This is a genomic window from Terriglobales bacterium (assembly GCA_035573675.1).
In the GTDB taxonomy this organism is placed as follows: Bacteria; Acidobacteriota; Terriglobia; order Terriglobales; family Acidobacteriaceae; genus DATMAB01.
Window position 1 is genome coordinate 1 of record DATMAB010000013.1, and the last position, 115343, is coordinate 115343.

Here is a 115343-nt window from a genome sequence, read left to right on the forward strand (position 1 = left end):
ACTTGTTCCCAGCTGGGATGAAAATCACAGCCTACAATCATCATGCGAGGGCTCCTTCCTCCCCAGCAGCCTTGGTCCTTAACCAAAGACTACCGGGTCGAGTCGGAGCCTTCGCTGTTATCCAATCAACGTTCGCGCCCGTCTTTGGCGCGTACGTGGGGAAACGAAGGTTGAACTACGGCGTGGCCGCCAGCACTTTGCTGACGTTCTGCCACAAATCGGCGGCGGCGGCCTCTGCCTGTTTCTCCGCCTCTTTGTTCCACTTTTTCTGCGCCTTCATGTTCTTCTCCACCAGGTCGGTGAAGGCGCGGCGGAATTTCTTTTCGTCCATCTTCTCCTGGCTGGCCCAGATGGACCATTGCATCAGGCTGTCCAGGGTGGTCAGCTTGGGCCGCGCCTGGCCGGTGAGGAACTGGGTGTAGGCGGAACTGATCAGGCGGCGCGAGCGTAGTTCTTCCCCGCTCTCTTTGGGTGAGGCGAACTTGTAGGAGGTGTTCCTGGCCGGCGCCAGCTTCTCCAGCTCCAGGCAGAAGGCACGCAGGTTGAACGTGGCTTCGCCGCTCTCCGGCACGGCAAAGTGCATGGCGCCGGGTGGAGAGACCGAGCGCGCCGCCACCTCCGCTGTGGTTCCTTCCGTCATCATCTTCTGGAAGTCTTTGAGCGCGGGACCGCCACCGCCCAGGATGCCCGCAATCACCCTTCCGATGAACCCTTTGGGCTTCAGCACCGCGCCGTGCGGCACGAAGACCTCCACCGGACACGGCCGCAGGTTGCGCACGCGCACCTGGAACGCTTCGCCGGTCGAGGTGCCCAGGCCGGTGACTTCGTACTTGAGGTCGTCCTTGTCGTCGCCATCCATCTGCGTGAGGTCGACAGCGCCTCCGCAATCGGGTTCGAAGTCGAACGGGCCGGGGCTCAGCGGCAGCGCACCCGGCTGGGCGGGCCGCGGCGGCGTGGGCGGGTGTCCGCGGCGCACGATGGTGAACTCGCCGGCCAGCAGGTACACTACGCCCACTACTTTGGGATCAATGTTGCGCACGCCGGTGATGCGCTCCAGGCCGTAGACGATGGTCTCTTCGACAGCGTGGAAGTCGGCCAGCGTGGGCTGCTGCATATTGGGGCCGGGCAGCGCGCCGGGCGTGAGGTCAGCGAGCGTGTTGATCTGGTTGGCCGCGGCGCTGCTGCGCGTGGCGTCGATGGCGAACTCGGTCCCGATGGCCCCCACCACCGCCGTGGGCGTGCGCACTTCAAACCCGGCCGTGGGCTTGGTCATCTTCACGACGCGCGCACGCATGCGGCCGTAGAGCAGTTCGGCCAGCGACTGTTGCGACTGCGCATCGTGCTTCACCACGCGCAGCTCGGATTCGCTGCCCAGCGTAAGCAGCGAGCCATCCACCAGGCTCAGGCGCATGCGGCCCTGCCGGCTGGTGCGCAGGACGTCGTTCCAGGCTACCGGATCAGGGACCCGGGCCTCTGCCGTCGCCGCGGCCCGGGTGATGAAGCCTTCAGGCAGCACTCGCGCCACCTTGCCCGCATCCTCGGCCAGGAGCGGCGGACGCCAAAGAAAAACCACGAAGGTCGCCAACAGGAGCCGGTGCATGGTTTCAACCTCCCGGGGATTTTATGCCGGGTGTGACCACTCGGAACCGAGAAATCGGCGCGTACGATGTTGCTCTCTGCCTACACTTCGTCACTCCAATGTCGGATCAAAGGTGCGGGAGGTTACTTACAATAAACCATACGTTCATCCCAAAAACCGCATTCTGAGCCGCGGTTCAGGCATATAATTTGCTAAGGGCCAGCGGCGAAAGGAGTTAGCTACAGCCGCTCCTACAGCCTGTGGAACGTAACTTGCATCTTAACACCGAGCCCCCGAATCCAAGGGGTAACGGCCGCGCCGCGCGCGCGACGAAGGGTTCGTTGAAGCGAGAGCTGCAAGTCCGCCTGACTGCCGCCGTGCTCGGGCTGTTCACGGTGGCCGCGATCATCTTCGCGTGGACCAACTGGCAGCAGGAGCAGCGCTACCCCGTCCCCGACGACGGCGTCTGGTGGGTGGAAAGTGATGCCGGGTTGCGCGCCGAACGGGTCCTGCCGGGCGGACCTGGCGAAAAGGCCGGCATTCGAGTCGGCGACCGGCTGGCCGCTGTCAATCAGCAGCCGGTAAGCAAAGTGGGCGCGCTGAACCGCGCCATGTACCGCGCCGGCATCTGGACCAAGGCTACCTACAGCCTGGTGCGCCAGCAGGTCCCGCTCGATGTGCCCGTCATCCTCGCACCTGCCGACAAGAGCCTGAACGCCGGCCTGCGCCTGATCGCGCTGGTGTATCTCGGCATCGGCATGTACATCCTGTTGCGCCGCTGGACCGCGCCCAAGTCCACGCACTTTTACGTCTTCTGCCTGGTCTCGTTCATCTTCTATTCCTTCAAGTACACGGGAAAGCTCTCGCCCGTGGACCAGTCGTGGAGCGACTTTGATCAGATCGTTTACTGGTCGAACGTCGTCGCCGGACTGCTGCAGCCGGCGCTCTTCCTGCACTTCGCCCTGACCTTCCCGGAGAACAAGGAATTCGTGCGCCGCCACCGCTGGCTTCCGGCGGCCGTGTACGCTCCGGGCGCCGGGCTGCTGCTGATCCAGGTCTTTGCTGTCACGCAGCTCGCAGGCAACGAGCTGCTGCGCTGGAACCTGGACCGCCTTCAGTTGGTCTATTTGGTGGTCTGCTTCGCCATCGCAGCCGGGATCCTGTGGCACACCTACCGCCACGCCGATACGCCCATCCTCCGCCAGCAGATGAAGTGGGTGACGCGCGGCACCGTGCTGGCCATCACGCCCTTCACCCTTCTCTACGTGCTGCCCTATCTGGCGGGCGCGCTGCCCACGGGGTGGATGAAGATCTCGGCCTTCTCCCTGGTCTTCCTGCCGCTGACCTTCGGCTACGCCATCGTGCGCTATCGGCTGATGGACGTGGACCTGATCTTCAAGCGCGGCATGGCCTACACGCTGGCTACCGCAGCCATCGTGGGCGTGTTTTTCGGGATGGTCGGGCTGGTGGCCGAGCTCGTGCACACGCAACTGCCCGGCACCGGCACCTACGGCCTGATCGCCGCCATCATCGTGACCGCGCTGCTGTTCGAACCCTTCAAGAAGTGGATCCAGGAGCGGTTGGACCGCGTTTTCTACCGCCGCCGCTACGACTATCGCCAGACGCTCATCGAGTTCGGCCGCGAGCTGAACTCCGAGACCAACCTCGACCGCATGCTGGCCTCCGTCGTGGACCGCCTGGCGCGCACCCTGCTGGTGGACCGCGTCGCCGTCTTCCTGGCCGATGACGCCGGCCGCCTGGCGCTGGCCCGCTCGCACGGCATCTCCTACGCCGGCGAGCTCGACCTCAGCTTCCTCGCGGCCTCGCGTCCGGAGTGGCAGGAAGGCCACCTCTTCTTCGAGCACACCGGGCACGCCTGGCGGGAAGCGCCCGGCGCGCAGCACACCATCGCCCAGCTTGACCTGAACTACTTCATCCCCGCCCTGGTGCAGAACCGCATGGTGGCGGTAATCGGACTGGGCAAAACCGTGGAAGGCGACTTCCTCGACTCCGAGGACGTCGAGCTGCTGGAGACGCTGGCCGGTTACGTCGGCATCGCGGTGCAGAACGCGCGCCTGGTGGCGTCGCTCGAGCAGAAGGCCGCGCAGTACGAGCGCCTCAAGGAATTCAGCGAGAACATCGTCGAGAGCATCAGCGTGGGCGTGATGGCGGTGGACCTCGAGGACCGCATCGAGAGCTGGAACTCGCAGATGGAAGTGATGTTCGCCACGCCGCGCGCGCAGGCGCTCAACCGCCCGCTGGCCGAAGTCATGCCGGCCGAGTTCGCCGAAGAGTTCTACCGCGGCCGCCAGACCCCCGGCATCCGCAACCTGTACAAGTTCCGGCTGACGTCGCCCGCGGGCGAGACGCGCATCGCCAATATCGCCATCGCGCCCCTGGTGACGCGCAGCTTCGAGCTCATCGGCCGGCTGATCATCCTGGATGACATCACCGAACGCGTGGAACTGGAAGCCCAGCTCTCCCAGGCTGACAAGATGTCGTCCATCGGCCTGCTGGCGGCGGGGGTGGCCCACGAGGTCAATACGCCCCTGGCCGTCATCTCCTCCTATGCGCAGATGCTGGCCAAGCAGATGCCGCGCGATCCCCGGCAGCAGGAATTGCTGGAGAAGATCACGCGCCAGACCTTCCGCGCCTCGGAGATTGTCAACAGCCTGCTGAACTTCTCGCGCACCAGCGCTACCGAGTTCACCGACGTCGACCTGAACAAGGTCATCCGCGACACACTCACGCTGCTGGAGCACCAGCTCAGGCAGTCGCGCGTGCAGGTGGAGACGCAGCTCAGCGACGCCCCGGTTCCCGTCTACGGCAACTTCGGCAAACTGCAGCAGGTGTTCCTGAACCTGTTTCTGAACGCGCGTGACGCCATGCCCGAAGGCGGCACGCTCAGAGTCGCCACCTCGAACGGCGACGCCGCCCGCGTCAGCGTGAGCGATACCGGCGTGGGCATCGCCCAGGAGCACCTGAGCCGCATCTACGATCCGTTCTTCACCACCAAGAACGGCGCCGGCGGCGGCCAGCCCCGCGGCACCGGCCTGGGCTTGTCGGTCACCTACGGAATCATTTCTGAACACGCGGGCAAGATTCGCGTGGAAAGTCGTCCCGGCGAGGGCACCACGTTCCATCTGGAGTTCCCGCGGGTAAGGAAGGCGGTGCGTGTTTGAGGCGACTTGCAGGCGTGAGCGAGGCGAGCGGCGCGAGCCGAGGCGGGAGCCCGCAGCCGAAATCCCGGGCGCAGCGAGGGACCTCTGATGTCTGAAAGCGCTGTCATCACGCGCCCGCCGTTCAACCGCGAAGAGACTGCGCCCGCGGCCATCCTCATCATTGACGATGAGGCGGCCATCCGGGAGTCGCTCGAGACGCTGCTCGACCTGGAACACTACGAGGTGCGCGTCGCGGCCAACGCGGAGGCGGGCCTGGCGGCGCTGGGCGAGCGTCCCTTCGAGCTCGTCCTGCTCGACCTGGCGCTGCCCGACCGCAACGGCCTCGACGTGCTGCGCGAGATCCGCGAGCGCGACCCCATCGTGCCCGTCATCATGATCACCGCTTACGGCACGGTGGAAAATGCCGTCGCCGCCATGCAGGGCGGCGCTTCCAACTTCGTGCAGAAGCCCTGGGACAACGAGAAGCTGCTGGCCGACATTCGCACCGCCATCGCCCGCCGCCGCGCCGAAGAAGAAGTCGTCCAGCTCAAGCGCGCCCTCAAGCAGCGCTACAACTTCGAGAACATCGTGGGCAAGAGCGACGCCATGCTCAAAATCTTCGACCTGGTGGCGCAGGTCGCGCCCAGCCGCTCGACCGTGCTCCTGCAGGGCGAAAGCGGCACCGGAAAGGAGCTGATCGCCAAGGCCATTCACGCCAACTCGCCGCGCCGCGACCGTCCGTTCGTGCCCGTGAACACCGGCTCCATGCCGCCGGACCTTTTGGAGTCCACGCTCTTCGGGCACGTCAAGGGCGCCTTCACCAGCGCTATCGCGTCGAAAAAGGGCCTGTTCGAAGTGGCCGACCGCGGCACCATCTTCCTCGACGAGATCGGCACCATGAGCCTGGAGACGCAGTCCAAGATCCTGCGCGTGCTCCAGGACCGCAAGTTCATGCACCTGGGCGGCGTGCAGGAGATCCAGGTGGACGTGCGCGTCATCGCGGCCACCAACGTCGACCTCAAGCAGATGGTGGCCGAAGGCCGGTTCCGCGAAGACCTCTACTACCGGCTGAACGTCATCACCATCGACCTGCCGCCGCTGCGCGCCCGCCGCGAGGACATCCCGCTGCTGGTCGAGCACTTCCTCAAGAAGTACGCCGCGGAGAACGACAAGCCGGTGCGCCAGGTCTCGGCCGAAGCCCTGCGCCCGCTGATGGACTACCAGTGGCCGGGCAACGTGCGCGAGCTGGAAAACGTCATCGAGCGCGCCGTGGTGCTCTCTACCGGCCCGGTGATCGGCATCGACCTCTTGCCCGACCTCATCGTCGGCCGGGGCACGCCGGTGAGCCTGCTGGCCTCGAACCCCGACGCCTCGCTGTTCGACATCATCGAGGACTGCGAGCGTCGCATCATCACCGACATGCTCGAAAAAACCTCCTGGAACCAGACCGAGGCCGCGGAACGCTTCCGCATCCCGCTCTCGACACTGAATCAGAAGATCAAGCGGCTGAATATCGAGATACGGAAAAGACGGGGCGGGGCAGAGTAAACTGGCGTCTCTTACCCCGCCGCCACCTTCTGCCCCAAGAACACCAGCGGCCTTATTGCTGCAATCACGCCGCAGTCCACGGCGTGGCGGTAGAACAGCTCCAGGCCCTCGCGGTGCTCGGCGTCGAAGGCGTAGTCGATGTTCTCCGTCAGGTAGCTGGCCACTTCCCTCTCGCTGATGCCGACGCGCGGCGCCCACTCGCGGGCGAGGACCTGGACGTTCTCCGGCTCCAGGCCGTGGTCGCGTGACTGCTGGAAGACGCGCGCTAGCTCCGGCTGGGCTGCTTCCGCGCGCACCGCCCAGAAGGCGAACACGGCAGGCTTGCCGGTGAACCGGTTCCATTCTTCGGCCAGGTCGTAGGTGAGGTGGCGGGAGCGATCCACGGTGAGTGCCGGATCGCCGATGAGCAGAGCCGCGTCGCAGGCCGCCAGCATGGCGTCAAGATCCGGCTGCATGGCGTGGAAATGCCGCTGCCCGCCCCACCACTTGGCGAACAACACCCGAGCCAGCGCTACCGAAGTCCGCGAGGAAGTATCCGCCGCGACGGTTTCCACTTCTTCAATCGGTTTCTTCGCCACCAGCAGAATGGAACGCACCGAGCGTCGCGCGGAGATCGACACGCCGGGAATGATGGCCAGGTCCGGGATGGTCTCGTAGGCAATGACCGGGATGATGCCCACGTCGGCCGCGCCGGTGCGCAACTGCTCGGCGCACTGCGCGGGCACGGTATAGCGCACCTCGAATCCGGCACGCGGCGGGCCGTGCTCGAAGTCCCACATCAAGGGCGCAGTGTTCAGGAAGGAGATGGCCGAGATGCGCACATACCCCATGACGGCGGAATTCTACAGCTACTAGCTACTAGCTGCTAGCTGCTAGCAAACAGCTCTTGGCCACAGATCCACACGGAATGGACACGGATAACCCATTGCAGGCCGTCATCCTGAGCGACGGAGGGCTCCCGCGCGAACGTACCAGCGCGGGATACCGGAGCGAAGGATCTTGGGGCAGAGTGCCTTCCACTTCAGGGAAACAGTTGACAGCGATTTTCCGCTGCGTGTACAGTCCCGCGCGGGCCCCTCCGTTTTTCGCCGCGGATCAACGCGGATACACACAGATACCCAGAAGCAATGTCCCGGTAGCTCGGCCACGCATTTCACTGGGTACCAAAGGTGGTCTCAAGAATGTTTTTTCGGGGTCGGAGGGCTGCCCTCAAGGGCTAAAGCCCGCAGCTTATAGGACCCGGAACGGCACGGCTGAAGCCGTGCCCCTCCGAAAACTGATTTTTGAAACGGTTCCAGGTACTGGGTTCCATGTTTTCGCTAGAAGCCAGGAGCTAGCCGCTAGTAGCTTGTCAGACTCACCATCCAATCCACCCTCGGCCACGAGCGACCGCCGCCTCCAATGGCTGGCAATCGCGCTCACGCCGCAGCTCGGGCCGACGCGGGCGCGCAAGCTGGTGGAACACTTTGGCGGCGTCGAGCAGGTGTTTCGCGCTTCGCTGACCGAGCTGGAAGCCGTCGGTCTGCAGGCGGTCTCGGCGCAGGCGCTGGCGACGGGACGTTCGCTCGAACTGGCGCGCGAAGAGATGCTGCGGGCGACGGCGGCCGGAGCCGAGCTGCTGACGCTCGAAGACGCCGCCTATCCTCCGCTGTTGCGCCAGATCTATGACCCGCCGGTCGTGCTTTACGTGCGCGGCGACGTTAGTGCGCTCTCGCGGCCGGCCATTGCAGTGGTGGGCACGCGGCATCCTTCGCCCTACGGCATGGGGATGGCGGAACGCCTCGCGGCCGATCTCGCCGCCCGCGGCCTGGTGATCACCAGCGGCCTGGCGCGCGGCGTCGACGCGGCCGCTCACCGCGGCGCCATCACGGCCCGCGGGCGCACCGTGGCCGTCTTCGGCACCGGCGTGGACGTGGTCTATCCGCGCGAGAACCGCAAGCTGGCGGACAGCCTGCTCGCTCTGGGCGGCGCTGTCCTCTCCGAATTCCCTGCCGGAACGTTCGCGGCCCCGCAGAACTTCCCCATCCGCAACCGCATCATCAGCGGGCTGGCGCTGGGCGTGCTGGTGGTGGAAGCCGGCGAGTACAGCGGCACCCGCATCACGGCGCGTTGCGCGCTGGAGCAGAACCGCGAAGTCTTTGCCGTGCCCGGCAACGTGACCAACAGGAACTCCTGGGGACCGCACACGCTGATCAAGCAGGGAGCAAAGCTCGTGGCCACCTGGGAAGACGTATGGGACGAGCTGCCCGCCGAAGTCCGCGGCGAACTCGCCCCGCAGCTCCTCTCTGAATCCGCAGGCCCCTCCACTGCATCTCTATTCGGCGAGGACTCGCTCGCTCCTCACGAGAGGAAAGTCCTCTCCCTGCTGAAGCCGGACGAATCCACCCACATCGACGACCTGGTGGTGAAGCTGGAACCGGAGGTCTCGGCTTCGGAGATCTTCGCCGCCCTGTTCGAGCTGGAACTGGCGGGCAAAGTGCGGCAGTTGCCGGGGAAGAATTTTGTGAGGAGCTTTTAATGCGCTCTCCGCTCTCCGCTATCCGCTTTCCGTTGTCTCACGGGTTTGGCGAAAGAAGGACTGCGGACCGCGGAAAGCGAGTCTTGAATGCGCGCTCTTCGCTATCCGCTCTCCGCTTTCCGTTGTCTCACGGGTTTTGGCGGAAGAAGGACTGCGGACCGCGGAAAGCGAGTCTTGAATGAGAAACTTCCGTGACTTGCGCGCCTGGCAGCAGGCGCACCGTCTTACGCTCAGGTTGTATCGTGAAACGAAATCGCTTCCGAAGGATGAACTGTTCGGCTTGACCAGCCAAATGCGTCGTGCCTGCCTGTCCATTGAAGCCAACTTGGCGGAAGGATGCGGGCGGCAAACGGATGGCGAGTTGGCGAGGTTTGGCCAGATTGCGCTCGGCTCCGCGAGCGAATTGGAATGCCACTTGCTCGTGGCCAAGGACCTCGAGTATTTGACCTCCAGCGCATACCGGACGCTCCAGGAAGAACTTGAGGACGTGCGCCGGATGCTGACGGGTCTAAGGCGGTCCCTGAACAGGTCCAGTGATGTGCCTGAGGGAACGTTGACAGGAAGTCGGAAAGCGGAGAGCGGACAGCGGAAAGCGCCTTCCAGCTAGCGAGGCACGCGCGTTCCATGCTAGCTTCCTTCGAGAGGAAACGAATTGCCCAAGAACCTCGTCATCGTCGAATCGCCCGCCAAGGCCAAGACGATCGAAAAGTATCTCGGCAGGGAGTACGGAGTCGAAGCGTCCTTCGGCCACGTCAAAGACCTGCCCAAGACCACGCTGGGCGTGGACGTCTCCAACGGGTTCGAGACCGACTACGTCGTCATTCCCGGGAAGGAAAAAGTGGTGGCCAAGCTGAAGAAGCTGGCGCAGTCGGCGGCGGCCATCTACCTGGCGCCCGACCCGGACCGCGAAGGCGAAGCCATCGCCGCCCATCTGGCGGAAGAGCTCACGCCCAACGGCGGGCGCAGGAAGAAAGCCAAGAAAGCCGCCGGCGTCCCGGTGCATCGCGTCACGTTCAACGAGATCACGGCCAAGGCGGTGCGCGAGGCGTTCGCGCATCCGCGCGGGATCGACCAGCATCTGGTGGACGCGCAACTGGCGCGCCGTGTGCTCGACCGCCTGGTGGGCTATCAGGTCTCGCCGCTGCTGTGGGACAAGGTTCGCCGCGGGCTTTCCGCCGGGCGCGTGCAGACGGTGGCGCTGCGGCTCATCGTGGAGCGCGAGCGCGAGATCAAAGCCTTCGAGAAGAAGGAGTACTGGACGCTGGACGCGCACCTGGCTGCACAGAAGCCTCCCGCGTTCGACGCGCGTTTTGTCGGCCGCGGCGAAGAAAAGATCGAGATCCCCAACGGCGAGGAAGCCACACGCCTGCGCGAGCTGCTGCAGGGGGCGGCGTGGACGGTGGCATCAGTCGAGACCAAGGAGCGCCGGCGCAGCGCGCCTCCGCCCTTCACTACCAGCAAGCTGCAGCAGGATGCGGCGCGCAAGCTGCGCTTCAGCGTGAAGCGCACCATGATGCTGGCGCAGCATCTCTACGAGGGCGTCGAACTTGGCGAAGAGGGCCTGGTCGGCCTGATCACCTATATGCGCACGGATTCCACCCGCGTCGCGGACGATGCGCTGGGCGAAGTGCGACAGGTGATCGGCTCGGAGTTCGGGACTTCCTACCTGCCGGAGAAGCCGAACTTCTTCCGATCGAAAAAGGGCGCGCAGGATGCGCACGAGGCTATCCGGCCGACTTCGGCGGCGCGCCACCCGGACGCCATCCGCCGGTATCTGAAGGAAGATGAATACAAGGTGTACAAGCTCATCTGGCAGCGCTTCGTGGCTTCACAGATGAATGCGGCGCTGTTCGACCAGACCAGCGTGGATATCCACGCCGCTGCCGACGGTGGACCGTACCTGTTCCGCGTCACCGGGTCGGTGCTGAAGTTCGACGGCTTCCTGAAAGTCTACGAGGAATCGAAGGAAGGAAAGGACGAGGAAGACGAGGCGCTGAAGCACAAGCTGCCGGCGCTGACCGCCGGGCAGAAGCTCACGCTGCGCGAGCTGAAGGCCGAACAGCACTTCACCGAGCCGCCGCCCCGCTACAACGAGGCGTCGCTGGTGAAGGAGCTGGAAGAACAAGGCATCGGGCGGCCTTCCACCTACGCCACCATCCTTTCCACCATCCAGGAGCGGCAGTACGTCACCAAGACGGGAGGAAAGTTCATCCCCACGGAGATCGGGATGGTGGTGACGGAATTGCTGGTGAAGAACTTCCCCGACATCTTCGACGTGAAGTACACGGCGCGCCTGGAAGAGGAGCTGGACGACATCGAGGAAGGCCGCGAGAAGTGGACCGACGCGCTGGAGGAGTTCTATGCCAAGTTCTCCAAGGACCTGGACTACGCCCGCGAGCACATGGAAAACGTCAAGCGGATGGAGAAACCCACCGAGGAGAAGTGCGAGCGCTGCGGCTCGCCGCTGGTCATCAAGTGGGGACGGCACGGGTCGTTCTTCGCCTGCAGCGCCTATCGCAAGGACGACCCCAACAGTTGCACGTTCACCAAGGAAAATCCCATCGCCCTGCCCGACCTGGATTCCGCCGACGACATGCAGGAAACCTCGCACGAGGAGTACTGCGAGAACTGCGGGCGGGTGATGGTGCTCAAGCGTGGGCGCTTCGGTCAGTTCCTGGCCTGCACCGGATACCCCGAGTGCAAGACCACGCGGCGGCTCGACCAGGGCAAGCGGGTCCCCGATATCCTGACCGACGAGATCTGTCCCAAGTGCGGCCGCCACCTGGTGATCCGCCACGGCCGCTACGGCGAATTCACCTCCTGCTCGGGCTACCCCGACTGCAAGTTCATCAAACAGAACTTTATCGGGGTGAAGTGTCCGAAGTGCGGCGAAGGCGAGATCGTGGAGAAGAAGGCGCGGAGGCGGGGCAACGTGTTCTACGGCTGCTCGAACTACCCGGACTGCGACTTCACCTCCAACTGGAAGCCGCTGGCAGAGAAATGCCCGCAATGCGGCAGCCCCTACCTGGTGGAGAAGAACCTGAAGTCGGGCCCGGTGATCGCCTGCCCCAACAGCCGGCGCAGCAGCGAGGAAGAACCGGCGCGAAGGCGGCGGGGCAAGGCTGCCCCTGAGGAGACTACCCCGACCTGCACGTATTCCCGTCCGGCAACCGCCGTCACCGTAGCGGATTGAATAATCGAACCGTCAGTTTGTGAAGGCCGGTCGAGTCTCCCACGTCTGCGCCCAACACCGGGGCGCAGACATGGGGCACCGTCAGCCGCGCAGACAGCCGCGACGTGTCGTGCAACCGCCGTCACGGTCGCGGACTGAATGGTCGAACCGTCAGTCTGTGAAGGCCGGCCGAGTCTCCCCACGTCTGCGCCCAACACCGGGGCGCAGACATGGGCACCGTCCGCGGAGGAGACGGCCGCAACGAGGTCCAGACCTGCTACACTTTGTAGCTCTCACTTACCCCCAGGAGGATACCTATGGCCAAGAAGCCGACCGCAGCCGACGCCCAGCTGGGGCTGAAGCTCTATGACCTGCGCCGCGAGACGGAGATGCGCAAGGCGCGCAACTTCATCAACTTCGACTTCAACCCCACGACCGCCGACGAGTTCCTGAAAGTGGTCACCGCGATGGGCACGCCGGAGAACGCGTACCTGCGGCAGGTGTTCTCCTACTGGCAGATCGCGGCTTCGCTGGTGCTGCGGGGGACGCTGCATCCCGCCACGTTCGTCGACACCTGCGGCGAAGGGCTGTTCGTCTACGCCAAGTTCAAGCCGCTGCTGAAAGAGATCCGGGCCAAGTTCGATCCGGAGTTCCTGAGCAAGGTCGAACAGGTCGTGCAACAGAACAAGGAATGCCGCGAGCGCGTGGCCCACATCGAGAAGCGGATCGCGGCCTGGAAGGAAGCGCAGCAGAAAGCGTCGCGGGAAGCGGCTGCGGATTAGGATTCTTCGCTCGTATCAACGTCGAAGTGCAGGGCTCAAGCCCCGTGTGGCATCTCGCGCAACGCGGGGCTAAAGCCCGCTTTCCCACCGCTAGGGGAACTGCCAGAGCCGGTTCCAGCGAAACTCCCGAAACAGGTCTCAGGCGAGGTATTCGCGGATGTACTCGTCGCGCGAGGCGGCGAGCTCGCGGGCGGTGCCGTCGAAAATCTTCTTGCTGTCGCGCAGGATGAGAAACGTGGTACGGGTTTCGCGGCGGCCGGTGCCGGCGACCGGCTTCATCTGGTTGGTTTCCGGGTCGAAGTAATGCGAGGCCATGGTGAAACCGTCCTGCAGGCGGTGGCTCACCATGAGGGCGCTGCTTTCGTAAACGTCGCGCTGCTTCACGATGAGCTCGATGATGGTGGTGGAAGTGATGGGATCAAGCCCGGCGGTGGGCGAGTCGTAGAGCAGGATCTCCGGGCGGTGCACGATGGCGCGGGCGATGGCCACGCGCCGCCGCATGCCGCCGGAGAGTTCCGACGGATACATGGTCAGCGTGTGTCCCAGCTCGACGAAGCGCAGCGCCTCTTCCACCCGCCGATGGATCTCCTCAGGCGGCAAGTCGGCTTCTTCCTGCAACCGGTAGGCCACGTTTTCCTCGACGGTGAGCGAGTCGAAGAGCGCGCTTTCCTGGAAGACCATGCCGATCTTGCGGCGCAGCTCGAACAGGTCGTCCTCGGCGAGGGCGGTAACCTCGTGCCCCAGCACCCAGATGCGTCCGCGGTCGGGCCGCACCAGCCCCAGCACCAGCTTGAGGATGGTGGTCTTGCCGGAGCCGGCCACGCCGAACAGCACTTTGGTCTCGCCGCGCGCCACTTCGAAGGAAACGCCGTCGAGCACCAGGTTGTCCTCGAAGGCGAGCCCAACGTCCTCGAAGACAATGGCCTTGTGGACGGTCTCCCCCGCAGGCGGGAGCGGCGTTTCGCGGGCCAGGGTGGAGGGCATGGGCCTACATCTCCAGCCAGGTGATGAGAAAGCGGGTGACGAAAAAATTGACCGTAAGGATGAGCACCGAAGCCGCCACCACGGCTTGCGTGGTGGCACGGCCCACACCCTGAGTGCCGCCGCGCGCCGTCAGCCCGTAGTAGCAGCCCACGGTGGCGATGATGAACCCGAAGAACACCGGTTTCACCAGGCCCATAATCAGGTCCTCGGGCTCCAGCGTCTGGTAGGCGTTGGTCCAGTACTGCTGCGGATCGAGCCGCAGGACGAGCGACGACACCATGAAGCCGCCGCCCAGGCCCACCAGGTCAGAAATGATGGTGAGGAAGAAGAGCATGATGACGCTGGCGACCACGCGGGGGGTGACCAGCTTCTTGGTGGGATCGGTGCCCAGGGCGCGCATGGCGTCAATCTGCTCGGTAACCACCATGGAGCCCAGCTCGCTGGCCATGCCGCTTGCGTTGCGCCCGGCCACCATCAACCCGGTGAGCACCGGGCCCAGTTCGCGGACCATGGAAAGCGAAACCACCTGCCCGGTGAGCGAGAGCGAGCCGAACTGCTGCAGCGTTTTCGAGGTCTGCAACGCCAGCACCGCGCCGGTGAAGAAGCCCGTCAACACCACGATGGAAAGCGAGCCCACGCCGATCAAGTCGGCCTGCATGAGCATGTCCGCCACGTAGCGCGGGTGGCGGAACAGGTTGGTCAGCGAGCGCCCCGCCAGCAGCGAATACTCCTGCACGGCCAGGACTTTCTCCTTGGCGATATCGAAGGGAGTGGCGAGCAGTTCCATGGCGAACCGGGAAATATAGCAAATCTCCCACCCCGTCGCTCCAACATCGGGAGCGACACGGGTGAAGCACCCGGCAAGTTTGGGCAATTGCGAACTACGAATTGTGACCCATGGACAGAGAGCTGGAGAGGGCGATCCAACCAGCTTACCGGCGCACGGAAGGGCCGCAGAATCCCTAAGGCCGTGGGGCCGTCGCAGAAGCCGGGGCCGGAGAGGCGACGACCGGCTCTGCGGAGACGCTGATCTGCTGCTCGACATGGATGCGAAGCGTGTCTGGCGGCAGTGCGCTGTCGGTCGCTGGTTCGTCGGCGATGGAAAGCGGCAAGCGCCGGCGCAGAGCTGCGATTCGCCGGGCGGTGAGCGCAGGATCGACGCCGGCAGGCGCGACCCACCGCGACGTGAGATCGTCGCGCTCCCGCAGCGGCTCCAGCCAGCGGCGAGCGCGCGCTACGGATGCGGCCTCGGGCACAACCGAGCTTGCGGCAAAGGAAATCAGGTCCGCGGGTTCGTCCTCCGCCGGCGTGAGGTGGACGCGCGCGCGCAAGCGGACGCGCGAGCCGAGGTCGTGGGCCAGGGAGGCCGCGGCCACCGCCCAGGCCTGCGGGTCGCCGGGCTGCGGCGCCGAGGCCGCGACCTCGATGACGATGGAATCATCGGCCTGCCGGCCCACCATCTGCACTTTGCCGGCAGCCAGGCCCATGGGCGGCAGCAGGGGCTGCAGCGCCGCCTCCACCTTGCCCTGCACATCGGAAAGCAGCGTGCCCGCGGTGCGGGCCAGCTCCGGCGTGGTCGAGGGGCGGATCATGGCGGAAGCCAGGAAGTCGCGCAGCCTCCGCGACTCTCCCGCCGGGTCCTCCTCGACACGAATCTGCTCCAGCCGAAGCCGGACGCGGCGTCCGAGCCTGTCGCCCAGGGCAGTTTCCACCTGGCGCACCTGAGGAAGTTCAACGTACTCGGTGGTGTGGAGGATGGCGCTGACGGTGACGGCGTCGTCACTTACGCGGAAGTCCACGCCGCTCAACCGCGACTTGCCGGGCTGCTCCAGAGCCCGCAGCGTGGAGGAAATGGCCTGGCGCATGCGCGCCTGCGTAGCCGCCTGATAGAGCGTACGCACCAGCGGGATGGAGATGAGCGCCAGAATCACCGTCGCCGCGATGATTCGATAGCGAACCAGCAGCTTGTGCTCGTGCTTGAGCATCGTGTGCGCCGGCCGGAAGCCGACCCAGAGGAAGATGAGGTCCGCGCTGATGACGATGGCCGTGAGGTTGGTGAAGAAGAGAAGGAAAGCGCCACCGGCGATGCCCCACTGCGCAGTCGCCAGGCCGTAGCCGACGGTGGCCAGCGGCGGCATGACTGCCGTGGCGATGGCCACTCCCGGGATGATGGTCATCCCCATCTTGCGCGAGGTGAGCGCCAGCACACCGGCCACGCCGGAGAAGAAGGCGATGAGCAAGTCCATCAGGTTGGGATTACTGCGGGCGAGGATCTCCGGGGTGGCCTCCTTGAGCGGTGACAGCAGTGTGGCCACGGCAGCGATGGTTACTGCCTCGAGAACCGAGAAACCGACGTTGCGAACCGCCTTGCGCCCCAGATTCCACTCGGCCAGAGTGAGCGCCAGACCGCAGGAAAGAATGGGGCCCATCAGCGGCGAAATGAGCATAGCGCCGATGATGACTGCCGGGCTGTTCACCAGCAGGCCCAGCAGGGCGATCAGGCACGACAGCACCAGCATGCCGGCATATACGGCGTCGAACTGGCGGCCCTCATAGATGTCGCGGTAAATCTCCTCGAGGTCGCGGAACTCGGGACGGAGGCGCTGCAGCCAGGCGCGGAACATGCGAACCGGAGCTTACGCGGGGGACGAGGGAAAAGTCCATCGAGGGATTTGTGATCTGCGAACTGTGAACGGCGAACTAAGAGCGGGGGCAGCGTAGTGTGACGGATGAAACGGATGAAGAGTTCAAACGGATGGCGTGGTCTTGGAGGCCGCTCGGCGCAGCGGCTAGAATAGCCCTCAAACCATGTCTCTTACGAAGGAGCAAGCCCTCGACCTGTTCCGTTCCGATGACCTGATCGGCATCGGCATGGAGGCCGACGCGGTGCGGCGCAAGCTGCATCCGGAGGGCGTGGTCACCTACGTCATCGACCGCAACATCAACTACACCAATCTCTGCACCGAGTACTGCACCTTCTGCGCCTTCTACCGGCCGGTGAAAGGTCCGAAATCGAAGGAAGGCTACACGCTCGAATACGAGACCATCTACGAGAAGATCCGCGAGACGGTGGAGCTGGGCGGCACGGGCGTGCTGATGCAGGGCGGCCTGAACCCGGCGCTGCCGCTGGAGTGGTATGAGAAGCTGCTGCGCGGCATCAAACAGCGCTTCCCGCGCGTGCACCTGCACTGTTTTTCGGCTTCCGAAATCATTTTTCTGGCGGAATTGAGCGGGCTTTCCATTCGCGACACCATCCTGCGGCTGCGCGATGCCGGCCTGGATTCCATCCCCGGCGGCGGGGCCGAAATCCTGGACGACGAAGTGCGCTACAAAATCGCGCGCCTGAAATGCCTGACTGAAGACTGGCTCAACGTGCACCGCACCGCCCACAAGCTGGGCATGCGTACCACCGCCACCATGATGTTCGGCTGCGGTGAGGCCTTCGAGCATCGCGTGAACCATTTCCAGCGCCTCTACGACCTGCAGGAAGAAACGGGCGGATTCACCGCGTTCATTCCGTGGTCGTTCCAGCCGCAGAATACCGCGCTGGGCGGGCGGCACTGGGACGAGGCCACCGCCGTCGAGTACTTGAAAGTCCTGGCCATCTCGCGCCTGTTCCTCACGAACTTCTTGAACGTGCAGGCGAGCTGGGTGACACAGGGACTGAAGGTCTGCCAGCTTGGGCTGCGCTTCGGCGGCAATGACGTCGGCTCGGTGATGCTGGAAGAGAACGTGGTGGCCGCGGCGGGAGTGCGTAACCGGACCAGCGAAGAAGAACTGCGCCGGATCATCCGCGACGCCGGCTTCCGCCCGGCGCAGCGGGACACGCTGTACCGGCAGTATTTCCTGAATTAGCCGTTCGGTGGGCTGCCTTGGCCGCCGCAGTGCTTGGTTGAGACACCGCTGGCACGCTGTGACATGTAGCGCCAAATGCTATAGTCGAGAACAGACCAGTCGACGCCGAGGAGTGTGGCAGCGTCACAGATGAGTTTGTGCGCCTCGTCGTAGCTATTCGTGGGAGTACCTGCCTCCTCAAGGAATCGGAACAGGTGACGGTCTATCGCGACGCCTTGTGCGCCCACGAGAATCTGGAGATAGTGCGCGGTCTTGTCTTTTATCCCCTTTATCTGTCGTATCCGTTCGAGGTTTGCAGGCTTTTCTAGCCAGATTCGCAGTTGATCCTCAGTTTCGACACCGTTCTGCAGGAGGACGCTTATGAGTTCTTGAAGCGTCCTGAGCTTCCGATTACCTTGCCAGCTTAGGACTTGATCTGCGCCAAGTTGTCTGATGAGACGGGCAAACGAGCTCGTCGTTGTCGCGTCCGGGTACGTTCCCAGTACACGTTCAACGCGCGGTCGAACAACGGTCTCGTAATTAACACCAGCCTGCAGGACGGCGTCCGTTAGGGTGGCACCCATGTGCCCATAGCTGCCTTCCATTGACGCCACGAGTACAAACTCCGTGTGCAACCGGATGTACGCTGCCAATGCCTCCGCGTGGTTCATCGAGCAACGCCTCTATGCGAACCTGGCTAATGTCCAGAGCGGAGAACACCGTACAACACCCCGCTTCAGAAGAACAACCGTCCAAAGCGGAAGAACACTTTCTTTTCTCCCTGTTCACCCACGCTGCCCCCAACGTAGAAGACGCCCAATCGGGTGACGCCCATCACGCCCAGGGCGACGTCGTGGAAGGTGTTGGCGGCGTCCACATCGTCAAAGGCATCGCCCATTTCATAGCCGACCACGAAGTAGGTGCGGGTGGCGAGGCTCGTTGGATCGCGACTCAGCGTGCGCAGCAGGGCCAGGCTCCCGTTATAAAAGCTCCCACCGCGGAGCTGATCGCGGCCCAGCGCGCTCAGGCGCAAGGGACCGCCGAGCGTGAAGGCGTCCACCGGAGAGCCACGGCCAAAGTTGGAGCCACCGGCAGCCGTGCCGATGAGCAGATACTTGGGCGCGAGCTGCCGGGCCACGAGCCAGCGCGACTCGAAGGTGGGAAACTCTCGAACCTCTCCCGGCGATTCGAACACCCAGCCCACGCTCATTTCCCCGCGGGCGCCTGAGGTGGGAATGGCAGGGCTGTCGGTTCCGTCGTATCGCCAGAGCGCGCGCAGGGCACTATGCGTGCCAGTCAGCTTGGGCAAGGTCGAGGCGCCGATGGTGGAGAAGGCGTCGACGTGCGCGATCTCATACCCGAAGCGGAATTCGCTGGTGCGCCCGAGCAGAAAGCCGAAGTCCATTCCGCCGCCCATGCGATCCAGGTTGTATTCCGCGATGCGGTCGCTGCCGTCGTAGACATCCTGCTTCTCGCGGCCGACAAAGGCCCGTGGCGCCAGGAACCAACGGCCGCCGCGGATGCGCCGGTAGTACTCGCTGGAGAAAAAGCTGGTCCTGCCGAGATTGAAATCGTTGCGCCACTCATCGGAAGGCACGGCCAGGCGCAGGAAGGTAACCCGCGCGCCGAAGCCGAAGCGCGGATCATCGGCCTGGCTGCCATCGATGGTGAGTCCCCAGTTGATGAAGGGAGGCCCGTAACGCTTCTCACTCAGGTTGACTTCGAGGACGTTCACCTTTTCGCGTTGCAACTGCTGGTAGGTGGCGGTGGAAAAACGCCCCCCGGCAATCTCGTCCAGCCGGCGCTCGACTCGACGAACATCGAATGGCTGGCCCGCGAGCGACCGCAAATCGGCTGTGACCGCGCGAGACTCTTCGCCCGCGCCGTGCACTTCGATGCGCTGCGGCGTTTCCATGTTGCGCCGCCGGGCGCGGCGCGCTTCCAGATAGCTCTCCCACTCCGCGTCACTGACGGCCAGGGTCTTGAGGAAACGCGCCTTGGCTTCCGCGGCGGCGTAGCCACGTTCTTCCAGGTCCTGCCACTTCTCGAAATCGGTGGACGAAAGACCCTTCAAGTCCGGGGAGAGCACCAGATCGGCCTGGGCCAGGCTGCGGCGCTCGTTCGCGGCAATCATCGTGGTGAGGGATTCACGACTCACTTTCAGCAGCGACTCCAGCGACTCCGGCGTTGGCGGCGGCGTATCCAGTTCCACGGCGATGACCACGTCACTGCCCATCTTGCGCGCGACGTCGACCGGCAGATTGTTCAGCAGGCCTCCGTCGACGAGGATCTGACCATCCTTGCGCACCGGCGCGAAAATGGCGGGCAGCGACATGGTGGCCCGCAGCGCCTCCAGCAGCGAGCCCTGGTGAAAGACCACCTGCTCGCGGCTCACCAAATCGGTGGCGACGCAACGGAAGGGCGTGGGCAGTTCGTCGAAGCTGCCCGTTTCCGCGTAGGGCGCCGCGAATCGGCTCAGCACCAGGCTCACTCCCTGGCCGCTGTTGAAACCCGGAGGGAAACTCACGCCGTCGTGCCATCCGAGCTCGAGCTCATTGGCAAACACGCGCTGGTCTTCTTTGCGACGGAAGGTGAGATGGCGATAGGTCGTGGGCGGGCCGAAGACCCGGCCCCAGTCGGTGTCCCGCACCAAGGCACGCATCTCCTCCGGGGAGTAGCCGCTGGCGAACATGCCGCCCACCAGTCCTCCCATGCTGGTTCCCGCCACGTAATCGACCGGGATGTGGTGCTCGTCGAACCAGCGAAGGACGCCAAGGTGCGCCAGCCCCAATGCACTGCCTCCCGCCAGTGCCACGCCAATGCGCGGCCGCGGCGCCGGAGGCGGATCGGTGGTTTGTGTCTGCTGAGCCAGAAGCGTACGGCTGGCAGGGAACAAGAGAACAAATAACAGAGCTATACCGCGAATCTGACGCATCGCTTCCTCCCCTGGAGCGACCAGAATCTCTTTATCTCGATTCTGATGCCCCAGCGACGCAGACCGGAGAGCATCCGCGAGGGGAATCGTACTCCCAATGCAGTCGCGGTACAGGCAACCCGGACCAAATCATGTATAATCAAAAGCTTGTGGCGGACTGGGCCGCCGCATCTGTAATTTTCATCCGACGGGAGCCCTCCCCTGTTCAGTTTTGCACTCATCTGGATGGCGGCATTCGCCCGCCAGCGCGGGCTGGAAGAGTACATCCGCCGCCACTTCTTCGACACGACCTTCAAAGGGCTGTACCATCTCAACGCGTTTGACCTGGCGCTGCTGGTGCCGTATTTCATCGTGCTCATCCTCCTGGCCAGCTATGGGATGCATCGTTACGCGCTGGTCTACGCTTATTACCGGAACCGCAAGAACCGCGTGACCGAACCCGCGGCGCGCTTTGTCGAACTGCCGCGTGTGACGGTGCAGTTGCCGATCTTCAACGAACGCTTCGTGGTCGAGCGGCTGGTGGAAGCGGTGTGCCGGCTGGAGTATCCGCGGGAGAAGCTGGATATCCAGGTGCTCGACGACTCGACCGACGACACGCGCCAGGTGGCTAGCGGCGTGGTGGAGCGCTACGTGGCCCTGGGTTACCCCATCAGCTATCATCATCGCGCGAACCGCGAGGGCTTCAAGGCAGGCGCGCTGCACGAGGGACTGAAGACGGCGCAGGGCGAGTTCATCGCCATCTTCGACGCCGATTTCGTGCCGCCGGAGGACTTTCTACTGCGGCTCATCCACCACTTCACCGACCCGCAAGTGGGCATGGTGCAGGGGCGCTGGACGCACATCAACCGCAACTACTCGTTCCTCACCGAGGTGGAGGCCATCCTGCTCGACGGCCACTTCGTGCTGGAGCATGGCGGACGCTCGCGCTCGGGCCTGTTCTTCAACTTCAACGGCACGGCAGGGATGTGGCGACGCAAGGCGATCGAGGAAGCCGGCGGCTGGCAGCACGATACGCTCACCGAGGACACCGATCTTTCCTATCGCGCGCAGCTCAAGGGCTGGCGCTTCCGCTATCTGCAGGACGTCGAGTGTCCGGCGGAGCTGCCGATCGAGATGACGGCGTTCAAGACGCAGCAGGCGCGCTGGGCCAAGGGACTGATTCAGACGGCGAAGAAGATCCTGCCGCAGGTGATGAAGTCGGATGCGCCCTTCAAGGTGAAGGTGGAGGCGTGGTTCCATCTGACCGCGAACCTCAGCTATCCGTTGATGATCGTGCTCTCCACGCTGCTGTTGCCGGCGATGATCATCCGCTTCTACCAGGGCTGGTTCCAGATGCTGTACATCGACCTGCCGCTGTTTTTGGCGTCGACCTTCTCCATCTCCAGCTTCTACCTGGTGTCGCAGAAGGAACTTTACCCGCGGAGCTGGCTGCGCACGTTCCTCTACCTGCCGTTCCTCATGGCTCTGGGCATCGGGCTGACGGTGACCAATGCGAAAGCGGTGCTCGAAGCGCTGCTGGGCATCCAGTCGTCGTTCAAGCGGACGCCGAAGTACAAGGTCGAGACGCGGCAGGACAAGGTGACGACCTCGCGGTATCGCCGGCGGCTGGGCTGGGTACCGTGGGTCGAGCTGGCCATCGGCGGCTACTTCTTCGCGACCGTGTACTACGCCATGGCCAACGAGAACTTCATCACCGTGCCCTTCCTCATCCTGTTCGTAATCGGCTACTGGTACACGGGAGTGATGTCGCTGCTGCAGGGAATGTTTACCGGCTGGACGTTGCCCATGCCGGCGCGTGCCAAGCCCTACGCCGTGGGGGTGTAGGGCGCCGGCGTCTTTGGCCGGCTATCGCGCGCGGGCATCATGGAGCGCGCGCGGCGGCATGCTAGAATCCCCCTTCTTCTGAATCCCAATGGCGAGGCTTTCCGTGCGCAGGTTCCTGATCGCTCTGCTGTTTCTCTCTACGACGCTGGCCGGGGCCATGGAGCGGCAGCCCAACGCCGACTATCGCGCGCGGCGGCAGGCGCTGGCCGCCAAGACCAACGGCGGCGTGGTGGTGCTCTTCGCCCCCATGGAAAACGAAGGGCCGAACGCGCTCTACGGCTTCCGTCAGGAGGACAACTTCTATTACCTGACGGGGTTGTCGGCGCCGGATGCTGCGCTGGTGATTTCGCCGGCGGTCGAGGCCAAGGGCGAAGAGCCGGCGCGCCCGTATGTCGAGATCCTTTTTTTGGCCGCGCGCAACACGACGCAGGAGCGCTGGACTGGACCGAAGCTCGGCCCGGAGAATCCCAGAGCCCGCGAAATCACCGGCTTCGATCGCGTGGAGCCACTGGACAGGATGCGCGAGGAGCTGGCCCGCATCCTGCCATCGCCGCGGGTCACCATCTACACCGATATCCGCGAGGGCGGCGAACGCTCGCCTTCCACCAGCGGCATCGAGTTCCTGTGGCGCTCCAACGCTTTCCCCAATTACGTCGGATTCAGGGACGTCCGGCCGCTGGTGCATGCCCTGCGGCTGGTGAAAGACGCAGGCGAAGTCGGGCTGATCCGCAAGGCGACCGACGCCAGCATGGCCGCGCACCGCGCCGTGCTCCACAACATGAAACCGGGGATGACCGAGCAGCAGATCTCGGCCTTGATGCAGTATGAGTTCCTCAAGCGCGGCTGCGAGCGCCCGGCCTATGCGCCCATTGTGGGGTCGGGCTTCAACGGCACTGTGCTGCACTACTCGGAGAACTCGGCCACCCTGGCCGACGGCGACCTGGTGGTGATGGACGTGGGCGGCGAGTACTCCATGTACGCCACCGACATCACCCGCACCCTGCCGACGAACGGCAAGTTCACCGCCCGTCAGCGCGAGATCTATGAGATCGTGCTGGGCGCGCAGCAAGCGGCAGAGAAGGCCTTCGAGCTCGGCAAGACCACCCTGGCGCGCAGCGGCGAAAACTCGCTGCAGAAGGTCGCCTACGACTACATCAACTCCCACGGCAAGGACAAGCACGGCAAGCCGCTGGGGCAGTACTTCATTCACGGATTGGGGCATTCGGTAGGGCTGAACGTGCACGATCCCGGCTACGACGGAAAACCCATTCCGAAGGGCATGGTGTTCACCATCGAGCCCGGTATCTATATCCCGGAGGAGAACCTGGGCGTGCGCATCGAGGACATGTATTACGTCGATAACGATGGCAAGCTGGTGCGCCTGTCTGCCGGCCTGCCGCGGACCGTGGAAGAGATTGAGGCGGAGATGGCCAAGCGGGATTAGGGAATCTGGTCATGTTGTCATCTCGTCATCTGGCCATCTGCGCGGCAGGGTTTCAAATGACCAGATGACTACTTGGCCAGATGACCACGTGGCTACCTGACCCGATGGTTCGATACCCAATCACCCGATATCCGACTCCTCTGGTATCCTAGAAGTCTGTGTTGATGAGCTTCCTGTACGCTGTGTTGGTACTCTCGGTCGTGGCCCTGCTGGGGTCGGCGGTGATGGCCTGGGTACGCGTGCACCGGGAGCTGAAAGCCTCCGATGAGGCCCTGCGCCGCGCCCTGGCCGAGATCCAGGCTGAGCAGGAAGCGACGCGAACCTAAATTGTGGTCAACCTGAGGCTCCGACCGAGGATGCGCGACCGAAAACGCGGCCACGTTGCGGTTTTCCCTGCTTTCCCTGCGAGCCGCAGGACCGAGTTACTGTACCAGGGGCTCACCGTTGTGGGAGCTTCTCTCTTCGTCGCTCTTTGCGCTCGCGTCACGCTGCCGCTTCCCTTCACACCGGTGCCGTTGACGCTGCAGAACTTCGGCGTGCTGGCGGTCGGGATGATCCTGGGCAGCCGGCGCGGCGCGGCGGCGTTGGCTCTCTACCTCGCACAGGGCGCCATGGGACTGCCGGTGTTCAATCCGACTGGACCGGGCGGCCTGGCCCAGATTCTGGGTCCGACCGGCGGCTATCTCCTGGCCTATCCCGCGGTAGCCTACATCGCCGGGATGGCGCGGGAGCGCGGAGGTTTCTTCCGCTTTCTGGCTGCGGGCATCGCGGCGGAGATGGTCCTGTTCGCCGGCGGTGTGGCGTGGCTGTTCCTGCTCACGGGTTCCCTCGAGCGCGCGGCGCAATTCGGCGCACTGCCTTTCGTGTTCGCAGAGGTCATCAAGATCATGCTGGCGGCGGGCGCGGCCGACCGCTGGCAGCGCTTCCGCCGTGGCGGCAAGTCCTAGTCCCGCGGCCGCATGACCCCGCATTCCTCCAGGTCCAGCCGTACGAAAGCCGCCGCTGTGCGTGAGATCACCGTAGCCCACAGCCCGGACTCCGACGACGCCTTCATGTTCTACGCCCTGGCCACCAGCAAACTGGAAACGCCCGGGCTGCGCTTCCGGCACGCGCTCTGCGACATCGAGACGCTGAACCGCAAGGCGCTGGAGGGCTTCTACGACGTTACCGCGATCTCTTTTCACGCCTATCCCTACGTGCAGGAGAAGTACGCGCTGTTGCCCACCGGCGGCAGCGTCGGCGACGGCTACGGTCCCATGGTAGTCGCCTCACGTCCCTTCACGAACACGGAGCTGTCGCGGCAGATCATCGCTGTCCCGGGCACGCTGACTACGGCCTACCTCGCGCTGAAGCTGTTCCTGCCGGACGCACAGACCGCCGTGGTTCCGTTCGACCAGATCATCCCGCAGGTGATGGAAGGACGCTACCAGGCGGGACTCATCATCCACGAGGGCCAGCTCACCTATGCCAAGGCCGGACTGCATCGCGTGGTGGATCTGGGCAGGTGGTGGCGCGACTCCACCGGCCTTCCGCTGCCGCTGGGCGGAAACGCCGTGCGGCGCTCGCTGGGCAGCGAGACCATCCGCAAAGTCTCCGCGGCCATCAAGGGCAGCATCCAGTATGCGCTGAATCATCGCGAGCTGGCGCTGGAATATGCCATGCAGTTCGCCCGCGAGCTCGACCCGGATTCGGCCAACAAGTTCGTCGGCATGTACGTGAACGAGCGCACGCTCGACTACGGCGAAGACGGCCGCGAGGCCGTGCGCCGCCTGCTGGAGATGGGCCATCGGGCGGGCATCATTCCGCATCCCGCCAAAGTGGAGTTTCTGGGCTAGGTAATTCGCCTGGCCTGGCTCCGTTCGGCTTCCCTCGGTAGAGACGCAGCTTGCTGCGTCCCAGAGACGTTGCAAGCACCTCTCTACGTCAGGCGCCGTCGGCGCCCCAGCGTTTCTGGGATTTCTCTGCGATCTCCGCGGACTCTGCGTTGAAAAAAAGCGTCAGCTGCCCGGCTGGTTGTAGCGGCCGATGATGACCCCGATCTCGACCGCCGCCTCCGGAGTGAGCTTCTCAAACTCCAGCCCCACGCCCGCGCCGCCGGCATAGCGCACGACCGTATGCACTTTGCGGCGGATGCCTTCGCGCTCGTCGGTGATGGTGAGGATGCGCTTGGCGCCAACCGGCCAGCGCCGCGTGGTATCCAGGTGCATGCCGCCGCGGCCCAGCATGCGCACCAGCCCGGCGCGTTTGCCGCGCGCATCTGCGGCGTACACCTCCGCCGACTCCGGAATGGCCACGCGCTCGAACTTCCGTCGTTCCGGGGGCTCGGCCATGCGCGCGATTGTAACAAAGAACGCTCACCGGCTTCTGCTTGCCGCCCGACGGTCCGCGTTTTCGGCTTTCCGGCTTCCGCTCTCCGCTTTCCGCACTTGGCTGTTGGCTTTTGGGGCTCGGCCTTGCATTTTGCCTTTTGCATTTTCAATTTTGCATTTCACTTCGGCTCGGCGGTATAAGGAGATTGCCTATGAGCGCCGAGTTTTCCATCACGTCTCCGCAGAACCTGCTCATCGACGCCGACGACACGCTGTGGGAGAACAACAAGTATTTCGAACGGGCCATCGCCAACTTCATCAGCTTTCTCAATCACCACGAGTACACCGCAGAGCAGGTGCGCGAAGTGCTCAATGATGTGGAGCGCGAGTGCATTCTGAAACACGGCTACGGCTTGCACAGCTTTGCCCACGCGCTGGTGGATACCTTCGAGCGCCTGTCGCTGGAGCCGCTGACGCCCGGCCTGCATGAAACCATCCGCGGCTTTGCGCACACCATCGCCGAGCATCCGGTCGAGATCATCGCCGGCGTACCGGAAACGCTCGAGTACCTGGCCGCCCGCCATCACCTGATCCTGATGACCAAGGGCGACCTGACCGAGCAGTCGGGCAAGATCGAGCGCTCCGGGCTGAAGCCCTTCTTCGCCGCGGTCGAGATCGTGCTGGAGAAAGACCCGGCCACGTACCGCAGCACCACCGAAAAATACGGCCTGGAACCCGAGATCACCTGGATGGTGGGCAACAGCCCGCGGTCCGACATCAATCCCTCGCTTTCGGCGGGGCTCAACGCCGTTTTCGTGCCCCACGACAACACCTGGATTCTGGAGCACGAGGAAGTGAACCAGCCCGCGAACGGCAACTGCCTGCTGGTGGTGGAACGCTTCGCCGACCTCTGCCGCCACTTCTAGCGCCTTCTGGACACCTTGGCGCCTCTCGCATATGCTGGCCGCTTCGCACGATGTCCGACGACCGGGATATCTTGTACGCGGCCATCGGCGCCGGCTTCGGCGCCTGGTCGTTCTTCAAAGGCTTCCGGATCCTTCGCAATAAACGCCTGGTCGAGAACACGCCGACGTCGAAGTGCCGCTCGGTGGCGCTCGGCCTGGCCGAGGTGCAGGGCAAGGCCACGGGCGACACCTGGTTCATCAGCCCGCTGGCCGAGGTGCGCTGCTACTGCTCGCAACTCAAGATCGAGCGCTACGAGAAGCGCGGCAAAAGCTCGCGCTGGGTCACCGTGCACGAGCGCCAGAACATGGTGCCCTTTTTCGTGGAAGACGAGACCGGCCGCGTGCGCGTGAACCCGGCGGGCGCTGAACTGGACCTTTCTCCCGACCTGGAGTACGAAAACGAGAGCGGCCTTGTGAACTGGCTGAAGCAGGCCTTCAGTGGCGATCCCGCCGACGGCCTGGCGGGCCGCTCCATCGAGGAACGCTTCCGCAGTTACTGCGCGCGGCAGGGAGTCTCCTACTCGGGGCCCATGCGCTTCACGGAGCGCAACCTGTGCCCCGGAGGCCCGGTCTACGTGTTCGGCATGGCCAACGAGGTCCGCGGGGAAGCCGACGAGAACCTGCGCGTGGTCATCGAGAAAGGGAAACATCACCCCTGGTTCTTCATCGCGGAGTCAAGTCAAAAAGAAGTCTTGCAGAAACTGGCCCGCAACGTATGGTTGTACGTGTTCGGGGGCGGGGCGTTGTTCCTGGCCTGCCTGGGATGGCTGCTGGTCCGCCTGAATTTGTGGTAAACGATATCGAGGAGGTTGCCCATGATCGCGCTGGGATTCCTGGTGGTCCTGCTGGTGGCGGCGGTGGTCCTTGTGATGTGGGCTATCGGCATCTACAACGGCCTCATCGCCATGCGTAATACCGTGGACAAGGAATGGTCGGACATCGACATCCTGCTCAAGCAGCGCTATGACGAATTGCCCAAGCTGGTGGACACCTGCAAAGGCTACATGGCGCATGAGCGGGGCACATTCGAGGCCATCACCAAGGCGCGCGCGGCGGTGGCCCAGGCCGGTACCCCGGCTCAGCGCATGGAGGCGGAGAACCAGATCACCGGGGCGCTCCGGACTCTGTTCGCGGTGGCCGAGAACTATCCCGAGCTGAAGGCCAACCAGAACTTCCTGCAGTTGCAGGGACGGGTGACAGGACTGGAGAGCGACATCGCGCGCCGCCGCGACGAATTCAACGAGGCCGCCAACGTCTACAACATCCGCATCGCGCAGGTGCCGGACATGATCGTGGCCCGCTTCCTGGGCTTCATGCGGCGCGACCTGTTCCAGGCCGCCGCCGCCGAGCGCGCGGACGTGAAGATCAGCTTCTGAACGGGGAACCAGGCTATGGGCTTCATGATTGCAGCCTTCTTCTTCCTCGTGGTGGCGGGCCTGGTGCTCTACTTCATCACCGTCTACAACAGCCTGGTTTCGATCCGCAATGAGTGCGACCGCGCCTGGTCCAACATCGACGTGCTGCTGAAGCAGCGGCACGACGAGCTGCCCAAGCTGGTGGAAACCTGCAAGGGCTACATGCAATACGAGCGGCAGACGCTGGAAAACGTGGTGCAGGCGCGCACCGCCTGGCTCAACGCCACCACCGTAGACCAAAAACTGCAGGCGAACCAGCAAACCGCCGGAGCGCTGAAGACGCTGTTCGCAGTGGCGGAGAAGTATCCTGACCTCAAAGCCAACCAGAACTTTTTGCAGTTGCAGGCGCGCATCAGCCAGCTCGAATCGCACATCGCCGACCGGCGCGAGTTGTACAACGACGCCGTCAACACCTTCAACATCCGCATCGCGCAGTTGCCGGACGTATTCATCGCCCGCATGCTGGCCTATGTTCCTAGGCCTCTGTTCGCCGCCACTGGCGCCGAGCGCGCGGACGTGAGCGTGGCCATGTAGGGTGTTCCCCCACGTCTGCGCCGAAAGGCGTGGCGCAGATCATGGGGCTTCATCATCCGCGCTGCCACGCCGGACGCCTGCCGGGCCATCCTTTCCCTTCCACTCAGTCTCGGCTGCCTCAGTGTTCATTTGTAGCGAACCGTAGAGTTCCATCGGCATGGTAACCGCCCCCGGAGTTACCCCACCGCACCAAGTTAACCAATAGCCCGAAGGTGGCGGGCGGAGCCGGGTGTGGTTGGCGGCGTGGTAATCTCAATCTGCTCTGCGGTTTTCGCTGCCACCTTCGCGTGACAGTGAAAAAGAACAATTTCCGGCGGCTGCTCGGAACCTTCGAGACCCTCGCCGACCTCGGTCCGGAACTGACCGCGGAACGGGACTTCCCCGAGACCGCGCGCGTCATGCTCAACCTGCTGCTGGAGGCCCTAGGGGCGCGCGAAGGAGCGCTGTTCACCTACAGCGACAAGCCTGCCTTGCTGGCTTCGGTGGCGGCGCAAGGTTTTGCCCTCTTCCCCGATGCGGCAGTGATCCCTCTGTTGCCGCGACACGTCCATGCGCTGCAGACCACGCGTACCCCGCAGGCGCTGACCCCGAAGAGCTGCGACAATTTTCTGAGCTCGAACGGCAACGTGGCGCCGGAGCTGTTCAAGTGCATCGCACCGCTGCGCGTGGGCTCGAAGCTGGTGGGCATGCTGGCGCTGGGCCGGCGCGAGGGCGACGCCGTCTACGAGGGCGACGAATTCGACGCCCTGGGCCTGATGGCCAACTACATCGCGCTGGCCGTGCACAATCACAATCTGAGCCAGTCGCTGCAGCATCGCATCGCGGAGAACCTGCGCCTGCTAGCCTCGCTGCACAGCTTTTATGACCAGACTCTGGAAGCGTTTGCCAGCGCCATCGACGTGAAGGACGTACACACGCACGGGCACTCCCTGCGCGTGGGCCGCTATGCAGCGGGCATCGCCACCAGCCTGGGCATGGACGAGACCGAGGTCAGCGGGCTGCGCGCCGCCGGCTACCTGCACGATATCGGCAAGGTCACGGTGGACAAGTACATCTTCGCCAAGCCCACGGCGCTGGGCCCGGAAGAGTTCCGGGAGATGGCCGACCACACCGTCATCGGGCACAAGATCGTAAGCGGCGTGGAGTTCCCCTGGCCCAGGATCGCGGACGTGGTGCGCTGGCACCACGAGCGCTCCGACGGCTCCGGCTACCCCGACCGGTTGCGCAACGACGACGTGGTCGTGCCGGTGCGCGTCACCGCGGTGGCCGATACCTTCGACGCCATGACCAGCCCGCGGCCCTACCGCCAGCCGCTCTCGGTGGGCGAAGCCCTCAGCGAGATCGTGCGCCTGACGCCACAGAAGTTCGATCCCAACATCGTGCAGGGCCTGCTGGTGCAGGTGCGCCGCGACGCCACCGGCCGCAACCGTCCCACCTTCCTCGATGAGCGCCTGGAATGCAACATCGCTCCCACCGACGTGGACCAGGTCGCCGCCTCCCTCAACTACCGCATCAATAAAGGCCGGGTGTACTCGGCGTAACCCATTTGGTAATTGGCCGGAACGACGGCGCTCAGGAGTACATCTCCGGATACAACCGCCGGGCGCAGTCAGGACAGATGCCGTGGCTGAACTCGGCCTCGGAGCGGGCGCGGATATAGGTCTCCATGGGGTTCCAATTTCCCTGCTCGTCGCGGATCTTCTTGCAGGAAGCGCAGACCGGCAGCAGTCCGCGCAGCGTCTTGACCTCAGCCAGCATGGCTTCGAGTTCCGCGGTGCGCTCGCGGACCTTGTTTTCCAGGTCGGCGGCCAGGGCTTGCAGTTCCTGGTTCAGCCGATTGCGCTCCGCCAGGGTCTGCTCGAGCTCCTGGTGAGATCGGAGCAGGCTCACGGCCAGGCCGGAGAACTCGCCGGAGAGCTGCGCCACCTCCGCGGGGATCCCGGGAGCCGCCTCAAGCGGAGCCGGACCGTCCCGCGTGGTGAGATGCAGGCCGCGCACGTGGTCGACCAGATGGTCGAGCGGGCGCAGCACACGGGCCGCAGCCACGCGTGCGAACACGATGGAGAAGGCGATGCCCGCCAGCGCCAGCAGCAGCGTGGCCAGGTGGTAGCGTTCGGCTTCGGACACTGCGTGCTCGTGGGCGTAGAGGCGCCAGTGCAACACGCTGAGTCCGAGCACGGGAACCGTGGTGGTAAGCACCAGCACGTGAAGAAGGTAGAAGCGCAGGGAGCGCGGCTCCCCCGCGGCAAGACCACCCGGGATCCAGCCGCGCATCACCGCAGCACCGACCACCAGCTCCGCCAGCAGGACGTTCAGCAGGCCGTTGAGCGGCGTCTTGGCGAGGATGAACCACACGCCGGGCGTTGCCTCGCGCAAGGCAACGACGTGCGTCAGGTAGAGCAGCGGAACGCCGGCGACCGCCCAGTAGAGCAGGTCGGCCGCCAGTGGCATCCAGCGGCGGCGCACCAGCAAGCCGACCGCGGCTGCTTCCAGCACGACGGCCGCAATGGCATACGGATGGCCCAACAGCGTCAGCGTGCGGCCGGCAGCCAGCGCCGCCGCCAGCGCTCCCCAATACGGACCGCAGAGCAGGGCCACAGCCAGCGGCAAGACGCCGCCGAACATCAAGGGGACGTCGGCAAACAGCGGTACGCTCCAGGAGTTCAGCAGGAAGCCCAGTGCCCCGGCCGCAAGGCTGAGAATGACGGCCCTTCGTCGCTCGTCCGACATGCTGGAGCACCGCCGCGCCGCTGGCTTCGGGAACCGCGCGGATTATATGCCGGGCCCAGCCGGATTCGAAAGCGGCGCCGGACGTCAGCCGCGCAGGACCTTCTCAATCTGCCGCGTGTGATTGATGTCGTGCCCGGCGAACATGGTGGCGATGCGAGCCACGGTCTCCCTGCCGCGTTCGGAGTGGATGCCGTACATGCGCCACTGCCGGGGCTGGAGCGAGCGCAGCAGCGCCAGGTTGCTGCGGCGCAGGGTGGAGAACATTTCCAGCGACTGTTTCGGATCTTGCCGGGCGTACTTGCCGACCTTGGCCCATTTGTCCTGGTCGAAGGCCTGGATGGCGGTGCCGTTGGCGCTCAGGATCATACGCAGGCGATAGCCGGCCACCATCTCGGACTCGGCCAGATGCGCCAGGACCTCCGCCACGGACCACCTGCCCGGGGCGGGGCGTCGCGCCAGTTGCGCACGGCTGCGCCCGCGGATCAGGCGCGCCAGACGGCGGGGCGTCGCCTGCTGTACTGCGAGCGGGTCGTGCCCTTCCACATACCCGAGGATGCGCCGCACGTACTGCTTCACCGTTTCTGCCATCAGTCTGCCTACCTTCCCTTGCGTGCTTCGGTCACCGCTTCGCGCGCCTCGGTCTTGAAGACCGCGCCCAGCACTTCCATCTCCATCGTCCCTTCCTTGGTGCTGGCAGAGGACTCCAGGCGCGGCGTGTCCTCGCCGGTGGGGAACAGACGATAGTCCACCTGGGCCTCGTACTTGCCGGTGCCCAGGCCCGTGGCGCGGCCGAGGAATCCTCCCACCTTGCCGGCCGCTTTCATACGCGTGAGGTCAGTATAGAGGACGAAGTCGCAATCCTTGCTGCGGGCCTCCATCTGGATGTCGTCCGGCTTGGTCGCATCGAGCGGCACGGCATCGGCGTCGTAGTCGCGAATCTCGTTCATCAGCAGCTCCCGTGCCTGCTGCAGGTTGGCGGAACTCTTGGCCTTGTTTTCGATGCGCACCACGCCGATGCGCAGCTTTCCGGAACTCTTGCCGGCCGTGGACTGCGAAGCGCCGGCCGCAGCCACCGCTGCCGCCATATCTTCTTCGCTCACGTCGCCCTTCGTGGCCTGGGCCATCATCGCGCCCATGTCGGGTGCGCACATCAGTTGCTGGAAGCTCGTGACTTCCCGGTAGCCGGCGGGAAGGTCGAACAGCGCCGGCTCAAGCGTGGAGCGCGAGAGCTCCAGGGTCTCCGTCGTGGTGGTAAAGGTCTGGCCGCCGGCGGTCATGGTGCGGGTTTCTTTCAGCGGGTATCCCAACTGCCCGGCGCCGGAACGGCGGAAGCGGATTTTGTCCTGGCATTCCGGCTTCTGCGGGGCGGCGGTACGGGCCGACGCCCGCTGCGCCGCCGTCTGGCAACTCAGGCCGTAGGAGACGTTGGCGTACCAGCCGTCGGTCTCCATGCTGAATTTCTCTTTCAGGCAGGCGTCCGGCGAGGGCTCGGCGCGCATCGAGCTCTTGATGTGCCGGGCGCTGAAGCCGAACATCTGCTGGCGCTCGCCGGTATCGGTGACGGTATTGACGTAGGTAACGATGCCACCACGCGACGCGGGCTCGGTCTTTGCGCCCTTCTTTGCAGCCGGCTTGGCTGCAGGCGGAGCAGGTTCGGCAGCGGCTTCTTCCACCGCCTCATCTTCTTCCGTGAAGGGCGTCACCAGGTAGACCTTGCAGGCGTTGTTGATCTGGATTTGGCGCTTCTGATCGCACTGCAGCACTGTCGTCACCGACATGCCGGGGCCGTAGCTTTGCTCGCTGCGCTGCCGCGGTCCCTTGATGTAGACCGTGCTTTCGCTGGTATGGCCGGCCATGGTGTTGCGTGTCTTCACCTTGATATCGGCCAGCGCGGCCGGCAACAGTACGGCCACAAGGGCGATGAACACTGCCCCATAGAGCTTCTTCATGATCTATCTCCCTCGTCGTGCTGAGACTCTAACGGCGGAGGTTGGAGGGCGCTATCCGATTCTTGCCTCCAGTTCACCTTCCCGGCCGCGGTCGCTCTCCAGAACGAGGAAGACAGTCTGCCACAACGGGCCGCAGTTTGGCAGTGCGCAGTGCTAGGGGCCGCTAGGAGCGGGAAAGCGATGGTGAATGGCGCCCACAAAGACGCGGTCGGCGCGATGTGAAACGCGGCGGAGGATCTACACCTGAACCAGCACGTCGTCACCCTCGATCTTCAGCGGATAGACGGTAACCTTGGCGGCGGGATTGTGCGTGGCTTCGCCGGTCTTGGGGTCGTACATCCAGCCGTGCCACGGGCACACGATCTTGCCTTCAACGATGATGCCCTGCCCCAGCGGGCCGCCGCGGTGCAGGCAGACGTTGTCCAGCGCGGTCAGATTGCCCTCGACGTTGGCTATGCAGATGGTGCGTTCACCGCAGGGGAATTCTCGCGCCTCGTCGCGACCGGGCAGGTCGCCTTTGCTGCCGATCTTCACGAACTCAGCCATGAAGGAGTTCCTCCGAGAACTGAGAACCGGAAACTGAGAACTATTTCGGCTGCAGGGTCTGCGCGATCATCACCTGCCGCTTGAAATCTTCCACCATGCTCTCATCCAGGCGGACTTCGGTGGGACGCTTGGCCAGGGTCATCTGGTCGATCTTGTCCTGCAGCTTGAGCAGGGCGTAAAACAGGTTCTCCGGACGCGGCGGGCAGCCGATCACATACACGTCGGTGGGCACAATGCGGTCCACGCCTTGCAGCACCGCATAGGTGTTGAACGGCCCGCCCACCGACGAACAGGCGCCCATGGAGATGCACCACTTGGGATCGGGCATCTGCGCCCAGATGCGCTGGATCACCGGCGCCATCTTCAGGGTCACCGTGCCGGCCACGATCATCAGGTCGCTCTGCCGCGGGCTGGGCCGGAAGACCTCGCTGCCGAACCGCGCGATGTCGAAGCGCGCCGTCGAGGAGGCAATCATCTCGATGGCGCAGCACGCCAGGCCGAACGTCATCGGCCAGAGCGCCGACTTGCGCGCCCAGTTGAACACGTAGTCCACCGTGGTGATGAGGAAGTTCTTCTCGAACTTGTTCTGCAGCCAGGCCATAGCGCCTCTAGAAAAGCAGTCTATGGACGGCCCGGAGGGGTGTCAACCTGGTGCCCTTGCTCTTGTTGCGCGGCTTTGGTAGAAGATTGCGTTTCGCTCTGACTTCCCGGAGTCCCTGCATGGACCTGACCCGACGCCGATTCCTAGAACTTACGGGCAGCGCCGCGGCCGCAGCCCTCGCCCATGAACTCTTCGGCCTGCCGGAGCTGAACGCGCAGAACACCGGCGCGGGCAAGCCTTCGGAGGCGCTTTCGGCGCTGGCCGAGGTTGCGCTGGCTCGGGCCAAGAAGCTGGGCGCCACCTACGCCGATATCCGCATCAACCGCTATCGCGACCAGGTGGTGGCATTGCGTTCCACGCCCGACCTCGCCACCGGCAAGTTGAACCACGTGCCGGCGGTGCGCGACACCGGTTCGTTCGGCTTCGGCGTGCGGGTGATTGCCAACGGCACCTGGGGCTTCGCGGCCAGCCGCATCGTCACCAAAGACGAGATCGCACGCGTGGCCGCCGAGGCGGTGGCCGTCGCCAAAGCCAACTCGGCGCTGCAAAAGCAGCCGGTGCGCCTGTCTCCGGTGAAGGCCTACGTGGACAAATACACCACGCCGCACCAGCGTAATCCGTTCGACGTGCCTATCGCCGAGAAGCTGGCGCTGCTGGAGAGGGCGAACGCCGAGGTCAAGGCGGTTCCCAAGGTGTTCAGTGCCAACTCGACGCTGGTCGCGCACAGCGAGGACAAGTTTTTCGCTTCCTCGGAAGGCTCGCGCATCCAGCAGTACATCCTGCAATGCTACGGGCAGGTGACGGCCGCGGCGCGCGACCTGGAAAGGCGCGTCTCACGCCAGCGCAATTATTCTCCGTCGCCCTACACGGCGGGCTGGGAAGCCATCGAAGAGCACGACCTGCCCGGCAACGGCCGCCGCATTGGCGAGGAAGTGGTGGAGCATCTGTCGGCGCCGCCGGTCACGCCCGGCAGGAAAGATCTGGTCCTGATGCCCAACCACCTGGCGCTGACCATCCACGAATCCATCGGGCACTCGACCGAACTCGACCGCGCGCTCGGCTACGAGGCCAACCTCGCCGGCACCAGCTTCCTGACGCCCGACAAAATGGGCAAGTTCCGCATCGGCAGCGAAATCATGAACATCCAGGGCGACCGCACGCTCCCCCGCGGCATGTCCACCGTGGGCTACGACGACGACGGCGTGAAGGCCACCGAGTTCGACATCGTCAAGAACGGCGTATTCCAGCACTTCCAGACCATCCGCGACCAGGCGCACCTGGTGGGCGAGAAGGAATCGCGGGGTTGCTGCTACGCCGATTCGTTCGACAGCATTCCCTTCCAGCGCATTCCCAATGTGTGGCTGAAGGCCGGAACCAAGCCCATGACGCTCGACGACCTGATCGCGGCCGTGGACGACGGCATCCTCATCGACGGCCGCGGCTCCTGGTCCATCGACCAGCAGCGCTACAACTTTCAGTTCGGCGGCGACGCCTTCTGGGAGATCAAGGGCGGCAAGAAGGGCAACATGATTTCGCGCGTAGCCTACCAGTCGCGCTCCACGGATTTCTGGTCGTCATTCGAAGCCACCGCCGACCAGCGCTTCTGGCAGAACCACGGTCTTACCAGCGACGGCAAGGGCCAGCCCACGCAGATCAACGCCATGAGCCACGGATCGTCGCCGTCTCTGTTCCGCCGGATCAACGTGCTGCTTACGGACTGAGGATAAGGGAAAGAACATGCTGAGCCGCGATGACGCCAGGAAGCTGATCGACCAGGTCCTCTCCTACTCCAAGGCCGATGACTGCCAGGTGACCATCGGCGAGCGCGACCTTGCGCAGACGCGTTTCGCCGTGAACAGCATCACCACCAGCGGGCGCTCCGATGGCGTTGCCATCTACATCTGGTCCACCAAGGACCGGCGGACCGGCCAGGTCGCGACTAATGAGACCTCGGAAGACGCGCTGCGCAAAGCCGTGGCGCGGTCAGAGGAACTGGCCGGTTTCGCGCCGCCCGATCCGGAATACGTCGAGCCGCTCAGCCCGCAGAAGTACCCGGAGATTCCCTCGTACGATGCGGCCACCGCCGCAGCGGCGCAGAAGGAGATCCTGAGTGCAGTGAAGACAGCCGTCGAGGCCTCGCAGGCCAAGGGCGTGGTCTCCTCCGGGTACTACGAGCGCACGGCTTCGGCCCTCGCCCTGGGCAACAAACGCGGCAATTTCGCCTATGCGACGCGCACGCGCGCGGAGTACTCGCTGACCTCACGGACGCCGGACGGCACCGGCTCGGGCTGGGCCTCAGCCGAAGGACATCGCATGGGCGACGTCGACGGCGCCCGCATCGCCGGCATCGCCATCGACAAAGCGGTGCTCTCCCGGAAGCCTCGGCCGCTGGAACCCGGCAAGTACACCGTCGTCCTTGAGTCGGCAGCCGTTTCGGATCTGCTCGCGTACATGTTTGGCCTCGGCGGCGTGTTCGACGCCCGTGCCGCCGAAGAAGGACGCTCGCTGTTCACCCGGCGCGGCGGCGGTACCCGGCTGGGCGAGAAGATGTTCTCCGAGAAGATCACCGTGCGCTCCGATCCCTTCGACTCGCGCAATCCCGGCCGTCCCTGGGTAGGCAACGTAGAGGTCGAGATCGGCGGCGTAGGGCAGATCTTCTTCGGGGGAGCAGGCGTCGCGGGCCCCAGCTATCTGCCCACAGAAAAGATCGACTGGATCGAAAAGGGCGTGGTGAAGAACCTGGTCTACACCCGCTACTGGGCGGAGAAGAAAGGCGTCAATCCGACGCCGCTGCCGGCGGCCAACCTGGTGATGGAAGGCGAAGACCACTCCGTCGAAGACCTGGTGCGTTCGACCGAGCGCGGCCTGCTGGTGACGCACTTCTGGTACATCCGCTACGTCAATCTGCAGACCGTGCAGGTCACCGGGCTGACCCGCGACGGCCTGTTTTGGATCGAGAACGGCAAGATCACGCACCCGGTCATGAACTTCCGCTTCAACGAAAGCCCCGCCAACGTGCTGGCCAACGTCGAAATGCTGGGCCGCCCCGAGCTTTCCGACAACCGCATCGTGCCCGCCATGAAGGTGCGGGATTTCACCTTCTCGAGCGTCTCAGACGCGGTGTAACACTCAGCACTCAGCCGAACCCAAGGTGTGGCTGAATGCTGACTGCTGATTGCTGACTGCTTCAGTAGATCTGATAGGCCGGCGCCGGGTTCCGCACGTTCGGCTTCTGCGCCACCAAGAGCAGCGCTCCGATGCGCTTGAAGTCGCGCAATTCCTCGGCGTTCTTGAACCACTTGCCCGTGTACTCGTCGGGTGTGGGCGTGTCGTCGGGGATACGCAACGCGCGCACTTCTTCGAAGGCGTTCCTCCGCAACAGCTCGACATACTCCGCTTCCGAGCGCGCGTGCACCGGGACCTTCAGCTCCTCCACCCAGCGCAGCGTGTAGGGATTGTCCCTGTACAGGTTGATCAGGATGTAGAGCCGCCCGCGCGGCGCCATTACCCGGAACAGTTCCGCCAGGGCTCGCTCCTGATCCGGGTAGTAATAGAACGACTCGACCGAAAGCACCTTGTCGAAGTAGTTTTCCTCCCAGGGGATCTGCTCCGCTGAGCCCCACACGTACATGATGTTCTCGAACTCGCGCGAGGCCGCGCGCGCGCGGCGAACCATCTCGTCGGAGATATCGAGACCCACCACCTGGCCGTGGCCCTGCGGACCGTCTCCCACCAGGCGCGCCAGGATGCGCGTGGCCCAGCCCACGCCGCATCCCAGGTCGAGCACGCGCTCGCCCGGACGCAGGTCCATCAGCCGCAACGTCTTCTCGGTTATATCGAGATGGTGCTTCTCCATCTCCTCGCCGCGGCCCTCTTCGGCCCAGCGGTTGAATTCCTGTTGCAGGATCTCGTCGGGTGACATCATGGCGGCTCAGTGGGCCTCAGGCTGATGGATTATCGCTTCTCGTTTACCGCTTATTGCTGACTTCTATGCTACATTTGCCCGTCGCATGGCTCCAGTCGCCGAACCTCAACCCCAGCCCTCCGAGCCCCTTTACTGTCCACAATGCAGCCGCGAAGTCACCGACCCGCTCACCTGCGGCGATTGCTCGGCGGTCATCTGCCGGCAGTGTGGCACTCCGCTCGAGCAAGCCGACGAACTGGGAATTGGGTGACCTGAGTCCATCATGTCTACTTCTTCCGCCTCCAAGGCCGTCCCCGCGCCGCACACGCATGTCCGCGCTTCCCGGGGTTTGCTGCAGGTTCTGGGCGTAGGCTTCGGACTGGCGGTCATCATCGGCAACACTATCGGCGCGGGCATCCTGCGTACGCCGGGCGAGGTGGCGGCGCAACTGCCGAACGTGTGGATCTTCCTCGCCGTGTGGGTGGCCGGAGGCCTGTACGCGCTGCTGGGCGCGTTCTCCATCTCCGAACTCAGCGCCATGACGCCGCGCTCGGGCGGCTATTACGTTTTCACCCGCAGGGCGCTGGGTGAGTTTCCCGGCTTCGCCGTCGGCTGGACGGACTGGCTGGCCCAATGCGGCACTACCGCCGCCGTATCTATCGTCATCGGCGAGTATGCCGACGTGCTTCTGCGCCGCCACGCGCCCACGCACCCTCAACTGTTCGGCCGCGAGATTCCCATCGCCATCACGGTCACCATCGGCATGGCGTTGCTGCAGTGGCGCGGCATCCGCTGGGGCAGTCTCATCCAGAACATCACCAGCGCGGCCAAGGCCCTGGGATTCGTGGCCCTGGTGGCCGCCATCTTCGCGCTCGCGCCCCGCACGCCGGAAGTCGCGCCCACGCCGCTGCCCGCTGGCCTGCCCCTGCTGGTGGCGCTGGTACTGGCGGCGCAAGCCGTCATCTACACCTATGACGGCTGGTATGGCGCCATCTATTTCGGCGAAGAGCTGCGCGATCCCGGCCGCGACGCTCCGCGCTCCACCATATGGGGCGTGGTCTCGCTGACGGCCATCTATGTCCTGGTCAACGCCGCGCTGGTGTACACGCTACCGATCGGCGCCATCGCCAAAGACAAGCTGGCGCTGGGTACGGCGGCCGCCACCATCTTCGGCGACTGGACCATCACCGTCATCAGCCTGCTGATGATCGTCTCCATGCTCAGCGGCATCAACGCCTACCATCTGATGGCCAGCCGCATCACCTTCGCCATGAGCCGCGACGGCTTGCTGCCGCCCGTGGTGGCCCGCGTGAACCCCGGCGGCACGCCGACCACCGCGCTGCTGCTGAGCACCGTGGGCAGCGTCGGACTCACCCTGCTGCCTCTGCTGCGGGTGGGCGAGAAGCGTCCCTTCGAGGACGTGCTCGCGGTCACTACCTTCTTCTTCGTGACTGACTATTTCCTCGCCTACCTGGCCGTCTTCCTGCTCCGTCGTCGCGAGCCGGCTGCGCCGCGTCCCTACCGCGCCTGGGGGTACCCGTGGACCACGGCGCTGGCGCTCCTGGGCTCGCTCGCTTTCCTCGCCGGAGCCTTGGCGGGCGACACCCGCAACAGCCTGTATGCCCTCGCCGTACTGGCCGGCTGTTACCCCGTTTTTCTTGTTCAGCGGTTCGTCAGAGTACGGCGCTAGCTCGTGGTCCCGAGCGACGCGAGGGACCCCTCTGCCCGGCTATGCCATTGGGGTGAACGTACGCTCAGAATGAGGACGGGAGGCCGAGCACTCCCAGGGATTCCTCACTGCGCTCGGTGACAACTCGAAAAATTACTTCGCCCTCGACCCTTCGGCCGGGCCGAAGAACACCAGCAGCACTAGGTCTTCGGTGATGTCATGGAAGCGATGGTCGGCGTTAGCGCCCACGAAGATCACCGATCCCGGCCCGACGTCCAGGTGCCGGGCGGTACCGTCGCCGTCGGAGAAGAACTTCGCGCGCCCGCTTACCACGTAATAGATCTCGTCTTCGGTGTGTGGCTTTTGCTTGTCCTCGGCGCCCGCCGGCAGTTCGTAGAGGCCTGCGCTCAGCCCGGCCGTGCGCAGGAATTCGCGGTACGCATGGCCCGCTTTGGCCCGCGCCTCCCTCAGTTCCATCGTATGAAACACCAGCATCTTCCTCTCCCGCACAGCGAGTGTTTCACGTAGCACGAACGCGATGCAAGAACCCTGCGGCCCCTCTTTCTCGAACCCGCAAGATAGGTTATCCTTCCTGCGCTTTTGGGGCCCCTGCAATGCTGGACTGGCTGAAGAGAATGTTCCGCGTTCCACAGCCGTCCGGCCCGCCGGTAAGCTTGCGGAAGTTCTCGCTGACCGATCGCCTGGTGTCCACCGACGGCGTCACCCTTGAACCAGACTCCTGGAGAATCGAGGCCACCGGCGAGCGCACCTTTCTGCTGTTTCAGGTGCCGCAGCCCGGCGTGGACCAGTGCATGCTCACCTACCGTGTGCAGATGAAGACCTCGGCCGTCCGCGGCGGCGTCTATCTGGAAATGTGGTGCGTGTTCGGCGGCAACGAGTATTTTTCCAAAGGCCTCCATTCCAAAGCCAGGGGCACCACCGACTGGGCGCCCTATCAGACGCCCTTCTACCTCAAGGCGGGCCAGTTCCCCGACCTGATCAAGCTCAACCTCACTTTCGAGGGCCCGGGCACCGTGTGGCTGAAGGATGTCGAACTGCTGAAAACGCCGCTGGCGTAGGGCTTGTTGTTTGGAATGAATTTTCGGAGGGGCACAGCTTCAGCCGTGCCGTTCGAGACTGATTGATTCAAATTGGCGCCCGACTGGCGGTGCCTGCACTGAGCGAAGTCGAAGGGAGCCAGCGCAGACGAGCGAGGGGGCAATAGGAGGGCCCCAAGCCCGAAAGCCGCACTACTTTTCCGCGCCGGCATCCATGCGGTAATCTGAATCGCCTCATTCCGGCAGACAGCAACATGGAACGTCCTCTCGAACAAGTCCTCGCCGATTACGACGACAAGGCCACGCTCGCCCAGGCCTGGACCATCCCCGCCTCCTGGTACACGGATGCGCGCCTCGCGGAGCTCGAGCGCCGCAGGGTTTTCGGCCGCACCTGGCAGATGGTGGGCCGCGCCGAACAGGTGGCCGAGCCGGGACAATACGTCACCGCCGAGGTCGCCGGTGAGCCGGTCGTCGTCGTGCGCGGCGAGGACCGTGTGCTGCGCGCCTTCTACAACGTGTGCCGGCACCACGCCGCCGCGGTGATGACCGAGCCGGCAGGCACGTGCTCCCTCATGCGCTGCCCGTACCATTCCTGGACCTACGGTCTGGACGGCTCGCTCAAAGGCACGCCGGATTTCGCCGGCGTCGCCGATTTTGACCGCGCCGCCAATGGCCTGCTGCCCGTTCGCGTCGAAACCTGGGAACAGTTCGTCTTCGTCAACCTCGACCTGCAGGCTCCCAACTTTGCCGATCACCTCGGCGGCATGGCGGCGCGCATCGCCCCGCTCAACCTGGGTTCGCTGCACTTCGTCGAACGTCGCGTCTTCCCGTTGCAATGCAACTGGAAAGTCTTCGTGGATAACTACCTCGACGGCGGCTACCACGTCCCGTATTTGCACAAGGGGCTGAGCAGCGTGCTCGACTACGCCGGCTACACCATCGAGTGCGAGGACCGCTACTGCCTGCAGTCCTCGCCGGTGAAAGCGGAGGGCGGCGAAGCGGCCACCGCCGCTGTCCGCAAAGGAGAGGCCCTTTACTTCTGGCTCTACCCCAACCTCATGCTGAACTGGTACGAGGGCTATCTCGACACCAACCTCGTTCTGCCGTCGGGCATCGACCGCTGCCAGGTAATCTTCGACTTCTACTTTGCCGATGTCAGCGAGAAAGCGGCCGAGCACAACCGCAAAAGTATCGAGGTCAGCCAGCGCGTACAGGACGAGGACCACGCTATCTGCGAATCCGTGCAGCGCGGGCTGAATTCACGCGCCTACCGCGCCGGCCGCCTCTCCGTCCGCCGCGAAGCCGGCGAGCACCTGTTCCACCGCTTGCTGGCGAAAGACCTCAAGAGTGGCTTGGAACGCGAGAGAGCGGCGGCAGACTAGGCGGCTGGTGGAAGCCGTCATCCTGAGCGATGGAGGCTCCCGCGCGTATTCACCAGCGCGGGAAACCTGAGCGAAGGACCTCGGTGTTGCGTTCCGACTCGCCTCTCTAGTCGAACACCACCGTCTTGTTCGCATACAGCAGGATCCTGCTTTCGATGTGCCACCGCACCGCGCGTGACAGCACAACCTTCTCCAGGTCCCTGCCCTTCTGCATCAGGTCTTCGAGCGTGTCGCGATGCGAGACCCGCACCACGTCCTGCTCGATGATGGGTCCTTCGTCCAGCGCTTCGGTCACATAGTGGCTGGTTGCTCCGATCAGCTTCACGCCGCGCTGGTACGCCTGGTGGTACGGCCTCGCACCCACGAACGCCGGCAGGAACGAATGGTGGATGTTGATGATGCGTTGCGGATAGCGGTCGGTGAAGTTTTTCGAGAGAACTTGCATGTAACGGGCGAGCACCACGAGATCGACGCCCTGCTTCTCGATGAGCTCTACCTGCTGCCGTTCTGCTTCCGCCTTATTCTCTTTCGTGACAGCGACCTCGTGATATGGGATGCGATAGAACTCTGCCCAGCGCCGGTTGTCGGGGTGATTGCTGACGATGCAGGGAATGTCGCAGGCCAGTTCGCCCGCCTGGTGCCGGTAGAGCAGATCGACCAGGCAATGATCATAGCGTGAAACGAAGATGGCCACCCGCGGCCGGTGGCTGGAAAGGGCCAGCCTCCACTGCATCTTGAACCGCCCGGCCAGCGGTGCGAAGTGGCGCTCAAAGTCCCCCGGCGCGATGGCGAAGCCCGCCAGGTCCCACTCCACACGCATCAGGAACAAATCGAGTTCCGGGTCCTGGTGCTGATCCGAGTGCAGGATGTTGCCGTTGTTGCGGAAGATGAAGTCCGCAATCGCCGCCGAGAGCCCTTTGCGGTCCGGACAACTGACCAGCAGGATGGCGGTGTTCTTCATGGGCGAAGGATGCCTTGACCACTAAGCCATGGAGACACAGAGAAAGACCGGATGGACTGCGAAGTCCGAGGCACGAACAACCCTCGAACGCGTGAGTCTGCTCTTGATTTGCGGTTTTTCTCCGTGTCTCCGTGTCTCTGTGGTGAAATCTACTGTCTCAGGTCTTTCAATATCTCTCTCGCCGCATTCGCGCCCGATCCGCCCGTGAGTCCCGTCCCGGGGTGCGTCCCCGAACCGCACAGGTACAGCCCGCGGATGGGTGTGCGGTAGCGCGCCCAGCCCAGCAGCGGCCGCATGGTGAAGATCTGGTCCAGCGCCAGGTCGCCGTGGAAGATGTGCCCGCCGGTCAGGCCGTACGCCTGCTCCAGGTCGAGCGGCGTGATCACTTCTCCGCCCACCACCAGCGACGCCAAGCCGGGAGCGTAGCGCTCCAGCGTTTCCAGCACCACGCGGCCCAGCTCCTCGCGTCGGTTGTTCCAGTCTCCGTTCTTGAGTTTGTAAGGAGCAAACTGCATGGTCACGCTCATCACGTGCTTGCCCGCCGGCGCGAGCGAAGGATCGGAAAGCGAGGGAATCATCACGTCCAGGTACGGCTCTGGCGAGAAGTCGCCGTACTTCGAGGCGTCGAACGCGCGCTCCAGGTAGTCGATCTCCGGACCGATGTGGATTCTTCCCGCCAGCATGTTGTCGCTGCCGTCGCCCAAATCCTGCAGCGCGGTGAACTTCGGTAGGCCGCCCAGCGCCAGATTCACTTTCGCCGTGACACCGGGCGCGCGGTAACTCTCCATGCGCAGGATGAAGGTGGGCGTAAGGTGTACCGGGTCGATCAGTTGCAGGAACGTGCGCCGCGGGTCGGCGCTGGAAACCACCTTTTGCGCGACAATCTCTTCCCCGTTGGCCAGCACGACGCCCGTGGCCAAGCCGTCCTTCACCAGGATCCGGGCGACTTCGGCGCCGGTGCGGATCTGCGCGCCCGCCTGCTGTGCCGCGGCAGCCATGGCCTCGGTGAGCGCGCCCATGCCGCCGCTGGCAAAGCACGCCGGACCCGCCGGATGCGGGTCGCACGCTGCGCGCAGCAGCAGCAGCGCCCCCGAGCCCGCCGACCATGGCCCGGCAAAGCTGCCAAAAATGCCGCGCGCCGCGATCGAGGCGCGCAGCAGCTCGGTCTCGAAGAACTCGGCCACCAGGTCGGCCGCCGCCATCGGCATCCAGCGCAGCAGCCGGTACAGGTCTTTGTCACCCAGCTTCCGCAGGTCGCGACCCGTGCGCAGCAGGCCCCACAGCTCGCCGGTCGTGGGATTCTCGATCTCGGGCGGCGTCGTGGCCAGCAGCTTGCCCAGGAAACCGCCCAGCCGCTCCAGGGCTTGGCAGAATTTCGGATAGGCCGCTGCATCCTTGGTCGAGAGCGCGGCGATCTGCCGCACCGTGCGCGCCGTGTCTTCATAGAGCACGAGCGCCCGGCCGTCTGGCGCAGGTGCGAACAGCCGCGGATCGGGATGGACCATCCTCAAACCGTGGCGCTCGAGCTGCATGTCGCGCACCACGTCGGCACGAAGCGGGCCTGCGGCGTGCGCCAGCGTCGAGCAGCGGAATCCGGGATGGAACTCTTCCGTGACTGCGGCGCCGCCCACCGCGGCGCGCCGCTCCAGCACCAGCGGCTTGCGTCCCGCGCGCGCCAGGTAAAAAGCGGTGACCAGGGCGTTGTGCCCGCCGCCCACGATCACGATGTCGCGCACGTTGGCGATGGCCTGCCTACCTGCCTTTCCCGTCTTTCAGGATTTCCAGCGCCGCCAGCCTGCCCGGCGCGCCCATGATGCCGCCCCCGGGATGGGTCGCCGAGCCGCACATGTACAGGTTTTGAATGGGCGTGCGGTACTGCGCCCAGCCCGGCACCGGACGCAGGAAGAAAAGCTGCTCCAGCGACAACTCGCCCTGGAAGATGTTGCCCTCCGAAAGTCCCCACTCCCGCTCCAGGTCGAGCGGCGTCACCACCTGCCGGTGCAGGATGATGTTCCGCAGGTTGGGCGCGTGCTCGGCGATGGTTTCTACTACCGTGTCCCCGAAGGCTTCCCGCTCCTTGTCCCAGTCGCCGTTCAGTTTGTAGGGCGCGTACTGCACGAAGCAGGACATCACGTGCTTGCCCGGCGGCGCGACGGATGGATCGGTCAGGCTGGGAATCACGATGTCGATGTACGGGCGCCGCGAGTAGCGGCCGTACTTGGCGTCGTCGTAGGCGCGCTCCATGTAGTCGACGCTGGGGGAGATGGAGATCGCACCGCGCAGGTGCAGCCCCGCGCCGGGCAGGCAGGTGAAGTTCGGCAGCCCGTCCAGCGCCATGTTCACCTTGCCTGACGACCCGCGGAACTTGTAGCGGTTCACTTCTTCCAGAAAGTCATCGGGCAGGTGGCCGCGCTCGATCATCTTCACGAACGTCAGCCGCGGATCGACGCTCGAGGAGACCACGTCGGCGTGGAACTCGTCGCCGTTCTCCAGCACCACGCCTGTTGCCTTCCCTTCCCGCACCAGGATGCGAGCAATGGGCGACTCGGTCCGTATCTCCGCCCCCGCCTCGCGCGCCGCCGCAGCGATGGAATTGGAGATGGCGCCGGTGCCGCCGCGCGCGAATCCCCAGGAGCGGAACGCGCCGTCGATCTCTCCCATGTAGTGGTGCAGCAGCACGTACGCCGTCCCCGGCGAGCGCACGCCCAGGAACGTCCCGATGATGCCCGAGGCCGACATGGTCGCCTTCAACACGTCGGTCTCGAACCACTGGTCCAGGAAGTCCACGGCGCTCATGGTCATCAGGCGCACGTGCAGGTACTTCTCCTCCTCCGGAAGCGCCTTGAAGCGCTTGCCCAGGAACAGCAGCTTGCTCAGCTCCTTCCACGCCAGCTTCGTAGGATCGGGCGGCGTCATTGCCAGGATGGGCTTCACGAACCGGCAAAGCTGCACCATCGCCTTGCCGAACTCTTCGTACGCCTCCGCATCCAGCCGCGAATGGCGCGCGATCTCGCGTCGGGTTTTGGCGTGGTCGTTCACTCGCCACAGGTAATCGCCGCTGGGCATGGGCGTGAACGTGCCGTCGAGCGGCAGGATTTCCAGCCCGTGGCGCGGCAAGTCGAGGTCGCGGATGATCTCCGGCCGCAGCAGCGACACTACGTACGAGCACACCGAGAACTTGAAGCCGGGGAAGACTTCTTCCGTGCAGGCCGCCCCGCCCAGCACGTGGCGCCTCTCCAGCAGCAGGACTTTCTTGCCCGCCTTGGCCAGATAAGCGGCGTTGACCAGGCCATTGTGGCCTCCGCCGATGACGATGACGTCGTATTTCTGGGCCATAGAGTGTGCGACCGCACGCCCTGCGGGGCCCGCGCCCCGGAAGGAAGCAGACATTCTAAAGGCGCTGTCCGGAGTTTGTCTCGCTTGCGGGAATCGATCACCGCCGCAGGCCCGCATCACCCACCGGATGGGGCTCCTGGATGCGGATGACGCCGCCCGCACCGGGCCTTTATAATCCGCCTTCGGCTTGCAGCCGGAGAATCGCCGTGCCCATCGGAACCGCCTTCCACGAACGCACCTTCGCGCTCTGTGAGAGCTTGAACTACCGCGAGTGGTCCGGCTATTACACGGTCAGCGCCTACGAGACCCATCACGAGCACGAGTACAACGCCATCCGCAACTCGGTGGCGCTCATCGATGTCTCTCCGCTCTTCAAGTATCTGGTCACCGGCCGCGACGCCACGCGCCTGGTGAACCGCATCATTGCCCGCGACATTCACAAGGTCGCCGTCGGTCAGGTGATCTACTGCTGCTGGTGCGATGAGCAGGGCAAGGTGATCGACGACGGCACCATCACCCGCCTCGAATCCAACGCCTACCGCTGGACCGCCGCCGACCCCAGCCTGCGCTGGTTCCGCCAGAACGCGCTGGGCATGCAGGTGGAGGTTACGGAGATCTCCGAGCAGGTCGCAGCGCTCGCGCTGCAGGGTCCCGCCTCCGGGCTCCTGCTCAAGAAGATCACCGAAGCGGACATCGAGAACCTCAAGTACTTCCGCATGACGCGCGGCACGATCGCCGGCGTTCCCGTGGACATCTCGCGTACCGGCTATACCGGCGACCTCGGCTACGAGATCTGGATCCCCTGGGAGCGCGCGCTGATGGTCTGGGACGCCATTACCGATGCGGGCCGTGAATTCGACCTCCATCCCGCCGGCATGCTTGCGCTTGACATCGCCCGCATCGAGGCCGGCCTGCTCCTGATCGAAGTGGACTACATCAGCAGCCGCCGCGCCATGATTGAAGCCCAAAAGTTCTCGCCCTATGAGATCGGCCTGGGCAAGATGGTGCATCTCGACAAGCAGGACCCGTTCATCGGACAGCAGGCGCTGATCGAAGAGCATAAACGCGGTCCGGCGCGCCAGCTCGTCGGCCTGGAGATCCACTGGCCCGAGGTCGAAGAGCTCTACGAATCCGTGGGCCTGGCGCCGCAGGCGCCCGCGCAGGCCTCGCGCGTGCATGTCCCGGTCTACGATCGCGGCAAGCAGGTCGGCAAAGCGACCTCCACCACCTGGTCGCCGACGCTCAAGAAGATGATCGCGCTGGCCAGCATCGCCACGCCGCACGCCGCCGCCGGCACCGTGCTCGAACTCGAACTCACCGTGGAGGCCGTGCGCTACACCGTGGGCGCGACCGTGGTGCCGCTTCCCTTCTTCAACCCCAGGCGCAAGACGGCCACGCCGCTCTCCAAGGTCGACCCCTTCGCCGAGTAGCTGCGGCCATGCTTTCCCAGCGCCTCGCTTCGCTCCAGCCCGTGGGCATCTTCGTGATGCGCGTCGCGCTGGGCGGCATCGTCCTTGCGTACACCGTCAAGCGCCTCTCCGGCGGCATGGCGGCGTTCACCTCGGTCGTGACTTCTCTTGGATTGCCGCGCTGGCTCGCGCCCGCAGCTTCCTGGATAGAACTCCTCGCCGCCGCCATGCTCATCATCGGACTGCAGACCCGCCTGGCCGCGGCCGTCATTTTCCTGTTCATGGCCATCGGCGTCCGCATCCACTTGGGTGAGAGCCTGAGCAGCTATGACGCGTACCTTTCACACGCCGTGATGGCGCTGGCCTTGGTCTTCTTCGGCGCGGGTCCCTGGTCCATCGACAACAAGTCGCGCCCTGCCAGCGGCCGCCGGCGCTGATCTTCACTTCTTCCGGTATTTCCTGAGCACGCACAAGGCGAGCCAGGTAGCGGTCACGCTGATCACCACATTTCGCACCACGTGCTGCCACGTGATGCCAAAGATGAGCTCGCCTTCTTCGGAGCCGAACACGGCATCACCCGCCTGGCTAGAAGCGCGCCAGCTCTTCCATGGCACGGTACAGGTCGTCGGCCTGCGGCAGGATTTCGTCCTCGAGCAGCGGCTGATAAGCGACGAAGGTATCCATGGCGGCCACGCGCTTCACCGGCGCGTCCAGTTCCTCGAACAACTCATCGGCGATGCGCGCCACGATCTCCGCTCCGTAGCCCCAGCTCAGCATGTCCTCGTGCGCGACGATCACGCGGTTGGTCTTGCGCACCGACGCCACGATCGCTTCCCAGTCATACGGGTTCAGCGTCCGCAGGTCGAGGATCTCGACGCTCAGCCCCAGCTCGCGCTCGATGCGCTGCGCCGCCTGCAGCGCGCGCGGCACCACCGCGCCGTAGGTGATCACGGTGAGGTCCGAGCCTTCTTTCCACACGCGCGCCTTGCCGAACGGAATCATGTGCTCCGGTCCCGGATAGGGTGCGCGCCCGAAGGGCTCGCGGTACAACCGTTTATGTTCCAGGAACAGGACAGGATCATCGCAGCGGATGGCGGTGCGCAGCAGGCCGTTCGCGTCCAGCGCATTTGAGGGAAACGCTACGCGCATTCCGGGCGTGTGTGTGAAGATGCTCTCTCCGCACTGCGAGTGGTAGATGGCGCCGCCGGTCAGGTAGCCGCCGATGGCCACGCGCACCACCGCGGGAGAGGAGAAAGCGCCGTTCGAGCGCCAGCGCATCAGCGGCAGCTCGTTGCGCAGTTGCATCATCGCCGGCCAGATGTAATCGAAGAACTGGATCTCCACGACAGGCTTCAGCCCGCGCGTCGCCATGCCCACGGCGCGGCCCACGATGTTGGCCTCGGCCAGCGGCGAGTTGAACGCGCGCTCGCTGCCGAACTCCGTCTGCAGTCCGGCGGTCAGCTTGAAGACGCCGCCCTTGCCCTTGATGAGCTTCTTCCTCAGGTACTCTTCGCGGCTGCAGTCGGCCACGTCCTCGCCAAAGACCACCACGCGCGGATCACGCCGCATCTCGTCCTTCAGGCAGGCGTTGATGAGATCGGCCATGGTCTTTTCCGCGCCCGTGGCCGGCTGCGGCTTGTCGGCGGCCGTGCCGGAATACGTCGCCTGCCAGTCGAGCGTGGCGCTGTCGCCGCCTGCCACCGGCGGACTGTCGAACGCAGCCGACGTCGGATCGAGGTCGGGCGAATAGACGAAGCGCGTGATGGAGTCGGTCGACGGCAGCGCCGCGGCCAGCGCCCGGTCTGTGGCCTCCTGCACTTCCCCGTCCACTTCTTTTTCCAGCTTGTTGATGCCCTTTTCGTCCAGGATGTTCTCGCGGATCAAAAACATCTGCATGCGCGTGATGGGATCGCGCTGCGCTTCCTTTTGCCGCTCGAATTCCGGCCGGTAGAGCCGCTCGTCGTCAGAGAGCGAATGCGAGTACGGGCGGATGACGTGCGCATGCACGAACGCCGGGCCGTTCCCGGCACGGCAATATTCCACGGCCTTCGTGAGTGCGGCATAGCTGGCCACGGGATCGGTGCCGTCGACTTCCGCGAAGTGAAAGTTGGGAAAGCCGCAGACCAGTTTCGAGATGCTGCCGCCCGCCGTCCCCACTTCCACCGGCACCGAGATGGCGTACTCGTTGTCCTCGATCAGGAACAGTACCGGCAGCTTGAGGTTGGCGGCGGAGTTCATCGCCTCCCAGAACTCGCCTTCGCTGGTGGTGCCGTCGCCCGCCGAAACATACACGACCTCGTCGCCCTGGAAAGAGACGTCCTTGAATTGGCGATAGTCGCCTTCGACCTTCTGCGCCGCTTCCGGATGCCGCGCGAAGTAGCGGCCCGCTTCGGCGCAGCCCACGGCCTGCAGGAATTGCGTGCCTGTGGGCGACGACTGGCTCACGATATTCAGGTTCTTGTGGCCCCAGTGCGCGGGCATCTGGCGGCCGCCGGAGTTGGGATCGTCGGCCGCGCCTACCGCTTCCAGCAACTGCTCGTAGGGCGTCATGCCCAGCGCCAGGCACAGCGCACGGTCGCGATAGTAGGGATAGAACCAGTCGTAGGCCGGCTTCAGCGCCATGCCCGCCGCCACCAGCACGGCCTCGTGCCCTGCGCCCGAGATCTGGAAGTAAATCTTCTGCTGGCGCTTCAACAGGATCTCGCGGTCATCCAGCCGTCTTGACAGGAACATCAGCCGGTACATCTCGATGAGCTGTTTGCGCGTCAGTCCCTGCCAGGTCTTCTCCGCCTTGCCCTTGTCGGCGCGAGGCGCATCGGCCACGGCCGCCCTCGACGACGCTCTCGCTTCCGCCTTGCTTGCCATGTTCACCTCGGAGCGGATGTGCTCCCAGCCAGCCCTATTCTAGAACGGGAGGTGCTATCGGGACCCGCTTTCCGACTTGGTCTTTCCGGCCTTCCGCGTAACCTGCGTCCTGCCTCCTGCACTCTGCATCCTGCCGCTTGCTCTGGCCGCAGGCGGCAAGCGGCCGGCTGCCCGCCTTCCTTTCCGAAGATATACTGAGAGCGTGAAGATTCTCCGCCCTATTCCGGCGCACGACCTGGAGCTGCTGATCTTCGACCTCGACGGCACGCTGGTGGATTCGCGCCTCGATCTGGCCAATTCCGTCAACGCCATGCTGCGACACTACGGCAAGCCGGAGCTGCCCTGCGACGTCATCGCAAGCTACATCGGCGACGGCGCGCCCATGCTAGTGCGCCGCGCCCTCGGGGACCCCGATGAAGAGGGCTTCGTCACCGAGGCTTTGAACTTCTTCCTGGCGCACTATCGCGAGCACAAGCTGGATAACACCTACGTTTACGCCGGGGTTGCGGAAGCGCTCCGGAGGCTGCGCGCACACGGCAACGGCGCCGGCGGCCGCTTTCGCATGGCCGTGCTCAGCAACAAGCCGGAGCGGCCTTCGCAGCAGATCCTCGAGGCTCTCGGCCTTGCTGACTTCTTCTTCCGCGTGTACGGCGGCAATAGCTTCCATACCAAGAAGCCTGACCCGCTGGGCGTCCGGACGCTGCTCGAAGAAAGCGGCGCGCGCCCCGAAGAGGCCGTCATCATCGGCGACAGCGACATCGACGTCATCACCGGCCGCAACGCCGGCATCTGGACCGTGGGCGTCACCTACGGCTTCGTGCCCCATTCCCTCGAGGCCGCCACTCCCGACGTGCTGGTGGACTCGCCGGTGGAATGGGCCGAGCTGTTTCAACTCACCACTGAGTCACAGAGGCACAGAGGATGAGCAGTTTCCTGCTGAACTTATCTCGGTGCCTCCGTGTCTCTGTGGTGAGGTCTTTCTTTGAGCAGCTTGGGGCGGGACAGGCGTGAATAACACCTTCGGGCTCACACGCGCTGAGCTGCGCACCTTCCGCTCCTTCAAGACGCCCGCCGGCGTGCAGCGCTTCCTCGATTCCCTTCCCTATCACCTGGCCATGACCTGCTGGTCGCCGCGGCGCGTGCTCCGTGAGCGCACCGTGCATTGCCTGGAAGGCGCCATCTTCGCAGCCGCCGCGTTGCGCGTGCTGGGCTTCCCGCCGCTGCTCGTGGATCTTGAAGCCGAGCAGGATACCGACCACGTGCTGGCCGTTTTCCAGGTCCGCGGGCACTGGGGCGCAGTGGCCGCATCGAACTTCGCCTCCTGCCGCTACCGCGAGCCCGTGTACCGCACGCTGCGCGAGCTGGCCATGAGCTACTTCAATTCCTATTTCAACCTCCGCCGCGAACGCACCCTGCGCAACTTCTCACGCCCGGTCAACCTCAAGCGCTTCGACCACCTGAACTGGATGACCTCGGAGAAGGACGTCTGGTTCATCCCCAACTACCTCTGCGACATCTCCCACACGCCTCTGCTCAAACCGTGGATGAAGAAGCGCCTGACGCGCCTCGACGAGCGCAGCTACAAGGCCGACCTGGTGGGACACCGCTGGAAATAATCCCGCCGCGGATTCACTCGGATAGTGGCGGATTGGGGAGATCTGACCAAGTAGTAGATTGTCAGCGGGTCATGTTGTCATCTTCCTCGTGGAAAGTGGACTTGGCGATCTGCAGGGACCAGAGCAGCAGGGACGCAGTGCGCGGGTCGAGGGACTGCTCCGTCAGGGCGCGGGCGACCTGCATGGCGGCGCAGGCCACGGCCTCGTCGTCGCGGAGGGCGGGCAGGAGGCCGTTTTGCTGCGGATATCGGGCCCGAAGGTGGGCGAAACAGAGCCTTTTCCCCTTGATGGCGGGCGAGCCGCAACGGCGGCCATCGACCAGGAAGTGGTTGCAGCGCAGCGCCTTACGGGCCAGTTCAAGTTTGGCCAGAGGGTCGTTCATGGATGCCCCCTTCCCCCTACCCAACTAATGGAATCAACGAGTTAGGGTGGCAAAGTCCCGGATGATCCCCGGAAACAAAGGAGTTAGAGGTAAGTTCCCCGCAAATAAGTAGTTATATTCTCATAGTCAATACTTCACAAAGCATATGACAATTAGATGCAGATGTCAAGGGGAAAGTTGCGGGAGACGGACAAGGATCTCTTAGCGCCGAGAGAGCGGAGGACCGCAAGAACGCAGTATTCCCACGGCCGAAAGCCGTGGGCGACGATGCGGCCCCTTTCAGGCGCTGGGATAGGGGCTAAGGGCGGGCGCCCGCGCGACAACCGGCGAGAACGGCGGCGCTACTTGAGATGACAAGGTTCACCGATGACCACATGACCAGATTCCTCCGTGCCTCTGTGGTGAATCTATAATCAAGTGTTCCGATGGACTTCCATCTCCACTCCGACTACCAGCCGCGCGGCGACCAGGCTTCGGCCATCGATGCCCTGGTGCGGGGGGTGCTCGCCGCCGAAAAGCACCAGGTCCTGCTGGGCGTGACCGGCTCGGGCAAGACCTACACCATGGCCAAGGTGGTGGAGCGCATCAACCGGCCCACACTCGTCCTGGCCCACAACAAGACGCTGGCCGCGCAGCTCTACCACGAGTTCAAGGGATTCTTCCCGCAGAACGCGGTGGAATACTTCGTGAGTTACTACGATTATTACCAACCCGAAGCGTACATTCCCGCCGCCGATGTCTACATCGAGAAGGAAGCCACCATCAATGACGAGCTGGACAAGCTGCGGCTTTCAGCGACGCGGTCGTTGTTCGAGCGCCGCGACTGCCTGATCGTGGCCTCGGTGAGCTGCATCTACGGGCTGGGCTCGCCTGAGGCCTATTACGGCATGCTGCTCTTCCTGGAAAAAGGCCAGAAGGTCAAGCGCGAAGATATCCTCCGCAAACTGGTGGAGATCCTCTACGAGCGCAATGACACCGACTTTCGCCGCGGGACGTTCCGGGTGCGCGGCGACGTGATTGAGATCTTCCCCACCTATGACGACATGGCCTACCGCATCGAGCTGTGGGGCGACCAGGTGGAGCAGCTTTCGCAGATCGATCCGCTGTTCGGCACGGTGAAGCAGCGCTACGTGCGCCTGCCCATCTATCCCAAGACGCACTACGTCATGTCCGAGGAGACGCGCGACGCGGCCGTGGTCTCCATCAAGGAAGAGCTGGCCTGGTGGGAGAAAGAGCTGGAAAAGCAGGGCCGCACGGTCGAGGCGCAGCGCGTCCACCAGCGCACCATGTTCGACCTGGAGATGATCAAGAGCGTGGGCTACTGCCACGGCATCGAGAATTATTCGCGGCACTTCTCCGGGCGCCTGCCGGGCGAGGCGCCGCCCACGCTGCTCGACTACGTGCCGCGCGACTACCTGCTGTTCGTGGACGAATCGCACCAGACCATCCCCCAACTCCACGGCATGTACCACGGCGACCGCTCCCGCAAGCAGACGCTGGTGGAGTACGGCTTCCGCCTGCCTTCGGCGCTGGACAACCGCCCGCTGACTTTCGAAGAATTCGAACACCGCGTGAACCAGTGCATCTACGTTTCGGCCACGCCCGGCCCTTACGAACTGACCAAATCCGCCGGCGTCGTGGTAGAGCAGATCATCCGGCCGACGGGCCTGGTCGATCCCGAAGTCGAAGTGCGTCCGGTCAAGGGACAGATCGACGACCTGCTGGCCGAGATCCGGGAGCGGGCCGCGCGCAAAGAGCGCGTGCTGGTGACCACGCTCACCAAGCGCATGGCCGAGGACCTGGCCGAGTACTACGGCGAGGTGGGCGTGAAGTGCCGCTACATGCACTCGGAGATCGAGACGCTCGAGCGGGTGAAGATCCTGCGCGACCTGCGCAAGGGCGAGTTCGACGTGCTCATCGGCATCAACCTGCTGCGCGAGGGTCTGGACCTGCCGGAAGTCTCACTGGTGGCCATCCTCGACGCCGACAAGGAGGGCTTTCTGCGCTCGGCCGGGTCGCTCATCCAGACCATCGGGCGCTGCGCGCGCAACCTGAACGCGCGCGCCATCCTCTACGCCGACGTGATGACCGACTCCATGCGCCGCGCGATTGACGAAACCGACCGCCGCCGCGCCATCCAGCACGCCTACAACGAAGCCAACGGCATTACGCCGGAGTCCATCGTGCGGCCGGTGGAGATGTCGCTGGCCTCCATCGTCGAAGCCGACTACGCCGATTTCACCGCTTCGGCGCTGGAAGAGATGCCCGACTTCAAGAACCAGGACGAGCTGGACGCCTACATCGCGCGCCTGGAGACCGAGATGCGCGAAGCCGCCAAAAAGTTCGAGTTCGAGAAGGCGGCCAAGCTCAGGGATACGATTCGGGATTTGAGGACGAAGGAGTTCTTGTTTACGTAGGGGTCTGTCTTGTCATTCCGAGCGCAGCGAGGAATCCCTATGTGCGCGAAAGAGTACCGGGTGTAAACCGAGACGGAATATCAGGCAATAGGGATTCCTCGCCCGCCGAGGCGGGCTCGGAATGACAAAGGAGAACAAGCGATAACCAGAAAAGATCAAGCGGTGCGGCTTCTTGCTCTCCCGTTATTGCTAACTGGGAATAGCGGTCCCTCGCTGCGCTCGGGACTAAAGAAAAGCCAAGAGCTGGAAAACCAAGGGCGCCCTGCTCTCTCTACAGGGCGCCCTCTTTATTGCGTCGCTCCTCCCCTAAAGGTGCGGCGCAAAACCTGGGCCGGGGCTAAACCCCGACAATCTTGTCGTTGCCTTTCGACACGGTTGCAAGTCGTGCCCTGCTGCTCTCCCCCTATTCCGTGGACAGGGTAGGGATCCCTCGCTACGCTCGGGATTACAAAGCGAGATCTATTCCCCTCCCTGCAACGTCTTGAAGTGCGCTTCCAGGGCGCGGGAGTACTCGCGCTCGGCTTCCAATTCAGCTTGCAACTTTCGGACCAAACCTTCGAGGCGCAGAATCTCCATGCGCAACCTAGCGACGTCGCCCGAAGCCGGCGCCGCAGCCGCCGCCCGCGGCGTAGCGGGCTGGGCCATAGGCGCGGTTGCGCGCGGCGCAGGCGCGGCTGGAGCATATGACAGCTGCGCCGTCGCGGCTGGCGAAGCCGCGCTTCTTGCCGAGGCCGGCTGCTTCCCGTTGCCGCCATTGGTTCCGTTGCCGGGCTGCCCGGAGAAGATGCTGCTCAGCGCGGCGTTGGCGGCCACGGCCGAAACCGGCTGGGGCGCGGGCGCCGCCGGATGCAGCAGATGCTTCACGCGCGTGATCAGATCCTGCGGCTGGAACGGTTTGCGAATCAGTTCATCCGCCTTCACGGCAAACGCTTTTTCCGCCACTGCTTTGTTAACAACCCCGCTCATCAAGATCACGGGAGTTTTGCTCAGGGCGGGGTGATTCCGGATGTGCTCGCACACTTCGTAGCCGTCCTTGTCGGGCATGATGACATCGGAGATGACGACATCGGGATGCGTCTGCTCGATCTGGGCGAAGGCGCTGGCCGCGTCGTGGCAGGCGATGACCTGGATGTTCTCGCGGCGGAAAGCGACCTTGATGACCTCGCGCATGGTGGCGCTGTCATCAATGAAAAGGACGGTGGGCGTCTCCGCGGCGACGGATTCGCGCGGCGGAGTTCCCTGCATCCCGGCAAAGGTGGAAGCGAAGTCGCTCATTGGGCGCCTCCTGTGGCGGCGCCCTGCTGGTCTTCATCGACCTCGCGCAGGGCGTCGAGCATGAGCTCGGTAGCCGACTTGAGCACGGTGCGAGTGCCGGCCGTGGCTCCCGGAACGAACTTGTAGACGCCATCGGCGCCGCCGTTGCAGTTCTTGACGATGAAGACGACGGCGTCGTCGCCGACCATCTCGCCGACCTCGGCATGGCTGATCTCGCCGCCATCGATGAAGAGCACACCATCGGTGGAACCGGCGTTGATGTGCAGGGCGCCGGTCTGACGCGAGTGCATGAGCATCTGCACCACGCCCGGAAGGTCGAGATGCTGCAGGTTGCCGCTGAGCGCGGTCTCGGTCTGCTCCAGCATCTGCGTCGGCTGGAAACCCTCGTGATGGCTGCGCAGGAAGGCGCGGACGTGGCTGGCGATGGTCTCCGGGCCCAGGCGGCGATCGACGTAGTCGTCGCACCCGGCGCGGAAAGCTTCCATCAGGGCCTGGTCGCCGCCGTCGCCCATGGCGATGATGGGAATGTTGGCCGTCTTCGCGTCGCCATTGAGGATGCGCGGAATCTCGTACGCGCCCAGCTCGCGCAGATTGGTGGCGCAGAGGATGGCCGTGGGCGGATTCCACTCCAGCATGGTCAGCGCGTACGCGGACTGGGTGCTGTGCACCACCTCCAGGCCCTCGTGCTTGAGAGCGTCCGAGAGGCGGCGCGCGAAGAACACGTTGCTGTCAATGAGCAGCACGCGGGGGGCGGTGTCGATGGCCGGGGTACTCATCGCGATTCCTCCGTGGCGGCCAGCGCCTCCAGGTCGAGGACCTCCACCAGCTCTTCCTTCAACGGCAGCAAAGCGGTGACGTAGCTGGGAAGGCGGCCGGCGGGCGGGATCATGGCAAGACTGGCGAGTTCGCACTCGCCGGAGACCGGGATGGCGGCGCTTTCGCTCGCGCCTTCGATCCAGCGGTTGGCGATCAGGTAGAAGCGGCGCGGCACGGCGGTTGGCGCCAGCACCTGAGCAATGTCGAACACCGGCAGGATGCGGCCGCGGCGCACCAGCACGCCGGCCAGCAGCGGCGTGGTATGCGGAAACTCCTGCAGTCGATCGGGACGCGCCAGTTCGCTCACCGTCTCCGCGGGCAGCGCGAAGCGCTTTTTCCCCAGCGGGAACAGGACGTATGACTTGTGCTCGGCCGGCCTCATGCGGATGCCATCTCCCATTCGAGCGCGGAACCCAGCACCATCTGCTCCGCCTTGGTGAGGAAGGATTCCGGATTCACCACTGGAACCACCTGCTCGGCGATCAGGGCCAGGCCGCGGTACCAGCGACGCTCGTCACCGCGGAAGGCGCGCGGCAGGGCGCGCACGGAAACGATTTCGGTCATGCGATCCACGCCGGCGACCAGCAGGGCCACGGGCATGTCGCGCAGCAGAAGGACGCGGTTGGGCGCCGCCTCGCCCGCACGGAAGTGGCGGGCCACATCCACCACGTACAGAGTGCGCGAGCCGCGCTCCAGCGTGTAACGGACCTTCGCCAGGTGGCCCTGGCCCGCAGGCAGTTCCAGCGGGCACAGGCCCTGGGTGGAGCGAATCTCATCCACGGCCTGGGCCGCGATGGCAAAGGTGGCCGGGCCGACCGCGAACAGGATGACGGGTTCGCTGCGGCGCGAGCGCGAGCGACGCGTTTCCTTGTGCGCAATCCTCACAGCGCACCCACCTTCTGCGCGCCGAAGACGTAGAGCAGGCGTTTTTCGATGGCGGCGTAGATGTCGTCGAGCGGGGCCACCTGGTCCACGGCGCCGGTCTTGATGGCCTCGGCCGGCATGCCGAAGATGACGGAACTGGCCTCGTCCTGGGCGATGACGTGTCCGCCGGCCTGCTTGACGGCCAGGATGCCGCGCGAGCCGTCATTGCCCATGCCCGTCATCACCACACCCACGGTCAAGGGACCGGCGTGGGCGGCGGCGGTTTCCAGGGTGACGTCAGCGCACGGGCGGTAGCCGGAGATGCGCGGGCCATCGTCGAGCTGGATGCGGCCGGTGGCGGAAATCCGCATGTGATGCGTGCCGGGACAGATGTAAATGGTGCCAGGCTTGACGATCTCGCCCGGCTCGGCTTCCTTGACGCGGATGGCGCAGGTTTCGGCGAGCTGCTGGCTGAACTGCGCCGTGAAGTTGCCGGGCATGTGCTGGGCCACCAGCACCGCGCCGGGGAAATCCTTGGGGAACGCCGGGAAAAGCTTCATGAGCGTGGCGGGACCGCCGGTCGAGCAGGCGACGACCACGAGCGGAAAACGGCCGTTCGCGGCCGAGGCGGCGCTGGCGAAGCGTCCGGTCGAAACCGGAGGCTTGGGAGCGGGTTCGGTGCGGGGCGCAGAGGTGGCGATCTCCTGTCCCAGACGCGAGCGGGTGGCGGTGCGCACCACGCGCACCTTGGCGGCCAGGCGCAGCTTGCGGCACAGCTCTTCGCGGACCACGGTCATATCGAGATCGACGCCGCCGGAAGGCTTGGCGACGAAATCGATGGCGCCCAGCTCCAGCGCCTTGAGCGTGGGCTCGGCGCCTTCGCGCGACTCCGAACTGACGATGACAATGGGCCGCGGATTGGAGCCCATGATGAGCTCGGTGGCCTGCAAGCCATCCATGTGCGGCATGTTGATGTCCATGGTGATGACGTCGGGCTTGAGCGACTCGGCCTGGGAGACGGCGTCACGTCCGTCGCGGGCCTCGCCCACTACCATCAACTGCGGGTCGGCGTTGATCAGGCTGGTCAGAACCTTGCGCATGAAGGCCGAATCATCGACGACCAGCACCCGGATTTTGCCCAGTCCCTGCATGACTACGACAGAACCTCCACGGCGGGGGAGGCGGACTTCTGCCCGGGCCCGATGAGGCGCCCGACCTCCGCCAGGAGCACATCCTCCTGCACCGGCTTGGTGAGGAAGGCGACGGCCCCTTCCTTGAGGGCGCGGTCGCGATGCTTGGCGCCCGCGCGGGAAGTGACCACCATCACGGGCAGGGCGGCGGTGGCGGCATCCTGGCGCAGGTGCGCCATGAGTTCGTATCCATTCGTGCGAGGCATCTCGAGATCGGTCACGACCAGGTCGCAGCGTGACTGGGTGACGATCTCGAGAGCCTCCAGTCCATCCGACGCGAGCCGCACGCGGTAGCCGGCTTTTTCCAGCATCCGGCCCACGAACTTGCGCACGCTGATGGAATCGTCGGCGAGCACCACCACCTTGTCCTGGGGAACGGCGTCCACGACGGCGGCGGGCAGGGTGCCGGCGGCCACGGCCGCCGCGCCCGGCGCGAACACGCGGGCTACCGTGGCGGCGGCCATCAGCGGCCGGCGCTCGATGCCTTCGCCCGCCACCAGACGGTTCACGTCGATGAGCAGGATCAGGCTGCCGTCGGGCGCGATGGTGGCTCCGGGGAACAGCTTGGCGTTTCGCAGGTACTCGCCCAAACTTTTGATAACAATCTCGTCCTTGCGCAGGACTTCCTCGACCACGATGCCCACCTGGCGGCCGCCGACGTTCACGATGACCATGCGGTACCAGCCGTTGACCGGCTCGACGGGCTCCAGGCCCAGTTGCTGGTCGAGGCGGACGATCTCCGTGACCACGTCGCGCACGCGGGTGAGCAGCTTCCCTCCCACTTCCTCGATGTCGGATTGATTCAGGCGGCGGATCTCTTCCACGAACGCCAGCGGCAAGGCGAAGCTGTGCGCGCCGCAGCGCACGAACAGCGCCTGGGAGATGATGAGCGTGAGCGGTACCTTCAGGGTGAAGCGGGTGCCACGGCCCAACTGGGTGTCGATCTCGACTTCGCCGTTGAGCGCCGCCAGGTTAGCGCGCACCACGTCCAGGCCGACGCCGCGTCCGGCAAGTTCGGTCTTGCGCGGCGCGGTGGAGAAACCGGGGTGGAACAGGAACTCCAGCAGGTCGTGCTCCGCCATGGAAGCCGCATCCTCGGGCGTGACCAGGCTGGCTTCGACGGCGGTGTTGCGGACTTTTTCGTAATCGATGCCACGGCCGTCGTCCTCGACCTCGATGTAGACGTGGTTCCCGCGATGGTAGGCGCGCACCGCGACCGTGCCGGCGTCGGGCTTGCCCGCCAGATAGCGGTCTTCCGAGCGCTCCAGGCCGTGGGCCACCGCGTTGCGCACCAGGTGGATGAGCGGATCGGAGATCTGCTGGATGATGTTGTTGTCGAGTTCGGTTTCCGCGCCCGCCAGCTGCAGGTCCACCTGCTTGCCGGCGGCCTTGGCGGCGTCGCGCACCGTGCGCGAAATGCGCGTGTAGAGGTTGCCGATGGGCACCATGCGCGCCTGGGTGATCTCGTCCTGCAGGCGGTGGGCCAGCTTGCTGAACTCGTCGATGTCGGTATCCACGCGGCGCACGAAGCCGTCGAGCTGCGTGAGCACCTCGGTGATATCGGCCGAAATCTCGGTCAGCGAGCGGGAAAGGATGTTGAAGTCGTCGTAGCGGTCCATCTCCAGCTCGGTGAATTCGGCGGGACCGTCATCGAGCGCGTGGGAATAGCCGGAAAGAGCGGCGCGATAGAGCTGGGGGTTGAAGGGCGCAGGACTGGAGCCGGGCAGCCGGCTGAACTCGTGCTTTTCCGTGAACTCGGATACCTTCTCCGACATGCGGGCCTTGGAAAAGTTCAGGACGTCGGCCAAACGCTCCAGTTCGGCGACGCGGCCCATCATGCGGGTGCGGTTAATCACCAGCTCGCCGACCGCGTTCATCATGCGGTCCAGGCGTTCCAGCGCAATGCGCACCGACCGGGACTGTGGCATGGCCGCCAGTTCCTTCTTGCCCGCCAGAACAGGCTCGGCTTCCGCTTCTGCCGGAGGGACTTCGACGACAGACTCCGCAGGCAGCGACTCAATGGCCGTAACCGGCGGCGCGCTTCCCTGTTCGACTACGTCTTCCTCGGCGCCGGAACCGCTTTCCAACGGGAAGGCCGGGGCGGAGTCGTCCTGCTCGGGAGCCAGCCGGGCGATGCGCGCGAGCAAGGACTTCACCGCCGGCTGCAGCGTGGCTTCGTCCGGCCACTGGCGATAGAGGAATTTCTTGAGGGTATCCACCGCCTCCAGGCAGATATCGACGATCTCGGCGCTGGGGCCGAGTTCGCCGTCGCGCAGGCGTCCTACCAGATCTTCGGCGCGATGCGCCACACGGGCGATGCGGTGCAGGCCAACCTGTGCCGCCGAACCTTTCACCGTGTGGATCGCGCGGAACAGCCGGTGGATGTCTTCCGCGTTGGGATTCGCTTCCAGGGCGAGCAGGCACTCAGTCACCACCTGCAGGTGCTCTTCCGCCTCCGGAACGAAGAATTCGAGGATCTCGTCGGGCACCTCGCCATCCGGAGGCAAATCCTCGAAGCCGGCGACGGCGGCCGGCGTACCGGACTCTTGCGCAGCAGGCGCCGGCTCGCCGGCTTCGCTCGCAACCGGTTCCGACCACGATTCAGCGGCGTTCGCCTGGAAGGCGAAAGGAAACTTCTGCTTGAAGGCGGCGATCTCTTCTTCCGCCTCGACGGCGTCGTTGCTGATGAAGAGCAGGTCCGACTCCAGGACGGAGACGGCTTCGGAGATGAACTCCACCAGCGGAGCGGCGGCCTCCGGCGTGACGGAGGCGTTCATGGCGTACTGGAAAATGTGGGCCAGCTTGCCTGCAACTTCCGAGAAGTGCGGGTAGCCGTACATGGCGGAAGCGCCGGCCAAGGTGTGGGCCGCGGCATGGAGGCGCTCCATGTCGCTGGCCGACGGGTACGGGTCCTGCAGGATGCCGGAGTACTCGCGCAGGAACTGCAGGTGCTCGGAGGCTTCGGTGAGGAAGACCTCGACGAATTCCTGGTTGGGGCTCATGCCCTGCCCTCCGTGGTCGCGGCGGAGCGCGCGGGCTCGACAGGCTTGCGGTAGATGCGGCAGTCGCGGTGGACGATGGTCTCCAGCTTCACCGTAGCGCGGGAGATGAACTCAGCGTGGCCCAGGAAGAGGTAGCCGCCGGGCTCGAGCGAATCGTGGAAGCGATGGATGAGCTCGGCGCGGCGCGCTTCGGAAAAATAGATCAGAACGTTCATGCAGAAGATGCAGTCGAAGCGCCCCATATAGACGGGCTGCGCCAGGTTCAAGGGCGCGAAGCTGATCATGCTGCGCAGGCGCGGCTTCACCCGGAACTGCTCGCCCACCCGGGTGAAATAGTTCTCGCGGCGGCCCAGGTCCACGTTGGCCAGGCTGCGAGCGCCGTAGACGCCGCGCTCGGCGAACTCCAGCGCGCGTTTACTGATATCCGTGGCCAGCAGTTTGATGTCCCACGCCTCCGCGAAGGGCAGCGTCTCGGCCAGGGTGAGGGCGATGGAGTAGGGCTCTTCGCCGGAAGCGCATCCCGCGCTCCAGATGCGAAGGGTGCGCGGGTTGTGCCAGAACTTGCGGTTGCGGATCTCCGGAAGCACGCGCGTGTGCAGCGCTTCGTAGACCGCGGGATAGCGGAAGAACGTCGTCTCCTGCGTGAGCAGGCCTTCGAGGAAGGCGTCGTATTCGACGTTGGAGGAGCGCAGCAGGCGCACCAGCTCCGCGGTTCCGCCGAGCTGCTTGCGCTCGATGTGCTCGCGCACGCGGGTGGAGAAGAAGCGCTCGCGGGAATCGTCGAAGAGGATTCCCGAGCGCGCCTCGATGAGGGCGCGGATTTCCGCCATTTCATGCCCGGTGAGCGCTGCGTTCATCACCTTGCTTCCTCAGGGACCGAAGCGGCCCCGCTGGTTGTCGGTTACCGGCGCGCGACCGCCATTTCCGCGCGCGCATTGCCGTTGCCGTGTCCGTTCCCGTTGGCGGGAGGGAGCGCCGGAGCGGAGGTGCTGATGCGGAACTGGGAAAGCGCCTCGTTCAACTGCTCGGAGAGCTTCACCATCTGCTCGACGGTGGAGGCCGTCTGGCGCGCGCCCTGCGCAGTCTGCCGGGTGATGCTGGAGATGATCTGCATGGCGTTGGCCACGCCTTCCGTGCCCCGCACCTGCTGCTTGGAGGCCAGCGAGATCTCCTGCACCAGCTCCGCCGACTGGCGCACCACGCTGGAGATGGCTTCCAGCGCCTTGCCGGCCTGATCGGCCAGGCGGGCGCCGACTTCCACTTCCTTGGTGCCTTCCTCCATCACCACCACGGCTTCGTTGGTCTCCGCCTGGATGGCCTTGATGAGAGCGGCAATGTCTTTAGTGGCGGCGCGGGAGTGCTCGGCCAGCTTGCGCACTTCGTCGGCGACCACGGCAAAGCCGCGCCCGGCCTCACCGGCGCGCGCCGCTTCGATGGCGGCGTTCAGCGCCAGCAGGTTGGTCTGCTCGGTAATGTCGTTGATGACGTTGATGATCTCGCTGATCTCCAGCGAGCGGTCGCCCAGCGACTTGATCTTCTTCGCCGTGGCCTGCACGGAAGCGCGGATGCGCTGCATGCCTTCCAGCGTGTCGCGCACTGAGCGGTTGCCCTGCTCGGCGGCGTCGAGCGCGCGGCGCGCCGCTTCGGCGCTGGCTTCGGCGTTGTTCGACACCTGCTTCATGGAGACGGTCAGCTCTTCGACGGCCGAGGAGGTGTTGGTGATCTCCTGGTCCTGCTGCGTGGCGCCGGAGGCCATTTCCTCCGAGGCCACCAGGATCTGGTTGGCGCTGGCGGAAACGTCGATGGCGGCCTTGCGCACGCGCTCGAGCACGCGGGCGAAGTTATCGAGCATGAAGTTCACCGAATCCACCACGTTGCCGAGAGCGTCGTTGGTCACCTTGCCGCGCAGGGTGAGGTCGCCGCGCGAGATCTGGCTGGTGATGGTGAGGAACTCGGTCACGCTGCGCTGCAGGTTTTCCTGCGCTTCCTGGTTCTGGGAAGCGCGGGCCACCTTGTCGGCCACGCGCTGCACGTTCATGGCGATGTAGCCGAAGTCGTCGTCGCTTTCCAGCGCGATGCGAGTGCGGTAGTCGCCGGAGGCCAGACGCTCGGAGAACTCCGAGAGCGTCTGCACCGGCGTCCCGATCTTGGCGGAGAGCGCTACCCACAGACCGATGCTCGCGGCGACGGCGATGGCGAACGCGGCCAGCAACTGGAACCCGGCCGTGGACTCCATGCGGGTGAAATCCGCGATGGAAAGTCCGGCGGACTTCGAGCCGGCGCCGAACGCGAACAGCAGCACCGCGAACAGCGCGGCCAGATTCAGCGCGACCACGAGGGCCAGCGTCGAACTCAAGCGACCTTTCATAGCAGCCTCCGAAACAGCGAACTCTGTCAGATCACCGGCACAGGAAAGGCCGCCACCAGGCGGCGCAGGTCCAGGGCCAGGGCCAAACGATCCTCATGCCGCAGCATGCCGCAGCAGTGCGGCACCTCACGCGGCGCTTCCTTCACCAGCAGCGGATCGGTGGTGGTGAAGGTGCCGATGACTTCGTCGGCGGCAATGCCCAGGCGCAGGTCTTCGCGCTCCGCGTCGCCCGGCTGGGCCGCCACCACCACGTGCCGCGGCGGCAGATCCGCGCGCCGCCCTTCGGTGAAGGCAATGTCGATCACCGGTACGATGGCGCCGCGCAGATTGAAAATCCCCATCAGGAACGGCGGAGCCAGCGGCATGCGCGTCACCGGGCCCCACTCGACGACTTCCTCCACGTCCAGCACGGAAAGGCAGAAGCGCTCGCGCCCGGCGCGGAACACGCAGTACTGGCGCTCCGGCAGCCGCTCTTCCGGCGGCGCGGCCTCGGCGCTTTCCGCTTCCGGCGCCAGCGGTTCGAGCTGTGTCTCTTCCGGCATGTTCGTCAAACGAATCTCTCCACGGTCTTCAGCAGCTCTTCGCGGCTGAAGGGCTTGCCGATGAATGCATCGGCACCCTGCTGCTCCGCCCAGAAACGATCGCTGGGCGTGTTCTTCGAGGTGACCATCACCACCGGGATGCGCGCGTACTCCGCGTGGTTCTTCAGTTCCCGGCAAACCTGGAAGCCGTTGCGATGGGGCATCACGACGTCCAGAAGGATCAGCACCGGGCGCTCGACCTCGATCATCTGCTCGACGCGGCCAGGCTCATGCACAGCCACCGGCCAGTAGCCGGCATCCTTCAGGACGGCCTGGATCAGCCGGGCTTCCGCCTGCGAGTCGTCCACAATCAGAATCTTTCTCACGGCCACACTTCTCTCGGGGGGTTCCCGGGAAGGAAGGAAGCAATCGCAACGCCAAGGCGGGAGGCGAGGGAGGGCGGCAGCGGGGAATTCCTCTAAGACTCACTACCACAGTGAGTTAGGGGGAGGCCAATCGCCCGTCTCACTGTACTGAGACGAGCGAGGAGGTGCGGAATCTGGTCTCAGGCTGAGACTTTTTCTCAGCGAACTTCAGTTCCGTCTCCAGCGAGGTGAAGCGCTGCATGATCTCGTGCAGCCGCACCGCCATGGAATGGATGGTTTCGAGTTGGTCGCGTTCGTGACCGGACAGCGTGCCGGGCTCCAGCAGCATCAGTTCGGCGTGGCCCAGAATGGAGGTTAGGGCGTTGTTCAGGCCGTGGCGCATCTCCAGCATGTAGCGGCCGAGCATGGCGTTACGTTTGGCGGCGGCGGCTTCCTGCTCGGCTTCGCGGGCGCGGGAATCGGCATCCACGCGGCGCAGGATCTCACCGCCGAGTTGGACGACGAAATCGGCCCAGCCGTCGTAGGCGCTGACGATGTGCAGGCGGCTGTGGCTGGAGCGCAGAGCGGCGGCGCGTGAACCGTCCGCAGCCACGTAGATGGTGGGGATGGGAGAAGAGTCCAGCATCCCGAGCATCACGCTGGCGCGATTGCCGCGGACCTGGCCCAGGATGCCGAGGGCATAGTCGCCGGCGTGCTTCTCGCACCAGGAATCGCTGCTCATCAGGGTGAAGGCGGGCACGTTGCGCTCCACCTGCCAGCGGCCCATGATGGTGTGCGCGAATTCCACGTCGTCGGAGATGATCAGGACGCTCGAGTGGCTCACTGCGCACCTCCGCCGGAAGCCAGCCGGGTGGCTTCTTCAATCAGCACTTGCAGGCGCTTGGCGGTGGCGGCGAGGTTCACGGCGGCGTCGACGTTCTTGGCCTGCCTGGCTTTTTCAGTCCAGTCGGCCAGGCTGGCGGCTTCGGCCTGCGCCGCCGTGAGGCGGCCATTCAGGTAAAGCGGCCGGCCGGTGCGCTTGGCGCGATCCATGGCCTCGAACAGCCAGGAACGCGCGGCCACGGCGCGCTGCAACGCGTCCGAGATCTCGTCGCCACCCTGGACGAAGCTGGCCACTTCCCAGGTGGAAAGCAGGACCTTCGAGCCGTTCAGCACGATTGTGGTGGCTGCGGAAGCACGCCGAGGCGACGCCAGGAGTTGCTCCGCGATGGCTTCGACACAAGCTTCCACGTCGGCGGGACCTGTGGGTTCCTCCACTTCGAGCACGGCGAGGGAGGGCTGAATCGGCTTCGGCGCATCGGCGGCGGCCTCGACAGTCTGCGGCTGTGCTGCCGTCGGCTCTTCGGCTTTGGCTGCTTCGGTCTTGGCCTCTGCCAGTTCGAGCACTTCAGCTTCGGGCTCGCAGGCCACAGGCTCGGCCGGGGCCGCCGGCTGAAGCGCCTTTTCCAGGCATTCCCGGATGGCCGTCAACTGCTCAAAGGGACGACCGGCCGCGTAGGAAGCCTGAAAGGGCTTCTTCCACTCCTGCGCCAGGCGGCGAAGATCAGCCAGAGACTGGGTGGCGGCCAGGCCGCAGACGGTGCAGTCCACACTCTCCACGCCGCGGGCCGCGAGGGCATCGGCGGCGATGCGGATGGCGTGCAACTCGGCCTGCATCAAGCGGAAGAAGGCGCCGCGCATCAGGTAGTTGAAGCGGGTGAAGGCCACGAGGGTCAAAGGCTCGTAGTAGGCTTCGCCGAGGTCGGATTTCCAGCGGCGGCCTTCGTCGAGCACGCCGGCGGCGAAGAGTTCACCGAGTCCGCCGCACTGGCGCATGCGCACAAGAAGTCCATCGAGGACGGGAGAGCATTCGCTGGGCTCGGCCGGAACTTCGCCCAAGACCGGAGCGAGCACGGCGCGCACTTCGTCTTCGGTGACGTCGCGGTCGTGGAACTCGGAGGGTGCGGTGTGCACGAAGTACTGCACCAGCAGGAAGTCGAGCTTGTCGCGGTCGGCATCCGATCTCGTTTGTTTGTTGAGGTGGCGAAGGATGAGCGCGCGCAGGCTTTCTTCGGTAGCCAGCGGCGAGGTCTGCAGGAACTGGCGCAACTGGTAAACCTTCACGCGCTCGTCCATGTCGTCGAGCCAGCGGAGGGCGTCGCTCATGATCCTGGGGCTGACGCGCTCCGGCGCCGACTCCATCTCGGGCAGCGGCGCCAGGCCCAGCTCGAAGTAGCGGGTGAGCGCGGCGTAAATCGGATAGATGCTGCGCGCTTCACGCCACTGGGCGGCGGTCACGGCGAAAGATGTGGCAGCGGCGGTCATTTCTTGATGATCCAAGTGGGCAGAGGTCGGGCGAAGCGGGCGGCCACCGCGCGCTTGCCGTTGTGATACTGCACCGCCACTACCGCGGCGTCGATGGCAAGCGAGCGGTCGGAGTTCTCCAGGCGCACCAGGTCGCCGAATTCCAGCGGCAGGGCGGAGGCGAACAGGGCCTCGCGCGGAGTGCCGAACTCAATGAGGGTCTGCTCGTGGATGGTCTCGCCCGCGGGCGTGTAGCCGGTGACCTCGACCGGCAGGTGGACGCCGACGGCCTCGGGAAAGTAGCGGGCCAACTTGGCGACAAAGGGCTCGGGGGCAGACACAGCTTTGGCTTGGTTGGACACGTGTTTCCTCACGCCTCGCGCGGCTTGAGCTGCGTGGCCGAGCCAGACAGAGACCCGGCCTGCCCGCGGTCAAGTTCCGTGATTAGTGCCTTCTTCACCCGTCCCGGCCGGACAAGGGCGCGAGACCGCTGCGATGGCGTGAAGATTCGCACTGGGGCTAAGAGCAACGGTGCGGCCAAACGACCTCCGCAGGAGCTTGTGGCCGCAACTTATTGATTTCGAAGGAAGTGGAGACGTGGAGGTAAGGGAGCGTGGGTGGACGACCCGTCTCAGGTTGAAACGAATCTCAGGAGTAACCATTATGAACAGCGGTCTTTCTCGAAACCTAATCTCAGGCAGTCTTCATTGAGTCGAACGCAAGGTCACGATTGTGGTTACCGCAGGGTGGGCGTCCCGTCCGAGGTTCGTTCATATCTCTTGTCGGCTGCCTTCGCAATGAAGAACGTTGCCAGCCCAGCGACAGCGGCGATTGCGAGGCTCTCCTTGGGATGGTTATTTAGCATTACGCCCATCAGCCCGCGCAGCGCCATGAAGCCCATGGCAGCGCCGATCATGAGGAGCTTTCTGCGCGCGAAGAGAATGCAGAGCAGTGTGACGGTCGTTGAGACAAGGCCTGCCTTGAGGTGCTGGTCAGTTGGCGGCCCGTTCCAAAGGTAGGCAATGGTGAGCATGGAGGAGAAGGTGCAGACTACGCCTAAGTAGACATCCAAGCGCTCCAGGGAACGGCTGTAGGTTGACGCCCGGTTCGGACGCTGGTCGTCGCCTTCCAAAGATCACCTCGAAGATTCGGGCCTCTGACCGACCACCACTATTCTCCCGCCGCCCCTTCCGGCATGCGGATGTTGTAGCGCTTGAGTTTGCGGTAGAGCGTGGCGCGGCTGATGCCGAGCATCTTGCCGGCCAGTGCCTTGTCGCCGCCCACCTGCTCGAAGACGCGCTGAATGGTCGCGCGCTCCAGGTCTTCCAGGTCGGTGGAGTGGCTTTCTGTGGGCACGGCACCGTTCGAGGCGCCGTTCGAGGGGCGCAGGGCGGGCGGCAGGTCGCCGACGTCGATGACCTGCTGGTCGCCCAGGGCGACGGCGCGCTCGATACAGTTTTCCAGTTCGCGCACGTTGCCCGGCCATTCGTAACGCAGCAGGGCCTGCATGGCGGCGTCGGTGACGGGGATCTGCTGGTTGGGCGCATAGCGCTCCAGGAACCACTGCACCAGCATGGGGATATCGGATTTGCGCTCGCGCAGCGCGGGCACGTGCAGGGTGACCACGTTCAGGCGGAAATAAAGGTCCTTGCGGAAGGTGCCGGCGCGGTAGGCGGCCTCCAGGTCGCGGTTGGTGGCGGCGATGACGCGCACGTCCACCTTGACGCGCTGGTTGCTGCCCACCGGACGCACTTCTTTTTCCTGTAACACGCGCAGCAGCTTGGCCTGCATCTCGAGCGGCAACTCTCCGATCTCGTCCAGGAAGATGGTGCCGCCGTTGGCCGACTGGAACAGACCTTCTTTAGACTTCATGGCACCGGTGAAAGCGCCTTTCTCGTAGCCGAAAAGTTCGCTCTCGATGAGGGTGGGAACCAGGGAGCCGCAATCCACGGCAACGAAGGCGCGCTTGGCGAGCGAGCCGCGGAAGTGGATGGCGCGGGCCACCAGCTCCTTGCCGGTGCCGCTTTCACCGGAGATGAGCACCGGCGTGCGGGTCTCTTTGAGGCGCGAGACCATCCGCAGCACGTCCTGGATTTTTCCGGAGCGGCCAACAATGCCGTACAACTCGGCGTCGGCCGAGACGCGCTCGGAGAGGAACTGGTTGTCGGCCACCAGGCGGACTTTTTCCGCCATGCGCTGCAGGAACAGCTTGAGTTCCTCGACGTTGAAGGGCTTGGTGATGTAGTCGTAGGCGCCCAGCTTCATGGCCTGCACGGCGCTCTCGATGGAGCCGTAGCCGGTCATGATGGCGATCTCGGTGGCCGGCCATCCCGACTTGGCGCGTTGCAGGAAGTCGAGGCCGGACATCCTGGGCATGCGCAGGTCGCAGAGAATAATATCGGCGGGGTTGGACTCGAGTTGAGCGAGCCCCGCTTCCCCAGTCTCCGCCTCGTGACATTCGAAGCCGACGGACGCGCCAATGGTCATGCACAGGCGGCGGATGCTGGCCTCGTCATCCACCACCAGGAACTGGATGGGGAAATCTTCACTCATCGAACCTGGCTCACCGGACCTCGCTCATCAGGCCTTACCGAACACCTTCTGGACCGTTTCCAGAAGCTGGTGGACGCGAAAGGGCTTCTCCACGCAGGGAGCGCCGGTGCGCTCCAGCATGCTGGCAGTCTCTTCGCTGACGACGTCGCCGGTAATGAAAATGATGCGTGCGGCCAGGTCGGGGCGGTTGGCGGCGATCCAGGCGTGGACGTCGGCGCCAGAGACGCCCCCCGGCATCCGAATGTCGGTAATGATACCCCGGTAGACGCCGCCGGCCAGCATGCGCAGGCCGTCCACACCGGAGCTGGCTGGAACCACGCGATAGCCGTTGCGCTCGAGCGTAGTACGGATGAGCATCATGACCGAAGGCTCATCTTCGATGACCAGCACGGGTTCCTGGGGCACCGGCGGCGCGCTCATGCTTCACTCCTCAGGGCGGCGGCCGCGGCTTCCGGGCTGCCGACGACCGGCAGCCGGATCTTGAACCACGCGCCGGGCTGGGTAGTGTTGTTGGCGCAAGTGATGTCCCCGCCGTGCTCGCGCACGATGCCGTAGCAGATGCTTAGGCCGAGGCCTGTACCCTTCCCGACCTCTTTTGTGGTGAAGAAAGGATCGAAGATGCGCTCAGGGTAAGCGATGCCGCTGCCGTTGTCGCGGAAGGTGATTTCCACGAAGCCGTTCACGCAGCCGGTCTCGATCTCGATGTGGCCGCGGCGGCCGGTTTCACGCACGGCGTCGTAGGCGTTGTTGAGTATGTTAAGGAACACCTGCTGGAGCTGGTGGGAATCGCCCACGATGTCGGGGAGGTTCTCCTCGATGTGCTCCACGACATCCACGCCGTGGCTGGAGAAGTCGTAGGAGCGGAGCTGCAGGGTGCGCCGCAGGATGGTGTTCACCTGCATGGGCTTGCGCTGCGGCGGCATCTGGCGGGCGAAGCTCAGCAGGTTCTGCACGATGACCTTGGTGCGCTGCGCCTCCTGGATGATGAGCCGCAGGTCGCCGCGCGCGGAGTCGGGAACATCGGGCTGGTCGGCCAGCAGTTCCGCGAAGCCGAGGATGGCGGTGAGCGGGTTGTTCACCTCGTGGGCCACGCCGCTGACCAACTGGCCGACGGCCGCCATCTTCTCGGTATGGCGGAGCTTGGCCTGCAGCATGGCGGCGTCGGTGACGTCGGTCATGACGGCCACGATGCTGGTGGGGTTGCCCTGGTCGTCGCGCATGGGGCTGAGGTTAACGGAGAACTGGGCGGCGCCGCCGTCGCCGCGCAGGAAGGGCAGCTCGAGATTATCCACCTGCTGGCCGTTAAGCGTGGCGGCGAAGGCCTCCGCCAGGCGGGCGCGCCGCGGCGGGGCGACGAACTCCTCCAGGCGGTGGCCGAGCAGGTCGTTTTCCTTGTAGGCGCCGGCCTCGAAGCAGCGGCGGTTGGCGTAGCTGATGAGCCCGGCGGTATCCACCACCATGATCATGCTCTGGGTGTTGTTGAGGATCTTACGGTTGAAGTCGCGCTCGCGCTGCAGTTGCGACTGGAAGGTCTTGAGCTCGGTGATGTCGAGGATGACGCCGCGGTACTGCACCACGCGGCCCTGCGGATCGCGCACCGCGATGGCGTTCTGCAGGGTGTGGATGAGCGAGCCGTCCTTGCGGCGCAGCGTCTCCTCGAAGTTGCGCAGCACGCCGGCGCGATCGATGGCTTCGCTGAAGCGCTGGCGCTGGCCGGAGGAGGTGTAGAGCTGCGTGGGGATATCGACCTGCAACAGCTCCTCGCGGCTGGCGTAGCCCAGCATGCGGACCAGGGCGTCGTTGACTTCGATGAAGCGGCCCTCGGGCGTGGAGAAGAACAGGCCTTCCTGGATGTTATCGAACAGCTCGCGGTAGCGACGCTCGGCCTCGCGGCGGTCGCTGATGTCCTTGAGGATGTGGATGGTCTGCAGCGCCTCTTCATGCTCCCCGTGCAGGCGCGAGGTGGAAATCAGGTAGGTCCGCTCCAGCGCGGGATGGATGTATTCATCGCCGGCCTCGGCGCTGGAGCGGCAGAAGGGACAGGGGTGGCCGGAACCGGTCTCGGACGTGATGGAAACCAGGGCGCGCATGGTGACGCCGATGAGTTCCGCCGGGTGCACGCCGATGAAGTCCGCCAGGGTGCGATTCACGCGCAGGATGCGGTTGTTCTCGTCATGCACGACGATGAAGTCGGTGATGGCGTCGAAGATCTCCGTCCACTGCTTGCTGGAGTTCTCCATGCGGGAGAACATGAGCGCATTCTCCACCGCGACGGCGGCGTGGCCGGCCAGCGCTTCGAGCAGCGAGCGATCGGGAGCAGAAAGCGGGCGGCCGCGCTCGGCGAGGCACAGCATGCCGAGCAACTCGCCTTTCGGCCCCGCCAGGCGCGCAACGGCCAGGTCGGTCCAGCCCAGCGAGGATGCGACCGCGGGCGTAAGCAGCTCGGAAGCCGCGCCGGAAACCACCGCCTGCGGTCGCGCGGCGGCAAGGTCCGTGAGCACGGTGCCCAGACGCCGCAGCAGCGCGCGGTCATGCGTGGCCGCAGGATCGTTCAGGAAAGAGACCTCGAGGGCCTTGCCTTGGGCGAGCGCCATGGCGGCGGTGCGCGCACCCAGCATCTCGGCTGAGCGCACGGTGAAACTGCGGATGAAATCAGGCAGGCGGAACGAGGAGTTCAGCTCACGGGCCAGACCCATCAGGCTCTCGGCGCGCTGCCGGTGCTGCTCGGAAAGGCGGAGGTTGGCGGCCGAGTCCAGCGCCATGGCGAGCTGGGCGGCCAGCGCCGAGGCGCGGCGGACGTCTTCCTGCGTGATGATGCCGCCGCTGGTGCGGTCGAGCAGGGCGAACAGGCCGTGAACCTCGCCGTCGTTCCCGGGCAGCGGAACAAGCAGATATTGCCGCGCGGAGAACGCTGGCGAAGCGGTGAGCCCGGTCTCGGGTCCCTGGCTGGCGTCGTCACACCAGAAAGGCTCGCGGGTGGCGAAGACGCGTTGCGCCAGCCGGGGCCGCAGCTCGACGTGAACCTCGCGGCCCTGGCCTTCATCGGCCAGCCAGCGCACGTGGCAGGCTTCTCCCTCGCGAACGGCAACGAAGGCGCGGGCGAAGCCGAGAAAATCGGCGGCCCGAACCAGGAATCCGGGCAGATTGCGCTGGATGCCGCCAGCCGCGCCGAGGTCGGCAGCCATCTCCACCAGTTGACGAAGTTCGCCGGACTGCGCGCTCACGGTGGCGCTCAACTCTGCGTTCGACAGCGCCAGCGAGGAAGTGTTGGCCAGCGCGCTGATGAGCGCCTTCTGCGCGGCATCGAAGGTCTGCCGTGGACGCGAGACCACCAGCAGGGCGCCGGAACTGCGCGGAGTGCGCAGGGGCACCGCCACCGCCTGTCCCGAAGGCAGCAGTTCTTCCAGGCCGTTGCTGGAGGAGAGGGAGCCCGTCACCAGCTCGCCGCTCTCGCCGGCGCGCGAGACCAGGTCCTGCGCCGCGCTCCAGTCGTGCTGCTGGAACGCAGCGGTGATGGCTTGGGCAAGCTGGGGACTTTCAGCAGCGGAGGCCAGCGGGCGGAGGCTGTCGCCGTCACGCAGCAGCAGGACGGCAAATCGGCCACGACTCAGATCGACGACTGCCCCAGCCAGGGCGCGCAGAGAGACGGAGATATCTACGCGGGAGTTAAGAATGCGGGCACACTCGGCCAGGACCCGGGCACGGCGAAGTTCGGCGTCATCCGCCACAGCCGGCAGCCTGCCCTCCTCTTCCAAGCCAGCCGCAGCGGTACCCAGGGTCTTGCGGGGATTGCCCATAAGGTCAAGCGGATCAACGCCAAAGCCACGGTAATCCGCTATCTCAATTTGAGTCAAGCAAAGAAACCGAGGGGTGCCGATACAGCAACATTGGGCAAAGACGGCGATGGGCAATTTCGTCTCAGGCTGAGATGGCAGGGGGCGGCCGGAGCCATGAATGAGACGCGAGAGGCGACCGACAGTGCTGCTCAATCGGCCGTGCAGGACGCCGATAAGTGACTGGCGAGTCAGGATGTTATGGGCAATCGGCTGTCGCTTGTCAACAACCGTCCAACACTGGCACCGCCCGTGCATACCTGGGTTCGGCATTCACTTTTTTCAGGAGGAGTCCCTCGTGTCCATGAACATTCTCAAGCGCGCTGCCGCGGTCGCCCTGATGGCTGTAGCTGGAATTTCCACGCTGGCCGCCGAGCCGAACACCGAAAGCACTCGCAAGGTCAAGACGCGCGTGCAGCCGACCTACCCTGCCATGGCCCGGAAGATGAATGTCGCCGGCTCGGTAAAAGTCGAGGTGGTGGTGGCGCCCAGCGGTGAGATCAAATCCACGAAAGTGATCGGCGGCCATCCGCTGCTGGTCAACGCGGCGGTCGACGCCCTGAAACAGTGGAAGTACGAACCGGCGGGAGAAGAGACCACCAGCATCGTCGAGTTCCGCTTCAATCCCGCAAACCAGTAGGACGAGCCCTCACGGAGGCGCAGTCATGAGTATCGGCAGAAAGATTTACCTGGGCTTCGGGGCGGTCCTCGGGATCGTCGTGTTGCTTCTGGTGGTGAACATCGCGGCGGTGCAGTGGGAACACTCGGCCCGGCGCACGGCGGCCCGGGCGGTCGAGACCATGCGGCTGGCGGAGAGCATCCAGTTCCAGATGATGCAAAACCGCCTCTACCTGGCCAACTATCTGCAGAGCGGCGACACGCGCGAGGCCGACTCCGTGCAGAGCGGATATGCGCGGCTGACCGACCTGCTGAAGCAAGCCGAGGAGAAATCCAACTCCGACCAGCAGCGCTCCGCCTTTACGCGATTCCGCGACGCGGAGCGCGAATGGCTGGCGAACTTCGCCACTCCCCTGATTGAAAAGCGCAAGGAAGTGGATGCCGGCAACATGACCGTGGCCGACCTGCAGGTCTTCTACCTGCAACTGGATCCTGGGGAGTGGCTGCGCAAGTCCACCGAACCGCTGGCGGAAGCCGGGCAGGCGGCGCACAAGGCGCTGGAGGAATCGGACAAATCGAGCCGCACGGCGGCCACGTTCACCACAGTCGCCACTACAGTAGGCACGATGCTGGCGATGCTCTGCGGGCTGTGGATCGCCTACGTGACCACGCGCTCCATCGTGCAGCCGCTGGGACAGTTGATCGCGGCGGCGCGCCAGATCGGCAACTCCGGCGACCTCGACCACAAAGTGGAGATCGAGCGTTCGGATGAGATCGGCGAACTGGCCCAGACCTTCAACAGCATGGTCGAGTACCTGCGCGAGATGGCGCAGCACTCGGAAAGCATCGCAGGCGGCGACCTGACGGTGGAGATCGAGCCACGCTCGCCCAAAGACACCCTGGCCCATGCCTTCCGTTCCATGATCGAGGGCCTGCGCTCGCTGGCGCGCGACGTGCGCGACAGCGCCTCACAGGTCTCCAGCGGCGCCATGCAGGTGGCGCAAGCCTCGGAAGAATCCGCCAAAGTGAGCGTGCAGGCGTCATCCGCCATCGATGAAGTCTCCAGCACGATGCACGAGATGAGCATCAACGTGCAGAACATGGTGAAGAACACGCAGATGCAGGCTTCGAGCGTGAGCGAGACCTCGGCATCCATCGACCAGATGGTGGCCTCCATCCAGCGCGTGGCGGACACCGCCCGCGTGCTGCTGGACATCTCCCAGCGCTCGCGCGAGGAAGTGCAGAACGGCATCGCCACCATGGACAAAGCCACCGAGGGGCTGACCCGCATCAACGGCTCCATCCATGCCTCGGCGGAGATCATCGGCGTGCTCGGCAACCGGGCCGACGACATCGGCAAGATCATCGAAGTCATCGACGACCTAGCCGAGCAGACCAACCTGCTGGCGCTGAACGCCGCCATCGAAGCGGCGCGCGCCGGTGAGCACGGGCTGGGCTTCGCCGTAGTCGCCGATGAAGTCCGCAAGCTGGCGGAAAAATCGGCGCAATCCACCAAGGAGATCAGCGAGCTCATCCAGAGCATCCAGAAGGAAGCCCGCAAGGCGGTGGAGAACATGGAAAAGTCCACCGTCATCGTGAACGACGGGCTGACGCTGGGCGGCGACCTGAACCAGGCGCTGAAGCGCATCTCCAGCGTGGTCACCGAGGTCTACAAGTTCGCGCAGGAGATCGGCGCAGCCACCAACGAGCAGTCGCACGGCTCGTCGCAGATCGCCAAAGCCACCACGCGCCTGAACGAGATCACGCACGAGATCAATTCTTCGGTGGAGGAACAGGCCTCGGGCGCGCGCGGCGTGATGAAAGCCATGGAAAAGATGCGCGAGCTGGTGGGTCAGTCCACCTCCGGTTCCACGGAACTGGCGGCCTCGGCCGAGCAGATGTCGCGCATGTCGCGCGCGCTGCTGGAGGTGATGGACCGCTTCTCGATCGACGCGCACCAGACCGGCAACGGCAACGGGCATGGTCCCAACGGCAACGGGCGGAAGAGCATGGCGCGCAAACCGAAGGGGGAGTACCAGCCGGCGGAGGCGTCGCGCTACGCCGCGGCGTCGCGCTCCTAGGCGAAGGGAAAAGTCATGGCCAGGGAGATGCACATCGTCGGATTCCGGGTCGGGCGTGAGCTGTTCGGCGTGCCCATCCACCTGGTGCACGAGATCGTGCGCGTGCCCGAGATCACCTCGGTGCCCGATGCTCCCAGTTGCGTCGAGGGCGTGATCAACCTGCGCGGACGCATCGTTCCGGTGCTGGATCTGCGGAAACGCTTTGGCGAGCGCGAGGTCCGCCCCCACAAGAAGAACCGCATCCTGGTGGCGGAACTGGACGGCCGCATGGTCGGGCTGGTGGTCGATGCCGCGAGCGAAGTCCTGAAGCTTCCCGAAACGGAGATCGAGCCGGCACCCGGTGTGTTCCAAGAAGGCGAGCGCAGCTACGTCACCGGAGTGGGCAAGCTCGATGGTCGGCTGGTGATCCTGGTGGACCTGGCGCGAGTGCTGGAACGCGGTGAACTGCGGCAACTGGCGGAGGCCGCCGAAGCGGCCACTGTCCCCGCTGGAGCCCGCTGAAGGCGGAAAGCGGCGAACAACAAGATCGGTATCAGCGAGACCCTATGGCAACGTCGACTCTTGCAGTCCAGCTCACCGAAGCCGAACTGAAACTGCTGCAGACCCTCATCTACCAGGAATGCGGCATGTACTTCGATGAGCGGCGCGTGCATTTCCTCCAGGACCGCCTGCAGCGCCGGCTGAAAGCCACCCAGCTCGACACCTTCTATCACTACTACCGGCTGCTCACCAGCCGCGAGGGCAAAAACGAACTGGGCGCGCTGCTGGAAAACCTGACCGTCAACGAGACCAGCTTTTTCCGCAACAAGCCCCAGCTCGATCTCTTCCACAAGACCATCCTGGAAGAGATGCTGAACCGCAAGCAGGAACGGCGCGATTTCACGTTGCGCATCTGGAGCGCAGGCTGCTCCACCGGCCAGGAGCCCTACACGCTGGCCATCCTGGTGGCCGACGCGCTGGCCTACTACTACCTGCGCAATCCCCTGCCCTTCGAGATGCCGACGCCCAAGCCGCTGATCCCGCCGCCGTGGAAGGTGGAGATCCTGGCCTCGGACATCAGCTACAGCGTGCTGCGCGCCGGGCAGGAAGGCATCTACCCCGAGCACCAGATGGATGCCGTGGACTACTCCTACCGGCTTCGCTACTTCGACAAGGTGGGCGACCGTTACGCGGTGAAGAAGGCCGTGAAGGACCTGGTCCACTTCGACTTCCACAACCTGAAAACCGAGTTTCTGCCGCAGCGCAACGACTTCATCTTCTGCCGCAACGTGATGATCTACTTCGACGAAGCCGAGCAGAAGCGCCTGATCGACAAGTTCTACCGCTGCCTGAACCCGTACGGCTACCTGTTTGTGGGACACGCCGAGAGCCTGTTTGGCCTGACCGACAAGTTCCGCATGATCCACCAGAACAACGGCACCTGCTACCAGCGCATCGAGGTGAACGCGTGAAGCTGTTCGACGAAGAACGCGCCGGCGAACTCCGCGAACTCTTCTTCGAGAGCGCTCTCGAACTGCTGCAGGTGCTCAACGAGCAGGGTCTCGAGCTGGAGAAGAATCCGGGCGACGCCGAAACCGTGCGCGCGGTGCGCCGCACCGTGCACACGCTCAAGGGCGACTCCGCCGCCTGCGGCTACCGCGAGCTGAGCGAGCTGGCCCACGAACTGGAAGACGCTCTTACGCCGGAAATGGCAGCGCGCGCCGGGCGCGCCCTGGCGGAAGTGGTGCTGGGCGCCGCCGACGTCTTCGAGGCCATGCTGCGTGCCTTCCGCAGCGGCCAGCCCGTGCCCTCCGGCGAGCCGGTGCGCGTCGCCGTGCGCGCGCTCATCGAAGGCAAGCCGGAGCCCTCCCCCAAGGCATCTTCCGCTCCCAGCTTTTCCTGGTCGGAGTACGAACTGGTGGTGATAGCGGACGCAGCCCGTCAAGGCGCCGTGGTTCACAACGTGCTGGTGACTCTAGACCCACAATGCGCCATGCGCGGCGCGGCGGTACAACTGGTCCGCAACGTGCTGGACGAACTGGGCACGGTGCTGGCCATGCGGCCGGAAGAGGTGGCTCCGGAAACGCAGGTCGCAGCGGTCGAGGCCGCGCTGGCGTCGGAGCGCTCCCCGGAAACCATTGCGCAGAAGTGCCGCATCCCGGCCGTGGTGGCCGGTGTGCGCATTGAGCGCTGGACCCCGGCGGCCGAGACGGAACAAGTCGAAGCTGACTTCCCTGCCGCCGGCACGGCAGCCAGCCAGGCCACAGCCGCCACCGCGCCCGCAGAGAAACCCGGGGCGCCCCGCACTACTCTCGCCGAGAACGTGCTGCGCGTGGACGCCGAGCGCATCGACCAGGTGCTGAACCTGGTGGGCGAACTGATCATCGGCAAGTCCATGCTGCACCAAGTGGTGCTCGACTTCGAGCGCCGCTTCCCCAAGGACCCGCTGCGCGCCCGCCTAGCGGACACGCTGGCCTTTCAGGCCCGGGTGCTGAACGACCTGCAGAAGGGCGTCATGAAAGTGCGCATGGTGCCGGCCGAGCAGCTCTTCCGCCGCTTCCCGCGCATCGTGCGCGACGTGGCCCACACGCAAGGCAAACAGGTCACAACCGTCCTCTCCGGGCAGGACACCGAACTCGACAAGAGCATCCTCGATACGCTGGCCGAGCCGCTCACGCACCTGGTACGCAACGCGGTGGACCACGGCATCGGAACGCCGGAGGATCGAGCCGCCGCAGGCAAGCCCCGCGAGGGCACGGTGCGGCTTGACGCCTATCACCAGGGCAACCAGGTGGTCATCGAAGTAGCCGATGACGGCCGCGGCATCGACCGCAACAAGGTGATGGCCAAGGCCATCGAGCGCGGCTTAATCAGCGCCGAGGACGCCGCCCGCTTGAGCGATTCCGAGGCCCTGGCGCTGATCTTCCATCCCGGATTGAGCACGGCCGAGCAGGTGACGGCGATTTCCGGACGCGGCGTGGGCATGGACGTAGTGAAGACCGTCGTGGACGGAATGAAGGGCACCATCAGCATCGAGAGCGAGCCCGGCCGCGGAACACGTTTCTTCCTGCGCGTGCCGCTGACGCTGGCCATCATCAAGGCGCTGCTGTTCCGCGTGGAAGAGCGCATGTACGCCGTGCCCTTGGCCTCGGTGGTAGAGATCGCACGCGCCCCGCAGTCAGAGATCCGGCGCGTGGGCGAACACGAAGTCATCCGCCTGCGCAATGAAGTGCTGACCGTGGTGCGGCTCGACCGCCTGGCCGGACGTCCGGCCGGCATAGCGCCCAAGGTATTCGTCATCGTGGTGGCGCTGGGCGAACGCAAGTTCGGACTCATCGTGGATCGGCTGGTCGGCGAAGAAGAACTGGTCATCAAGGCGCTCGAAGACCGGCTGGTCTCGACCGAATTCGTGAGCGGAGCTTCCATCCTGGGCGACGGTACCGTAGTGCTGATCCTGAATCTGGCTGTAGTGGTGGAGCGGCTGAGCTGCGCCGTCGAGGAGGAGGTGCCGGCATGAGCGATCCAGTTCGCGTGCTGGTGGTGGACGACTCCGCCCTGATGCGCAAGCTCATCCCTCAGATCCTGGAGCGCGACTCTTCGCTCCAGGTCGTAGGTACGGCCATGGACGGCGCCTTCGGGCTCAAGAAAATCGAGGAACTGCAGCCGCACGTGGTCACGCTCGACCTGGAGATGCCGCGCATGGATGGCATTGAGACGCTGCGTGAAGTCACTCGGCGCTGCCGGGTGCCGGTGATCGTGGTGAGCGCGCACACAACCCAGGGGGCTTCCGCGACCTTCAAGGCGCTGGCCATGGGCGCGTTCGACTTCGTGGCCAAGCCGCGCGACGCCGCCCAGGCCCGCATGGATCAGATCGCCGCCGAACTGATCGGCAAGATCAAGGTGGCGGCGCAGAACGGCGTGCCGCAACGCCCTCCGCAGATGCCGATGGAAACCCGCCGGGTGAACAAACCGGCGGTTCGCTTCCGGCGGCGGCCGACGCGCGTGGTCGCGATCGGAATCTCGACCGGCGGGCCCAATGCGCTGCAATACATGCTTTCGCAGCTCCCCGGCGACTTCCCCGGCAGCATCGTGGTAGTCCAGCACATGCCCGAGGGCTTCACGGAGATGTTCGCGCGGCGGCTGGACGAGTGCTGCGCCATCGACGTGAAGGAGGCCCAGTCCGGCGATCTGCTGCTGGCGGGAAGGGCGCTCATCTGTCCGGGCAACCGCCACATCCGCGTCCGTCAGATGCCGCTTGGAGACCTGGTGGTGCTCTCGGACGAGGACAAGGTAAACGGCCACCGCCCGTCGGTCGATGTGCTGTTCCGTTCCGCGGCGCAACAGTTCGGCGACCGGGCTGTGGCGGTGATCATGACCGGCATGGGTGAGGACGGCGCCGAGGCCATGGGCCAGGTACGCGCGCTGGGCGGCGTCACCGTCGCGCAGAGCGAAGAGTCGTGCGTGGTGTACGGCATGCCGCGCGCCGCCATCGAACGCGGCCACGTGCAGCGCGTCGTCCCGCTGGACGCCTTGGCCAACACACTTCAGGCGATGTGCGCCGCCGAGCGCGCCCACGCCGGCAAGGTTTTGCTCGGAACTCACTGAGAGGTGCTTTATGGAACACTTCGCGGCTCTACTGCGCAGCAGTGACAGGCAGCCGGTCCGCTACCTGATCGTGGACGACTCGGTCTTCGCGCGCCGCAACCTGGCGCGCCTGGTGGAGTCCTTCGGGGGCACCGTGGTGGGCGAGGCCGGCGATGGTTGCACAGCCATCACCGAGTACGAGCGCACCCGGCCCGACATCGTGCTCATGGATATCACCATGCCGCAGATGGAAGGCATCGAGGCCTCCGAGCGCATCGTGCGCCAGTTTCCGGACGCGCGCATCGTCATGGTCTCCTCCGTCGGCTATCAGGAGAACATCGTGGCCGCCCTGCAGAAGGGCGCCCGCCATTTCGTCCAGAAGCCGGTGAAGGCCGAGGTGCTCTACGACGTGGTCCGCTACGTGATGGGCGAGGAAGGCGTCACCACCCAAATTACCACCGCGGAGGTGCAGGGATGAGGATGGAGCTGATCCAGCCGTTCATCAATGCCGCCGACGCCGTGCTGGCCGAGACCCTGCAGTGCACTACGCAAATCGGCGGGGTCAGCATGGAGGAGGCGGCCTACCGGCGCCGCGGTGTCGCCGCCGTGGTCAACATCCAGGGTGACATCGAAGGCCGCATCATCCTCGACCTCGACCCGCAGACGGCCACCAACGTGGCCACCAAGCTCCTGGGCGAACCGGTGGGTTCGGACGCCATGGTCCAGGAAACCGTGTTCGAGCTGGCCAACCAGATCATCGGGAACGCGGTGACCATGCTCAACGACGGGGGTTTCCGCTTCAAGATCCACCCGCCGGAGCCACCGGCCGACCAGGGTCCCCGCAGCAGCGAGGACACCGAAGCCCTGGTCATGTGCTTCGACACGCCCAGCGGCAGCATGTTCATGAACATCGCCATGCGCTACAACCGTCGCCGCAAGAGCGAGCGGGAAGCCGTGGTGGTGGGATAGCCGAAGCGACGGTTGCGCGGCGTGCCGGCCGCGCAACGACTTTCGCAGCCATGCGGACGATCGGACGGGCGGGAGCGTGCTCCCGCCCGCTCTTGTTTATCGGCGAACCGCGAAAGGAATGACCCCTACGGCGTAGTGAGCACGAAGACCGGTGTTTGCCGCGGGCAGGTCACGCTGCTCGTATCGGTGCAGAGCGGATCGACCTTGGGCGCCATAAACGTCTGCACCACCGTGTCGTTCGAGGTCTGGATGTCGCTGATGGTCTGCGAGCCCTGGTTGGCCACGAACACCTTGGTGCTGTCGGAAGCGGCGTCGAGCGAAACGGGCCGGGTCCCCACGGCTACTGTGCGGGCCACAGTGTTGCTGCTGGCGTTGATCACCGTAACGTTGTTGCTGTCGCGGTTGGCCACGTAAACCCGCGTGCCGTCGGGCAGCGGCGCGATGGAAACCGGAGCCAGTCCTGTGGCCGCGCCAGCAGGCAGGTTCGTGTCCAGGGGCACTACGGTTACGGTCAAAAAATTCGGAGAAGCCGCGTCGGCATTGATGATGCTCACGCTGTTGCTCCCGGTGTTGGCCACATAGACGCGGAGCAGACGCGGATCAAAGCGCAGGAAACTGGGCGTGGCGCCCACCGGGATGGTGGCCGCGACCGTGTCCGTCGACGTCAGGATGACGCTCACCGTCTGGTCGGCCTGGTTCAGAACGTAGAGCCGGGCGCCATCGGAACTCATGGCCCCTGCGATCGGCGCATTCCCGACCGTGATCGTGCCCAGGATGGAGTTGTCGACATTGGCGATCACGGTGACGGTGCCGTTGGCGTTGACGGAGTACAGCTTGGCGCCGTTCGGCGTTCCCGCCAGGGCTACGGGCGTGCTCCCCGCCGGCAGGGCGATCTCGGCCACCAGAACGTCGGTGGTGACGTCGATCACCCCGACGCGGTCGGTGCCGGACTCCGCCACGTACATGCGGTTGTTCACGTTGCTGTGGGCGTACACCGGAGCCGAACCCGGCGGCAAACTGAGGGTCCGTACCGTGGCGCCGGCGAGGAACGTCAGATAGGTGCTGACGCTGTCGCTGTCTCGGTTGACCACGTAGGCGCGTGCGCCGCTGGGCGGAAGCAACGCGGCATGTACCGGGCCGGTACCTACGTCCCGCTGGGCGCTGGCGGTGTCACCCGCGGCGTTGTAGTGGCTCACGCTGCCCACGGCCGCGCCGTTCTGGTTGACCACCAGGGCCAAGCGAGTTGCGGAAGGGTCACCCCCCGGCTGCGGAATGGGCGTGGCGATGGGGCGGAAGGTCTCTCCGCATCCGGTCACCAGCAGGATAAGAAGGACTGTGGCCGCCTGGCCAGCCCCGCGATATGAGTTCATCCAGACTCCCGCTGCCGGTCGTAGCGAAAACTGACTGTCATCACGATGCAAACGCGTTATTGTAATGGCTCCGTCAGTATTCAGTCCAACACGCCGCTGCCATGCAAAGCCTTTCCGCTCCTGGTCGCATCGGGTCCACGGTCCGCGTGGCGTGGCCGCTGGCTGCGCTCACTGTGCTGCTGATGGCGGCTGCCGTCCGGTTAATCCTGCTGGCCGACCGCGAACCCGGCTTGGCGCAGCGCTTGTTCGTGGCTTTGACGCTCACCGCGGCGCTGGCGTTGGCCGCTCGGTGGTTGCGCGCAGTGACCAATGGCGGAGCGCTGGCCGGCTCGGCCGCCGCTCTGCTGCTGTTTGTGGGCGGCGGATGGGCGCTCTTCGCCGGTCTGGTCGCGCTGTTCGTCCTCACCGCTCTGGGGACTCGCATGGGCCGCGCGCGCAAGGAGCAACTGGGAACCGCAGAAAGCCGTGCCGGCCGGTCGGCTGCGCAGATTCTGGCGAACACCGGAGCGGCCGGCCTGCTGGCAGCGTTTTCGCCGGGTAGCGAGAACCCGGTGCCCCTGATGGCGGCTGCAACGGCTGCGCTGGCGGAAGCCGCGGCGGACACGGTCTCCAGCGAATACGGGCAGGCCGCCCCTCGCCCCACCTTTCTTGTCACCACCGGTGAGCCGGTTCCGCCCGGCACCGACGGTGGCGTCAGCTTGGCCGGCACTGTCGCTGGAATGCTGGCCGCCGCCCTGGTGGTGGCCACCTGCGTGGTGGCCGGCGCGGTACCCATGACCTTTGCCGTCCCCCTGGCGCTCGCGGGCAGCGTCGGCATGCTGGTGGACAGCACCCTGGGCGCGATATGGGAGCGTCGCGGCCGGCTTTCCAATGACACTGTGAATCTGTTCGGCACACTCAGCGCTGCCCTTCTGGCGTGGCTCTGGCTCCGCTGACTTGGCGGGCGAAACGGATTCATGTAAGGTTTCCGGCTGCTTCCAGTTGATCTCATGCGACGCGCTCGCTGCCTGTGGCTGCTGATCTTCGCTGTCTCCTGCGTGGCGGCGCAGGACTATGACGTGCTCATCCGTAACGGCCGGGTGGTGGACGGCTCCGGCAACCCCTGGGTGGATGCGGATGTAGGCATCATCGGCGACCGCATCGCGTTCGTGGGGCACGCCGCCGACAGCGTGACCGCACGGCAGACGATTGACGCCAGGGGGAAAGTCGTCGCGCCCGGCTTTATCGACATGCTGGGGCAGAGCGAGTACTCGCTTCTGATCGACCGGCAGGCCGTCAGCAAGCTGACCCAGGGGATCACGACTGAGATCACCGGAGAAGGCAATTCCGTGGCGCCGGTGAATGCTACATCGCTGGCGGAACTCCAGGACTTCCTGCGCACCTACGGAATCGCCGTGGACTGGCAGTCGCTCGATGAATACTTCCGGCGGCTCGAGCAGCAGGGCATGGCCATCAACCTGGGTACGTTCGTGGGCGCGGCCCAGGTTCGCCAGATGGTGCTGGGGAACGAGGACCGCGCGCCTACGGCCGGTGAGCTTGCCCGCATGCAGACTCTGGTGGAAGACGCCATGTACGACGGCGCAATGGGTCTTTCCACCTCCCTCATCTATCCGCCCGGCTCGTTCGCCACGACGGACGAGCTGTTAACGCTGGCGCGGATGGCCGCACGCCACGGCGGCATTTATGCCTCGCACATCCGCGATGAAGGGGCGCACATCCAGCCGGCACTGGAAGAAGCGTTCCGTATTGGAAGAGAGGCCGGCCTGCCGGTCGAGATTTGGCATCTGAAGGTCGCCGGCCGTCCCAACTGGGGAAAGATGGGCGAGGTCATCGCCGCCATCGAGCGGGCGCGAGCCGCGGGGCTCGACGTCACTGCCGACCTGTATCCGTATGTGGCTTCGGCCACCACCCTTTCGGCCATCGTTCCTCCGAAGTACCAGGAGGGAGGCACGGAAGCCTACCTCGCGCGGCTTCGCGACCCGGCCCAGCGCGCTGCCATCCGCCGCGACTTGGAAACCGGCCTCCCAGGCTTCGAGAACATGTGGCAAGGCCTCACAGGACCGGAGGGCATCCTGGTCGTCTCCGTCCTCTCGCCGGAACTAAAGAGGTACGAAGGCCGCAACCTGGCCGAGATCGCGGCCGAGCAGAAGAAAGATCCGCTGGATGCGGCGCTCGATCTGATCATTGCGGACCACAACAACGTCGGCGCGGTGTACTTCGAGATGAACGAAGAGGACGTGCTTTTGGCGCTGCGGCAGCCCTGGGTCGCCGTGGATACGGACGCCGGGGCCACCAATCCGCAGGGACCGCTGGGCGCGACCAAGACCCACCCGCGCGCCTACGGATCTTTCACCCGCATCCTGGGCAAGTACGTGCGGGAGGAGAAGCTGTTGCGCCTGGAGGCCGCCATCCGCAAGTTCACGTCCCTGCCCGCACAGCGCATGAAGCTCGCGGACCGCGGCCTGCTGCGTCCCGGGTATTTCGCCGATATCACCATCTTCGACCCGGCAACCGTCCGCGACCTGGCCACGTTCGCGGATCCGCACCAGCCGTCAGCGGGCATCGAGTATGTATTCGTCAACGGCGTTCTCGCGTTGGAGCACGGCAAGGTCACCGGCCGGATGGGCGGGCGCCCGCTGCGTGGCCCCGGCTGGCTGGCGCGTGATTACTCGCCCGACGGTCTCCCGCCCCGCGGCCAACTGCAAGGCGTAGTCACCGACGAGGAAGGCTGGCCTCTGCCGCGCACCAGCGTCACACTATTCGACGCTGCCGGGAAGGCGCTGGGCAACTTCACCACGCGCAAGGACGGGCGCTACCAGATTCCGCACCAGACCGAGTGCCGCGCCTGCCGCCTGCGGGCCGAGCGCGCCGGTTTCGCTACCGCCGAAGCAAAGGTAGACTACAACGGCGCCAATTCCCTGTGGTTCAGCTTCGCCCTGCACCGTCTGGAGCCGCCTGCTGAAACCGGGCCCTGAGCGGCGAACCTTTCGCCTTCCGGGAGGCATCTGATGGTCAAGTCAACCATGAACCTGCGCACTTTCCTGATCGCCGGCGCCCTCGCCGTGACCCTGTTTCTGTTCGCCCAGCGCAAGGCCGAGATTCCCGCTGCGCCCGGCTTCAGCGCCGTCATCGACCTGACCCAGCCGTTGAGTGAAAAGTTTCCCAACTGGGAAGGCACGGAAAAATCGCCGTTCGAGGCGCGACCCCTCGGCCGGATGGAGAGAGACGGATACTTCACCCGCACCATTTCGCTTCCCGAACACTTCGCCACTCATGTGGATGCCCCCGCCCACTTCGCCGCCGGACGCTGGACCGTGGATCAGATTCCGCCGGAGCGCCTCGTTGCACCGTTGGTGCTGCTGGATGTGCGTCATCACGTGCGCGGCAACGCCGACTACCAGATCACCATCGAGGACGTGGCCCACTGGGAGCAGGCCAACGGGCAGATCCCGGCTGGAGCAATCGTTGTGGCCTACACCGCCTGGGCCGCGCGCGCGGCCTCCATGAAGGACTATCGCAACCCCGATGCCGCCGGCGTCATGCACTTCCCCGGCTTCCTGCCGGAGACAGCGCGCTTTCTGGTGGAGTCACGCAACGTCGTCGCGCTGGGCATCGACACCATGAGCGTGGATTACGGCGCGTCCACGAATTGGCCGGTGCACAAATACACTGCGGCCCGCAGCGTCTACCACATCGAGAACCTGGGCGACCTCAGCCGCGTTCCGGAGGTCGGCGCTCTCATCGTGGTCGCGCCCGCCAAGCTGGCCGGCGGCTCAGGCGGTCCCGCCCGAGTGCTGGCACTTGTAAAGTAATGGACTTGGTGATTGTTTCGATTTTCAATCACCAAGTCGCCAATTCGCCGAATCGCCAGATCACATAGCTGACCACCTCTCGCAGGACCAGTCTGCTTCTCTCCCAGCCTGACGCTCCTTGCGGCCGTGGCGAGCCATGCACTTCCAGGCCTTTGCTTTCCAGCATGCGCCGGATGCGGAACATGTGGTAGTCATCGCTGACCGTCACACAACTGTGCAAGCCGTTGGCGCGCATGATTACGGCCACGCGCCGGGCCGCTTCTTCCGTGTCGCTGCTCTGCGTCTCGGCGATGATGGAGGGCTCCGGAACGCCGCGGGCCACCAGGTAATCACGTCCCACGCTGCCTTCATTGAACGTCGGGTCGCCGCCGGCGCCGCCGGTGGTGATGACGAAGGGCGCCAGGCCGCGCTGGAACAGATCGTAGGCATGGTCGAGCCGCGCCCGGTACACGGGGGAGGGTCGCCCGCTGTACTGTGCCGCGCCAAAGACCACAATGGCGTCCGCAGGTTGCGCGTCATCCACGGTGGACTCTCGCAAGATGTGCCTGTAAAGCACTGCGCCATAGACGACCGCCGCGAGGGGGAAGAAAAACAGCAGCCGGCGCGGCCAGCGGCGCGGCCATCGACCGGCGTTCATGCCTGCTCGAGGAACGCCGCGATCTCCTTGGCGGGAATGGCTCCCTCGCGCAGCAGCCGCCAGCCGCCGCTTTCGTCCGACAGGTCCACGATGGTGGAGGCGACACTGCGGGTCGAAGGCCCTCCGTCCACGATGGTGGGCAGGCGATTTCCCAGCTGTTCGCGCACGCCTTCCGCCGTCGTGCACTCGGGAGCGCCGCTCAGGTTGGCCGAGGTCGCGGTGATGGGCACGCCGGCGGCGCGGATGACGGCCACTGGCACGGTCGCCGCCGGCACCCGCAGGGCCACGTTGCCGCTGTTGGCCGTCACCTTGAGCGGCAGCCGCGAGGCCGCTTTCACGATGATGGTGAGCGGACCCGGCCAGAACTTCGCCGCCAGCTCGAAGAACTGCGCGGGCAGCGGGCGCGCCAGCTCGATCGCCTGGTCTTCCGACTCGATGAGCAGCGAGAGCGGTTTGTGCCGCGATCGTCCCTTGATGTCGTAAATATGCTCGACGGCGCGCAGGTTGAAGGGATCGGCGGCCAGCCCGTAAAACGTGTCGGTGGGCATGCCGATCACTTCTCCGCGGCGGATCTGTTCGGCGACGTAGCCCACCAGCGAGGGCTCCGGCTTCTCGCAGTTGATGCGGATGACTTCGGCGGGCAAAGCGCGTCCTTCCCTGAGGACGGGGCGAAACTAACACATCCCCCGGCGGCCCGCAAGAAAACCTCCACGCAGCCGCCGTAACTTACAGTTTGCGGCTTTCGCCCACCGGCTTGCAAGCGCTGGGCGGTTGACACCGCCGGCTCGCTGGGGTGCCTCAACCTCGGCTCCGACCCAAGGCAGTATGATGGCAGTCGTGCCCAACGGCGTTCAGGAACGCATGGGGCGCGTGGCCGGACGGCACAGCGCCCTGCTCAAGGAGTTGCGGCGGGCCTTTGCCCGTTCCGAGCGCACGCGCCAAGGCTGCCTGGCCATCGAGAGCGTGCGCCTCGTGGAAGAGGCCATTCGCAGTGGATTGCGTTTTCGCGCCGTGTTCTTCGCCGAGTCTGCAGAACCCACGGCCAGGCGCCTCTTGCCCCAGCTCGGCAGCCATGTGGAGACTCTGCTCGTGCCGGACCGCTTGTTCGCGGACGTCGTAGCTACGGAGTCGCCGCAGGGCGTGGCCGCACTCGTCCATCTCAAGGACTTCCACCTCGACGACGCATTGCGCGCATCCCAGCCGCTCGTTCTCCTGGCGGCCGGCATACAAGACCCGGGCAATCTGGGAACCATGATGCGCTCCGCCGAAGCCTTCGGCGCTACCGGCGTGCTGCTGGGCGAGAAGACCGTTAGTCCGTTCAACGCCAAGGTGGTGCGTGCCGCTTCGGGCTCGCTGTTCCGGCTTCCGGTCATCCCGGTCGCCCTGGCGGAAGCGATAGGCACGCTTCGCGGCCGCAGCCTGCGCGTGCTCGCAGCCTCCTCCCACAAAGGCACGCGGCTCGACCAGGCCAGGCTCGATGGCCCTCTGGCCCTGGTGGTCGGCAACGAAGCCACGGGCGTTCCGCGAGACGTCCTGAAGCTGGCCGACGAACTGGTGATGATTCCGCACACGCCCCGCGTGGAGTCCCTCAACGCCGCCGTCGCCGCGTCCATCGTGCTGTACGAGGCCGCAAGGCTAAGGCGAGGCAGCGATGCTGGCCACCGAGGGGTACAGTGATTTGGTGATTTGGTGATTTGGTGATTTGGTGATTTGGTCCTTGATGATTCTGGCCTTTCCAATTCGACGATTTCAAGTCACCAAATTACCGGATTACCCAATTACCAAATTCCTCCGTGTCTCTGTGCCTCAGTGGTGAGAAATGAGCCTGTTCCAGCCCATCCCGTCGAGTGAGCCGCTTCCGGGCCGCCCCCTCGCCGACCGCATGCGTCCGCAGTCGCTCGAGGAGTTCGTCGGGCAGGAGCACATTCTCGCTCCGGGCAAGCCGCTGCGCGCGCAGATGGAGCGCGACGACATCCGCTCCGTCCTCTTCTGGGGGCCTCCGGGCTCGGGCAAAACCACGCTGGCGAAGATCATCGCCCGCCTCACCCGCTCGGAGTTCGTCGAGTTCTCGGCGGTCCTGGCGGGCATTGCCGAGATCAAGCGTGTCATGGCGGAAGCCGAAAAGGCGCGGCAATACGGCACTCGCACCATCGTCTTCATCGACGAGATCCACCGCTTCAACAAGGCCCAGCAGGACGCCTTCCTGCCTTACGTCGAGCGCGGCACCATCACGCTCATCGGCGCCACCACCGAGAATCCCTCGTTCGAGATCATCTCGGCGCTGCTCTCCCGCTGTCGCGTGTACACGCTGAACCAGCTTACCGAAGAGCAGATCGTGCGGCTGCTCCGCCGTGCGCTGGCCGACCGTCAGCGCGGCCTGGGCGACCTGAACCTCAAAGTCTCGGACGAGGTCCTGGCGCGCATCGCGGCCTACTCCAGCGGCGACGCCCGTTCCGCCTACAACGTGCTGGAGGTCGCCGCAGCCACCGCGCGCGCAGGTGTTGCGCCCGCTGCTCCGGCTGAAATCACCACGGAAATCGTGCAGGACGCGCTGCAGAAGCGCGTGCTGCTCTATGACAAGCAGGGCGAGGAGCACTACAACCTGATCTCCGCGCTGCATAAATCGGTGCGCAACAGCGATCCCGACGCCGCGCTCTACTGGCTGGCGCGCATGCTCGAGGCCGGCGAAGATCCCCTCTACATCGCCCGGCGCGTAGTGCGCATGGCGGTGGAGGATATCGGCATGGCCGACCCGCAGGCGCTCGGCGTCACCATGGCGGCGCGCGACGCTGTGGACTTCATCGGCATGCCGGAGGGCAATCTGGCCCTGGCCGAAGCGGTGGTGTACCTGGCCCTCGCGCCCAAGTCCAACGCTCTGTACACCGCCTACGGCGCCGTGCTGCAGGACGTGGAGCAGACCGCCGCCGCACCCGTCCCGCTGCATCTGCGCAACGCTCCCACCGGCCTGATGAAAGCGCTCGGCTACGGCAAGGGATACCAGTACGCCCACGACGTCGAGGGCAAGATCGCCGACATGGAGTGCCTGCCGGAGAGCCTGCGCGGCCGCACCTACTACCGACCGACAGGCGAAGGCCTCGAAGCCGAACTGCGGAAGAAGATCGAGGAAATCCGGAAGCGCCGATCCCGCGACAACCACGAACGCTAAACGGGAGAACGCTCAGGCGAAGCGCGCCCGATGTTCCTTCAGGATGCAGCGGTCCATCACTACGAAGATGCCGGCCTTGCGCGCCTTGGCTGCCGCTTCCTCGTGAATCACACCTTCCTGCATCCAGATGGCGGGCACCTTGAGTTCGATGGCGAGGTCCACGACCTCGGGCACGAACTGCGGACGGCGGAAGATGTCCACGATGTCGATCTTCTCCGGCACATCGCGCAGCGACGGCCAGGCCTTCTCCCCCAGCGCACCGCGGATATTGGGATTCACCGGGATGATGCGGTAGCCGGCGGTTTGCAGGTATGCGGCCACGCCGTAGCTGGGGCGCAGCGGGCTCGAACTCAGGCCCACGACCGCGATGTTCTGCGCGCGCTGCAGCAGGTCGTGAATCTCGTCCTGGACCTTGGCCTCGGGCAACGGTTCCTCGCCGAACCGAAGGCGACATTGTACGGGAAGCGAGCCTCGCCTTCCCAGTCCGGCCCGTCGTATAGTGAACACAACATGCGGCGCTGGAAGCGAGCGGCGACCTGGGCGGCTCTGGCTTGCGCAGCGGGAGCGCTTTTCTCGGGATGCTTCGTGCGCTCGCTGCATCCGTTTCTGGCCATCGGCGACGCCGTGTTCGAGCCCGCGCTGGTCGGAACCTGGGAGTCGCAGGACCAGAACGGCAAGGGCAAGGCTTCGCTCACCTTCACGCGTGCCGGCGAAACCGGCTATGAGCTGGAGTACCGTGACCCGGAGATCGCGCGCGTCGCCCGCTACAAGGTGAATCTCGGCCTCATCGGCAACCAGCGCTACTTCGACATCACGCCGGTCCCCGAGAAGGACCTCGACGACCACTACATCGCGGGCCACAGCCTCTGGCGGGTCACGCTGCAAGGCGGCACGCTGACTCTAGAGCAATTGGATTACGACTGGCTCAAGGTGCTGCTCACCAAACAACGAACGGCGTTGGATCACGAAGTCGTGGAGGGCGACATCGTGCTCACCGCTTCGACCGAGGAGCTGCAGCGCTTCGTGCTCCGCTACGCCGGCGACCCCAAGGCGTATTCGAACAAGTCCGCCTGGAAGAAGAAATAACCCTATTCGGATTTCTTGCCGCCCGGCGGCGCGCTCTTCATCTTGAACTGCTTCAGCGCCAGCTTGCGCAGCGTCTCGGGGACGTTCTTGTTGCCGGAGAGGCTTTTGAGGTCGGCCAGATTCAGGTGGTTCATCAGGTTGAGAGAGAGGTCCAGCGGGCAGCGCGGATTGTTGACCAGATTCTTGATGACCACCGAACTCTTCATGAACTTGCGGTTGCGCGCGATGTCGCGCAGCACGCTCTCCTGCACGTTCTTCATGGCGGCGAAGGTTTCGACCTCGGCGTCGGAGAGCTTGGGCGACTGCAGCACGGCGCTGGAGACGACTTTGGAACCGTCGCGGATGAGGATGAAGCGCTCGTCCTTGTTGCCCTTCATGGCCAGTTGCACGCGCTGGCCCACGGTGAGGCGGGAGATTTTTTGCAGCGTGGAGATGCGCTCCCGCTGCTCGCCCTCGGGCTTCGCCGCCTGAGCCGTCGCGGCCGTGGCGGCCGCCGCAACGGGTGCTTCGTCTTCGTCGGCCTCGGCGCCGCCCACCAGCTCGAAGGGCTTGCCTTCCTCGGCAGCAATCTCGGCGGCGTGCTCGACCTCGTACTCCGTTTTCGCCGTGTCGGCTTCGGCATTGCCCAGATCCGCAGCCAGCTCGGCGGCGGTTTCTCCCAGTGCTGCCAGCGCCTGCTTGATCTTTTCCATTTCCTCCGGCTTGACCGCAGGATTGGAAGCCAGAGCGTGGAGCACATCCACCGACTTGCGGGCGCGCTCGCTGGCCAGCAGCATCTCAACCGCCTCGCGCGAGGGCGTCGCGGCCAGCTCCACCACGCGCGATTCGCGCAGCGCGGGGTTCTCGATGAGCGCCGGCAAGAGACGGGGCCGCCGGTTCTGCGGCGCGATGAAGTACTCCAGCACCTGCCAGGGTGTGGCCGGATCGCTGACTGCCTCCAAGCAGCACTTTTCGTCCCAGCCCGCGAGCGTCATTCGTGCCTGCTCGCCGAAGATGGCGTGCGCAGAGAGGTAGACGAGGATCTCGATCATCTCCCCCGGAGGAACTGTGAGCGCGCCCTTGGCGGCGGTGCGCATCACGGCCGCCGGCACCGCCGACTCGCGGATGAGATCGATCATGCGCGCCATGGCGAAAACGGGTCGGGCACAAGGTACCACAGCTTTCTGGCGAGCCGAGTAGTAACTCCGAAGTCAGCCCGGAATGCCTACCCCCACCCCCTCTCGTCGCTAATGGAATCATAGAGTTACGGGGCGAGATCCCGCCCGGTCCCGGCATCTAAAGGAGTTAGAGGTAAAGTCCCGTGGTGAAAGGACTTAGCCGACAAGCTCTAGCTTCGTCCAGGATTTCAGCCTGCGGACCTGGCTCCACTCACACCCGCAAACACGTCGATTTTTCAAAGAACCCAGGGGCGATTCCGAGGAGAACCCGGGATGTTGTCCCATCGGCACTTAGCCGAATGAGAATCTAACCTGGGCTATCTTAGCAACTCTGCAGTGCCGTTGTCAAGGGGAAAAAGCGAACAAGGAGCGAAGGCGGCTCTTGTTCCGGTTTCGGAACGGGATTGAACTTTTCGCTTGACTCCGCCTGATGTGTGGTAAGAAGGCGTCTTTGCAGGAATTTATGACAGCAGTCCAACGCAAGAGGAGGCGCTGAGACATGAATCGTGCGCTGGCAGGAATCTTGGCGGGGATGGCACTGTCCATAGCGGGAGCAGTGCCGTTGGAAGCTGCGAGACCACCTTTTCGGCAGTGTTCTCCGTCGGGTTACAACTGCACTCTTCTCATTACGTTGGACAAGCAGGGAAAGCTGACCGTCGACGGAGACCCCAACCTACCCTACTAACCCTGTACCCGCCTAATCCGGTTACGATGACTCTGAATCTGGCGCCAACCAACGGAACTGGATCGGCTGTATTCACCTCCACGAACTCGTCAACAACAACAATCACGCAATCGGGACCGGTATCGGTGAGGGGAGTAGACGCGAGCAGCGTGAAGAGGAACCTTGAATTGAGCGCTTCCGTGGGCGGAAGCATCAAAGGCAGAGCAACTTTCACCGTCATCGACACAAACATAAGCGGACGCGACACGGTGTGGTGGTTCAACGGAGCGACTCCAGCCGGCTACGACACAGCGGTAACCCTTACGTCTTCTCCGGGCAGTACCATCAGTTGGAGCATCGTATCGGGTTCCGACAAGGTGAGTCTTTCAGGCAACGGGAACCAAGCAGCGATTAGGAGCACCAGCAGTCATTTCAGCGGTGCGCCCGGAGATATCTCGATCAAGGTCACCGTTGACGGCATCGTGTCCAATCCGTTCGCCATGACGGCGAGAGTACCTTGGAAACTGCAATCGCTGGGTGAACCCGAGACGACGTGCTTCTTCTCTCCAACCAATTACATCTCTGTCGCGAGGTATGAGCTGCGTGACAATTTGAATTCTGTAATGTCGACCGACGCCGAATGGAATGAAGTCCTGGGGACCCCTGCGTCAGAAAACGGAAGCAACTGGGGGAGTTTTGGTGGGCCTAATCCCATGGGCGCTGCAACGAACCCTCTCGAAGACATGATAGGGGCACCCGATCCAAGCGTGAATCCGACCATGAACCCATTGCCTACGTGTGATGGCCAGAATACTGGTACAACTCGCTATATGGCAGTTCCGCAAACGATTCGTGTTGGCACCAATACTGGGGGAGGCGGTGTCCAGGTGCAACAAGACACGCTCGGCTACTACATCGACCACGGACAGCATGATGGCGTGCAGGTTCCACCGCCGCCGCAGTAAAGAAATTGGGGGAGCTCATGACTCGTATCAGTGTAGTCGCAGCATTTATTCTGGGTGTTGCAGCGACTGTGCCGCTGTTCGGGGTGGGGCGTCCGCATCTGAACCTTTCTGACCTGGTTGGCGACGCCGACGTCATTGTCATTGCGGATGTTTCCCCATCTACGCCACTAAAGACGCCTGCGCTGGTGAGGAGCGGGACGGACATCTTTGCGGGACACGAGTATGCATCGGAACTGCGAGTAAGGAGCGTGATTAAAGGTCGTTGTCCAGACCGCCTCACGGTCAAATATGCGCTGCCAGAGTCGTTCATGGGATACCGGCCGTTGCAGTCGGGCCTCAAGATGGTGTTCCTGCGGCTGGGCGGCAATGGGTACGAAATCGTGAATCAGTACTATCCTGACCTGCCCGCAAGCGACGAAGCTGTCTCCGTAACAGATCCACTGAGCGACGACCAACTGGTTGAAGTTGTGCTCCGCCAGTTCGCGAATGTGATCGCGTCGAGTACTGCATCCGAATCGGACAAGATTTGGGTCCTGATGTATGACTATGCTATCCCAGCGTCAGAGCTTTTCAAAGAGGCGCTGAAGAAAGGCGTCGCGAATGCGGCAACACAGCGGATGCGAGAGAAGCTTCAGGCGGAATTGCTGATTCGCGGGGACTTGAGTGAGCTGTCAAGTGTTGTTCAGCTTCTCCTGCGCAACAATGCCTCGCCTCACACGACGTCGCGCCTGCAGTATGCGATCAGTACATTGAAAGATCGGCGAGCTGTGCCGTCATTGATACCTCTCTTGTCATCAAGTGACCGCCAAACGAGGGCTGCCGCATCTGAGGCACTTTGGCACATTGCTGATCCCAACACCGCGGAGATCTTGCTGAAAGCCTTGGAAGACCCTTACCACGAGGTGCGCTATTGCGCCGTCCGGGCTCTTGCAGATATTACCGGTGAGAGAGAATGGGGGCCGAGCATTCCTGAGTTTAAGGAGAACGAAGATCGATACCTGCATCACTGGAAACAATGGGCCCGAAGCTACCGGGCTAGATAGCCGATCGGTCGAGGCCTGCCCGCTCCTCGACGTTCCTAGCTGCTGCTTCCTTACTGCTAGTGGGGTGTTAGCGATGCACCCAATGATCGGGTATCGGCCGCTGGAGGGCTGTATGCGCTCGTTGAAGATGCTGGTCACCATCGCATCTTTCATGGCAGCGACTGCTGTCGTTCACGCCACACCCGTACCGCCGTTGAATCTGGCCGAGCTGTGCGAGCGTTCGGACCTGATTGTGGTTGGCCGAATCGAGGTCGTACAGCAACTGGGCGAATCGCAGATGGAAGTGCGCGGCTCCTATGTGCAGGTCACTCGGATGCAAGCAGAGATGATGGTGGACTACGTACTCAAGGGGCAGATGAATCCCGGGAGAGTCTCATTCCAGTTCGTGTTGCCACAGCCTGAGTCGTTGGGCTATCGAGGAGTGCCGTCCTCCTATCGGATTGTTTTCCTGAGATCGACAGGCGCCGATTGGCAGGTGGCGGACCCGTTCTATCCGTCGTTTCCCGCAACGCCGCACGCCGCAACCAAGGACGCGGGCGTCTTCGCCAATGTCGTAGGCGAATTGGCCGCGGCTTTGGGAGCCGTCGATGCGTCCAAGGACGACCAAGTTACTCTCATCTGGGTCCTGGGCACGGTTCAGACCCCCGCTGCGACACGGGCATTGCGTGCCGCATCGAGGAGCACGAATCAGACAGTTCGAATTCAGTCGATCGCCACCTTGCTGGAGCAAAATGAGACGAGCATGATGCCTGTTGCGGTAGAACTGCTATCCAAGTCGAGGGATATTCCCGGATACCTTGTCCAGAATGTCGCTTCTGGTATTGCTCGAGGGGTGCGGGAGCCGAGTGCGATCCCATACCTTGCGAAGCTTCTCCGAAATGCCGATGTCAGGGTACGGCGCAGCGCAGCCACCGCACTCCGACAAGTAGGTACCGATGCGGCCGCGCGGGAACTTGGCTTGGCATTACAGGACTCCGATTTTGAGGTCCGTTACAACGCGGTGATTGGGATTGCCGACATTACAGGACAAACCCAATGGCGACCGTTACTGGAGGAGTTTCGGGACCGCGAAGATGAGTATTTGAGTCATTGGAAGTGACCTGACCCCTGTTTCTGGTCCAGTCATAATGACACTTTCTCCGCGTTTTGTTCGCCCCGCAGCGTAGCGGGGATGGGGGTGTGGGGCAAGGGGCCGGCGTTTGAGGTCCCTTGCCCCACTCCATCCGCGTAGAAGCTCTTGGTTTCGGCTGCGAACTCCTCCGGGGTTCGGTAGCCGAGCGCCGAGTGTGGCCGCTCGCGGTTGTAGTGCCGCCGCCACTGTTCGATGGTGTGCCGGGCGTCGCTGAGCGAGAGGAACCAGCTCTCGTTCAGGCACTCGTCGCGGAACTTACCGTTGAAGCTCTCGATGTAGCCGTTCTCGATCGGTTTCCCCGGCGCGATGAAGTGCTGCTCGACGCCCTGGGCGAAGCACCACTGGTCCAGCGCGCGCCCGGTGAACTCGGGGCCGTTGTCGGTGCGGATCTGCCGCGGCTTCCCGCGCTCGGCCGCGAGCTGCTCCAGCACCTCGACCACGCGCACGCCCGGCAACGACGTATCGACCTCGATGGCCAGGCACTCCCGCGTGTAGTCGTCCACCACGTTCAGTGTGCGCAGCACCCGGCCGCTGGCCAGGGTGTCGCGCATGAAGTCCATCGACCACACCTGGTTCGGCCCCGTGGGCGCCGGCAGGGGCGCACGCCGTGCTCCCGCGCAGCGCTTGCGCCGCCGCTTCCGCACCTGCAACCCTTCCAGCCGGTACAGCCGCTCCACGCGTTTGTGGTTCACTCGCCACCCCTCGCGTTGGGTCAGCCGCTCGTCAGGCGGCGGTAGCCCCACCGCCGGTAGCGATGCGCCAACTCGCGCAGCCGCTGCCGTAGCTGCTCGTCCTCCTCCGCCGCGCGCCGCTGCCGGTAGCGGCAGGTCGAACGATGACTCGCCATCAGCCCGCAGGCGCGTCGCTGGCTCACCGCTACCGCGGCGCACGTCAGCGCCACTGCCTGCCGCCGCATCTGCGGGCTCACCACTTTTTTGCCAGCACCGCCTGCAGCGCCTGCTTGTCCAGCGTCAGATCTGCCACCAGGTGCTTCAGCCGCCGGTTCTCTTCCTCCAAGGCCCGCAGCCGCCGCGCCTCGCTCACTTCCATCCCGCCGTACTTCGCCTTCCAGCGGTAGTAGCTCTCCTTGCTCACCCCGTGCTTGCGGCACAGCTCGCCCACGTTGCCGCCTGCCTCCCCTTCCCGCAGGATCGCGATGATCTGCTCTTCCGTGAACCGGCTCTTGCGCATACACTTCTCCTCTCTCGATTGAAAGGAAAACGTGTCATTCTACGTGGACCAGTTTTCGGGGGTCAGGTCAGAAGGCGTGGGCAAGGGCGAACCTGCATTGACGTAAAACCGTGGAGATACTTAAGAAGGCCTCGGGGGAACAGGGACTTGGGTTGAGGCGGCCCTTGGAGCCCGTAGGTGGGTTGGCCCTCGTGATCACAGTGACGCTCCCGTTGTTCGCCGTCGGGCGTCCGCACATAAGCTTCTCTGAACTCATCGGTGAGGCGGACGTCATCGTCATTGCCGATGTTTCCCCATCTACACCGCTAGGAACGGCTGCGCTTGTGAGGCGCGGAACAGATGTCTTTCCAGGGCACGAGTATGCAGCGGAACTGCGGGTAAGAAGGGTGATTAAGGGCAGTTGCTCAGATCAACTGACGGTGAAGTATGGCTTACCTGACTCTTTCATGGGCTACCGGCCGTTGCAGGCGGGGCTCAAAATGGTGTTCCTGCGGGCAGGCGGCCATGGATACGAGATCGTGAATCAGTACTATCCAGATTTGCCGGCAACCGACGAGTCAGTTCCGATGGAGAATGCGCACACAACGGAACAAGTAGTTGAAGTTGTACTCCGCCAGCTTGCGAATGTTGTCGCGTCGAGCGCGGCATCGGAATCGGACAAATCCTGGGTACTGGAGGTCGATTATGCGATTCCAGCGGCTGCAGATTACTTCGATGCCGCCCTGAAAAGGGGCATTGCTAATGCGCGCACGCAGCAGGTGAGAGAGGCTCTTCAAGCGGAATTGCTGGTTCGTGGAGACCTCAGTGAGCTGTCGAGTGTGGTTCAGCTACTGCTGCGCGGCGAGGCGTCGACTCAACAGAGACCCGGGCTGCTGTATGCGATCGGGAGCTGGGTAAAAGATCGTCGTGCTGTACCTGCAATGGTGCGGCTGCTCTCATCAAAAGACCCGGCCACAAGGGTTGCTGCGTCGCAGGCCCTTTGGCATATCGCTGATCCCAGCTCCACTACTGCGCTACTGCGACTCCTGCAGGATCCGAGCCGTGACGTGCGTTACTACGCCGTCCGGGCGCTTGCGGAAATCACGGGTCAGAAGCAATGGGGGCCGAGCATTCCTGAGTTCGCAGAGAACGAAGGTCGGTACCTGCAGCACTGGAAACAATGGGCGAACACAGACTCGGCTAGATAACCCCTGGCGCTGGAACCGTCATCCTGCGGGCGCCTATCGAGTATCATGTCCGCCGGCCCCCCAGCCGACCGTGCCTGCGCGCGCCCAAGCCGGCCCTCCCATCCTGCCGACCAGCTTTTCCATCGGCGGAGAGAAACCGCTGCAGTACGCCTACGCCACCAAGCGCGATGAGCGCGCTTTCCGGGCGTGGCTGCGCTCGGCCGAGCCCAGCTCCAACCCCAACGTGCAGGACGCGCTGGAGCTGTGCACGCAGGCCTTCCGCCGCTGGCGGGAGGAAAAGGCCAAGGGAAAGGTCACGGAGAGCATCGAGGACATCAAGGACTTCATCCAGGACAATCCCTATGCCGAGGTGGGCCAACTGGTGCTGGCACGCGCCCCGTGGCTGAAGAACGGCACGCTGGTCGGGCTGTGCCACTTCCACCGCACCTGGAGCAACAACGTGTATATCGACTTTCTGGCCATGCATCCCCGGCTGGTGCGCAAGCGGAACATGCCTTTGCGCGGGGTGGGGACGGCGCTGCTGTACTACGTGGCCTGCGTGGCCGCGGAGATTGACGCCGACGCCATCTGGGGCGAGACCACCCAGAACTCGGCGCCCTTCTACCGCCGGGCGTTCGGCCGCCAGGACATCCGCGACATGCTCTACCTGAAGCGCGAAGAGTACAAGGAATTCAAAGCTCGCATCGAGGAGAAGCTGAAACCCGCGCCCGCACCGGAAGCTGAAGCGGCGAAGAAGGAAGCGTAGTACTGCAGTGGTCAGTGGTCAGTGGTCAGTTGCCAGTGGTCAGAAAAAAAAACGTGATGCAGCTGACCCTCGGGCTTCGGAGTGCTCTCGTACCCACGTCTCCGCGAAACGGCATCGCGTAGGTGTGGGGCCCTTTCAGGCTTGCTCACGGCTGTAGTTCTGGAGGTTCCGGCGGCGTGGCTCGCATCCCTTGGGGCGTGAATGTCACCGTGCGTGTCTGGTTTTCCTCTCCCAGCGGATCGAGCGCCTGTTCGTTGAATGAAACCTCCACTCCTCCGGCGTTGCCCAGCTTGAGCACGATGCTCTCACGCGCCTGGACGACGCGCTCGCTGCCGGCGGGCAGCGTCCACTCCTCGCGCCGGCCGTCGGCGACGGCCAGCACCCAGCAGTCGCGCAGCGCGCGGACGCGCAGCGTGAACGGTTCTGCCTCGGCCGCAGTCGTTGCCGCGGGCGTCGTCGTGGCGGAGGCAGGTGAGCCGGTAACGGCCGTCGCGCTGGTTGCGGGCGCTGAGGCGGATTGTGGGCGCGCCACCGATGCGCCACTCGGAAGCGAGCCACCGATCGGCTCAGTCGCCCGTGCGCCATACCATTTCCAGGCGCCGAACGCAGCCAGCGCCAGCACGAGGACCGCGGCGGCGATGAGCCCGCGCGACACGCCGGCGGGCGTCCGTTGCGCCTCCGGCTCCTGTTCCGCGGCTCCCGGCGCGGGCGCTTCGCCGGTGGCCACCAGGAAATCCGCTACCGCCTGCTCCTCGTCGATGCCCACGTGCTTGGCGTAGGCGCGCACGAATCCCTTGTTGAAGATGCCGCCCGGCAGCAGATCGAAGCGCTCGTCCTCCAGGGCGCGCAGCAGGCGGATGCCGATCTTGGTGGCGGAGGAAATCTCCTCCAGGCCGATGCCGCGCATTTCGCGCTCGCGCTTCAGACGCTGCCCGAAAGTGCCCATGGAGGGAATCCGCCGGAGGAGCCGCACGGCGGCAGGTCGCGGCCATCATAGGTTCGGACATGGGCAGTGTCAATTGCGCGTCGTTCCCCATGGATGCGCCGAAGGGCGGGGCGCGAACCTGGGCGCCATCAGGGAATTTCCCTTCGCGAGCGACGGCGCTCCACGTCTGCGCCGTGCTCTTCTGCGGCCAGACGCGGCAGTTTCGCGTCCAGAGACGAGTTTCCCAGGCTGATTCCTGAGGGCGGCGGGCGCGTTGCCCGGCTCAAAAAAGAGCGCATATAATACGCGCCAGCCTAGGCACCGGCTCGCGGGTGTCGAGGGCCTCTCTATGACCGAGGGCGCAGCCGAGAATACGGCCCGTTTGGCAGCCGAGAATGCGGGCCAGATGGCAGAACTGGCCATCTTCCACGACGTCGCCCGCGCCCTGACTTCCTCCCTGAACCTGGACCAGGTGCTGGAAACCATCATGAAGAAGATGGCCGAGTACTTCCGGCCCGAGACCTGGTCCCTGCTGATGGTGGATGAGGTCAAGGACGAGCTCTACTTCGCCATCGCCGTAGGTGAAGTGGCGGAGACGTTGAAAACCGTCCGCCTGAAGGTGGGCGAAGGGCTGGCCGGCTGGGTGGCCAAGCACGGCGAATCGCTCATCGTTCCCGACGTCTACAAGGACCCGCGCTTCGCCAAGCGCATTGACGAGATGACCAAATGGAAGACCCGCTCCATCATCTCCGTGCCGCTGAAGTCCAAGCAGAAGGTGCTGGGCGTCATCCAGCTCATCAACTGCGACATGGCCGCGTTCGGCGACCGCCAGCTCTTCTGCCTGCAAGCGCTCAGCGACTACGCCGCCATCGCCATCGACAACGCCCGCGCGGTGGAAAAAATCCAGGAACTCACCATCACCGACGACGTCACCGGGCTGTACAACGCCCGCCACCTGTACAAGGTGCTGGAAGCCGAGGTCTATCGCTCGGCGCGTTTCGGATACGAGTTTAGCGTCATCTTCATCGACCTCGACCACTTCAAGATGGTCAATGACACCCACGGCCACCTGGCCGGCTCCAAGCTGCTGGGTGAGGTCGGCTTTAAGGTGAAGATCCACCTGCGCCTGATCGATTTCGCCTTCCGCTACGGCGGCGACGAGTTCGTCATCGTGCTGCCGCAGACCGGCAAGGAAGCCGCCCTGAACGTGGCCCGGCGCCTGCAGGACGTCTTCCGCCAGAGTCTCTTCCTGCAGGAGGACAACCTGAACCTGAAGGTGCGCGCTTCCATGGGCATCGCCTCCTACCCGGATGACGCCAAGAGCGCCCATGAGATCATCCGCCAGGCCGACGAGATGATGTACATGGTGAAGAACACCACCCGCGACAACATCGCGGTGACGCAATTGGGATTGCTGAAGTAGGGGAAAGCGATAAGCAGTAAGCCAAGAGCCAAGAGCTTATTGCTTATTGCTTATCGCTTATTGCTTATCGCTTACTGCTTATTGCTTGTCCTTTCGCCTCTCCTGCAGTGCCGGCTCTTTGTCCTTCGTTTGCGCCTCCGCGTCTACCGGCTTCCAGGCCCGTGTGCTCTGCGGCGCATTGGGATCGACGCCGAAGTCCCACACATACAGATTGATCTCGTTCTCGCCCAGCATCTCCACCAGGGCGTATTCACCGGGCTGCAACGGCTCGAGCGGGATGACTTTCGTCCATCCGCCGCCCATGGACTCCGAGGTCACCGGCACCTGGCGCTGTTCCTGCGACGCCTTGCCGTAGAACGTCACTTTCAGATTGGCCACCACACGCGACTGCTTCTTGCGCTGCGCGCGCACGATGCGGAAGCGGTTGGTGAGCAGGCGCGCTTCCGCGGGAGAGTACCTGAGCTCATTCTTGTTCGAGTCGCCCCCGACGGCCACCGCTGCATCGCCATCAGAATCTTCGATGTTCACGTAGAAGGTGGGACGCAAGGCGTGCGCCTGCACCGCCGCCCGCGCACCCGCCAACTCGATCGTCTGCTTCACGCTGGCCAGCGGATTGATGGCCGCCCGCAGGATGTTCTTGCCCATCTGCCGGTTGATCTCGCCTCCCGACTGCTCCAGCGGGATCAACTGCGGCTCGCCTTGAAACACGTCCGCGAGGAACACGCCGCCTGTCGCGGGCAGCCGCAGCCCGGGAGCGACCTCGGGCGACCGCGCTGCCTCGGCCGCGCGCTCCGCTTCTTCCTCGGCCAGCGCCTGCTGCGTCTCCGGCCGAAGCTTGCCCTCGCGGCGATCTTTCTCATAGCGCTCGGTCGCCGGCCAATCCACCAGGTCGGCCGGCACTTCCTCCCACTCGAAGCGCTCGGCGCTGTAGTAGCGCACGCGGCCGTCCTTCACTTCATATTGCGTGATGCGCTGGAACGTGCCGTCCTTGAGAATCAACCGCTGGGGATGTTGCTGGGCAACCGCCGTTACGGCCAGCAGGAGAAGGCCGAGGACCGTCTTCACCACAAATCTCTGAAGAATCAACCCCTAACCCTTGTCGAGGCGCAGCTTGCTGCGCCTCCAGCAAGACCTTGCAAGCAAGGTCTCGGCGGTCCGGGCGCAGCGCCTCTGCCTATTCTTAGATGCGGAAGCCGCCCGGCACAACCCCTTCCACGATTCGTGGAACTCTGGCATAATTGGTTGTGCACCCCTTCAGGCGGCACAGACCAATCCAACAACTGAATACGAGGCGGGAATGTCGGCGAAATACATTTTCGTGACGGGCGGTGTGGTGTCTTCGCTGGGCAAGGGGCTGGCGGCGGCCTCCATCGGATGTTTGCTCGAAAGCCGCGGCCTCAAGGTCAACCTGCTCAAGTTTGACCCGTACCTGAACGTGGACCCGGGCACCATGTCGCCCTTCCAGCACGGCGAAGTCTTCGTCACCGACGACGGCGCGGAGACCGACCTCGACCTCGGCCACTACGAGCGCTTCACCCACGCCAAGCTCACTCGCGATAACAACTGGACCACCGGCCGCATCTACGAGCAGATCATCGCCAAGGAGCGCCGCGGCGACTACCTGGGTAAGACGGTGCAGGTCATCCCTCACGTCACCAACGAAATCAAGGCCGCCATGCGCAAGGTGGCGCAGGAGGTCGACGTCGCCATCATCGAGATCGGCGGCACCGTGGGCGACATCGAATCCCTGCCCTTCCTCGAGGCCATTCGCCAGATGCGCCAGGACCTGGGCCGCGAGAACACGCTCTTCATCCACGTGACGCTCGTTCCCTGGATCGGCGCCGCCGGCGAACTCAAGACCAAGCCTACGCAGCACTCTGTGAAGGAGCTGCTTTCCATCGGGATCCAGCCGGACATCCTGCTCTGCCGCACCGACCGCTATCTGAGCAAAGACCTCAAGTCGAAGATTGCCTTGTTCTGCAACGTGCAGGAAGACGCGGTCATCACCGCCAAGGACGTAGCTTCCATCTACGAGGTGCCGGTCGTTTTCGCGAAGGAGGAAGTGGATACGCTGGCGCTCCGCTACCTGCGTCTGGAAGCCGGCGAGCGCGACATCCGCGCCTGGGAAGACCTGCTCCACCGCGTCTACAACCCCAAAGACGAAGTCTCCATCGCCCTGGTCGGCAAATATGTGGAGTACGAGGATTCGTACAAGTCACTCAAGGAAGCGCTGGTCCACGGCGCGCTGGCGCACAACCTGCGCGCCAACCTGGTGTGGATCGAGGCCGAGGGCCTGGAGACAAAGGACCCCGACGACCGCTCCTGGGAGGCGCAGCTCGAAGGCTTCGACGGCATCCTGGTGCCGGGCGGCTTCGGCAAGCGTGGCATCGCCGGCATGCTCAACGGCATTCGCTACGCACGGGAAAAGAAGGTTCCCTACTTCGGCATCTGCCTGGGCATGCAGACCGCCTGCATCGAGTTCGCGCGTAACGTGTGCGGTCTGGCGGAAGCGGATTCCAGCGAATTCGATCCCGCCACTCCGCACCGCATCATCTATAAGCTGCGCGAGCTGCGCGGCATCGATGAGCTGGGCGGCACCATGCGCCTGGGCGCATGGATCTGCAAACTGACGCCCGGCTCGCTCGCTCACCAGGCCTATGGGACTCTCGAGATCAGCGAGCGCCACCGCCATCGCTACGAATTCAACCGCGAGTATGAGGCGCTGCTGACCGGCGCCGGGCTCAAGATCACCGGCGCCACCCCGGACGGCACCTACGTGGAGATCATCGAGCTGGGCGACCATCCCTACTTCCTCGGCTGCCAGTTCCATCCCGAATTCAAGTCCAAGCCGCTGGAGCCGCACCCGCTGTTCACCGCCTTCATCAAGGCATCGTACGAGGACGGCAAGAAGCGCCGCGCGCAGAAGCAGGCCGCCGAAGTGGAGATGTTCCGCCGCCCCGAAAAAGTCGGAAAGCGGTAGACTTCATCGCCGGGCCCGCAGAGTTCGCCGAGACAACGAAAAAGCCGCTAGACTATGTTTTGTGGGCGCCCGAATTGGCTCTGCGATCTCGGCGTCCTCGGCGGTGAATGTTTTTCTGACCACTGGCCACTGACCACTGACTACTTCTTTCCAAGTCGGCAACGTCACCATCGGCGGCGACAGGCTCTTTCTCATCGCCGGCCCGTGCGTGATCGAAGGCGAGGAGCACGCCATCAAGATGGCGGAGTGCATCGCCGGCGTCGCCAGGGCGATGGATCTGCCCTACATCTTCAAGGCCTCCTACGACAAGGCCAACCGCACGTCCCTTTCCAGCTTCCGCGGGCTGGGCGTGACCGAAGGCCTGCGTATCCTGCGCCAGGTAGCGGAGACGGTCAAAATCCCTGTTCTCACGGACGTGCACGAAGCCAGCGATGTTCCCCGCGTCGCCGAGGCCGTCGACGTGCTCCAAATCCCCGCCTTCCTCTGCCGCCAGACCGACCTGCTGCTGGCCGCGGGGCACAGCGGCCGCGCCGTCAACGTCAAGAAAGGGCAGTTCGTCGCCCCCTGGGACATGCGCCACGCCGTGGAGAAAGTCCAGTCCACCGGCAACCAGAAGGTCTTCGTGACCGAGCGCGGCAGTTCCTTCGGCTACAACAACCTCGTCGTGGACATGCGCTCGCTGCCCATCATGCGCAGCTTCGCTCCCGTGGTTTTCGACGCCACGCACTCCGTGCAACTACCCTCGGCCGGTAGCGCCGGCGTCTCGCCGGCTGGATCGCGGGCGTCCTCGCCCGCGACCGATGTCGCTGTTTCCGGCGGCCAACCCGAGTACATCCCCGTCCTGGCACGCGCCGCCGTGGCCGCCGGCTGCGACGGCGTTTTCATGGAAGTCCACGACAACCCCGCCCTGGCCAAATCCGACGGCCCCAACGCGCTCGACCTGCTCAAGCTGCGGGACGTGCTCAAGGAACTGCTGGCCGTGCGGAGGGCGGTTGAGAGGAGCGCCTAGATGTTCGTCCTTAGGATCCTCGATACAACGAGTCCCCAGCCCGCCTCCGGCGGGCGCCATTTGAGTGAGCCCAGCGCGTAAGCGCTGCGTACCCGTACGCCCAAGAAACTCCCGAGCCCCGGAAGGGCCGCACCCGGCCCCGCCCTTGCCCTTTTTGCTACCATCTCATTCTCCATGAAACACGTGGGCGAAGAGGTGGTTCGGGTCGAGGCGGAAGCGCTGCGCGCGCTCGCCGACCGCATTGCCGGTCCCATGGCCCAGGCCTTCGAGGGCGCCGTCGACCTGCTCTACTCCTGCGCCGGGCGCGCCGTCGTGACCGGCATGGGCAAGAGCGGCATCGTGGCGCGCAAGATCGCGGCCACGCTCAGCTCCACCGGCACCCCGGCGCTCTTTCTGCACCCGGCCGAGGCCGTGCACGGCGACCTGGGCATGCTGGCGCGCGGCGACGTGGTCCTTGCCCTTTCCTCGAGCGGCGAGACCGAAGAGATCCTTAATCTCCTGGCCAGCATCAAACGTCTCGGACTGAAGCTCATCTCCATGACGGGCGATCGCATGTACGCAGCCGCCGATACCCCCGCACCCGCCTCCACTCTGGCCCGTGCCGCCGATGTCGCCCTCGACTGCTCCATCGACCGCGAAGCCTGTTCGCTTGGCCTGGCGCCCACGACTTCCACTACGACCATGCTGGCGCTGGGCGACGCCCTGGCCGTGGCTCTGGCCCAGCGTCGCGGCTTCAAGGAAGAGGACTTCGCCGACCTGCATCCCGGCGGCAAGCTGGGCAAGCGCCTGTCGCGCGTGGGTTCGCTCATGCACACCGGCGAGGCGGTCCCCGTAGTAGCGCCCTCGGCCAGGATGCCCGATGTCATCTACGAGATGTCGCGCAAGGGTTTGGGCGTGACCACGGTGGCCGAGGACGGCCGCCTGGTGGGCATCATCTCCGATGGCGACCTGCGCCGCCTGCTGGAGAAGCGCGGCAAGCAGGTGCTGGACCTCACCGCCGCCGACTGCATGACCCGTTCGCCCAAGACCATCGGCCCGGAAGAGTTCGCCACCGCCGCCCTGGCCGTGATGGAGCAGAAGAAGATCACTTCGCTGGTGGTCGTAGACGGCAACGGCCGCCTGCAAGGCATCCTGCATCTGCACGACCTGTGGGGAACGGAGATGGTCTAGCCCATTGATTCATTGAATCATTTGCTCATTGAATCATTGAAAACCGCCGGCCCGGCGAGTAGTTGATACATCCAACGGGTGAGTGCTTCTCAATGATTCAATGAAAAAATGAATCAATGATTCAATCCCTATGTATCACTACGATCCCAAAGCGGCGCTGGAAGAAGTGAGCGAAGAGGCTCTGCTGCCCAACCCGGTGCACGTGCGCGACATGATCCTGCGCGGTAGGTTCGGCCCCGACCGTTCGCTCGAACTCAACCGCCAGTTCCTCGAGTACCAGAAGCTGTTCGGCGAGGCGCAGAAAGTCGTGACCGGGCTGCTCGAGCAGTTGGCGGAAAAAAAGAAGTAGGCGCGATCCCTCCCGCCATGCCGTCATCCTGAGTGAGGGAGGGCTCCCGCGCGCCTGCTCAAGCGCGGGAAACCCCGAGCGAAGGACCTCGGTTTTCAGCGTGCGGCTACAATCGCTGCGCCACGGGAGGCCCTATGAAATTCCACACCGAATACCTGACCTTCAACACCCGCAAGCACCGCGAGTACATCCACATCACTCCGCAGGTGGAAGCGGCCGTCGGCAAGAGCGGCGTGAAGGAGGGCATGGTCCTGGTCTCGGCCATGCACATCACCGCCTCGGTCTATGTGAACGACCACGAATCCGGCTTGATCGCCGATATCGACGAATGGCTGGAGAAGCTGGCGCCCTTCCGCAAGGATTACCGCCACCACCACACCGGCGAAACCAACGGCGACTCCCACCTGAAGAGCCTGCTCATGCACCACGAGGTCACGCTGCCTATCACCAACGGCCGGCTCGACCTCGGCCCCTGGCAGCGGGTCTTCTACGCCGAATTCGACGGCCGCCGTCCCAAGCGTGTGATCATCAAGGTGATGGGCGAGTAAGCGCATCTCCGCGCCGGGCTGCGCCTCGCCCACAACCCACGAAGGCTCGGGTTACACCGCCACCGTCTCGGCCACCCGCACCAACGCCTGCATCCGCACCGGCGTGGAGAGCGAGCGCGTCACCAGGCATGAGCGCTCGGCCTTCTCCAGCAGGCGCATCCCGCGGTCGCGGTCGTGCTCATGGGCGACGGTCAGCACCGGACGCAGTTCGAGGTCCGTGAAGCGGAAGCCTCCCTCGCTTTTGGCGAGCGTGCCCACGGCGCTCACTTCCAGATCCAGCGCCTCGAACTTCGACATCTCGGCGATGGCCGCGAACGTGGCCACGAAGCAACTGCTCACCGCCGCCACGAAGAAATGCTCCGGTGTCCAGAACCCGATCTCGCCCTGGAACTCCGGCGGCGCGGAAAAATCCAGGTCCTGCGTCACTCCTTCGCCCAGTACCCGGCCGCGGCGGCCCTCGGTCCAGTGCGCATCCACCTTGTAGCGGTAATCGGTCATTTCTTCCTCCTTTACCCGGCCGCTCGGCGGCCTTCACGTCATGATTCCTTCCGCATACCCAGTTCTTCGCCCAGTTCCCGATGCTGCTTGCGCCAGCGCTCAGTCGCTTTCTCCACGTCGCGGGCATGTTGCCGGATGCGCGCGCGATCCATTTGCGGCTTCTCGAGCTCGACGTCGAGCTCTTGCAGCGCTTCGTGCATGCGGCTGCGTTCACGGTCCATCTTGCGGATGTGATCGCGCAACGCATCCTTCTGCTCCGGGCTCATTTCCTTTATCAGCCGCACATGCGCTTGCTCCATCTCCTGGTAGCGCTCCCGCAGTTGGTCGCGAAGTCTCTGCGCCTGCTCAGCACTGAAACCGCCTCCGCGCGCTGCCTGTTGCAGCTCGCGCGCCTGCGTCCGCACACGGTCCTGCGCCTGTGTGCAGGCCCGGTACTGGTCGCGTTGCTCGTCGCTAGCCCGGATGCGATCCCGATCCCGGTCGCGATCCCGGTCCATATCGCCCGGCCCCTGGCCCTGCATGCCGGGCTGCTGCTGACCTTGCTGGCCCATCTGGCCCTGCTGACCTTGCTGCCCCATTTGGCCCATGCTGGAACCTTGCTTCTGTCCTCCCTGCATACCCCCGCCGCCGCGCATCTGCGCAAACGCGGTCGGAGTTGCCAACGCCAACGCGACCATGAGTGCTAATGCTTTAGGGTTCATCTCTTGCCTCCATCAAGAATCGGGAGACATCTGGCTTAGGTGCATTCCAGGTGCTTCCTCTTGTATCTTCGATGCTCCCGCGAAACTCGCCTATGATGCGCGTCACACGCAGCTGTGAGCCTTGTGCCCTCATCCCGATGGGTAGAGACGTTGCTTGCAACGTCTAGGAACAGGCGTTCTCTAGCCCCAGCGCAGATACGCGCTTGGAACGTCTTCCAAAACAAAACGGCCGCCGCTTTCCGCGACGGCCGCTCTCGAGAGGCGGAGAAAGTTAGAAGGTCACAATGAACTTTACGATGGCGTCCTGGTAACGCCCGATAAACTGCCACGACGCCGCCAGCAACACCAGGGCCGGGGCTAGGAGCAGCGTGATCTCCGCTGTTCTTGCTAACGCCGACCTGGTAGCTTCCCTTACCCTATCCATGATTACTCCACTCCTCGATGGAATGCCGCCATCGTAGCCGGGTCCTCGAACCCTGAAAATGGCCCGTTGGTAGGATTACAAAGGTTACGTTACCCCTCGAGACAGGTAACGTAACTCTATTTCTTTCATCAGGTTACGGTTGACGTTGCGAAGAGCGGAGGCCTTCCTGAGACCGCCCCGGTGTACACTTGCCGCTCTTCGCCCTTGACCCGACGCACCCTCTACGGCCTGACCATCTTCCTCAGTGCCTTCCTGCTCTTCCAGGTCCAGCCCATCCTCGGCAAGTACATCCTGCCCTGGTTCGGAGGCACGCCCGCCGTCTGGACCGCCTGCCTGCTCTTCTTTCAGACCATGCTGCTCGTCGGATATCTCTACAGCCACACGCTTGCGGTCCGCTTCAGCCCGAGCAGCCAGGTTGCGATCCACACGGCCCTTCTGGCGTCTTCCCTGGCCTGGATCTTCTACCAGGCCCAACGCTGGGGAACGCCCGTCCTGCCTCCCTCCGCAGAGAGACTCGTCAGTGCCACGCACCCGACGCTGGACGTCCTGTTCCTGCTGCTCGCCGCCGTCGGTGTACCCTACTTCCTGCTCTCAAGCACCGGCCCGCTCCTGCAGGCCTGGTTCGCTCGCGCGCAGCAGGCTTCGCCCTACCGCCTCTACGCGCTTTCCAATGCCGGCTCGCTTCTCGGGCTCTTGAGCTATCCCTTCGCCGTCGAACCGGCCCTCTCTCTGCGGACACAAGGCCGTATGTGGACCTGGGGATACGTCGCCTTCGTCGTGGGCTGCGCCGCTTGCGCATGGAGCGCCGGCCGCAGCGCCGCGCCGTCCGATCCGGCGCCCATCGCGAACGATTCCCCGCCCGCGCGCGGCGCCCTCCTGTTGTGGGCCGCGCTGGCCGCTTGCGCTTCCGCCATGCTGCTGGCCACTACCAACCAGATCTCGCAGGAAGTGGCCGTGGTTCCTTTCCTGTGGGTGCTGCCGCTGAGCGTCTATCTCGCCACGCTCATCGTCTGCTTCGACGCCCCGCGCTGGTACGCCCGGCGCTGGATGAAGTTCCTGATGGTCGCAGCCCTGGTCGCCCCGGTTCTGCTGTTCATCGGGCCCTACGCCGGCTTTCTGGTTCAGCTTGCCGGCTTCTCGCTCATCCTGCTGGTGGTGTGCATGGTCTGCCACGGCGAGCTGGTCCGCCTGAAGCCCGCCGCGCAACATCTCACCTTCTTCTATCTCGCGCTTTCCGGCGGCGCTGCTGCAGGCTCAGCGTTCGTGGCATTGCTCGCGCCGCGCCTCTTCCCAGCCTACTGGGAGTTCCACATCTCGCTCTGGACCTGCTGCCTGCTCGCCGTAATCGTGCTGGTGCGCGACCGGCAGCGTCTTTTCTATCGCGACGGATTCGGCCCGGGGTTTTACCTTGCCCTGGTGGGGCTTGCGGTCCTGGCCTCCGAACTCGGACTGCATGCCTGGTGGCAGACGCGCAACACGCTCGAAGTCGCCCGCAATTTCTTTGGCGTGGTGGCTGTGCGCGAAGACTTCGACTACGACAACACCTACTTGCGCATCCGGGTCCTCCGCCACGGTGGCATCACCCACGGCCTGCAGTACCAGGACGAGCGCCTGCGCACTCAGCCTACTGCCTACTTCGTCCCGGAAAGCGGCGTAGGCCTCGCCTTTGCATCGTTGCGAAGCCGCGCGTCATCCGGCTTGCGCATCGGCGTGGTCGGCCTCGGCATCGGCACGCTGGCCGCCTACGGCCGCGAAGGGGACTCCATCCGCTTCTACGAGATCAACCCGGAAGTGACGCGCATCGCCCGAGGCCCGCTCTTCTCTTATCTTCGGGATGCGCAGGCGCGTGTCGAGATCGTCGCCGGCGACGGGCGTCTCTCGCTCGAGCACGAACTCACGCAGGGCTCGCAGCAGTTCGATCTGCTCGTGCTCGACGCCTTCACCAGCGGCGCGCCGCCCGTCCATCTGCTTACGCGTGAAGCGTTCGACCTGTACCTTGCGCATCTCGCGCCGCAGGGCATCCTGGCTGTGAACGTGTCCAACCGCGCTCTCGATCTGCGGCCCGTCGTCCAGCGCGCCGCTGCGCACTCCGGCCTTGCGCTCACCTGGACGTATCTCCCGCCCGCCGGCCCGTTCCATCCCGGCGGCAGTTGGATGTTGCTCGCCCGCGACCCGCAGCTCCTCCGGGAACCTCCCCTCACCACCGCCGCCAGCCCGCTTCCCCCTCCACCTGCCAACTTCCGCCAGTGGACGGACGACTACAGCAACCTGTTCCAGGTCTTGAAATAGCGGGGATTGGGGGGACTTTTACGGCAGCGGCTTCAGCAGCGCCGCCGTCGAAGCCAGCTTCTCGGCCACCGGCCGGATGATGGCCGCCAGGCCCCAGAACAGCAGCACAGTGGACACGATGGTCGTCAGGACGTTGTCCCTCACTGCAACTTCGGGAAGATTCGCCCAGAGCAGGCTTCTGTCGCAGGTAGAGACATTACGCGCTCATCGTTGTCTTTTGTCTATTAACGAATCGGGTTCTCCCCGCCCGCGAACGGCCCGGGAGGCGATTCCGTGGCCAAATCAGCCCCGAAACGGCGGTTTTCGCAGCCTTCCATGTCCCGCCTTCCTCGCCGCAGTTAACTCCGTTGTAAACTCCTGCCCCATGCGGGCTCTTACCGAGCAGGACCTTCACCGCCTTCTCGACCCCGTGGCGGTCGTCGAGGTCATCGAGCAGGCCTTCCGCCGCGACTATCGCTCGACGGCGGTCCTGCCCGCCCGCACCCACATGCCCATCCCCGGCGGCATCCTGCTGATGATGCCCTGCTACGACTCCGCCCTGCCCGCTCTGGGCGTCAAGCTGGTTACGGTCACGAGGACCGGCATCCAGGCGCACTACTCCCTGCTCGATCCCGCTACCGGCACGCTGCTCGCGGCCATGGAAGCCAACTGGCTCACTGATCTGCGCACCGCGGCCACGTCGGCGGTCGCCACGAGGCACTTGATGCGTTCCGGCGCTTCCACCCTGGGCATCTTCGGCACAGGACGCCAGGCTTGGGCGCATCTCCTGGTATTTCAGAAGCTGTGGAGCTTTCGCCGCGTGTTGGTCTGCGGCTCGACTCCGGTAGCCACCCTCGACTTCTGTCGCCGTGTCGCCGGCGAACTCGGACTCCACGCCGAACCCGCCGACCACGCTGCGTGCGCCGCACACGCCGACGTCATCTGCTGCTGTACCACCGCGACCGAACCGCTCTTCGATGGCAGCGGGTTGCGTCCGGGCACGCACCTGAATCTGGTCGGCGCTTTCCGCCCCGACACGCGCGAGGTGGATGACCTCACCATCCAGCGCGCCCGTGTCGTGGTGGACACCTGCGAAGGCGCTCTGGCCGAAGCCGGCGACCTGCTCATCCCGCTCGCCGGCGGCGCCATCTCACGCAGCCACTTCCTCGCCGACCTGCATGAACTCATCTCCGGCAAGACGCGCGTGCGCACCGCCGACGACGACATCACCTTGTTCAAGAGCGTGGGCTGCGCGCTGGAGGACCTGGTGGTCGCGCAGCTTGCGTTTCAAGAAGGATGTTAAAACCTGGCTGGCCGTCATCCTGAGCGAGGGAGGCTTCCCGCCCGCTCTTTCCAGGGCGGGAAACCCGAGCGAAGGATCTCGGGTTTGTTTTCCTGACGACTGGCGACTCCCAACTGCTAACCGCTTATCGCTTATCGCCTCACTGCCTCGACCTGAACCCGCGCATCGTTGTAGCACGCCTGCCCCGCCACCTCGCTCACCGTGGCCGGACACAACGCGGTGGCAGTGAACCCGTTCAGCGAAGCCCTGCGCCACGCGCCCTTGGGCATCGAGACCACGCCCGGGCGCACGCGCCCGCTCACCTTGGCGCGGCACACCACTTCGCCCAGGCGGTTGAATACGCGCACGCGGTCGCCCTCGCCGATGCCGCGCGCCGCGGCGTCGTCGGGATGGAGCGTCAGGCGCAACTCCGCCAGGTTGAACTCGCCCAGCGTGCTCG

At 64.6% G+C, this 115343-nt stretch carries 104 protein-coding genes and 1 pseudogene (1 of these 105 running past the window's edge); 54 read left to right on the plus strand and 51 right to left on the minus strand.

Annotated elements, in window-relative coordinates:
• Positions 1-175 precede the first annotated feature (175 nt).
• Positions 176-1600 (minus strand): FecR family protein, encoded by a 1425-nt coding sequence (locus VNK82_04660; protein ID HXE90237.1) that lies wholly within the window; start codon positions 1598-1600, stop codon positions 176-178.
• Between the two features lie 320 nt (positions 1601-1920).
• Here VNK82_04660 and VNK82_04665 point away from each other — a divergent pair, with 320 nt between their 5' ends.
• Together VNK82_04665 and VNK82_04670 are read left to right on the plus strand one after the other, a co-directional pair.
• Positions 1921-4761, plus strand: a complete 2841-nt coding sequence (locus VNK82_04665) for an ATP-binding protein (GenBank protein HXE90238.1) — start codon at positions 1921-1923, stop codon at positions 4759-4761.
• Positions 4762-4848: 87 nt separating this feature from the next.
• Positions 4849-6288, plus strand: coding sequence for a sigma-54 dependent transcriptional regulator (locus tag VNK82_04670; GenBank protein ID HXE90239.1), 1440 nt, complete (start codon positions 4849-4851; stop codon positions 6286-6288).
• A gap of 11 nt (positions 6289-6299) precedes the next feature.
• Here the strand turns inward: VNK82_04670 and VNK82_04675 are convergent, their stop codons facing one another.
• On the minus strand, positions 6300-7118 hold the full coding sequence (locus VNK82_04675; protein HXE90240.1) for a menaquinone biosynthesis protein: 819 nt from the start codon (positions 7116-7118) through the stop codon (positions 6300-6302).
• A 518-nt stretch (positions 7119-7636) separates the two neighbouring features.
• Between VNK82_04675 and dprA the strand changes: the two genes are divergently transcribed.
• The 4 genes from dprA (at position 7637) to VNK82_04695 (ending at position 12760) form a co-directional block, all read left to right on the plus strand.
• On the plus strand, positions 7637-8806 hold the full coding sequence (gene dprA, locus VNK82_04680) for a DNA-processing protein DprA (GenBank protein ID HXE90241.1): 1170 nt from the start codon (positions 7637-7639) through the stop codon (positions 8804-8806).
• A 178-nt stretch (positions 8807-8984) separates the two neighbouring features.
• Positions 8985-9413 (plus strand): four helix bundle protein, encoded by a 429-nt coding sequence (locus tag VNK82_04685; GenBank protein ID HXE90242.1) that lies wholly within the window; start codon positions 8985-8987, stop codon positions 9411-9413.
• Positions 9414-9458: 45 nt separating this feature from the next.
• Positions 9459-11999 (plus strand): type I DNA topoisomerase, encoded by a 2541-nt coding sequence (gene topA / locus VNK82_04690; protein ID HXE90243.1) that lies wholly within the window; start codon positions 9459-9461, stop codon positions 11997-11999.
• 296 nt (positions 12000-12295) lie between these two features.
• The gene (locus tag VNK82_04695; protein ID HXE90244.1) at positions 12296-12760 is read left to right on the plus strand and encodes a hypothetical protein; all 465 of its coding nucleotides are present in this window, start codon (positions 12296-12298) and stop codon (positions 12758-12760) included.
• Between the two features lie 138 nt (positions 12761-12898).
• On the opposite strand, the gene VNK82_04700 is transcribed toward VNK82_04695, so the two are convergent.
• The 3 genes from VNK82_04700 to VNK82_04710 form a co-directional block, all read right to left on the minus strand.
• The gene (locus VNK82_04700) at positions 12899-13744 is read right to left on the minus strand and encodes an ATP-binding cassette domain-containing protein (GenBank protein HXE90245.1); all 846 of its coding nucleotides are present in this window, start codon (positions 13742-13744) and stop codon (positions 12899-12901) included.
• A 4-nt stretch (positions 13745-13748) separates the two neighbouring features.
• The gene (locus VNK82_04705; protein HXE90246.1) at positions 13749-14531 is read right to left on the minus strand and encodes an ABC transporter permease; all 783 of its coding nucleotides are present in this window, start codon (positions 14529-14531) and stop codon (positions 13749-13751) included.
• Between the two features lie 175 nt (positions 14532-14706).
• Complete coding sequence (locus tag VNK82_04710) at positions 14707-16368, minus strand: DUF389 domain-containing protein (GenBank protein ID HXE90247.1); 1662 nt, start codon at positions 16366-16368, stop codon at positions 14707-14709.
• A gap of 184 nt (positions 16369-16552) precedes the next feature.
• Here VNK82_04710 and mqnC point away from each other — a divergent pair, with 184 nt between their 5' ends.
• Positions 16553-17599 (plus strand): cyclic dehypoxanthinyl futalosine synthase, encoded by a 1047-nt coding sequence (gene mqnC / locus VNK82_04715; protein ID HXE90248.1) that lies wholly within the window; start codon positions 16553-16555, stop codon positions 17597-17599.
• Here mqnC and VNK82_04720 read toward each other — a convergent pair.
• Entirely contained in the window at positions 17596-18249 is a 654-nt protein-coding gene (locus VNK82_04720; GenBank protein HXE90249.1) for a hypothetical protein, read from the minus strand. The two genes, mqnC and VNK82_04720, sit on opposite strands and share 4 nt — an antisense overlap.
• Positions 18250-18314: 65 nt before the next feature.
• Positions 18315-20474 carry a patatin-like phospholipase family protein gene (locus VNK82_04725; protein HXE90250.1) on the minus strand — a complete coding sequence of 720 codons (2160 nt, stop codon included), beginning with the start codon at positions 20472-20474 and terminating at the stop codon, positions 18315-18317.
• Between the two features lie 264 nt (positions 20475-20738).
• On the opposite strand from VNK82_04725, the gene VNK82_04730 reads away from it, so the two are divergent.
• From VNK82_04730 to VNK82_04750, 5 genes are all read left to right on the plus strand, one after another.
• Positions 20739-22337 (plus strand): cellulose synthase family protein, encoded by a 1599-nt coding sequence (locus VNK82_04730; GenBank protein HXE90251.1) that lies wholly within the window; start codon positions 20739-20741, stop codon positions 22335-22337.
• 88 nt (positions 22338-22425) lie between these two features.
• Positions 22426-23781, plus strand: coding sequence for an aminopeptidase P N-terminal domain-containing protein (locus VNK82_04735; GenBank protein HXE90252.1), 1356 nt, complete (start codon positions 22426-22428; stop codon positions 23779-23781).
• 164 nt (positions 23782-23945) lie between these two features.
• Complete coding sequence (locus VNK82_04740; GenBank protein ID HXE90253.1) at positions 23946-24107, plus strand: hypothetical protein; 162 nt, start codon at positions 23946-23948, stop codon at positions 24105-24107.
• Between the two features lie 183 nt (positions 24108-24290).
• Positions 24291-24728 carry a biotin transporter BioY gene (locus VNK82_04745; protein ID HXE90254.1) on the plus strand — a complete coding sequence of 146 codons (438 nt, stop codon included), beginning with the start codon at positions 24291-24293 and terminating at the stop codon, positions 24726-24728.
• A 12-nt stretch (positions 24729-24740) separates the two neighbouring features.
• The gene (locus VNK82_04750; protein HXE90255.1) at positions 24741-25616 is read left to right on the plus strand and encodes an MqnA/MqnD/SBP family protein; all 876 of its coding nucleotides are present in this window, start codon (positions 24741-24743) and stop codon (positions 25614-25616) included.
• A 162-nt stretch (positions 25617-25778) separates the two neighbouring features.
• Here the strand turns inward: VNK82_04750 and VNK82_04755 are convergent, their stop codons facing one another.
• Positions 25779-26111: a PilZ domain-containing protein gene (locus VNK82_04755; GenBank protein HXE90256.1), complete on the minus strand. Its 333-nt coding sequence runs from the start codon at positions 26109-26111 to the stop codon at positions 25779-25781.
• A 191-nt stretch (positions 26112-26302) separates the two neighbouring features.
• On the opposite strand from VNK82_04755, the gene VNK82_04760 reads away from it, so the two are divergent.
• From VNK82_04760 to VNK82_04780, 5 genes are all read left to right on the plus strand, one after another.
• A complete protein-coding gene (locus VNK82_04760; GenBank protein HXE90257.1) occupies positions 26303-27016 on the plus strand; it encodes an HAD family hydrolase in 714 nt (237 codons plus the stop codon).
• 50 nt (positions 27017-27066) lie between these two features.
• Positions 27067-27849, plus strand: coding sequence for a GIDE domain-containing protein (locus tag VNK82_04765; protein ID HXE90258.1), 783 nt, complete (start codon positions 27067-27069; stop codon positions 27847-27849).
• A 21-nt stretch (positions 27850-27870) separates the two neighbouring features.
• Positions 27871-28431, plus strand: a complete 561-nt coding sequence (locus VNK82_04770; protein ID HXE90259.1) for a LemA family protein — start codon at positions 27871-27873, stop codon at positions 28429-28431.
• Positions 28432-28455: 24 nt separating this feature from the next.
• Entirely contained in the window at positions 28456-29004 is a 549-nt protein-coding gene (locus VNK82_04775; protein HXE90260.1) for a LemA family protein, read from the plus strand.
• Between the two features lie 293 nt (positions 29005-29297).
• Entirely contained in the window at positions 29298-30545 is a 1248-nt protein-coding gene (locus VNK82_04780) for an HD domain-containing phosphohydrolase (protein HXE90261.1), read from the plus strand.
• A 31-nt stretch (positions 30546-30576) separates the two neighbouring features.
• On the opposite strand, the gene VNK82_04785 is transcribed toward VNK82_04780, so the two are convergent.
• From VNK82_04785 to nuoB, 5 genes are all read right to left on the minus strand, one after another.
• Complete coding sequence (locus VNK82_04785; GenBank protein HXE90262.1) at positions 30577-31734, minus strand: hypothetical protein; 1158 nt, start codon at positions 31732-31734, stop codon at positions 30577-30579.
• Positions 31735-31818: 84 nt separating this feature from the next.
• On the minus strand, positions 31819-32322 hold the full coding sequence (locus tag VNK82_04790; protein ID HXE90263.1) for a DinB family protein: 504 nt from the start codon (positions 32320-32322) through the stop codon (positions 31819-31821).
• A gap of 8 nt (positions 32323-32330) precedes the next feature.
• Entirely contained in the window at positions 32331-33683 is a 1353-nt protein-coding gene (locus tag VNK82_04795; protein ID HXE90264.1) for a hypothetical protein, read from the minus strand.
• 237 nt (positions 33684-33920) lie between these two features.
• Positions 33921-34229 carry a Rieske (2Fe-2S) protein gene (locus tag VNK82_04800; GenBank protein ID HXE90265.1) on the minus strand — a complete coding sequence of 103 codons (309 nt, stop codon included), beginning with the start codon at positions 34227-34229 and terminating at the stop codon, positions 33921-33923.
• Positions 34230-34269: 40 nt separating this feature from the next.
• The gene (gene nuoB / locus VNK82_04805; GenBank protein ID HXE90266.1) at positions 34270-34830 is read right to left on the minus strand and encodes an NADH-quinone oxidoreductase subunit NuoB; all 561 of its coding nucleotides are present in this window, start codon (positions 34828-34830) and stop codon (positions 34270-34272) included.
• A 119-nt stretch (positions 34831-34949) separates the two neighbouring features.
• Here nuoB and VNK82_04810 point away from each other — a divergent pair, with 119 nt between their 5' ends.
• A complete protein-coding gene (locus tag VNK82_04810; GenBank protein HXE90267.1) occupies positions 34950-36551 on the plus strand; it encodes a TldD/PmbA family protein in 1602 nt (533 codons plus the stop codon).
• Between the two features lie 16 nt (positions 36552-36567).
• Entirely contained in the window at positions 36568-37956 is a 1389-nt protein-coding gene (locus VNK82_04815) for a TldD/PmbA family protein (GenBank protein ID HXE90268.1), read from the plus strand.
• Positions 37957-38017: 61 nt separating this feature from the next.
• Here the strand turns inward: VNK82_04815 and VNK82_04820 are convergent, their stop codons facing one another.
• Positions 38018-38755, minus strand: coding sequence for a methyltransferase domain-containing protein (locus tag VNK82_04820; GenBank protein ID HXE90269.1), 738 nt, complete (start codon positions 38753-38755; stop codon positions 38018-38020).
• A gap of 262 nt (positions 38756-39017) precedes the next feature.
• Between VNK82_04820 and VNK82_04825 the strand changes: the two genes are divergently transcribed.
• Positions 39018-40424: an APC family permease gene (locus VNK82_04825; protein ID HXE90270.1), complete on the plus strand. Its 1407-nt coding sequence runs from the start codon at positions 39018-39020 to the stop codon at positions 40422-40424.
• Between the two features lie 132 nt (positions 40425-40556).
• Here the strand turns inward: VNK82_04825 and VNK82_04830 are convergent, their stop codons facing one another.
• Complete coding sequence (locus VNK82_04830; GenBank protein HXE90271.1) at positions 40557-40898, minus strand: cupin domain-containing protein; 342 nt, start codon at positions 40896-40898, stop codon at positions 40557-40559.
• A 140-nt stretch (positions 40899-41038) separates the two neighbouring features.
• Here VNK82_04830 and VNK82_04835 point away from each other — a divergent pair, with 140 nt between their 5' ends.
• Together VNK82_04835 and VNK82_04840 are read left to right on the plus strand one after the other, a co-directional pair.
• Positions 41039-41482, plus strand: coding sequence for a hypothetical protein (locus VNK82_04835; protein HXE90272.1), 444 nt, complete (start codon positions 41039-41041; stop codon positions 41480-41482).
• 233 nt (positions 41483-41715) lie between these two features.
• Positions 41716-42843, plus strand: a complete 1128-nt coding sequence (locus tag VNK82_04840; GenBank protein HXE90273.1) for an aromatic ring-hydroxylating dioxygenase subunit alpha — start codon at positions 41716-41718, stop codon at positions 42841-42843.
• Between the two features lie 106 nt (positions 42844-42949).
• On the opposite strand, the gene purU is transcribed toward VNK82_04840, so the two are convergent.
• The 3 genes from purU to VNK82_04855 all read right to left on the minus strand — a co-directional run bounded on the left by purU (position 42950) and on the right by VNK82_04855 (position 47140).
• Positions 42950-43804 carry a formyltetrahydrofolate deformylase gene (gene purU, locus VNK82_04845; protein ID HXE90274.1) on the minus strand — a complete coding sequence of 285 codons (855 nt, stop codon included), beginning with the start codon at positions 43802-43804 and terminating at the stop codon, positions 42950-42952.
• Positions 43805-43953: 149 nt separating this feature from the next.
• Complete coding sequence (locus tag VNK82_04850; GenBank protein HXE90275.1) at positions 43954-45540, minus strand: NAD(P)/FAD-dependent oxidoreductase; 1587 nt, start codon at positions 45538-45540, stop codon at positions 43954-43956.
• 16 nt (positions 45541-45556) lie between these two features.
• Positions 45557-47140, minus strand: coding sequence for an NAD(P)/FAD-dependent oxidoreductase (locus VNK82_04855; protein HXE90276.1), 1584 nt, complete (start codon positions 47138-47140; stop codon positions 45557-45559).
• A 206-nt stretch (positions 47141-47346) separates the two neighbouring features.
• Between VNK82_04855 and VNK82_04860 the strand changes: the two genes are divergently transcribed.
• Positions 47347-48570, plus strand: a complete 1224-nt coding sequence (locus tag VNK82_04860; protein HXE90277.1) for an aminomethyltransferase family protein — start codon at positions 47347-47349, stop codon at positions 48568-48570.
• Between the two features lie 8 nt (positions 48571-48578).
• Positions 48579-48986: a DoxX family protein gene (locus VNK82_04865; GenBank protein HXE90278.1), complete on the plus strand. Its 408-nt coding sequence runs from the start codon at positions 48579-48581 to the stop codon at positions 48984-48986.
• Between the two features lie 3 nt (positions 48987-48989).
• Here the strand turns inward: VNK82_04865 and VNK82_04870 are convergent, their stop codons facing one another.
• Both VNK82_04870 and VNK82_04875 read right to left on the minus strand, forming a co-directional pair.
• A complete protein-coding gene (locus tag VNK82_04870; GenBank protein HXE90279.1) occupies positions 48990-49118 on the minus strand; it encodes a hypothetical protein in 129 nt (42 codons plus the stop codon).
• Between the two features lie 16 nt (positions 49119-49134).
• Complete coding sequence (locus VNK82_04875; GenBank protein HXE90280.1) at positions 49135-51414, minus strand: dehydrogenase E1 component subunit alpha/beta; 2280 nt, start codon at positions 51412-51414, stop codon at positions 49135-49137.
• A 202-nt stretch (positions 51415-51616) separates the two neighbouring features.
• On the opposite strand from VNK82_04875, the gene VNK82_04880 reads away from it, so the two are divergent.
• Both VNK82_04880 and VNK82_04885 read left to right on the plus strand, forming a co-directional pair.
• Entirely contained in the window at positions 51617-52339 is a 723-nt protein-coding gene (locus VNK82_04880; GenBank protein ID HXE90281.1) for an HAD-IA family hydrolase, read from the plus strand.
• Positions 52340-52421: 82 nt separating this feature from the next.
• Positions 52422-53030 carry a hypothetical protein gene (locus VNK82_04885; GenBank protein HXE90282.1) on the plus strand — a complete coding sequence of 203 codons (609 nt, stop codon included), beginning with the start codon at positions 52422-52424 and terminating at the stop codon, positions 53028-53030.
• A 61-nt stretch (positions 53031-53091) separates the two neighbouring features.
• Here the strand turns inward: VNK82_04885 and VNK82_04890 are convergent, their stop codons facing one another.
• On the minus strand, positions 53092-53412 hold the full coding sequence (locus VNK82_04890; GenBank protein ID HXE90283.1) for a hypothetical protein: 321 nt from the start codon (positions 53410-53412) through the stop codon (positions 53092-53094).
• Between the two features lie 425 nt (positions 53413-53837).
• Between VNK82_04890 and uvrB the strand changes: the two genes are divergently transcribed.
• Positions 53838-55829 (plus strand): excinuclease ABC subunit UvrB, encoded by a 1992-nt coding sequence (gene uvrB, locus VNK82_04895; protein HXE90284.1) that lies wholly within the window; start codon positions 53838-53840, stop codon positions 55827-55829.
• Positions 55830-56288: 459 nt separating this feature from the next.
• On the opposite strand, the gene VNK82_04900 is transcribed toward uvrB, so the two are convergent.
• From VNK82_04900 to VNK82_04980, 17 genes are all read right to left on the minus strand, one after another.
• Positions 56289-57104: a response regulator gene (locus VNK82_04900; protein HXE90285.1), complete on the minus strand. Its 816-nt coding sequence runs from the start codon at positions 57102-57104 to the stop codon at positions 56289-56291.
• Positions 57101-57880 (minus strand): DUF4388 domain-containing protein, encoded by a 780-nt coding sequence (locus VNK82_04905; GenBank protein ID HXE90286.1) that lies wholly within the window; start codon positions 57878-57880, stop codon positions 57101-57103. Before VNK82_04905 ends, VNK82_04900 begins: the two co-directional genes overlap by 4 nt.
• Positions 57877-58302 (minus strand): chemotaxis protein CheW, encoded by a 426-nt coding sequence (locus tag VNK82_04910; GenBank protein HXE90287.1) that lies wholly within the window; start codon positions 58300-58302, stop codon positions 57877-57879. Before VNK82_04910 ends, VNK82_04905 begins: the two co-directional genes overlap by 4 nt.
• On the minus strand, positions 58299-58805 hold the full coding sequence (locus VNK82_04915; protein ID HXE90288.1) for a chemotaxis protein CheW: 507 nt from the start codon (positions 58803-58805) through the stop codon (positions 58299-58301). The genes VNK82_04910 and VNK82_04915 overlap by 4 nt, the downstream gene beginning before the upstream one ends.
• A complete protein-coding gene (locus VNK82_04920) occupies positions 58802-59935 on the minus strand; it encodes a chemotaxis response regulator protein-glutamate methylesterase (protein HXE90289.1) in 1134 nt (377 codons plus the stop codon). Before VNK82_04920 ends, VNK82_04915 begins: the two co-directional genes overlap by 4 nt.
• A gap of 2 nt (positions 59936-59937) precedes the next feature.
• The gene (locus VNK82_04925) at positions 59938-62976 is read right to left on the minus strand and encodes an Hpt domain-containing protein (GenBank protein HXE90290.1); all 3039 of its coding nucleotides are present in this window, start codon (positions 62974-62976) and stop codon (positions 59938-59940) included.
• On the minus strand, positions 62973-63833 hold the full coding sequence (locus VNK82_04930) for a protein-glutamate O-methyltransferase CheR (protein ID HXE90291.1): 861 nt from the start codon (positions 63831-63833) through the stop codon (positions 62973-62975). Before VNK82_04930 ends, VNK82_04925 begins: the two co-directional genes overlap by 4 nt.
• 44 nt (positions 63834-63877) lie before the next feature.
• On the minus strand, positions 63878-65344 hold the full coding sequence (locus tag VNK82_04935) for a HAMP domain-containing methyl-accepting chemotaxis protein (protein HXE90292.1): 1467 nt from the start codon (positions 65342-65344) through the stop codon (positions 63878-63880).
• A 26-nt stretch (positions 65345-65370) separates the two neighbouring features.
• Positions 65371-65886, minus strand: coding sequence for a chemotaxis protein CheW (locus tag VNK82_04940; GenBank protein HXE90293.1), 516 nt, complete (start codon positions 65884-65886; stop codon positions 65371-65373).
• Between the two features lie 5 nt (positions 65887-65891).
• Positions 65892-66251: a response regulator gene (locus tag VNK82_04945; GenBank protein ID HXE90294.1), complete on the minus strand. Its 360-nt coding sequence runs from the start codon at positions 66249-66251 to the stop codon at positions 65892-65894.
• 139 nt (positions 66252-66390) lie between these two features.
• Positions 66391-67074: a histidine kinase dimerization/phospho-acceptor domain-containing protein gene (locus VNK82_04950; GenBank protein ID HXE90295.1), complete on the minus strand. Its 684-nt coding sequence runs from the start codon at positions 67072-67074 to the stop codon at positions 66391-66393.
• Positions 67071-68555 carry a hypothetical protein gene (locus VNK82_04955; protein ID HXE90296.1) on the minus strand — a complete coding sequence of 495 codons (1485 nt, stop codon included), beginning with the start codon at positions 68553-68555 and terminating at the stop codon, positions 67071-67073. The genes VNK82_04950 and VNK82_04955 overlap by 4 nt, the downstream gene beginning before the upstream one ends.
• On the minus strand, positions 68552-68896 hold the full coding sequence (locus VNK82_04960; GenBank protein ID HXE90297.1) for a hypothetical protein: 345 nt from the start codon (positions 68894-68896) through the stop codon (positions 68552-68554). The genes VNK82_04955 and VNK82_04960 overlap by 4 nt, the downstream gene beginning before the upstream one ends.
• A 374-nt stretch (positions 68897-69270) precedes the next feature.
• Positions 69271-69666, minus strand: a complete 396-nt coding sequence (locus VNK82_04965; protein ID HXE90298.1) for a hypothetical protein — start codon at positions 69664-69666, stop codon at positions 69271-69273.
• Between the two features lie 38 nt (positions 69667-69704).
• Complete coding sequence (locus VNK82_04970) at positions 69705-71087, minus strand: sigma-54 dependent transcriptional regulator (protein HXE90299.1); 1383 nt, start codon at positions 71085-71087, stop codon at positions 69705-69707.
• Positions 71088-71114: 27 nt separating this feature from the next.
• Positions 71115-71507, minus strand: coding sequence for a response regulator (locus VNK82_04975; protein HXE90300.1), 393 nt, complete (start codon positions 71505-71507; stop codon positions 71115-71117).
• Positions 71504-74884 carry a PAS domain S-box protein gene (locus tag VNK82_04980; protein ID HXE90301.1) on the minus strand — a complete coding sequence of 1127 codons (3381 nt, stop codon included), beginning with the start codon at positions 74882-74884 and terminating at the stop codon, positions 71504-71506. Before VNK82_04980 ends, VNK82_04975 begins: the two co-directional genes overlap by 4 nt.
• Before the next feature lie 340 nt (positions 74885-75224).
• On the opposite strand from VNK82_04980, the gene VNK82_04985 reads away from it, so the two are divergent.
• From VNK82_04985 to VNK82_05020, 8 genes are read left to right on the plus strand one after another with little or no spacing between them, the layout of a single operon-like run.
• Positions 75225-75560 carry an energy transducer TonB gene (locus VNK82_04985; GenBank protein ID HXE90302.1) on the plus strand — a complete coding sequence of 112 codons (336 nt, stop codon included), beginning with the start codon at positions 75225-75227 and terminating at the stop codon, positions 75558-75560.
• A gap of 25 nt (positions 75561-75585) precedes the next feature.
• Positions 75586-77619 (plus strand): methyl-accepting chemotaxis protein, encoded by a 2034-nt coding sequence (locus VNK82_04990; GenBank protein HXE90303.1) that lies wholly within the window; start codon positions 75586-75588, stop codon positions 77617-77619.
• 15 nt (positions 77620-77634) lie between these two features.
• A complete protein-coding gene (locus VNK82_04995; GenBank protein ID HXE90304.1) occupies positions 77635-78120 on the plus strand; it encodes a chemotaxis protein CheW in 486 nt (161 codons plus the stop codon).
• A 44-nt stretch (positions 78121-78164) separates the two neighbouring features.
• Positions 78165-79070: a CheR family methyltransferase gene (locus tag VNK82_05000; GenBank protein ID HXE90305.1), complete on the plus strand. Its 906-nt coding sequence runs from the start codon at positions 78165-78167 to the stop codon at positions 79068-79070.
• The gene (locus VNK82_05005) at positions 79067-81115 is read left to right on the plus strand and encodes a chemotaxis protein CheA (protein HXE90306.1); all 2049 of its coding nucleotides are present in this window, start codon (positions 79067-79069) and stop codon (positions 81113-81115) included. Before VNK82_05000 ends, VNK82_05005 begins: the two co-directional genes overlap by 4 nt.
• Entirely contained in the window at positions 81112-82203 is a 1092-nt protein-coding gene (locus VNK82_05010) for a chemotaxis response regulator protein-glutamate methylesterase (protein ID HXE90307.1), read from the plus strand. Before VNK82_05005 ends, VNK82_05010 begins: the two co-directional genes overlap by 4 nt.
• 10 nt (positions 82204-82213) lie before the next feature.
• Complete coding sequence (locus VNK82_05015; protein ID HXE90308.1) at positions 82214-82660, plus strand: response regulator; 447 nt, start codon at positions 82214-82216, stop codon at positions 82658-82660.
• Positions 82657-83151, plus strand: coding sequence for a chemotaxis protein CheX (locus tag VNK82_05020; GenBank protein ID HXE90309.1), 495 nt, complete (start codon positions 82657-82659; stop codon positions 83149-83151). The genes VNK82_05015 and VNK82_05020 overlap by 4 nt, the downstream gene beginning before the upstream one ends.
• A 125-nt stretch (positions 83152-83276) precedes the next feature.
• Here VNK82_05020 and VNK82_05025 read toward each other — a convergent pair whose 3' ends face one another.
• On the minus strand, positions 83277-84521 hold the full coding sequence (locus tag VNK82_05025; GenBank protein HXE90310.1) for a YncE family protein: 1245 nt from the start codon (positions 84519-84521) through the stop codon (positions 83277-83279).
• 101 nt (positions 84522-84622) lie between these two features.
• Here VNK82_05025 and VNK82_05030 point away from each other — a divergent pair, with 101 nt between their 5' ends.
• Genes VNK82_05030 through VNK82_05040 form a run of 3 tightly spaced genes read left to right on the plus strand, consistent with a single transcriptional unit; the run spans position 84623 to position 88333 of the window.
• Entirely contained in the window at positions 84623-85456 is an 834-nt protein-coding gene (locus VNK82_05030) for a DUF92 domain-containing protein (GenBank protein ID HXE90311.1), read from the plus strand.
• Positions 85457-85510: 54 nt separating this feature from the next.
• Positions 85511-87496, plus strand: a complete 1986-nt coding sequence (locus VNK82_05035) for an amidohydrolase family protein (GenBank protein ID HXE90312.1) — start codon at positions 85511-85513, stop codon at positions 87494-87496.
• A 33-nt stretch (positions 87497-87529) separates the two neighbouring features.
• Positions 87530-88333, plus strand: coding sequence for a cyclase family protein (locus VNK82_05040; protein ID HXE90313.1), 804 nt, complete (start codon positions 87530-87532; stop codon positions 88331-88333).
• Positions 88334-88361: 28 nt separating this feature from the next.
• Here VNK82_05040 and VNK82_05045 read toward each other — a convergent pair whose 3' ends face one another.
• Together VNK82_05045 and VNK82_05050 are read right to left on the minus strand one after the other, a co-directional pair.
• The gene (locus VNK82_05045; protein ID HXE90314.1) at positions 88362-88970 is read right to left on the minus strand and encodes a YdcF family protein; all 609 of its coding nucleotides are present in this window, start codon (positions 88968-88970) and stop codon (positions 88362-88364) included.
• Positions 88967-89614 (minus strand): L-threonylcarbamoyladenylate synthase, encoded by a 648-nt coding sequence (locus VNK82_05050; protein HXE90315.1) that lies wholly within the window; start codon positions 89612-89614, stop codon positions 88967-88969. The genes VNK82_05045 and VNK82_05050 overlap by 4 nt, the downstream gene beginning before the upstream one ends.
• A 181-nt stretch (positions 89615-89795) precedes the next feature.
• Between VNK82_05050 and VNK82_05055 the strand changes: the two genes are divergently transcribed.
• Positions 89796-90647, plus strand: coding sequence for an RNA methyltransferase (locus VNK82_05055; protein HXE90316.1), 852 nt, complete (start codon positions 89796-89798; stop codon positions 90645-90647).
• Between the two features lie 142 nt (positions 90648-90789).
• Entirely contained in the window at positions 90790-92136 is a 1347-nt protein-coding gene (locus VNK82_05060) for a replication-associated recombination protein A (protein ID HXE90317.1), read from the plus strand.
• A 12-nt stretch (positions 92137-92148) separates the two neighbouring features.
• Here the strand turns inward: VNK82_05060 and VNK82_05065 are convergent, their stop codons facing one another.
• Positions 92149-92562, minus strand: a complete 414-nt coding sequence (locus tag VNK82_05065; GenBank protein ID HXE90318.1) for a CoA-binding protein — start codon at positions 92560-92562, stop codon at positions 92149-92151.
• Positions 92563-92646: 84 nt separating this feature from the next.
• Between VNK82_05065 and VNK82_05070 the strand changes: the two genes are divergently transcribed.
• Entirely contained in the window at positions 92647-93222 is a 576-nt protein-coding gene (locus VNK82_05070) for a hypothetical protein (protein ID HXE90319.1), read from the plus strand.
• Positions 93223-93224: 2 nt separating this feature from the next.
• Here the strand turns inward: VNK82_05070 and VNK82_05075 are convergent, their stop codons facing one another.
• Complete coding sequence (locus VNK82_05075; GenBank protein HXE90320.1) at positions 93225-94349, minus strand: hypothetical protein; 1125 nt, start codon at positions 94347-94349, stop codon at positions 93225-93227.
• 882 nt (positions 94350-95231) lie between these two features.
• On the opposite strand from VNK82_05075, the gene VNK82_05080 reads away from it, so the two are divergent.
• From VNK82_05080 to VNK82_05090, 3 genes are all read left to right on the plus strand, one after another.
• Entirely contained in the window at positions 95232-96008 is a 777-nt protein-coding gene (locus VNK82_05080; GenBank protein HXE90321.1) for a hypothetical protein, read from the plus strand.
• Positions 96009-96025: 17 nt separating this feature from the next.
• Complete coding sequence (locus tag VNK82_05085) at positions 96026-97051, plus strand: HEAT repeat domain-containing protein (protein ID HXE90322.1); 1026 nt, start codon at positions 96026-96028, stop codon at positions 97049-97051.
• Positions 97052-97163: 112 nt separating this feature from the next.
• The gene (locus tag VNK82_05090) at positions 97164-98150 is read left to right on the plus strand and encodes a HEAT repeat domain-containing protein (GenBank protein ID HXE90323.1); all 987 of its coding nucleotides are present in this window, start codon (positions 97164-97166) and stop codon (positions 98148-98150) included.
• Positions 98151-98296: 146 nt separating this feature from the next.
• Here VNK82_05090 and VNK82_05095 read toward each other — a convergent pair.
• Positions 98297-99374, minus strand: a pseudogene (locus VNK82_05095) (IS3 family transposase).
• Positions 99375-99565: 191 nt separating this feature from the next.
• On the opposite strand from VNK82_05095, the gene VNK82_05100 reads away from it, so the two are divergent.
• On the plus strand, positions 99566-100561 hold the full coding sequence (locus VNK82_05100) for a HEAT repeat domain-containing protein (protein ID HXE90324.1): 996 nt from the start codon (positions 99566-99568) through the stop codon (positions 100559-100561).
• A 70-nt stretch (positions 100562-100631) separates the two neighbouring features.
• Positions 100632-101306 (plus strand): GNAT family N-acetyltransferase, encoded by a 675-nt coding sequence (locus VNK82_05105; GenBank protein HXE90325.1) that lies wholly within the window; start codon positions 100632-100634, stop codon positions 101304-101306.
• A gap of 145 nt (positions 101307-101451) precedes the next feature.
• Here VNK82_05105 and VNK82_05110 read toward each other — a convergent pair whose 3' ends face one another.
• Positions 101452-102252 (minus strand): helix-turn-helix domain-containing protein, encoded by an 801-nt coding sequence (locus VNK82_05110; GenBank protein ID HXE90326.1) that lies wholly within the window; start codon positions 102250-102252, stop codon positions 101452-101454.
• A gap of 385 nt (positions 102253-102637) precedes the next feature.
• Here VNK82_05110 and VNK82_05115 point away from each other — a divergent pair, with 385 nt between their 5' ends.
• A complete protein-coding gene (locus VNK82_05115) occupies positions 102638-103654 on the plus strand; it encodes a sensor domain-containing diguanylate cyclase (protein ID HXE90327.1) in 1017 nt (338 codons plus the stop codon).
• Between the two features lie 78 nt (positions 103655-103732).
• On the opposite strand, the gene VNK82_05120 is transcribed toward VNK82_05115, so the two are convergent.
• On the minus strand, positions 103733-104719 hold the full coding sequence (locus VNK82_05120) for a hypothetical protein (GenBank protein HXE90328.1): 987 nt from the start codon (positions 104717-104719) through the stop codon (positions 103733-103735).
• A gap of 232 nt (positions 104720-104951) precedes the next feature.
• On the opposite strand from VNK82_05120, the gene VNK82_05125 reads away from it, so the two are divergent.
• From VNK82_05125 to VNK82_05145, 5 genes are all read left to right on the plus strand, one after another.
• Positions 104952-106634 (plus strand): CTP synthase, encoded by a 1683-nt coding sequence (locus VNK82_05125; protein ID HXE90329.1) that lies wholly within the window; start codon positions 104952-104954, stop codon positions 106632-106634.
• Between the two features lie 136 nt (positions 106635-106770).
• Complete coding sequence (gene kdsA, locus VNK82_05130; protein HXE90330.1) at positions 106771-107643, plus strand: 3-deoxy-8-phosphooctulonate synthase; 873 nt, start codon at positions 106771-106773, stop codon at positions 107641-107643.
• A gap of 174 nt (positions 107644-107817) precedes the next feature.
• Positions 107818-108813, plus strand: coding sequence for a KpsF/GutQ family sugar-phosphate isomerase (locus tag VNK82_05135; GenBank protein ID HXE90331.1), 996 nt, complete (start codon positions 107818-107820; stop codon positions 108811-108813).
• A gap of 130 nt (positions 108814-108943) precedes the next feature.
• Positions 108944-109162 (plus strand): hypothetical protein, encoded by a 219-nt coding sequence (locus tag VNK82_05140; GenBank protein ID HXE90332.1) that lies wholly within the window; start codon positions 108944-108946, stop codon positions 109160-109162.
• Between the two features lie 134 nt (positions 109163-109296).
• Positions 109297-109710: a secondary thiamine-phosphate synthase enzyme YjbQ gene (locus VNK82_05145; GenBank protein ID HXE90333.1), complete on the plus strand. Its 414-nt coding sequence runs from the start codon at positions 109297-109299 to the stop codon at positions 109708-109710.
• A gap of 51 nt (positions 109711-109761) precedes the next feature.
• On the opposite strand, the gene VNK82_05150 is transcribed toward VNK82_05145, so the two are convergent.
• The 3 genes from VNK82_05150 to VNK82_05160 form a co-directional block, all read right to left on the minus strand.
• Complete coding sequence (locus VNK82_05150; protein HXE90334.1) at positions 109762-110208, minus strand: OsmC family protein; 447 nt, start codon at positions 110206-110208, stop codon at positions 109762-109764.
• 38 nt (positions 110209-110246) lie between these two features.
• Positions 110247-110909, minus strand: a complete 663-nt coding sequence (locus tag VNK82_05155) for a hypothetical protein (protein HXE90335.1) — start codon at positions 110907-110909, stop codon at positions 110247-110249.
• Positions 110910-111180: 271 nt separating this feature from the next.
• Positions 111181-111333, minus strand: a complete 153-nt coding sequence (locus VNK82_05160; protein ID HXE90336.1) for a hypothetical protein — start codon at positions 111331-111333, stop codon at positions 111181-111183.
• A gap of 204 nt (positions 111334-111537) precedes the next feature.
• Here VNK82_05160 and VNK82_05165 point away from each other — a divergent pair, with 204 nt between their 5' ends.
• A complete protein-coding gene (locus VNK82_05165) occupies positions 111538-113622 on the plus strand; it encodes a fused MFS/spermidine synthase (protein ID HXE90337.1) in 2085 nt (694 codons plus the stop codon).
• 18 nt (positions 113623-113640) lie between these two features.
• Here VNK82_05165 and VNK82_05170 read toward each other — a convergent pair whose 3' ends face one another.
• Complete coding sequence (locus VNK82_05170) at positions 113641-113766, minus strand: hypothetical protein (GenBank protein ID HXE90338.1); 126 nt, start codon at positions 113764-113766, stop codon at positions 113641-113643.
• A 220-nt stretch (positions 113767-113986) separates the two neighbouring features.
• On the opposite strand from VNK82_05170, the gene VNK82_05175 reads away from it, so the two are divergent.
• Positions 113987-114904, plus strand: coding sequence for an ornithine cyclodeaminase family protein (locus VNK82_05175; protein HXE90339.1), 918 nt, complete (start codon positions 113987-113989; stop codon positions 114902-114904).
• Positions 114905-115035: 131 nt separating this feature from the next.
• Here the strand turns inward: VNK82_05175 and VNK82_05180 are convergent, their stop codons facing one another.
• Positions 115036-115343 carry the end of a molybdopterin-dependent oxidoreductase gene (locus VNK82_05180; GenBank protein ID HXE90340.1) on the minus strand. It continues 1699 nt past the right edge of the window, so 308 of the gene's 2007 nt are visible here — the last part of the coding sequence; its start codon lies off the right edge, out of view; the stop codon is at positions 115036-115038.

What these genes read in the sequence shown, in the direction of transcription:
- VNK82_04660 (HXE90237.1), bottom strand. Translation starts at nt 1,600, where the DNA reads ATGCACCGGCTCCTGTTGGCGACCTTCGTGGTTTTTCTTTGGCGTCCG.
- VNK82_04670 (HXE90239.1), top strand. Translation starts at nt 4,849, where the DNA reads ATGTCTGAAAGCGCTGTCATCACGCGCCCGCCGTTCAACCGCGAAGAG.
- VNK82_04675 (HXE90240.1), bottom strand. Translation starts at nt 7,118, where the DNA reads ATGGGGTATGTGCGCATCTCGGCCATCTCCTTCCTGAACACTGCGCCC.
- VNK82_04685 (HXE90242.1), top strand. Translation starts at nt 8,985, where the DNA reads ATGAGAAACTTCCGTGACTTGCGCGCCTGGCAGCAGGCGCACCGTCTT.
- VNK82_04695 (HXE90244.1), top strand. Translation starts at nt 12,296, where the DNA reads ATGGCCAAGAAGCCGACCGCAGCCGACGCCCAGCTGGGGCTGAAGCTC.
- VNK82_04700 (HXE90245.1), bottom strand. Translation starts at nt 13,744, where the DNA reads ATGCCCTCCACCCTGGCCCGCGAAACGCCGCTCCCGCCTGCGGGGGAG.
- VNK82_04705 (HXE90246.1), bottom strand. Translation starts at nt 14,531, where the DNA reads ATGGAACTGCTCGCCACTCCCTTCGATATCGCCAAGGAGAAAGTCCTG.
- VNK82_04710 (HXE90247.1), bottom strand. Translation starts at nt 16,368, where the DNA reads ATGTTCCGCGCCTGGCTGCAGCGCCTCCGTCCCGAGTTCCGCGACCTC.
- mqnC (HXE90248.1), top strand. Translation starts at nt 16,553, where the DNA reads ATGTCTCTTACGAAGGAGCAAGCCCTCGACCTGTTCCGTTCCGATGAC.
- VNK82_04720 (HXE90249.1), bottom strand. Translation starts at nt 18,249, where the DNA reads ATGAACCACGCGGAGGCATTGGCAGCGTACATCCGGTTGCACACGGAG.
- VNK82_04730 (HXE90251.1), top strand. Translation starts at nt 20,739, where the DNA reads ATGGCGGCATTCGCCCGCCAGCGCGGGCTGGAAGAGTACATCCGCCGC.
- VNK82_04735 (HXE90252.1), top strand. Translation starts at nt 22,426, where the DNA reads ATGGCGAGGCTTTCCGTGCGCAGGTTCCTGATCGCTCTGCTGTTTCTC.
- VNK82_04740 (HXE90253.1), top strand. Translation starts at nt 23,946, where the DNA reads ATGAGCTTCCTGTACGCTGTGTTGGTACTCTCGGTCGTGGCCCTGCTG.
- VNK82_04750 (HXE90255.1), top strand. Translation starts at nt 24,741, where the DNA reads ATGACCCCGCATTCCTCCAGGTCCAGCCGTACGAAAGCCGCCGCTGTG.
- VNK82_04755 (HXE90256.1), bottom strand. Translation starts at nt 26,111, where the DNA reads ATGGCCGAGCCCCCGGAACGACGGAAGTTCGAGCGCGTGGCCATTCCG.
- VNK82_04760 (HXE90257.1), top strand. Translation starts at nt 26,303, where the DNA reads ATGAGCGCCGAGTTTTCCATCACGTCTCCGCAGAACCTGCTCATCGAC.
- VNK82_04765 (HXE90258.1), top strand. Translation starts at nt 27,067, where the DNA reads ATGTCCGACGACCGGGATATCTTGTACGCGGCCATCGGCGCCGGCTTC.
- VNK82_04770 (HXE90259.1), top strand. Translation starts at nt 27,871, where the DNA reads ATGATCGCGCTGGGATTCCTGGTGGTCCTGCTGGTGGCGGCGGTGGTC.
- VNK82_04775 (HXE90260.1), top strand. Translation starts at nt 28,456, where the DNA reads ATGATTGCAGCCTTCTTCTTCCTCGTGGTGGCGGGCCTGGTGCTCTAC.
- VNK82_04785 (HXE90262.1), bottom strand. Translation starts at nt 31,734, where the DNA reads ATGTCGGACGAGCGACGAAGGGCCGTCATTCTCAGCCTTGCGGCCGGG.
- VNK82_04790 (HXE90263.1), bottom strand. Translation starts at nt 32,322, where the DNA reads ATGGCAGAAACGGTGAAGCAGTACGTGCGGCGCATCCTCGGGTATGTG.
- VNK82_04795 (HXE90264.1), bottom strand. Translation starts at nt 33,683, where the DNA reads ATGAAGAAGCTCTATGGGGCAGTGTTCATCGCCCTTGTGGCCGTACTG.
- VNK82_04800 (HXE90265.1), bottom strand. Translation starts at nt 34,229, where the DNA reads ATGGCTGAGTTCGTGAAGATCGGCAGCAAAGGCGACCTGCCCGGTCGC.
- nuoB (HXE90266.1), bottom strand. Translation starts at nt 34,830, where the DNA reads ATGGCCTGGCTGCAGAACAAGTTCGAGAAGAACTTCCTCATCACCACG.
- VNK82_04810 (HXE90267.1), top strand. Translation starts at nt 34,950, where the DNA reads ATGGACCTGACCCGACGCCGATTCCTAGAACTTACGGGCAGCGCCGCG.
- VNK82_04815 (HXE90268.1), top strand. Translation starts at nt 36,568, where the DNA reads ATGCTGAGCCGCGATGACGCCAGGAAGCTGATCGACCAGGTCCTCTCC.
- VNK82_04820 (HXE90269.1), bottom strand. Translation starts at nt 38,755, where the DNA reads ATGATGTCACCCGACGAGATCCTGCAACAGGAATTCAACCGCTGGGCC.
- VNK82_04825 (HXE90270.1), top strand. Translation starts at nt 39,018, where the DNA reads ATGTCTACTTCTTCCGCCTCCAAGGCCGTCCCCGCGCCGCACACGCAT.
- VNK82_04830 (HXE90271.1), bottom strand. Translation starts at nt 40,898, where the DNA reads ATGCTGGTGTTTCATACGATGGAACTGAGGGAGGCGCGGGCCAAAGCG.
- VNK82_04835 (HXE90272.1), top strand. Translation starts at nt 41,039, where the DNA reads ATGTTCCGCGTTCCACAGCCGTCCGGCCCGCCGGTAAGCTTGCGGAAG.
- VNK82_04840 (HXE90273.1), top strand. Translation starts at nt 41,716, where the DNA reads ATGGAACGTCCTCTCGAACAAGTCCTCGCCGATTACGACGACAAGGCC.
- purU (HXE90274.1), bottom strand. Translation starts at nt 43,804, where the DNA reads ATGAAGAACACCGCCATCCTGCTGGTCAGTTGTCCGGACCGCAAAGGG.
- VNK82_04855 (HXE90276.1), bottom strand. Translation starts at nt 47,140, where the DNA reads ATGGCCCAGAAATACGACGTCATCGTCATCGGCGGAGGCCACAATGGC.
- VNK82_04865 (HXE90278.1), top strand. Translation starts at nt 48,579, where the DNA reads ATGCTTTCCCAGCGCCTCGCTTCGCTCCAGCCCGTGGGCATCTTCGTG.
- VNK82_04875 (HXE90280.1), bottom strand. Translation starts at nt 51,414, where the DNA reads ATGGCAAGCAAGGCGGAAGCGAGAGCGTCGTCGAGGGCGGCCGTGGCC.
- VNK82_04890 (HXE90283.1), bottom strand. Translation starts at nt 53,412, where the DNA reads ATGAACGACCCTCTGGCCAAACTTGAACTGGCCCGTAAGGCGCTGCGC.
- uvrB (HXE90284.1), top strand. Translation starts at nt 53,838, where the DNA reads ATGGACTTCCATCTCCACTCCGACTACCAGCCGCGCGGCGACCAGGCT.
- VNK82_04900 (HXE90285.1), bottom strand. Translation starts at nt 57,104, where the DNA reads ATGAGCGACTTCGCTTCCACCTTTGCCGGGATGCAGGGAACTCCGCCG.
- VNK82_04905 (HXE90286.1), bottom strand. Translation starts at nt 57,880, where the DNA reads ATGAGTACCCCGGCCATCGACACCGCCCCCCGCGTGCTGCTCATTGAC.
- VNK82_04910 (HXE90287.1), bottom strand. Translation starts at nt 58,302, where the DNA reads ATGAGGCCGGCCGAGCACAAGTCATACGTCCTGTTCCCGCTGGGGAAA.
- VNK82_04920 (HXE90289.1), bottom strand. Translation starts at nt 59,935, where the DNA reads ATGCAGGGACTGGGCAAAATCCGGGTGCTGGTCGTCGATGATTCGGCC.
- VNK82_04925 (HXE90290.1), bottom strand. Translation starts at nt 62,976, where the DNA reads ATGAGCCCCAACCAGGAATTCGTCGAGGTCTTCCTCACCGAAGCCTCC.
- VNK82_04930 (HXE90291.1), bottom strand. Translation starts at nt 63,833, where the DNA reads ATGAACGCAGCGCTCACCGGGCATGAAATGGCGGAAATCCGCGCCCTC.
- VNK82_04935 (HXE90292.1), bottom strand. Translation starts at nt 65,344, where the DNA reads ATGAAAGGTCGCTTGAGTTCGACGCTGGCCCTCGTGGTCGCGCTGAAT.
- VNK82_04940 (HXE90293.1), bottom strand. Translation starts at nt 65,886, where the DNA reads ATGCCGGAAGAGACACAGCTCGAACCGCTGGCGCCGGAAGCGGAAAGC.
- VNK82_04955 (HXE90296.1), bottom strand. Translation starts at nt 68,555, where the DNA reads ATGACCGCCGCTGCCACATCTTTCGCCGTGACCGCCGCCCAGTGGCGT.
- VNK82_04970 (HXE90299.1), bottom strand. Translation starts at nt 71,087, where the DNA reads ATGAGTGAAGATTTCCCCATCCAGTTCCTGGTGGTGGATGACGAGGCC.
- VNK82_04975 (HXE90300.1), bottom strand. Translation starts at nt 71,507, where the DNA reads ATGAGCGCGCCGCCGGTGCCCCAGGAACCCGTGCTGGTCATCGAAGAT.
- VNK82_04980 (HXE90301.1), bottom strand. Translation starts at nt 74,884, where the DNA reads ATGGGCAATCCCCGCAAGACCCTGGGTACCGCTGCGGCTGGCTTGGAA.
- VNK82_04985 (HXE90302.1), top strand. Translation starts at nt 75,225, where the DNA reads ATGAACATTCTCAAGCGCGCTGCCGCGGTCGCCCTGATGGCTGTAGCT.
- VNK82_04990 (HXE90303.1), top strand. Translation starts at nt 75,586, where the DNA reads ATGAGTATCGGCAGAAAGATTTACCTGGGCTTCGGGGCGGTCCTCGGG.
- VNK82_04995 (HXE90304.1), top strand. Translation starts at nt 77,635, where the DNA reads ATGGCCAGGGAGATGCACATCGTCGGATTCCGGGTCGGGCGTGAGCTG.
- VNK82_05000 (HXE90305.1), top strand. Translation starts at nt 78,165, where the DNA reads ATGGCAACGTCGACTCTTGCAGTCCAGCTCACCGAAGCCGAACTGAAA.
- VNK82_05010 (HXE90307.1), top strand. Translation starts at nt 81,112, where the DNA reads ATGAGCGATCCAGTTCGCGTGCTGGTGGTGGACGACTCCGCCCTGATG.
- VNK82_05015 (HXE90308.1), top strand. Translation starts at nt 82,214, where the DNA reads ATGGAACACTTCGCGGCTCTACTGCGCAGCAGTGACAGGCAGCCGGTC.
- VNK82_05020 (HXE90309.1), top strand. Translation starts at nt 82,657, where the DNA reads ATGAGGATGGAGCTGATCCAGCCGTTCATCAATGCCGCCGACGCCGTG.
- VNK82_05025 (HXE90310.1), bottom strand. Translation starts at nt 84,521, where the DNA reads ATGAACTCATATCGCGGGGCTGGCCAGGCGGCCACAGTCCTTCTTATC.
- VNK82_05030 (HXE90311.1), top strand. Translation starts at nt 84,623, where the DNA reads ATGCAAAGCCTTTCCGCTCCTGGTCGCATCGGGTCCACGGTCCGCGTG.
- VNK82_05035 (HXE90312.1), top strand. Translation starts at nt 85,511, where the DNA reads ATGCGACGCGCTCGCTGCCTGTGGCTGCTGATCTTCGCTGTCTCCTGC.
- VNK82_05040 (HXE90313.1), top strand. Translation starts at nt 87,530, where the DNA reads ATGGTCAAGTCAACCATGAACCTGCGCACTTTCCTGATCGCCGGCGCC.
- VNK82_05045 (HXE90314.1), bottom strand. Translation starts at nt 88,970, where the DNA reads ATGAACGCCGGTCGATGGCCGCGCCGCTGGCCGCGCCGGCTGCTGTTT.
- VNK82_05055 (HXE90316.1), top strand. Translation starts at nt 89,796, where the DNA reads ATGATGGCAGTCGTGCCCAACGGCGTTCAGGAACGCATGGGGCGCGTG.
- VNK82_05060 (HXE90317.1), top strand. Translation starts at nt 90,790, where the DNA reads ATGAGCCTGTTCCAGCCCATCCCGTCGAGTGAGCCGCTTCCGGGCCGC.
- VNK82_05070 (HXE90319.1), top strand. Translation starts at nt 92,647, where the DNA reads ATGCGGCGCTGGAAGCGAGCGGCGACCTGGGCGGCTCTGGCTTGCGCA.
- VNK82_05075 (HXE90320.1), bottom strand. Translation starts at nt 94,349, where the DNA reads ATGGCGCGCATGATCGATCTCATCCGCGAGTCGGCGGTGCCGGCGGCC.
- VNK82_05085 (HXE90322.1), top strand. Translation starts at nt 96,026, where the DNA reads ATGACTCGTATCAGTGTAGTCGCAGCATTTATTCTGGGTGTTGCAGCG.
- VNK82_05090 (HXE90323.1), top strand. Translation starts at nt 97,164, where the DNA reads ATGCGCTCGTTGAAGATGCTGGTCACCATCGCATCTTTCATGGCAGCG.
- VNK82_05110 (HXE90326.1), bottom strand. Translation starts at nt 102,252, where the DNA reads ATGGGCACTTTCGGGCAGCGTCTGAAGCGCGAGCGCGAAATGCGCGGC.
- VNK82_05115 (HXE90327.1), top strand. Translation starts at nt 102,638, where the DNA reads ATGGCAGAACTGGCCATCTTCCACGACGTCGCCCGCGCCCTGACTTCC.
- VNK82_05125 (HXE90329.1), top strand. Translation starts at nt 104,952, where the DNA reads ATGTCGGCGAAATACATTTTCGTGACGGGCGGTGTGGTGTCTTCGCTG.
- VNK82_05135 (HXE90331.1), top strand. Translation starts at nt 107,818, where the DNA reads ATGAAACACGTGGGCGAAGAGGTGGTTCGGGTCGAGGCGGAAGCGCTG.
- VNK82_05140 (HXE90332.1), top strand. Translation starts at nt 108,944, where the DNA reads ATGTATCACTACGATCCCAAAGCGGCGCTGGAAGAAGTGAGCGAAGAG.
- VNK82_05145 (HXE90333.1), top strand. Translation starts at nt 109,297, where the DNA reads ATGAAATTCCACACCGAATACCTGACCTTCAACACCCGCAAGCACCGC.
- VNK82_05150 (HXE90334.1), bottom strand. Translation starts at nt 110,208, where the DNA reads ATGACCGATTACCGCTACAAGGTGGATGCGCACTGGACCGAGGGCCGC.
- VNK82_05155 (HXE90335.1), bottom strand. Translation starts at nt 110,909, where the DNA reads ATGAACCCTAAAGCATTAGCACTCATGGTCGCGTTGGCGTTGGCAACT.
- VNK82_05160 (HXE90336.1), bottom strand. Translation starts at nt 111,333, where the DNA reads ATGGATAGGGTAAGGGAAGCTACCAGGTCGGCGTTAGCAAGAACAGCG.
- VNK82_05175 (HXE90339.1), top strand. Translation starts at nt 113,987, where the DNA reads ATGCGGGCTCTTACCGAGCAGGACCTTCACCGCCTTCTCGACCCCGTG.